This is a genomic window from Citrobacter sp. CK206 (assembly GCF_030333125.1).
GTDB lineage: Bacteria > Pseudomonadota > Gammaproteobacteria > Enterobacterales > Enterobacteriaceae > Citrobacter_B > Citrobacter_B koseri.
Genome location: NZ_JAOWGM010000029.1, coordinates 377,344 through 484,648, shown reverse-complemented (window position 1 = coordinate 484,648; position 107,305 = coordinate 377,344). Strand labels below are relative to the sequence as shown.

At 53.4% G+C, this 107,305-nt stretch carries 93 protein-coding genes and 1 tRNA gene (1 of these 94 cut by a window edge); 59 read left to right on the top strand and 35 right to left on the bottom strand.

The annotated features are described in order from the left end of the window. Positions 1-34 precede the first annotated feature (34 nt). Together dmsB and OGX81_RS17240 are read left to right on the top strand one after the other, a co-directional pair. Positions 35-652 (top strand): dimethylsulfoxide reductase iron-sulfur subunit DmsB, encoded by a 618-nt coding sequence (gene dmsB, locus OGX81_RS17245; RefSeq protein WP_104868689.1) that lies wholly within the window; start codon positions 35-37, stop codon positions 650-652. 1 nt (position 653) lies between these two features. Next, positions 654-1,517 carry a dimethyl sulfoxide reductase anchor subunit family protein gene (locus tag OGX81_RS17240; RefSeq protein ID WP_104868844.1) on the top strand — a complete coding sequence of 288 codons (864 nt, stop codon included), beginning with the start codon at positions 654-656 and terminating at the stop codon, positions 1,515-1,517. Between the two features lie 97 nt (positions 1,518-1,614). Here OGX81_RS17240 and ycaC read toward each other — a convergent pair whose 3' ends face one another. Continuing rightward, on the bottom strand, positions 1,615-2,241 hold the full coding sequence (gene ycaC / locus OGX81_RS17235) for an isochorismate family cysteine hydrolase YcaC (protein ID WP_012133028.1): 627 nt from the start codon (positions 2,239-2,241) through the stop codon (positions 1,615-1,617). A 313-nt stretch (positions 2,242-2,554) separates the two neighbouring features. Here ycaC and OGX81_RS17230 point away from each other — a divergent pair, with 313 nt between their 5' ends. Beyond that, positions 2,555-3,703 (top strand): MFS transporter, encoded by a 1,149-nt coding sequence (locus tag OGX81_RS17230; RefSeq protein WP_104868843.1) that lies wholly within the window; start codon positions 2,555-2,557, stop codon positions 3,701-3,703. A 78-nt stretch (positions 3,704-3,781) separates the two neighbouring features. Here OGX81_RS17230 and pflA read toward each other — a convergent pair whose 3' ends face one another. From pflA to ycaO, 4 genes are all read right to left on the bottom strand, one after another. Further along, positions 3,782-4,522, bottom strand: a complete 741-nt coding sequence (pflA, locus tag OGX81_RS17225; RefSeq protein ID WP_024130479.1) for a pyruvate formate lyase 1-activating protein — start codon at positions 4,520-4,522, stop codon at positions 3,782-3,784. A gap of 191 nt (positions 4,523-4,713) precedes the next feature. After that, positions 4,714-6,996 (bottom strand): formate C-acetyltransferase, encoded by a 2,283-nt coding sequence (gene pflB / locus OGX81_RS17220; protein WP_012133023.1) that lies wholly within the window; start codon positions 6,994-6,996, stop codon positions 4,714-4,716. A gap of 51 nt (positions 6,997-7,047) precedes the next feature. Next, positions 7,048-7,908 (bottom strand): formate transporter FocA, encoded by an 861-nt coding sequence (focA, locus tag OGX81_RS17215; protein ID WP_024130478.1) that lies wholly within the window; start codon positions 7,906-7,908, stop codon positions 7,048-7,050. A gap of 405 nt (positions 7,909-8,313) precedes the next feature. Beyond that, a complete protein-coding gene (ycaO, locus tag OGX81_RS17210; RefSeq protein WP_024130477.1) occupies positions 8,314-10,074 on the bottom strand; it encodes a 30S ribosomal protein S12 methylthiotransferase accessory factor YcaO in 1,761 nt (586 codons plus the stop codon). A 409-nt stretch (positions 10,075-10,483) separates the two neighbouring features. Here ycaO and serC point away from each other — a divergent pair, with 409 nt between their 5' ends. The 12 genes from serC to OGX81_RS17150 all read left to right on the top strand — a co-directional run bounded on the left by serC (position 10,484) and on the right by OGX81_RS17150 (position 24,740). Continuing rightward, a complete protein-coding gene (gene serC / locus OGX81_RS17205) occupies positions 10,484-11,572 on the top strand; it encodes a 3-phosphoserine/phosphohydroxythreonine transaminase (protein ID WP_012133020.1) in 1,089 nt (362 codons plus the stop codon). A 70-nt stretch (positions 11,573-11,642) separates the two neighbouring features. Beyond that, the gene (gene aroA, locus OGX81_RS17200; protein WP_104868841.1) at positions 11,643-12,926 is read left to right on the top strand and encodes a 3-phosphoshikimate 1-carboxyvinyltransferase; all 1,284 of its coding nucleotides are present in this window, start codon (positions 11,643-11,645) and stop codon (positions 12,924-12,926) included. 181 nt (positions 12,927-13,107) lie between these two features. Further along, complete coding sequence (gene cmk, locus OGX81_RS17195; protein WP_012133018.1) at positions 13,108-13,791, top strand: (d)CMP kinase; 684 nt, start codon at positions 13,108-13,110, stop codon at positions 13,789-13,791. Between the two features lie 113 nt (positions 13,792-13,904). Then, positions 13,905-15,578 (top strand): 30S ribosomal protein S1, encoded by a 1,674-nt coding sequence (gene rpsA / locus OGX81_RS17190; RefSeq protein WP_012133016.1) that lies wholly within the window; start codon positions 13,905-13,907, stop codon positions 15,576-15,578. A 157-nt stretch (positions 15,579-15,735) separates the two neighbouring features. Next, the gene (gene ihfB / locus OGX81_RS17185; protein WP_000167332.1) at positions 15,736-16,020 is read left to right on the top strand and encodes an integration host factor subunit beta; all 285 of its coding nucleotides are present in this window, start codon (positions 15,736-15,738) and stop codon (positions 16,018-16,020) included. A gap of 395 nt (positions 16,021-16,415) precedes the next feature. After that, the gene (locus OGX81_RS17180; RefSeq protein WP_104868840.1) at positions 16,416-18,680 is read left to right on the top strand and encodes a ComEC family protein; all 2,265 of its coding nucleotides are present in this window, start codon (positions 16,416-16,418) and stop codon (positions 18,678-18,680) included. A 36-nt stretch (positions 18,681-18,716) separates the two neighbouring features. Further along, entirely contained in the window at positions 18,717-20,465 is a 1,749-nt protein-coding gene (gene msbA, locus OGX81_RS17175) for a lipid A ABC transporter ATP-binding protein/permease MsbA (protein WP_104868839.1), read from the top strand. Beyond that, positions 20,462-21,439, top strand: a complete 978-nt coding sequence (gene lpxK / locus OGX81_RS17170) for a tetraacyldisaccharide 4'-kinase (RefSeq protein WP_104868838.1) — start codon at positions 20,462-20,464, stop codon at positions 21,437-21,439. The genes msbA and lpxK overlap by 4 nt, the downstream gene beginning before the upstream one ends. 43 nt (positions 21,440-21,482) lie before the next feature. Then, entirely contained in the window at positions 21,483-22,715 is a 1,233-nt protein-coding gene (locus tag OGX81_RS17165) for a winged helix-turn-helix domain-containing protein (RefSeq protein WP_049009063.1), read from the top strand. Between the two features lie 51 nt (positions 22,716-22,766). Further along, positions 22,767-22,949: a protein YcaR gene (ycaR, locus tag OGX81_RS17160; RefSeq protein WP_012133009.1), complete on the top strand. Its 183-nt coding sequence runs from the start codon at positions 22,767-22,769 to the stop codon at positions 22,947-22,949. Further along, positions 22,946-23,692, top strand: coding sequence for a 3-deoxy-manno-octulosonate cytidylyltransferase (gene kdsB / locus OGX81_RS17155; RefSeq protein WP_012133008.1), 747 nt, complete (start codon positions 22,946-22,948; stop codon positions 23,690-23,692). The genes ycaR and kdsB overlap by 4 nt, the downstream gene beginning before the upstream one ends. A 154-nt stretch (positions 23,693-23,846) precedes the next feature. Further along, the gene (locus OGX81_RS17150; RefSeq protein WP_012133006.1) at positions 23,847-24,740 is read left to right on the top strand and encodes a YcbJ family phosphotransferase; all 894 of its coding nucleotides are present in this window, start codon (positions 23,847-23,849) and stop codon (positions 24,738-24,740) included. On the opposite strand, the gene elyC is transcribed toward OGX81_RS17150, so the two are convergent. Further along, on the bottom strand, positions 24,717-25,496 hold the full coding sequence (gene elyC / locus OGX81_RS17145) for an envelope biogenesis factor ElyC (protein ID WP_049009005.1): 780 nt from the start codon (positions 25,494-25,496) through the stop codon (positions 24,717-24,719). The genes OGX81_RS17150 and elyC overlap by 24 nt on opposite strands. Positions 25,497-25,631: 135 nt before the next feature. Here elyC and cmoM point away from each other — a divergent pair, with 135 nt between their 5' ends. The 7 genes from cmoM to OGX81_RS17110 all read left to right on the top strand — a co-directional run bounded on the left by cmoM (position 25,632) and on the right by OGX81_RS17110 (position 36,431). Further along, positions 25,632-26,411 carry a tRNA uridine 5-oxyacetic acid(34) methyltransferase CmoM gene (gene cmoM, locus OGX81_RS17140; RefSeq protein WP_047457764.1) on the top strand — a complete coding sequence of 260 codons (780 nt, stop codon included), beginning with the start codon at positions 25,632-25,634 and terminating at the stop codon, positions 26,409-26,411. A 3-nt stretch (positions 26,412-26,414) separates the two neighbouring features. After that, positions 26,415-27,737, top strand: coding sequence for a chromosome partition protein MukF (mukF, locus tag OGX81_RS17135; protein WP_058668967.1), 1,323 nt, complete (start codon positions 26,415-26,417; stop codon positions 27,735-27,737). Continuing rightward, positions 27,718-28,422, top strand: a complete 705-nt coding sequence (gene mukE, locus OGX81_RS17130) for a chromosome partition protein MukE (protein ID WP_024130476.1) — start codon at positions 27,718-27,720, stop codon at positions 28,420-28,422. The genes mukF and mukE overlap by 20 nt, the downstream gene beginning before the upstream one ends. Then, entirely contained in the window at positions 28,422-32,891 is a 4,470-nt protein-coding gene (mukB, locus tag OGX81_RS17125; RefSeq protein WP_104868837.1) for a chromosome partition protein MukB, read from the top strand. The genes mukE and mukB overlap by 1 nt, the downstream gene beginning before the upstream one ends. Positions 32,892-33,163: 272 nt before the next feature. Beyond that, the gene (gene ldtD / locus OGX81_RS17120; RefSeq protein WP_104868836.1) at positions 33,164-35,026 is read left to right on the top strand and encodes a L,D-transpeptidase; all 1,863 of its coding nucleotides are present in this window, start codon (positions 33,164-33,166) and stop codon (positions 35,024-35,026) included. Between the two features lie 180 nt (positions 35,027-35,206). After that, positions 35,207-35,755, top strand: a complete 549-nt coding sequence (mepK, locus tag OGX81_RS17115) for a peptidoglycan L,D-endopeptidase MepK (RefSeq protein ID WP_012132998.1) — start codon at positions 35,207-35,209, stop codon at positions 35,753-35,755. A gap of 28 nt (positions 35,756-35,783) precedes the next feature. Then, entirely contained in the window at positions 35,784-36,431 is a 648-nt protein-coding gene (locus OGX81_RS17110; protein WP_012132997.1) for an MBL fold metallo-hydrolase, read from the top strand. Between the two features lie 72 nt (positions 36,432-36,503). On the opposite strand, the gene aspC is transcribed toward OGX81_RS17110, so the two are convergent. The 4 genes from aspC to pncB form a co-directional block, all read right to left on the bottom strand. Further along, on the bottom strand, positions 36,504-37,694 hold the full coding sequence (aspC, locus tag OGX81_RS17105; protein ID WP_104868835.1) for an aspartate transaminase: 1,191 nt from the start codon (positions 37,692-37,694) through the stop codon (positions 36,504-36,506). A 184-nt stretch (positions 37,695-37,878) separates the two neighbouring features. Further along, positions 37,879-38,997 (bottom strand): porin OmpF, encoded by a 1,119-nt coding sequence (gene ompF, locus OGX81_RS17100; RefSeq protein WP_047457749.1) that lies wholly within the window; start codon positions 38,995-38,997, stop codon positions 37,879-37,881. Positions 38,998-39,592: 595 nt separating this feature from the next. Further along, positions 39,593-40,993 (bottom strand): asparagine--tRNA ligase, encoded by a 1,401-nt coding sequence (gene asnS / locus OGX81_RS17095; RefSeq protein ID WP_104868834.1) that lies wholly within the window; start codon positions 40,991-40,993, stop codon positions 39,593-39,595. Between the two features lie 215 nt (positions 40,994-41,208). Continuing rightward, positions 41,209-42,411, bottom strand: a complete 1,203-nt coding sequence (gene pncB / locus OGX81_RS17090) for a nicotinate phosphoribosyltransferase (protein WP_071258278.1) — start codon at positions 42,409-42,411, stop codon at positions 41,209-41,211. A 685-nt stretch (positions 42,412-43,096) separates the two neighbouring features. Here pncB and OGX81_RS17085 point away from each other — a divergent pair. Beyond that, positions 43,097-44,104 carry a stealth family protein gene (locus OGX81_RS17085; protein WP_012132987.1) on the top strand — a complete coding sequence of 336 codons (1,008 nt, stop codon included), beginning with the start codon at positions 43,097-43,099 and terminating at the stop codon, positions 44,102-44,104. A gap of 214 nt (positions 44,105-44,318) precedes the next feature. Then, on the top strand, positions 44,319-46,931 hold the full coding sequence (pepN, locus tag OGX81_RS17080) for an aminopeptidase N (protein ID WP_104868833.1): 2,613 nt from the start codon (positions 44,319-44,321) through the stop codon (positions 46,929-46,931). A 72-nt stretch (positions 46,932-47,003) separates the two neighbouring features. Here the strand turns inward: pepN and ssuB are convergent, their stop codons facing one another. Genes ssuB through ssuE form a run of 5 tightly spaced genes read right to left on the bottom strand, consistent with a single transcriptional unit; the run spans position 47,004 to position 51,255 of the window. Continuing rightward, positions 47,004-47,771, bottom strand: a complete 768-nt coding sequence (ssuB, locus tag OGX81_RS17075) for an aliphatic sulfonates ABC transporter ATP-binding protein (RefSeq protein WP_104868832.1) — start codon at positions 47,769-47,771, stop codon at positions 47,004-47,006. Continuing rightward, positions 47,768-48,559 (bottom strand): aliphatic sulfonate ABC transporter permease SsuC, encoded by a 792-nt coding sequence (gene ssuC / locus OGX81_RS17070; protein WP_012132983.1) that lies wholly within the window; start codon positions 48,557-48,559, stop codon positions 47,768-47,770. Before ssuC ends, ssuB begins: the two co-directional genes overlap by 4 nt. 11 nt (positions 48,560-48,570) lie before the next feature. Next, on the bottom strand, positions 48,571-49,716 hold the full coding sequence (gene ssuD / locus OGX81_RS17065) for an FMNH2-dependent alkanesulfonate monooxygenase (protein ID WP_104868831.1): 1,146 nt from the start codon (positions 49,714-49,716) through the stop codon (positions 48,571-48,573). Then, positions 49,713-50,687, bottom strand: a complete 975-nt coding sequence (locus OGX81_RS17060) for a sulfonate ABC transporter substrate-binding protein (protein WP_012132981.1) — start codon at positions 50,685-50,687, stop codon at positions 49,713-49,715. Before OGX81_RS17060 ends, ssuD begins: the two co-directional genes overlap by 4 nt. Further along, positions 50,680-51,255: an NADPH-dependent FMN reductase gene (gene ssuE / locus OGX81_RS17055; RefSeq protein ID WP_012132980.1), complete on the bottom strand. Its 576-nt coding sequence runs from the start codon at positions 51,253-51,255 to the stop codon at positions 50,680-50,682. Before ssuE ends, OGX81_RS17060 begins: the two co-directional genes overlap by 8 nt. 243 nt (positions 51,256-51,498) lie before the next feature. On the opposite strand from ssuE, the gene pyrD reads away from it, so the two are divergent. Then, a complete protein-coding gene (gene pyrD, locus OGX81_RS17050) occupies positions 51,499-52,509 on the top strand; it encodes a quinone-dependent dihydroorotate dehydrogenase (protein WP_047457733.1) in 1,011 nt (336 codons plus the stop codon). 170 nt (positions 52,510-52,679) lie between these two features. After that, on the top strand, positions 52,680-53,222 hold the full coding sequence (gene zapC / locus OGX81_RS17045; RefSeq protein ID WP_024130474.1) for a cell division protein ZapC: 543 nt from the start codon (positions 52,680-52,682) through the stop codon (positions 53,220-53,222). Here the strand turns inward: zapC and OGX81_RS17040 are convergent. Then, on the bottom strand, positions 53,219-54,328 hold the full coding sequence (locus OGX81_RS17040; RefSeq protein WP_104868830.1) for a YcbX family protein: 1,110 nt from the start codon (positions 54,326-54,328) through the stop codon (positions 53,219-53,221). The genes zapC and OGX81_RS17040 overlap by 4 nt on opposite strands. A 153-nt stretch (positions 54,329-54,481) precedes the next feature. Between OGX81_RS17040 and rlmKL the strand changes: the two genes are divergently transcribed. From rlmKL to rmf, 6 genes are all read left to right on the top strand, one after another. After that, positions 54,482-56,590 (top strand): bifunctional 23S rRNA (guanine(2069)-N(7))-methyltransferase RlmK/23S rRNA (guanine(2445)-N(2))-methyltransferase RlmL, encoded by a 2,109-nt coding sequence (gene rlmKL, locus OGX81_RS17035; RefSeq protein WP_047457726.1) that lies wholly within the window; start codon positions 54,482-54,484, stop codon positions 56,588-56,590. Positions 56,591-56,602: 12 nt separating this feature from the next. After that, positions 56,603-58,510 carry an ABC transporter ATP-binding protein gene (locus OGX81_RS17030; protein ID WP_024130472.1) on the top strand — a complete coding sequence of 636 codons (1,908 nt, stop codon included), beginning with the start codon at positions 56,603-56,605 and terminating at the stop codon, positions 58,508-58,510. 14 nt (positions 58,511-58,524) lie between these two features. After that, on the top strand, positions 58,525-59,778 hold the full coding sequence (gene pqiA, locus OGX81_RS17025; RefSeq protein ID WP_024130471.1) for a membrane integrity-associated transporter subunit PqiA: 1,254 nt from the start codon (positions 58,525-58,527) through the stop codon (positions 59,776-59,778). A gap of 4 nt (positions 59,779-59,782) precedes the next feature. Next, positions 59,783-61,423 carry an intermembrane transport protein PqiB gene (pqiB, locus tag OGX81_RS17020; protein WP_047457720.1) on the top strand — a complete coding sequence of 547 codons (1,641 nt, stop codon included), beginning with the start codon at positions 59,783-59,785 and terminating at the stop codon, positions 61,421-61,423. Then, on the top strand, positions 61,420-61,983 hold the full coding sequence (gene pqiC / locus OGX81_RS17015; RefSeq protein WP_104868829.1) for a membrane integrity-associated transporter subunit PqiC: 564 nt from the start codon (positions 61,420-61,422) through the stop codon (positions 61,981-61,983). Before pqiB ends, pqiC begins: the two co-directional genes overlap by 4 nt. Before the next feature lie 256 nt (positions 61,984-62,239). After that, positions 62,240-62,407: a ribosome modulation factor gene (rmf, locus tag OGX81_RS17010; protein ID WP_012905338.1), complete on the top strand. Its 168-nt coding sequence runs from the start codon at positions 62,240-62,242 to the stop codon at positions 62,405-62,407. Positions 62,408-62,549: 142 nt separating this feature from the next. Here rmf and fabA read toward each other — a convergent pair whose 3' ends face one another. Both fabA and OGX81_RS17000 read right to left on the bottom strand, forming a co-directional pair. Further along, complete coding sequence (fabA, locus tag OGX81_RS17005) at positions 62,550-63,068, bottom strand: bifunctional 3-hydroxydecanoyl-ACP dehydratase/trans-2-decenoyl-ACP isomerase (protein ID WP_012132970.1); 519 nt, start codon at positions 63,066-63,068, stop codon at positions 62,550-62,552. 68 nt (positions 63,069-63,136) lie between these two features. After that, the gene (locus OGX81_RS17000; RefSeq protein ID WP_104868827.1) at positions 63,137-64,897 is read right to left on the bottom strand and encodes an AAA family ATPase; all 1,761 of its coding nucleotides are present in this window, start codon (positions 64,895-64,897) and stop codon (positions 63,137-63,139) included. Between the two features lie 185 nt (positions 64,898-65,082). Here OGX81_RS17000 and matP point away from each other — a divergent pair, with 185 nt between their 5' ends. After that, positions 65,083-65,535, top strand: coding sequence for a macrodomain Ter protein MatP (matP, locus tag OGX81_RS16995; protein WP_012132968.1), 453 nt, complete (start codon positions 65,083-65,085; stop codon positions 65,533-65,535). Between the two features lie 74 nt (positions 65,536-65,609). Here the strand turns inward: matP and ompA are convergent, their stop codons facing one another. Further along, entirely contained in the window at positions 65,610-66,656 is a 1,047-nt protein-coding gene (ompA, locus tag OGX81_RS16990; protein WP_047463714.1) for a porin OmpA, read from the bottom strand. 355 nt (positions 66,657-67,011) lie between these two features. Then, entirely contained in the window at positions 67,012-67,521 is a 510-nt protein-coding gene (gene sulA / locus OGX81_RS16985) for an SOS-induced cell division inhibitor SulA (RefSeq protein ID WP_012132966.1), read from the bottom strand. 216 nt (positions 67,522-67,737) lie between these two features. Here sulA and OGX81_RS16980 point away from each other — a divergent pair, with 216 nt between their 5' ends. Further along, complete coding sequence (locus OGX81_RS16980; RefSeq protein ID WP_104868826.1) at positions 67,738-68,361, top strand: TfoX/Sxy family DNA transformation protein; 624 nt, start codon at positions 67,738-67,740, stop codon at positions 68,359-68,361. Here the strand turns inward: OGX81_RS16980 and yccS are convergent. Continuing rightward, positions 68,330-70,477 carry a YccS family putative transporter gene (gene yccS, locus OGX81_RS16975; protein ID WP_024130467.1) on the bottom strand — a complete coding sequence of 716 codons (2,148 nt, stop codon included), beginning with the start codon at positions 70,475-70,477 and terminating at the stop codon, positions 68,330-68,332. The genes OGX81_RS16980 and yccS overlap by 32 nt on opposite strands. Before the next feature lie 18 nt (positions 70,478-70,495). Then, positions 70,496-70,942 carry a YccF domain-containing protein gene (locus OGX81_RS16970; protein ID WP_012132963.1) on the bottom strand — a complete coding sequence of 149 codons (447 nt, stop codon included), beginning with the start codon at positions 70,940-70,942 and terminating at the stop codon, positions 70,496-70,498. A gap of 123 nt (positions 70,943-71,065) precedes the next feature. On the opposite strand from OGX81_RS16970, the gene helD reads away from it, so the two are divergent. Then, positions 71,066-73,120, top strand: coding sequence for a DNA helicase IV (helD, locus tag OGX81_RS16965; protein ID WP_104868825.1), 2,055 nt, complete (start codon positions 71,066-71,068; stop codon positions 73,118-73,120). 31 nt (positions 73,121-73,151) lie between these two features. Here helD and mgsA read toward each other — a convergent pair whose 3' ends face one another. Further along, entirely contained in the window at positions 73,152-73,610 is a 459-nt protein-coding gene (gene mgsA / locus OGX81_RS16960) for a methylglyoxal synthase (RefSeq protein ID WP_012132960.1), read from the bottom strand. Positions 73,611-73,725: 115 nt separating this feature from the next. Further along, complete coding sequence (locus tag OGX81_RS16955; protein WP_012132958.1) at positions 73,726-74,388, bottom strand: DUF2057 family protein; 663 nt, start codon at positions 74,386-74,388, stop codon at positions 73,726-73,728. 173 nt (positions 74,389-74,561) lie between these two features. Between OGX81_RS16955 and OGX81_RS16950 the strand changes: the two genes are divergently transcribed. Beyond that, positions 74,562-74,975 (top strand): CoA-binding protein, encoded by a 414-nt coding sequence (locus OGX81_RS16950; protein ID WP_049008447.1) that lies wholly within the window; start codon positions 74,562-74,564, stop codon positions 74,973-74,975. A gap of 60 nt (positions 74,976-75,035) precedes the next feature. Here the strand turns inward: OGX81_RS16950 and hspQ are convergent, their stop codons facing one another. Both hspQ and rlmI read right to left on the bottom strand, forming a co-directional pair. Next, entirely contained in the window at positions 75,036-75,353 is a 318-nt protein-coding gene (gene hspQ / locus OGX81_RS16945; protein ID WP_012132956.1) for a heat shock protein HspQ, read from the bottom strand. Between the two features lie 57 nt (positions 75,354-75,410). Next, a complete protein-coding gene (rlmI, locus tag OGX81_RS16940; protein ID WP_104868824.1) occupies positions 75,411-76,601 on the bottom strand; it encodes a 23S rRNA (cytosine(1962)-C(5))-methyltransferase RlmI in 1,191 nt (396 codons plus the stop codon). A gap of 94 nt (positions 76,602-76,695) precedes the next feature. On the opposite strand from rlmI, the gene yccX reads away from it, so the two are divergent. Continuing rightward, a complete protein-coding gene (gene yccX, locus OGX81_RS16935; protein WP_058668976.1) occupies positions 76,696-76,977 on the top strand; it encodes an acylphosphatase in 282 nt (93 codons plus the stop codon). Here the strand turns inward: yccX and tusE are convergent. Both tusE and yccA read right to left on the bottom strand, forming a co-directional pair. Next, a complete protein-coding gene (gene tusE, locus OGX81_RS16930; RefSeq protein WP_012132953.1) occupies positions 76,974-77,303 on the bottom strand; it encodes a sulfurtransferase TusE in 330 nt (109 codons plus the stop codon). The two genes, yccX and tusE, sit on opposite strands and share 4 nt — an antisense overlap. Positions 77,304-77,393: 90 nt before the next feature. Further along, positions 77,394-78,053 carry an FtsH protease modulator YccA gene (gene yccA, locus OGX81_RS16925; protein WP_012132952.1) on the bottom strand — a complete coding sequence of 220 codons (660 nt, stop codon included), beginning with the start codon at positions 78,051-78,053 and terminating at the stop codon, positions 77,394-77,396. Between the two features lie 369 nt (positions 78,054-78,422). On the opposite strand from yccA, the gene OGX81_RS16920 reads away from it, so the two are divergent. After that, positions 78,423-78,510 (top strand) — tRNA-Ser (locus OGX81_RS16920). 135 nt (positions 78,511-78,645) lie between these two features. On the opposite strand, the gene pgtP is transcribed toward OGX81_RS16920, so the two are convergent. Next, positions 78,646-80,037: a phosphoglycerate transporter PgtP gene (pgtP, locus tag OGX81_RS16915; RefSeq protein WP_104868823.1), complete on the bottom strand. Its 1,392-nt coding sequence runs from the start codon at positions 80,035-80,037 to the stop codon at positions 78,646-78,648. Between the two features lie 394 nt (positions 80,038-80,431). Between pgtP and pgtC the strand changes: the two genes are divergently transcribed. The 7 genes from pgtC (at position 80,432) to OGX81_RS16880 (ending at position 89,554) form a co-directional block, all read left to right on the top strand. Then, entirely contained in the window at positions 80,432-81,664 is a 1,233-nt protein-coding gene (gene pgtC / locus OGX81_RS16910; protein WP_181397035.1) for a phosphoglycerate transport regulator PgtC, read from the top strand. Positions 81,665-81,675: 11 nt separating this feature from the next. Next, on the top strand, positions 81,676-83,670 hold the full coding sequence (gene pgtB, locus OGX81_RS16905) for a two-component system sensor histidine kinase PgtB (protein ID WP_373561834.1): 1,995 nt from the start codon (positions 81,676-81,678) through the stop codon (positions 83,668-83,670). Continuing rightward, the gene (pgtA, locus tag OGX81_RS16900; protein ID WP_049008883.1) at positions 83,660-84,907 is read left to right on the top strand and encodes a two-component system response regulator PgtA; all 1,248 of its coding nucleotides are present in this window, start codon (positions 83,660-83,662) and stop codon (positions 84,905-84,907) included. Before pgtB ends, pgtA begins: the two co-directional genes overlap by 11 nt. A gap of 125 nt (positions 84,908-85,032) precedes the next feature. After that, the gene (locus OGX81_RS16895; RefSeq protein ID WP_232103865.1) at positions 85,033-85,473 is read left to right on the top strand and encodes a DUF2946 domain-containing protein; all 441 of its coding nucleotides are present in this window, start codon (positions 85,033-85,035) and stop codon (positions 85,471-85,473) included. Positions 85,474-85,556: 83 nt separating this feature from the next. After that, on the top strand, positions 85,557-87,611 hold the full coding sequence (locus OGX81_RS16890; protein ID WP_104868820.1) for a TonB-dependent copper receptor: 2,055 nt from the start codon (positions 85,557-85,559) through the stop codon (positions 87,609-87,611). Between the two features lie 164 nt (positions 87,612-87,775). Continuing rightward, a complete protein-coding gene (locus OGX81_RS16885; RefSeq protein ID WP_104868819.1) occupies positions 87,776-88,354 on the top strand; it encodes a PhoP regulatory network YrbL family protein in 579 nt (192 codons plus the stop codon). 93 nt (positions 88,355-88,447) lie between these two features. Next, positions 88,448-89,554: an acyltransferase family protein gene (locus OGX81_RS16880; protein ID WP_012132941.1), complete on the top strand. Its 1,107-nt coding sequence runs from the start codon at positions 88,448-88,450 to the stop codon at positions 89,552-89,554. A 55-nt stretch (positions 89,555-89,609) separates the two neighbouring features. Here the strand turns inward: OGX81_RS16880 and OGX81_RS16875 are convergent, their stop codons facing one another. Genes OGX81_RS16875 through OGX81_RS16865 form a run of 3 tightly spaced genes read right to left on the bottom strand, consistent with a single transcriptional unit; the run spans position 89,610 to position 92,319 of the window. Continuing rightward, positions 89,610-90,476, bottom strand: coding sequence for an ABC transporter permease (locus OGX81_RS16875; RefSeq protein WP_047457694.1), 867 nt, complete (start codon positions 90,474-90,476; stop codon positions 89,610-89,612). Continuing rightward, positions 90,448-91,290, bottom strand: a complete 843-nt coding sequence (locus OGX81_RS16870) for an ABC transporter ATP-binding protein (protein WP_058668979.1) — start codon at positions 91,288-91,290, stop codon at positions 90,448-90,450. Before OGX81_RS16870 ends, OGX81_RS16875 begins: the two co-directional genes overlap by 29 nt. 21 nt (positions 91,291-91,311) lie before the next feature. Further along, positions 91,312-92,319 (bottom strand): ABC transporter substrate-binding protein, encoded by a 1,008-nt coding sequence (locus tag OGX81_RS16865; RefSeq protein WP_012132938.1) that lies wholly within the window; start codon positions 92,317-92,319, stop codon positions 91,312-91,314. 242 nt (positions 92,320-92,561) lie between these two features. Here OGX81_RS16865 and OGX81_RS16860 point away from each other — a divergent pair, with 242 nt between their 5' ends. The 6 genes from OGX81_RS16860 (at position 92,562) to OGX81_RS16835 (ending at position 98,146) form a co-directional block, all read left to right on the top strand. After that, positions 92,562-93,584: a malate/lactate/ureidoglycolate dehydrogenase gene (locus tag OGX81_RS16860; protein WP_104868818.1), complete on the top strand. Its 1,023-nt coding sequence runs from the start codon at positions 92,562-92,564 to the stop codon at positions 93,582-93,584. Between the two features lie 253 nt (positions 93,585-93,837). Beyond that, complete coding sequence (cuyA, locus tag OGX81_RS16855) at positions 93,838-94,851, top strand: D-cysteate sulfo-lyase (protein WP_012132934.1); 1,014 nt, start codon at positions 93,838-93,840, stop codon at positions 94,849-94,851. Beyond that, positions 94,848-95,567 carry a cysteate racemase gene (gene cuyB / locus OGX81_RS16850; RefSeq protein WP_104868817.1) on the top strand — a complete coding sequence of 240 codons (720 nt, stop codon included), beginning with the start codon at positions 94,848-94,850 and terminating at the stop codon, positions 95,565-95,567. Before cuyA ends, cuyB begins: the two co-directional genes overlap by 4 nt. 28 nt (positions 95,568-95,595) lie before the next feature. Next, on the top strand, positions 95,596-96,603 hold the full coding sequence (locus OGX81_RS16845; protein ID WP_049009338.1) for a taurine ABC transporter substrate-binding protein: 1,008 nt from the start codon (positions 95,596-95,598) through the stop codon (positions 96,601-96,603). Continuing rightward, the gene (locus tag OGX81_RS16840) at positions 96,600-97,370 is read left to right on the top strand and encodes an ABC transporter permease (RefSeq protein ID WP_058668982.1); all 771 of its coding nucleotides are present in this window, start codon (positions 96,600-96,602) and stop codon (positions 97,368-97,370) included. The genes OGX81_RS16845 and OGX81_RS16840 overlap by 4 nt, the downstream gene beginning before the upstream one ends. Continuing rightward, positions 97,370-98,146 carry an ABC transporter ATP-binding protein gene (locus tag OGX81_RS16835; RefSeq protein ID WP_047457671.1) on the top strand — a complete coding sequence of 259 codons (777 nt, stop codon included), beginning with the start codon at positions 97,370-97,372 and terminating at the stop codon, positions 98,144-98,146. Before OGX81_RS16840 ends, OGX81_RS16835 begins: the two co-directional genes overlap by 1 nt. Before the next feature lie 33 nt (positions 98,147-98,179). On the opposite strand, the gene OGX81_RS16830 is transcribed toward OGX81_RS16835, so the two are convergent. Then, the gene (locus OGX81_RS16830) at positions 98,180-99,286 is read right to left on the bottom strand and encodes a 4Fe-4S binding protein (RefSeq protein ID WP_104868816.1); all 1,107 of its coding nucleotides are present in this window, start codon (positions 99,284-99,286) and stop codon (positions 98,180-98,182) included. A gap of 228 nt (positions 99,287-99,514) precedes the next feature. Between OGX81_RS16830 and OGX81_RS16825 the strand changes: the two genes are divergently transcribed. Both OGX81_RS16825 and OGX81_RS16820 read left to right on the top strand, forming a co-directional pair. After that, positions 99,515-99,820: a type II toxin-antitoxin system RelE/ParE family toxin gene (locus OGX81_RS16825; protein WP_286487618.1), complete on the top strand. Its 306-nt coding sequence runs from the start codon at positions 99,515-99,517 to the stop codon at positions 99,818-99,820. An 87-nt stretch (positions 99,821-99,907) separates the two neighbouring features. Continuing rightward, a complete protein-coding gene (locus OGX81_RS16820) occupies positions 99,908-100,249 on the top strand; it encodes a HigA family addiction module antitoxin (RefSeq protein WP_012132926.1) in 342 nt (113 codons plus the stop codon). A gap of 139 nt (positions 100,250-100,388) precedes the next feature. Here OGX81_RS16820 and cbpM read toward each other — a convergent pair whose 3' ends face one another. Both cbpM and cbpA read right to left on the bottom strand, forming a co-directional pair. Next, positions 100,389-100,694, bottom strand: coding sequence for a chaperone modulator CbpM (gene cbpM / locus OGX81_RS16815; RefSeq protein ID WP_047457663.1), 306 nt, complete (start codon positions 100,692-100,694; stop codon positions 100,389-100,391). Further along, the gene (gene cbpA, locus OGX81_RS16810; protein WP_047457661.1) at positions 100,694-101,614 is read right to left on the bottom strand and encodes a curved DNA-binding protein; all 921 of its coding nucleotides are present in this window, start codon (positions 101,612-101,614) and stop codon (positions 100,694-100,696) included. The genes cbpM and cbpA overlap by 1 nt, the downstream gene beginning before the upstream one ends. 229 nt (positions 101,615-101,843) lie before the next feature. Between cbpA and OGX81_RS16805 the strand changes: the two genes are divergently transcribed. The 6 genes from OGX81_RS16805 to OGX81_RS16780 form a co-directional block, all read left to right on the top strand. Further along, entirely contained in the window at positions 101,844-102,209 is a 366-nt protein-coding gene (locus tag OGX81_RS16805) for a hypothetical protein (RefSeq protein ID WP_047457658.1), read from the top strand. A gap of 48 nt (positions 102,210-102,257) precedes the next feature. Beyond that, positions 102,258-104,144, top strand: coding sequence for a cytochrome c biogenesis protein CcdA (locus OGX81_RS16800; protein WP_104868815.1), 1,887 nt, complete (start codon positions 102,258-102,260; stop codon positions 104,142-104,144). Beyond that, positions 104,141-104,764, top strand: a complete 624-nt coding sequence (locus OGX81_RS16795; RefSeq protein WP_104868814.1) for a DsbA family protein — start codon at positions 104,141-104,143, stop codon at positions 104,762-104,764. The genes OGX81_RS16800 and OGX81_RS16795 overlap by 4 nt, the downstream gene beginning before the upstream one ends. Next, positions 104,754-105,260: a protein disulfide oxidoreductase gene (locus tag OGX81_RS16790; protein ID WP_104868813.1), complete on the top strand. Its 507-nt coding sequence runs from the start codon at positions 104,754-104,756 to the stop codon at positions 105,258-105,260. Before OGX81_RS16795 ends, OGX81_RS16790 begins: the two co-directional genes overlap by 11 nt. A gap of 182 nt (positions 105,261-105,442) precedes the next feature. Then, a complete protein-coding gene (locus OGX81_RS16785; protein WP_104868812.1) occupies positions 105,443-106,258 on the top strand; it encodes a Na(+)-translocating NADH-quinone reductase subunit C in 816 nt (271 codons plus the stop codon). Positions 106,259-106,607: 349 nt separating this feature from the next. Next, positions 106,608-107,305 carry the start of an FTR1 family iron permease gene (locus tag OGX81_RS16780; RefSeq protein ID WP_012132915.1) on the top strand. Its footprint extends 1,189 nt past the window's final position, so 698 of the gene's 1,887 nt are visible here — the first part of the coding sequence; its start codon is at positions 106,608-106,610; its stop codon lies off the right edge, out of view.

The window sequence follows — 107,305 nt, the reverse complement described above, 5'->3', positions numbered from 1 at the left end:
CTCGTTCAGGTTGAGAAGGTATAAGGAGTAACCGATGACAACCCAATATGGATTTTTTATTGACTCCAGTCGTTGCACCGGTTGCAAAACCTGCGAACTGGCCTGCAAAGACTACAAAGATTTAACCCCGGACGTCAGCTTCCGCCGCATCTATGAATATGCGGGCGGCGACTGGCAGGAGGATAACGGCGTCTGGCACCAGAATGTCTTTGCCTACTATCTTTCCATTTCCTGCAACCACTGCGAAGACCCGGCCTGCACGAAAGTGTGCCCGAGCGGCGCGATGCACAAACGCGAGGACGGCTTTGTGGTGGTGGATGAGGACGTCTGCATCGGCTGTCGCTACTGCCATATGGCCTGCCCGTACGGTGCGCCGCAGTATAACGCCGCCAAAGGCCACATGACCAAATGCGACGGTTGTCATGACCGCGTTGCCGACGGCAAAAAGCCGATCTGCGTCGAGTCCTGCCCGCTGCGCGCGCTGGACTTTGGCCCGATAGAAGAGCTGCGGAAGAAACATGGCACGCTGGCGGCCGTTGCGCCGCTGCCGGGCACGCACTTCACCAGACCGAACATTGTGATTAAACCCAACGCCAACAGCCGCCCGACCGGGGATACCACGGGTTATCTGGCAAATCCGAAGGAGGTGTAAGATGGGAAGTGGATGGCATGAATGGCCGCTGATGATCTTCACGGTTTTTGGCCAGTGCGTGGTCGGCGGTTTTATCGTTCTGGCTCTGGCACTGATGAAAGGCGAGTTGCGTACCGAATCTCAACAGCGTGTGCTGACCGGCATGTTTGCTCTGTGGGTGCTAATGGGAATTGGCTTCATCGCGTCTATGCTGCATCTGGGGTCGCCAATGCGCGCCTTCAATTCGCTGAACCGCGTGGGCTCGTCGGCATTGAGTAATGAAATTGCCAGCGGCTCGCTCTTTTTTGCCGTCGGCGGGATCGGCTGGTTACTGGCGGTGCTGAAAAAGCTCTCTCCGGCGCTGCGTAATCTCTGGCTGGTTGTGACGATCGTGCTGGGCGTTATCTTTGTCTGGATGATGGTGCGCGTGTATAACAGCATTGATACCGTACCGACCTGGTACAGCATCTGGACGCCGCTGGGCTTCTTCCTGACGCTGTTTATGGGGGGGCCGTTGCTGGGTTATCTGCTGCTGCGTATTGCGGGCGTCGATGGTTGGGCGATGCGTCTGCTGCCCGTAATTTCAGTCCTCGCACTGGTGGTCAGCGCTATTATGTCAGTGATGCAGGGAGCGGAGCTGGCGACGATTCATAGCTCCATCCAGCAGGCTTCTGCGCTCGTACCGGATTATGGTTCGCTGATGGCCTGGCGTATTGTGGTGCTGGTCGTGGCATTGTGCTGCTGGATTGTGCCGCAGTTGAAAGGTTATCAACCTGCGGTTCCGCTGCTGTCGGTGGCGTTTATCCTGCTGCTGGTAGGGGAACTGATTGGTCGCGGCGTATTCTACGGGCTCCATATGACCGTGGGAATGGCGGTGGCGAGTTAATCCATAATATGCCGGATGGCGGCTCGCGCCTTATCAGGCCTACGGATCGTGTAGGCCTGATAAGCGAAGCGCCATCAGGCAATATGTCCCTGGTCTTTTACTTCTGCTTAGTTAACGTGTCGTAGCTGGTCATCAGATTGCGATAATCAGGAATGTGATTAGAGAACAGCGTTGCCAGACCTTCGATATCATTACGCCAGTCGCGGTGTAACTCGCACGCCACGCCAAACCATGTCATTAATTGCGCGCCAGCCTGCGACATGCGATCCCAGGCGGAGTGACGGGTAATTTCATTAAAGGTGCCTGACGCATCGGTCACGACAAACACATCGAACCCTTCTTCAATCGCAGAGAGGGCGGGGAAGGCCACGCACACTTCCGTGACAACCCCCGCAATGATGAGCTGCTTCTTACCTGTCGCCTTAACGGCTTTCACGAAATCTTCATTGTCCCACGCGTTGATGTTTCCGGGGCGTGCAATGTAGGGGGCATCGGGGAACTGTGCTTTCAATTCCGGCACCAGCGGCCCGTTTGGCCCCGTTTCGAAACTGGTGGTAAGGATGGTGGGGAGGTTGAAGTATTTGGCTAAATCGCCAAGTGCGAGAACGTTATTTTTGAATTTGTCAGGATCGATGTCTCGTACAAGAGACAGCAGCCCCGCCTGGTGATCAACTAAAAGAACCGCGGCATCATTTTTATCGAGACGAACGTAAGGCTTAGTCATTATCTTCTCCTGATGAGAGTTAGCGTTACATCAAAAGCCATTCCGGTGTGTTGTCTTCCCCAAAAGCATAGACCGGAAAAATGATGTTGCAGGAACCATGAAATTTTTCGACTGAACGAAACGCGGCAGTTTTGTTTTAGGTCAATTAAAACAATAACATGATGTTTATCGGATGCTGCTCTTTCATGCCATGAATCAGTATTTCAAATCGAAGGGGGGGAAAGCGCGTAATGCCGCGATTCGGGTAGATTGACAATGTTTTTGTTGGTGGCATGATGCGCATGAAATTTGAACTTCCTCACGGTTTTTATCCATGTCCATCTATACCCGGCCCGTCATGCTTTTGCTGTGCGGCCTGCTTTTGTTGACCCTGGCGATCGCAGTATTAAACACGCTCGTCCCCTTGTGGCTTGCCCAGGGAAGCCTGGCAACCTGGCAGGTCGGTATGGTCAGTTCGTCCTACTTTACCGGGAATCTGGTTGGGACGTTGCTTACCGGGTATTTAATCAAGCGCCTGGGCTTTAACCGCAGTTACTATATTGCCTCGCTCATTTTTGCGGCGGGTTGCGTAGGGCTGGGCATGATGATTGGTTTCTGGAGCTGGCTGGCCTGGCGCTTTGTTGCCGGCGTGGGCTGCGCCATGATTTGGGTCGTGGTGGAAAGCGCTCTGATGTGCAGCGGAACATCCCGTAATCGTGGGCGGTTGCTGGCTGCGTACATGATGGTCTATTACGTGGGAACGTTTTTGGGGCAACTGCTGGTCAGTAAAGTTCCGACAGAATTAATGAGCGTTCTGCCGTGGGTAACCGGCATGATTCTGGCGGGCATTTTGCCGCTGCTCTTTACCCGTATCCTGAACCAGCAGTCGGAAGAACACGATACGACGCCGATTACGTCAATGCTGAGACTGCGTCAGGCGCGGTTAGGTGTAAACGGGTGCATTATTTCCGGGATTGTACTGGGATCGCTGTATGGCCTGATGCCGCTGTACCTTAATCATCAGGGGATTAGCAATGCGAGCATCGGTTTCTGGATGGCCGTGCTGGTGAGCGCCGGTATTTTAGGCCAATGGCCGATTGGTCGTCTGGCCGATAAGTTTGGTCGTCTTCTGGTGCTGCGTGTACAGGTCTTTGTGGTGATCCTCGGCAGTATTGCCATGCTGACTCAGGCTGCGATGGCGCCCGCCTTATTCATTCTGGGGGCGGCAGGTTTTACGCTCTATCCCGTCGCGATGGCCTGGGCTTGTGAAAAGGTAGAACGTCATCAGCTTGTGGCGATGAACCAGGCGTTGCTGCTCAGCTATACCGTAGGCAGCCTGCTGGGGCCGTCATTTACCGCGATGCTGATGCAGAATTACTCTGATAATCTGTTGTTTATTATGATTGCCAGCGTCTCGTTTGTTTATTTGCTTATGCTGCTGCGTAACGCAGGACATACGCCGACCCCTGTGGCGCACGTTTAATTTATATGATCAGGTATGAAGTCTGTAGGCCGGATAAGACGCTTTCGCGTCGCCATCCGGCGATACCGACAAAATAACTCAGTACATCACTTTATGACCGTACTGCTCAAGAATACCTTTTACGCGCTCCATGGTTTCTTTCTTCGGCGGTTTAACGCCATCAAGCTTGTATTCTTCGCCCATTGCGACCCATTTGTGTTTGCCTAACTCGTGATAGGGCAGCAGTTCGATTTTTTCAACGTTGCCCATATCGCGGGTGAATTCGCCCAGGCGGTGTGCGGAGTCGTCATCGTCAGACCAGCCCGGCACCACAACGTAGCGAATCCAGGTCTTAATGCCCTTTGCGGAGATGTATTTGGCGAACTCCAGCGTGCGATGGTTGGATACGCCAACCAGATTCTGATGAATCTCGTCATTCATCTGCTTCAGGTCAAGCATCACCAGGTCGGTGACTTCCAGCAGTTCATCGATGACCGGATCGTAGCGGCGAACAAAGCCGTTGGTATCAAGACAGGTATGGATGCTTTCTTTCTTACAGGCACGGAACCAGTCGCGAACAAACTCTGCCTGTAAGATCGCTTCGCCGCCGGAAGCCGTTACGCCGCCGCCGGATGCGTTCATAAAGTGGCGGTAGGTGACGACCTCTTTCATCAGATCTTCAACGGTAACTTCTTTGCCGCCATGCGTATCCCAGGTGTCGCGGTTATGGCAATACAGGCATCGCATCAGACAGCCCTGGAAGAACGTAATAAAGCGGATGCCCGGGCCGTCAACGGTACCACAGGATTCAAAGGAGTGAATGCGACCAATAACTGACATTGCGGTGTTTCTCCAGATGTGGCCCATCCGGGGCCGTGTTAGTGCACAGTTATTAACTGTGTCGAGTCTGTTTTGGCAGTCATCCATTGAGTATAGATAGCTGGCGAAAGAGACTTAGTTGTTAAAAAGGCCCCACTTACGTGGAGCCTTTATTGTACGCTTTTTACAGTACGATTTCAGTCAAAACCCAATTACATGGTCTGAGTGAAGGTACGAGTAATAACGTCCTGCTGTTGTTCTTTAGTCAGGGAGTTAAAACGTACTGCGTAACCTGATACACGGATGGTCAGCTGCGGATATTTTTCCGGGTGTTCCATCGCGTCCAGCAGCATTTCACGGTTCATCACGTTCACGTTCAGGTGCTGACCACCTTCGATGGACGCTTCGTGGTGGAAGTAACCATCCATCAGACCCGCCAGGTTGGTTTTACGTACTTCGTCGTCTTTACCCAGTGCATTCGGAACGATAGAGAAGGTGTAAGAGATACCATCTTTAGCGTAAGCAAACGGCAGTTTTGCAACGGAGGTCAGAGAGGCAACAGCACCTTTCTGGTCACGGCCGTGCATTGGGTTAGCACCCGGTCCGAACGGCGCGCCAGCACGACGACCGTCTGGGGTGTTACCGGTTTTCTTACCATACACAACGTTAGAAGTGATGGTCAGAACAGACTGAGTCGGGATAGCGCCACGGTAAGTGGTCAGTTTCTGAATTTTCTTCATGAAACGTTCTACCAGGTCAACCGCCATGTCATCAACGCGAGAGTCGTTGTTACCAAACTGCGGGTATTCGCCTTCGATTTCGAAGTCTACAGCCAGGCCGTCTTCGTCACGAATCGGTTTAACTTTCGCATATTTGATTGCAGACAGGGAGTCAGCAGCAACGGACAGACCTGCGATACCACACGCCATAGTGCGGATAACGTCACGGTCGTGCAGCGCCATCAGAGAGGCTTCGTAGCTGTACTTGTCGTGCATGTAGTGGATCACGTTCAGCGCGGTGACATACTGTTTAGCCAGCCAGTCCATGAAGTGATCCATGCGGTCCATCACTTCGTCGAAGTTCAGAACGTCGCCTTTGATCGGTTCAGATTTAGGACCAACCTGCATTTTCAGTTTTTCATCAACGCCGCCGTTGATTGCGTACAGCATGGTTTTCGCCAGGTTTGCACGCGCACCGAAGAACTGCATTTGTTTACCAACAACCATCGGGCTTACGCAGCAAGCAATAGCGTAGTCATCGTTGTTGAAGTCTGGACGCATCAGGTCATCGTTCTCGTATTGCAGAGAAGAGGTGTCGATGGACACTTTAGCGGCGAATTTCTTGAAGTTCAGCGGCAGTTTTTCAGACCACAGAACGGTGATGTTCGGCTCAGGAGACGGACCCATGGTGTACAGGGTGTTCAGGAAGCGGAAGCTGTTTTTGGTAACCAGAGTACGGCCGTCAACGCCCATACCGCCGATAGATTCAGTTGCCCAAATCGGGTCGCCAGAGAACAGTTCATCGTATTCCGGCGTACGCAGGAAGCGAACCATACGCAGTTTCATGACCAGGTGGTCAATCATTTCCTGTGCGTCTTGTTCGGTGATTTTGCCTGCTTTGATATCACGTTCGATGTACGCATCCAGGAAGGTGGATACGCGACCGAAGGACATTGCTGCGCCGTTCTGAGACTTAACAGCGGCCAGGTAGCCGAAGTAGGTCCACTGGATAGCTTCCTGAGCGTTGGTAGCCGGACCAGAGATATCGCAGCCGTATTTAGCCGCCATCTCTTTGATCTGACCCAGCGCGCGGTGCTGTTCAGCAATTTCTTCACGCAGACGGATAGTCGCTTCCAGGTTTACGCCGTTTTCCAGGTCAGACTGCAAAGAGACGAACTGGGCGTATTTGTCTTTCATCAGGAAGTCGATACCGTACAGCGCAACGCGACGGTAGTCACCGATGATACGGCCACGGCCATACGCATCTGGCAGACCAGTCAGAACACCGGATTTACGGCAGTTCAGAATGTCTTTGGTATAAACATCGAATACGCCCTGGTTGTGGGTTTTGCGGTATTCGGTGAAGATTTTTTTCAGCATCGGGTCCAGCTCGCGATTGTACGCTTTGCAGGAACCTTCAACCATTTTGATACCACCGAACGGGATGATCGCACGTTTCAGCGGAGCTTCAGTTTGCAGACCAACGATTTTCTCAAGCGCTTTATTGATGTAGCCAGCGTCGTGAGAAGTGATGGTAGAAGCAACGGAGGTGTCAAAGTCAACAGGCGCGTGAGTGCGGTTTTCCTGTTTAACGCCTTCCATTACGCTGTCCCACAGTGCAGTGGTCGCATTCGTCGCGCCAGCCAGGAAGGACTCATCACCCTCGTACGGAGTGTAGTTTTTCTGAATGAAGTCACGGACGTTTACTTCATTCTGCCAGTCACCTTTGGTAAAACCTTCCCAGGCTGTGGCTAACTTTTCATTAAGCTCGGACATGTAACACCTACCTTCTTAAGTGGATTTTTTATTTACTGCGTATAACGCTCATCAGCAATGATGATCGTCGCCACGCAGGTAAATGACCCAGTATGTCAACCCGACCAATAAACCGCCGCCGATAATGTTACCGATTGTGACCGGAATCAGGTTATCGGTGATGAAATTCATCACGGTCAGGTGAGAAAAACTTTCCGGACTGGAGCCCACTGCGGCCCAGAATTCCGGTGTGGCGAAGTCACGGATTACAATCCCCATCGGAATCATAAACATGTTTGCGATGCTGTGCTCAAAACCGCTGGCAACAAACATGGCGACGGGCAATACCATGATAAACGCTTTGTCCATCAGGCTACGACCCGAGTAGCTCATCCACACGGCCAGGCAAACCATCAGGTTAGCCAGGATACCCAGGCAGACAGCTTCAATAAAAGTATGATGCATCTTGTGGTCGGCGGTTTGCAGGACGTTAAGCCCCCATCCGCCGTTGGCGGTCATATACTCGCCGGAAAGCCACATCAACAACACAAAGAGCAGACAACCGATCAGGTTACCAAAATAAACGTTGAGCCAGTTTTTTGCCAGTTGGCCCCATGTGATTCGGCCGCTCGCTTTCGCGACAACAATCAGCACTGTTGATGTGAAAAGATCTGCGCCGCAGATAACACAGAGAATCAGCCCCAGCGAGAAGCAGATGCCTCCAACCAGTTTCGCCATACCAAAAGGCATTGTGCCTGTACCGGTTGTGGCGGTGATATAGAAAACAAAGGCAATGGAAATGAACACACCCGCGGTAATCGCCAGATAGAAAGTCTTCAGCGGATGTTTCGTTGCTTTATAGACACCTGCCTCTTCGGCCACTTTGGCCATTGCAGCAGGGAGTAATAGATCAAAAGGGTTGTCAGCTTTCACACTAACTCTCTCTTTATTAAGTCGGCGACGAGATACTAACAAAGCATTATAGATGAGAATTTGATATAGATCATATCTCGCCTGGCTTATAGGCCCGCAAGATGCGTGGTTTTTACGCGATTGCGGTGTAAATATTTGATTATCCAAATAAAAATAAATTTTAAAAATTATAAAGTGAGTTGAATTTTTTCGCTGAGCCTCCCCGGTGGCAGTTAATTAAAATGGAGTAATTGGCAAATAAAGTAACACCAGCACATTAATATCTGTAATATCAACTACCAATATTTAACCTTGTTATTACATTTATTTTCGTTTGCCAAAAAAATAAAAAAACAGGGCGCATAAAGCGCCCCGTAATATAGCTCAGTCGATTGTTTAAACCTACCTATAGTGGGTTATTCGCTTCTATTTTGACCAGTGAGCGGCCTTGGCGCGCTGCAATTTCTCATAGGCTTTCAGCAGGGACTGATGTGATGCGAAAGCATGCAGATCGCTATCAACCGCTTGCAGCCCATAAAATGCCGCTTCGCCGCTCAGTGCCGCGCTGGCCGCTTCAACAGCTTCGGCGCCATACATCCGAACGAAAGCATTCAGGTATTGCAGCGGTTCGCGGTCTTCTTCCTGCGCCAGAAGCAGCAGCGTTTGCAGACAGCGGTAGTAGTTCGCACGTTCAGCGCTAAAGATGGAGGCGTTGAATTCCATCGTCCACTCTGTCCAGATCAGCGCCTGCTCCAGATCGCCGCCAGCCAGCGCCAGCATTGCTTTAAGCTCACCGATGCGCAGGGTATACCAGCCATTATCCGGGCCTGTCGCCAGGCCAAGTAACTCGCGCACGCGGGTAAAGTCATCAAAGCCTTCTTCATCTAATTGTTCAATCAGATTGAGGTAAGCCTCTTTCTCCCATGCGCTGCCCGGCAGGGCAAGGAGGGTTTCGCGCAGATGGCTTCCCATGCTGTTGTTGGCGAGCCACAGATCTTCTGCCGGATAAATATCAGACATGCCCGGTACAATAATGCGGCAGGCATAAACGCCGAGGTGCTCATAGTCGGCAATATAGACCTCTTTATCTTCCGCATTGAAGATTGCCATCAGCGTGGCGAACTCTTCTTCCGTGGTGCCGGAGAAACTCCAGTCAGCAAACGGATAGTCGGCATCCTGCTTGAACAGATCCCAGGAGATCAAACCGCTGGAGTCAATGAAGTGCGTCTCAAGGTTAGTATGTTCAGCCACTTCTTCGTCGTCGAACGTTGGCGGGGTAAAGACATCAAGATCTTTCAGTCCACGGCCCTGCAACAGCTCGGTGACGGTACGCTCCAGCGCAACGCCGAAATCAGGATGCGCGCCGAAGGAGGCGAAGCAGGTGCCGTTGGCCGGGTTGAACAGGACGACGCAGATAACCGGATACTGACCGCCCAGCGAGCCGTCATAAGCGAAGATTGGGAAACCTTCCGCCTCCAGCTTAGCGATGGCCTCTACCACTGCCGGGTAGCGTGCCAGCACATCGGCTGGAATTTCCGGCAGGCTAATGCTTTCGGCGATGATGCGGTTTTTAACATGACGTTCGAACACTTCAGACAAACCCTGCACACGCGCTTCGTTGCGGGTGTTACCGGCCGACATCCCGTTGGAAACGTACAGGTTGCCGATAATGTTCATCGGAATATACACGGTGTGATTATCAGACTGGCGGGTAAACGGCAGGCCGCAGATACCGCGATCTTCGTTACCGGATTGCAGGTCTATAAGCATGCTTCCGGCCAGCTCGTTTTCCGGGTCGTAGAACGCGCGCAGACGGTCATCCAGTAACCCTTCCGGCAGGGCGTCGTCATCGGTTAGCGGGAACCATTTTTCATTCGGATAATGCACGAACGGGCCATTGGCGATGGTTTCACCCAGCCAGAAATCGGCGAAGAAATAGTTGGTGGACAGACGCTCAAAATATTCACCCAGCGCGGAAGCCAGCGCGGCTTTTTTGGTTGCGCCTTTGCCGTTGGTAAAGCACAACGCGCACTCTTTGTCGCGAATATGCACCGACCAGACGTTAGGCACCGGATTCAGCCAGGAGGCCTCTTCAATATGAAAACCGAGGTCGAGCAGTTTTTGCTGGAAGCGAGCGATGGAATCTTCCAGGGCGGCGTCTTTGCCGGGGATAAATGTTTGCGTCATGAAAATCACTTTTGTCGTACGGAAAGCGCGCAATGATACGGGTTTTATGTTGACGGCGCTATCGCCGCCGCCCCGGCAGCGTAAATAAAAGTGTGTAGTAGCGTCGTTCCTGTGAATGCCGGGGATCGTCAATGACGCCCGCGCGGCGCAAATCCAGAATGGTCGAAGGCCAGCCGGGTAAAACGGGCTACCTGACAGCGAATCTATCGGTTTTATGTCGTCAATCCGATAGATTCTGTTGTGTGACGTAGCGCGCATTTTTGACCTGATGAGTTTTACCCATTGCGGCGCGTGTCACTGAATGATAAAACCGATATCCACAGGAATAACTTATACCCAATATCCGTCGTCCTGCCTTGCGCAGACGTCCGGGTGTTGAGGCGATAATAACGCAACGTGGTGAGGGGAAATGGCTCAGGTCTTCAATTTTAGTTCAGGTCCGGCAATGCTACCGGCGGAAGTGCTTAAACTGGCTCAACAGGATCTGCGTGACTGGCACGGTCTTGGTACGTCAGTAATGGAAATTAGCCACCGCGGCAAAGAATTTATCCAGGTCGCAGAGGAAGCGGAACAGGATTTTCGCGATCTCCTCAGCATCCCCTCCAACTACAAAGTATTGTTCTGCCACGGCGGCGGCCGTGGGCAGTTTGCGGCAATTCCGTTAAATATTCTGGGCGATAAAACGTCGGCGGATTACGTTGATGCCGGTTACTGGGCGGCCAGCGCCATCAAAGAAGCGAAAAAATACTGTTCGCCAAACGTGATTGACGCCAAAGTCACGGTTGACGGTCTGCGTGCGGTCAAACCGATGAGCGAGTGGCAGCTTTCTGATAACGCCGCTTACGTTCATTATTGCCCGAACGAGACTATCGACGGCATCGCAATTGATGAAACGCCGAATTTTGGTTCGGATGTCGTTGTGGCTGCGGATTTCTCATCCACAATTCTTTCCGCGCCGCTGGATGTGTCGCGTTATGGCGTGATCTACGCCGGGGCGCAGAAAAACATCGGCCCGGCGGGGCTGACAATTGTGATCGTGCGTGAAGATCTGTTAGGTAAAGCGAACATCGCTTGCCCGTCTATCCTTGATTACACCGTGCTGAACGACAACGACTCGATGTTCAATACCCCGCCGACCTTTGCCTGGTATCTTTCTGGCCTGGTGTTCAAATGGCTGAAAGCGCAGGGCGGCGTTGCGGCGATGAACAAAATCAATCAGCAAAAAGCGGAACTGCTGTATGGCGTGATTGATAACAGTGATTTCTACCGTAACGATGTGGCGAAATCGAATCGTTCACGTATGAACGTGCCTTTCCAGCTAGCGGACAGCGCGCTTGATAAAGTCTTCCTGGAGGAATCTTTCGCTGCGGGTCTGCATGCGCTGAAAGGTCATCGCGTGGTGGGCGGAATGCGCGCCTCTATCTATAACGCAATGCCGCTTGAAGGCGTGAAGGCGTTGACGGATTTCATGGTCGATTTCGAGCGTCGCCACGGCTAATTCGTTTTCTTTTTTCATCCCCACAGCCAGCCTGTGGGGTTTTTATTTCTGTTTTTGAGAGTTGAGTTTCATGGAATCCCTGACGTTACAACCCATCGCGCGGGTCGATGGCACCATCAATCTGCCTGGCTCCAAGAGTGTTTCGAATCGCGCTTTGTTACTGGCGGCATTAGCAAGCGGCACCACTGTTCTGACAAACCTGCTGGACAGCGATGATGTTCGCCATATGCTGAACGCGCTGAGTGCGTTGGGGGTCAGTTATACCCTTTCCGCCGACCGTACCCGTTGTGAAATTACCGGGCAGGGCGGCGTATTACATGCCGAAGGCGCGCTGGAACTGTTCCTGGGCAATGCGGGAACGGCGATGCGTCCGCTTGCCGCCGCGCTGTGCCTGGGGGCAAATGATATCGTGCTGACCGGTGAGCCTCGCATGAAAGAGCGCCCGATCGGTCATCTGGTCGATGCGCTGCGTCAGGGCGGTGCGAAGATTGATTATCTGGAGCAGGAAAACTATCCGCCTCTGCGTCTGCGCGGCGGTTTTAGCGGTGGTTACGTTGAGGTTGATGGCAGCGTCTCCAGTCAGTTCCTCACCGCGCTGCTGATGACCGCGCCGCTTGCGCCGCAGGATACGACGATCGCAATTAAAGGCGATCTGGTGTCCAAACCGTATATCGACATCACGCTGAACCTGATGAAAACATTCGGCGTTGAGGTTGAGAACCAGAATTACCAGCGTTTTGTGGTGAAAGGGGAGCAGCAGTACCGTTCACCGGGTCAATATCTGGTGGAAGGCGACGCGTCATCCGCTTCTTATTTCCTTGCCGCTGGCGCCATTAAAGGCGGAACGGTAAAAGTGACGGGGATTGGCCGCAACAGTATGCAGGGCGATATCCGCTTTGCCGACGTACTGGAGAAGATGGGCGCCACTATCACCTGGGGCGATGACTTCATTGCCTGTACGCGCGGTGAACTGAACGCTGTGGATATGGACATGAACCATATCCCAGATGCGGCGATGACCATCGCCACGGCGGCGTTGTTTGCTAAAGGCACCACCACGCTGCGTAATATCTATAACTGGCGTGTGAAAGAGACTGACCGCCTGTTTGCGATGGCGACGGAACTGCGTAAAGTCGGCGCTGAAGTGGAAGAGGGGCATGATTTCATTCGTATCACGCCACCGGCTCAGTTGCAGTTCGCCGAAATCGGCACCTATAACGATCACCGTATGGCGATGTGTTTCTCGCTGGTTGCGTTGTCGGATACGCCGGTGACGATTCTCGATCCGAAATGTACCGCAAAAACCTTCCCGGATTACTTCGAACAACTGGAGCGTATTAGTACGCCTGCCTGATAAAAGTAAAACATTGTCATCTTTTGGGCTGGTTCTTCGCCAGCCCGCTATAATTGCGCAAATCTTCCTCATCTGATGACAGACAAAATGGGTTTTTGCATACAAAGATAACGATTGTGAGCGTTGGCGCGTATAATGCGCGGCGTTCACGTTAACGGTATGCCTGTTTAAGGAGAAAAAGATGACGGCAATTGCCCCGGTAATTACCATTGATGGCCCAAGCGGTGCAGGTAAAGGCACCTTGTGCAAGGCAATGGCGGAAGCATTGCAATGGCATCTGCTGGACTCGGGCGCGATTTATCGTGTACTGGCGCTGGCGGCCTTACATCATCATGTTGATGTCACCTCTGAAGACGCTCTTGTACCGCTTGCGTCTCATCTGGATGTTCGTTTTGTCTCAACCAATGGCAATCTGGAAGTCATTCTGGAAGGGGAAGATGTGAGCGGGGAAATCCGCACGCAAGAAGTCGCGAACGCGGCATCTCAGGTCGCTGCATTCCCGCGCGTGCGCGAAGCGCTTTTGCGCCGCCAGCGTGCGTTTCGCGATGCGCCAGGGTTGATTGCCGATGGCCGCGACATGGGAACGGTGGTATTCCCTGATGCGCCAGTAAAAATTTTCCTGGATGCGTCTTCTGAAGAACGCGCTCACCGCCGTATGCTACAGTTGCAGGAGAAGGGCTTTAGTGTTAACTTTGAACGCCTTTTGGCCGAGATAAAGGAACGTGACGACCGCGATCGTAATCGCGCTGTCGCGCCACTGGTTCCTGCTGCCGATGCTTTAGTTCTGGATTCTACCCGATTAAGCATTGAGCAAGTGATTGAAAAAGCGTTACAATACGCGCGCCAAAAACTGGCACTCGCTTAAGTGCGACCGAATTTGTAGTACCCCCGCTGCAATGGATTGACAGTGGGTATGTGAAACAACCCCATCCGGCATGGAGCCAGGTGGACGTTAAATATGAAACCTGAAGATTAAACATGACTGAATCTTTTGCTCAACTCTTTGAAGAGTCCTTAAAAGAAATCGAAACCCGCCCGGGTTCCATCGTTCGCGGCGTTGTTGTTGCTATTGATAAAGATATCGTACTGGTTGACGCTGGTCTGAAATCTGAATCCGCCATTCCGGCTGAGCAGTTCAAAAACGCCCAGGGCGAACTGGAAATCCAGGTTGGCGACGAAGTTGACGTTGCTCTGGATGCAGTAGAAGACGGCTTCGGCGAAACCCTGCTGTCCCGTGAAAAAGCGAAACGTCACGAAGCCTGGATCACGCTGGAAAAAGCTTACGAAGATGCTGAAACTGTTACCGGTGTTATCAACGGCAAAGTTAAGGGCGGCTTCACTGTTGAGCTGAACGGTATTCGTGCGTTCCTGCCAGGTTCCCTGGTAGACGTTCGTCCGGTGCGCGACACGCTGCACCTGGAAGGCAAAGAGCTTGAATTCAAAGTCATCAAGCTGGATCAGAAGCGCAACAACGTTGTGGTTTCCCGTCGTGCCGTTATCGAATCCGAAAACAGCGCAGAACGCGATCAGCTGCTGGAAAACCTGCAAGAAGGCATGGAAGTTAAAGGTATCGTTAAGAACCTCACTGACTACGGTGCATTCGTTGATCTGGGTGGCGTTGACGGCCTGCTGCACATCACCGACATGGCATGGAAACGCGTTAAGCATCCGAGCGAAATCGTAAACGTTGGCGACGAAATCACTGTTAAAGTGCTGAAGTTCGACCGCGAGCGTACTCGTGTATCTCTGGGCCTGAAACAGCTGGGCGAAGATCCGTGGGTAGCTATCGCTAAGCGTTATCCAGAAGGTACCAAACTGACTGGTCGCGTGACCAACCTGACCGACTACGGCTGCTTCGTTGAAATCGAAGAAGGCGTTGAAGGCCTGGTTCACGTTTCCGAAATGGATTGGACCAACAAAAACATCCACCCGTCCAAAGTTGTTAATGTTGGCGATGTAGTGGAAGTTATGGTTCTGGATATCGACGAAGAACGTCGTCGTATCTCCCTGGGTCTGAAACAGTGCAAATCCAACCCGTGGCAGCAGTTTGCGGAAACCCACAACAAGGGCGACCGTGTTGAAGGTAAAATCAAGTCTATCACTGACTTCGGTATCTTCATCGGCCTGGACGGCGGCATCGACGGCCTGGTTCACCTGTCTGACATCTCCTGGAACGTTGCAGGCGAAGAAGCAGTTCGTGAATACAAAAAAGGCGACGAAATCGCAGCAGTTGTTCTGCAAGTTGACGCAGAGCGTGAGCGTATCTCTCTGGGCGTTAAACAGCTCGCAGAAGATCCGTTCAACAACTGGGTTGCTCTGAACAAGAAAGGCGCTATCGTAACCGGTAAAGTCACTGCTGTTGACGCTAAAGGCGCAACCGTAGAACTGGCTGACGGCGTTGAAGGTTACCTGCGTGCTTCTGAAGCATCCCGTGACCGCGTTGAAGATGCGACTCTGGTTCTGAGCGTTGGCGACGAAGTTGAAGCTAAATTCACCGGCGTTGATCGTAAAAACCGCGCAATCAGCCTGTCTGTTCGTGCGAAAGACGAAGCTGACGAGAAAGATGCAATCGCAACTGTTAACAAACAGGAAGATGCAAACTTCTCCAACAACGCAATGGCTGAAGCTTTCAAAGCAGCTAAAGGCGAGTAATTCTCTGAAACTTCGGGTGTTTTATCCCGAAGTTTGATGAGTTTACTTGACAGATTACAAGATTCGTCCTGTAATCAAGCACTAAGGGCGGCTACGGCCGCCCTTAATCAATGCAATAACAGCAGCAGCCAATTTGCTTACAGGAACCGGAGGAATCATGACCAAGTCAGAATTGATTGAAAGACTTGCAACCCAGCAATCTCACATTCCCGCGAAAGCGGTTGAAGATGCAGTAAAAGAGATGCTGGAACATATGGCCTCGACTCTTGCGCAGGGCGAGCGTATTGAAATCCGCGGTTTCGGCAGCTTTTCTTTGCACTACCGCGCACCTCGTACCGGACGTAACCCGAAGACTGGCGATAAAGTAGAACTGGAAGGAAAGTATGTTCCGCACTTTAAGCCGGGTAAAGAACTGCGCGATCGCGCCAATATTTACGGTTAAGTTTTAACGAAAAACTTGATCCAGAAAAAAGCACCTGAAAGGTGCTTTTTTCATTTCTGCATTCCGACCGGAAAAGAGACTTCAACGCCATCATCCGGCACAAAGCAGCGCCTGATGGCGCTACGCTTATCAGGCCTACAGATATGTACCTGTGACTCCCGTAGGCCGGATAAGACGCTTCGCGTCACCATCCGGCATAAAGCAGCGCCTGAAGGCGCTACGCTTATCAGATCTACAGATGCGTTCTCGTAGGCGTAACTGGAAAGCCTCTCGCATTTTTATGTGCATCTTGCATTCCCAACGCGAAAACCACGGAATTTGCGCCGAATAACCACAAATTGTCGCCAGACAAACGTTAGCTAAATCTGCACACTTCCTGTAACAGGGAGGTGTCTATGAAAATAACAACGGTCAGCGTGTGTGTATTATGCGGAATTCTTCCGCTAATATTCTTACCTGTACTTCCCGGTTCGTTGTGTCTCATTGGCATATTTTGTTTTGCCTGTGCGCTGTCCTTTGTTCCATATAAATATACGCAGTACGCCAGCTTGACCCTGCTGTTTTTTCTCTGGGGAATACTTGCTGCAAAGCAAGCCGTCTGGCCGGGTAATATCTTGCCTGGCGCAACACAAGAAACCGTGGTGCAAATTACGGCGACCGATCATGCCACCACACATTACGGGCAAATTACCCATGTACAGGGGAAACGCCTGTTTCCCTCGGTGGGCGTTGTTCTTTATGGGCAGTATTTGCCCGGCGAGGTGTGTGCAGGTCAACGTTGGGCGATGAAACTAAAAGTCCGTGCCGTGCATGGTCAGCTTAATGAGGGGGGATTTGATAGCCAGCGTTATGCGCTCACGCAACATCAGCCTCTGAGCGGCCGGTTTCTGCATGCGACGGTCATCGAATCGTCATGTAGTTTACGCGCGCGTTATCTTGCTTCCCTCAATACCACGCTGGCGCACTACTCCTGGCAGCAGGTTATCCTGGCATTAGGCATGGGCGAGCGTTTATCAGTATCGCAAGAGGTCAAAAATATTATGCGCGATACTGGTACGGCGCACCTGATGGCCATTTCAGGGTTGCATATCGCCTTTGCCGCACTACTGGCCGGAGGATTGATTCGTGGCGCGCAATTTTTACTTCCCACCCGCTGGATTCACTGGCAAACGCCGTTAGTGGGAGGGATTGTGTGCGCGACGTTTTATGCCTGGCTCACGGGGTTACAACCCCCCGCGTTGCGTACGGTTGTGGCGCTGGCGGCGTGGGGATTACTGAAGCTGAGCGGTCGACAATGGAGCGGTTGGGAGGTCTGGTTCTGCTGCCTGGCGGCAATAGTGATTGCCGATCCGATTGCTGTTCTGTCGCAAAGTCTGTGGCTTTCGGCCTTTGCCGTCGCAGCGCTTATTTTCTGGTATCAGTGGTTTCCTGTACCGGCCTGGGCGTTGCCTCGGGCAGGGAAAGTCGCGTTGGATCTCGTTCACTTACAGTTGGGCATTACGCTTCTGCTCTTACCTGTGCAAATAGCGCTTTTTCATGGCGTAAGTGTGACCTCTTTTCTGGCGAATCTGTTTGCTGTTCCTTTGGTTACATTTATCTCTGTACCACTGATACTGGCGGGAATGATCGGCCATTTGACCGGGCCGCTGATGGTTGAAGAAGGCCTCTGGGCGCTGGCTGACGCCTCTCTGGACGTGTTGTTCCGGGCGCTGAAAAGTCTGCCGGAAGGGTGGATTAATATTGATTATCGCTGGCAATACCTGTCTTTGGCTCCCTGGTTAACGCTTATGGCGTGGCGATTGAATGCCTGGCGAACTTACCCGGTGATCTGTTTGTCTGGCGTGTTGCTGTTGAGTTGGCCGTTCTGGCGTACGCCGCGCACGGAGGCGTGGCAGGTTCATATGCTGGATGTCGGACAGGGGCTGGCGATGGTTATCGCGCATAATGGGAAAGCGATACTTTATGATACGGGACGCGCCTGGCCGGATGGCGATAGCGCACAGCAGCTCATCATTCCCTGGCTACGCTGGCACAATCTGGAACCTGAGGGGATTATCCTGAGCCATGAACATCTGGATCATCGGGGGGGCCTGTCATCATTACAGAAGACGTGGCCTTCGCTCTGGATACGAAGCCCATTAGGCTGGAAGGGCCATCTGCCGTGCTTTCGTGCGGAGCAGTGGACGTGGCAGGGGCTATCCTTCAGCGCACACTGGCCGATTAAAGGAAACAGGGAAAAGGGCAACAACCATTCCTGCGTGGTTAAAGTGGATGACGGAAAGCAGAGTATTTTGCTGACGGGCGATATTGAATCTCCGGCTGAACAAAAAATGCTAAGTCGTTATTGGCGGCATTTGCAGGCGACAATCATTCAGGTTCCGCATCATGGCAGTAATACATCGTCGTCATTAGCGTTAATCCAACGGGTTGAGGGCCTGGCCGCGCTGGCGTCGGCATCGCGCTACAACGCCTGGCATCTGCCTTCCTGGAAGGTACAACAGCGCTATCAACAACAAGGTTATCAGTGGCTGGATACCCCGCATCAGGGGCAAATTTCGGTGGATTTTTCCCCGCAAGGCTGGCGCATACGAGGTTTACGGGAGCAAATTTTACCTCGTTGGTATCATCAGTGGTTTGGCGTGTCAGAGGATAACGGGTAGAATATGCGGCTATTTCAACAAATGCTGGTTTTTTGAATGCATAACGATAAAGATCTCTCTACGTGGCAGACGTTCCGCCGACTGTGGCCTACCATTGCGCCTTTCAAAACTGGGCTGATCGTGGCGGGTGTCGCGTTGATCCTCAATGCGGCCAGCGATGCTTTTATGTTATCGCTCCTCAAACCATTGCTGGACGATGGTTTTGGTAAAACAGATCGATCGGTGCTGCTTTGGATGCCGCTGGTGGTTATTGGCCTGATGATATTACGTGGTATCACCAGCTATATTTCCAGCTACTGTATTTCATGGGTATCGGGCAAAGTGGTGATGACCATGCGCCGTCGTCTGTTTGGTCATATGATGGGGATGCCTGTTGCATTCTTTGATAAACAATCAACGGGGACACTGCTTTCTCGTATTACCTATGACTCAGAACAGGTTGCGTCATCGTCTTCCGGGGCGTTGATTACGGTCGTGCGTGAAGGTGCATCGATCATCGCTTTGTTTATCATGATGTTCTATAACAGCTGGCAACTGTCGATCATTCTGGTCATTCTGGCGCCTGTTGTGTCTATTGCGATTCGCGTGGTATCGAAGCGTTTTCGTAGCATCAGTAAAAACATGCAGAACACGATGGGGCAGGTGACCACCAGTGCAGAGCAGATGCTGAAAGGCCACAAAGAAGTGCTTATCTTTGGCGGTCAGGAAGTTGAAACGAAACGTTTTGACAAAGTCAGCAATAAAATGCGTCTGCAAGGGATGAAAATGGTGTCTGCATCATCCATCTCTGATCCGATCATTCAGCTGATCGCGTCTCTGGCGCTGGCCTTTGTTCTCTATGCGGCTAGCTTCCCGAGCGTAATGGACAGCCTGACTGCGGGTACGATTACCGTCGTATTCTCATCAATGATTGCCCTGATGCGTCCTCTGAAATCGCTGACCAACGTCAATGCGCAGTTCCAGCGTGGTATGGCGGCATGCCAGACGCTGTTTGCTATTCTGGATAGCGAGCAAGAGAAAGACGAAGGCAAACGCGTAATTGAACGCTCGACGGGCGATCTGGAATTCCGCAATGTGACCTTTACCTATCCGGGGCGTGAAACGCCTGCGCTGCGCAATATCAATCTGCACATTCCGGCGGGTAAGACGGTTGCGCTGGTTGGGCGTTCCGGTTCAGGTAAATCAACCATTGCCAGTCTGATCACGCGCTTCTACGACATCAATGAAGGGAATATCCTGATGGATGGACACGATCTGCGTGAATATACCCTGTCTTCATTGCGTAATCAGGTCGCGCTGGTTTCGCAGAATGTGCACCTGTTTAACGATACGGTTGCGAACAACATCGCCTATGCGCGTACTGAAGAGTACAGCCGCGAGCAAATTGAAGAAGCGGCGCGTATGGCGTATGCCATGGACTTTATCAGCAAGATGGATAACGGTCTGGATACGGTTATCGGCGAGAACGGCGTACTGCTTTCTGGTGGCCAGCGTCAGCGTATCGCGATTGCCCGTGCGTTGCTGCGTGACAGCCCAATCCTGATTCTGGATGAAGCCACCTCTGCGCTGGACACCGAATCCGAACGCGCGATTCAGTCCGCGCTGGATGAGTTGCAGAAAAACCGTACTTCGCTGGTTATCGCGCACCGTCTTTCAACGATTGAACAAGCTGATGAAATTGTCGTGGTGGAAGACGGGATTATTGTTGAGCGTGGAACCCATCGCGAATTGCTGGAGCAGCGCGGTGTGTATTCGCAACTGCATAAAATGCAATTTGGCCAATGATCGCTCGCATCTGGTCTGGTGAATCGCCCCTGTGGCGTCTGTTGCTCCCACTCTCCTGGCTGTATGGCCTGGTGAGTGGGGGGATTCGCCTGTGCTACCGGCTGGGAATTAAACGCGCCTGGCGTGCGCCGGTGCCGGTCGTTGTCGTCGGAAACCTTACGGCGGGAGGCAACGGAAAAACGCCGGTCGTTATCTGGCTGGTCGAGCAACTGCAACAGCGCGGCATTCGCGTGGGGGTTGTTTCGCGGGGGTATGGCGGTAAAGCGGCGTCTTATCCGCTGTTGCTTACTCCACAAACGTCCTCTGCGGAAGCGGGCGATGAGCCGGTACTGATCTATCAACGAACCGGCGCGCCTGTTGCTGTCTCGCCGGTTCGCTCAGACGCAGTAAAAGCGATTCTCGCGCGTCACGATGTACAAATTATCGTGACGGATGACGGGCTACAGCATTATCGTCTGGCGCGCGATATTGAAATCGTTGTCATCGACGGCGTGCGTCGGTTTGGCAATGGCTGGTGGTTGCCCGCAGGGCCGATGCGTGAGCGCGCCAGCCGGCTTAAATCGGTAGATGCGGTGATCGTCAACGGCGGCGTTGCCAGACCAGGAGAAATTCCGATGCATCTGGCGCCAGGGCTGGCGGTTAATTTATGCACCGGTGAGCGCCGTCATGTCGCGGAGTTAAGCAACATTGTCGCGATGGCGGGGATTGGCCATCCTCCACGTTTCTTTGCTACGCTCGAAGCGTGTGGGGCATCGCTACAGAAATGCGTTCCGTTGACCGATCATCAGTCTCTCGCCTTTAACGATGTGAAGGCGTTAGTAACCGACGGGCAAACGCTGGTCATGACGGAAAAAGATGCCGTTAAATGCCGGGGATTTGCCGAGGACAACTGGTGGTATTTACCTGTAGACGCGCGTTTGTCGGGTGAACAACCCGACGCACTGCTTGAACAACTCATCTCGCTGGCTCGCTAGCACAAATTGATGTGGCGGCAGCGAACGATTCCCGGAGTTATACATGTCGTTGCCGCATCTCTCTCTTACGGATGTTCGTCATCTCCATCTTGCTGCGCAAGGTTTGCTGAAAAAGCCCCGCCGTCAGGCATTGCCTGCGGATATTCTCGCGACGATTTCGCGCATGTCTTTATTGCAAATCGATACGATCAACGTTGTGGCGCGCAGCCCCTATCTGGTGCTGTTTAGCCGTCTGGGCCACTACCCGCAACAGTGGCTGGACGACTCGTTGTCGCGTGGCGAACTCATGGAATACTGGGCGCATGAGGCCTGTTTCTTACCGCGTAGCGACTTTACGCTAATTCGTCACCGTATGCTGGCGCCTGAGAAGATGGGCTGGAAGTACAAAGCATCGTGGATGCAGGAACATGCCGATGAGATCGCGCAGTTGATCCAGCATATTCACCATAACGGCCCTGTGCGCTCAGCGGATTTTGCGCATCCACGCAAAGGCGCCAGTGGATGGTGGGAATGGAAGCCGCATAAGCGCCATCTTGAAGGATTGTTCACTGCCGGGAAAGTCATGGTTGTAGAACGGCGCAACTTTCAGCGCGTGTATGACCTGACGCAACGCGTGATGCCGCACTGGGACGATAAACGCGATTTACTGTCGCAGGCAGAAGCAGAAATCGTCATGCTGGATAATAGCGCGCGCAGTCTGGGGATTTTTCGCGAGCAGTGGCTGGCGGATTACTATCGCCTGCGGCGACCTGAAGTGAAAACGTGGCGTGATATCCGCGTTGAACAGGGGCAACTGGTTCCCGTTCAGGCCGACAGGCTGGGGGCAATGTGGCTACACGCCGATCTGTTGCCGCTACTGGAGCAGGCGCTGAACAATAAGCTCACCGCTACGCATAGCGCGGTTTTATCCCCTTTTGATCCCGTCGTCTGGGACCGGAAACGGGCAGAGCAGTTGTTCGATTTTAGCTACCGCCTGGAATGCTATACCCCGGCGCCTAAACGCCAGTACGGCTATTTTGTTTTGCCGCTGCTGCATCGGGGGCAGTTGGTTGGGCGTATGGATGCCAAAATGCATCGCAAAACGGGCGTGCTGGAAGTCATCTCGCTCTGGTTGCAGGAGGGGGTTAAACCGGGCCCGACGCTGCAAAAAGGGTTGTTGCAGGCGATTAATGCGTTTGCTCGCTGGCAACAGGCCAGCCGCGTCACGCTAGGGAGTTGCCCATCCGGCTTGTTTGCAGAAAATCGTCATGGCTGGGAAATAGACGCGGTCTCATAAACGATTATGTTAATATTGATGAATTCACAATCCGGTCCATCTGGAGGAACTATGGATCATCGTCTACTTGAAATCATTGCCTGCCCGGTATGCAACGGCAAACTCTGGTATAACCAGGAAAAACAAGAACTGATTTGCAAACTGGATAACCTGGCTTTCCCATTGCGCGATGGCATTCCGGTATTGCTGGAAACGGAAGCGCGTTCCATTACTGCTGATGAGAGTAAATCATGAGTTTTGTGGTCATTATTCCCGCTCGTTTTTCGTCCACGCGTCTGCCCGGTAAGCCTTTACTGGATATCAACGGCAAACCGATGATCGTGCATGTTCTGGAACGCGCGCGCGAATCTGGCGCTGAACGCATTATTGTCGCGACGGACCATGAAGATGTCGCTCGCGCGGTAGAAGCGGCGGGTGGGGAAGTCTGCATGACGCGCGCTGACCATCAGTCCGGGACGGAGCGTCTGGCGGAAGTCGTTGAAAAATGCGGTTTTAGCGACGATACCGTTATTGTGAACGTGCAGGGTGATGAGCCGATGATCCCGGCGGTGATTATTCGTCAGGTGGCGGAAAACCTGGCGCAGCGCCAGGTTGGTATGGCGACGCTGGCGGCGCCGATTCACGGTGCTGAAGAAGCCTTTAATCCTAATGCAGTGAAAGTTGTGCTGGACGCTGAAGGCTATGCGCTTTATTTCTCGCGTGCGACGATCCCCTGGGATCGCGATCGTTTTGCGAAAAGCCTTGAGACCGTGGGCGACACGTTCCTGCGCCATCTGGGAATTTACGGCTATCGCGCCGGGTTTATTCGCCGCTACGTGAACTGGCAGCCCAGCCCGCTTGAGCATATTGAGATGCTGGAGCAGCTTCGTGTGCTGTGGTATGGCGAAAAAATCCATGTTGCCGTCGCCAAAGAAGTCCCGGGAACGGGCGTTGATACAGCCGAAGATCTTGAGCGCGTTCGCGCCGAAATGCGCTGATATCCGCTATCGCACTCCTCTCGCAAATGGGAGGAGTGTCGTATCGTTACGATTTTCCCTTCATTTTTCTTTTCATCAATTGATCTCATCCGGGTGACATCTGTCCATACGGCGCTCATTATAAAAGCAGTGGCGTTTATGAGGGCAATCTGAAATGGAACAGCTGCGAGCCGAACTGAGTCATCTGCTGGGCGAAAAACTCAGCCGTATAGAGTGCGTGAGTGAAAAGGCGGATACGGCCTTGTGGTCGCTGTACGACAGTCAGGGAAACCCGATGCCGCTGATGGCGAGAAGTTTTACGACCCCCGGCGTGGCGCAGCAACTGGCATGGAAAACGACCATGCTGGCGCGTAGCGGCACGGTACGCATGCCGGTTGTCTATGGCGTGATGACGCATGAGGAACACCCCGGGCCTGATGTCCTGCTGCTGGAGCGTCTGCGTGGCGTCTCTGTGGAAGCGCCCGCCCGCACGCCTGAGCGCTGGGAGCAGTTGAAGGATCAGATTGTAGAAGGGTTGTTAGCCTGGCATCGACAGGACAGCCGGGGTTGCGTGGGCGCGGTGGATCATACGCAGGAAAATATCTGGCCGTCCTGGTATCGCCAGCGTGTTGAAGTGCTATGGACGACGTTAAACCAGTTCAACAACACCGGGTTAACCATGCAGGATAAACGCATTCTGTTTCGTACCCGGGAGTGCCTGCCTGCGCTGTTTGAAGGATTTAATGATAATTGCGTGCTCATCCACGGCAATTTTAGCCTGCGCAGTATGCTGAAAGACGCCCGCAGCGATCAGCTTCTGGCGATGGTGGGGCCTGGCGTTATGCTGTGGGCGCCACGAGAGTATGAACTGTTTCGGCTGATGGACAATGCGCTGGCGGAAGGGTTGCTCTGGCATTATCTGCAACACGCGCCAGTGGCGGAATCGTTCATCTGGCGGCGTTGGCTTTATGTGTTATGGGACGAAGTCGCGCAGCTGGTCAATACCGGGCGTTTTAGCCGCTCCAACTTTGACCTCGCGACAAAATCACTGCTGCCCTGGCTCGCCTGACGCGCCTTTCAGCCACTGCCAGATGCGCCCCAGCGTTTCATAACCGGCGCGATCGCTATGCATCAACCATACCGGGGAGGGAATTGCTCGCTCCCACGGATTTAACGGTGAATCTATCGCCAGTTGATTGGCTGGCGCAGGCAGCGGATGTAACCCAACATTCTGGAAGAAGATCATGGCGCGCGGTAAGTGGGAGGCGGAAGTGACCAGCAGGAAAGGGGAATCGCCGATGGCCTGTTTCACCGCTTCCGCCTCTTCTTCGGTATCTTTTGGCTGATCCAGCGTGATGATGTCGCTGCGCGGCACACCCAGCGATTGTGCCACTCTTGCGCCCGCTTCTGCCGTACTCACGCGATTGGTTTTTGCCGCCGCGCCCGTAAAGATCAGTTTCGATCCCGGATTGGCCAGCCAGAGGCGTACGCCTTCGTTCAGACGTGGGAGGCTGTTATTGATCAGATTCGAACTGGGCGCCCACTGGGGGTTCCAGGTGTAGCCGCCGCCCAGCACCACGATGTAGTCTACTTTTTGCGTTCCCTGCCAGGTGGGGTAACTGTCTTCAATCGGTTTGAGTAAACGGTCAGCAACAGGTTGCAGGCTTAATAGAAATATTGCCAGCCATCCCAGGCTGATAAACGCCTTCCCGGTTTTCTGAAAGCGGCTAAACCATACCAGCGCCAGCCCCACGCCCATGATGAGCAGCATAAAGGGAAGCGGCAGCAACAGACCGCCAGTCACTTTCTTCAGAGTAAAAAGCATCCTTTTTGGTTCCTTTTTTGACCATACAGCAGGGGATCAGCAGGGATATTACACCAGACAGGTTAAATATCGCCGCGACTATGACAAAATAGCTTCTTTTTAAAAGCACACCTGAGCCAGCCTGTGGAGAGTCCGATGCGGGACCGCAATTTTGATGACATTGCTGAAAAGTTTTCCCGTAACATCTACGGAACCACCAAAGGACAGCTGCGACAGGCGATTCTGTGGCAGGATCTTGATCGGTTGCTGGCGGAATTCGGCGAGCGAAAACTGCACATCCTGGATGCTGGCGGCGGAGAGGGGCAAACGGCCATCAAAATGGCGGAGCGTGGGCATCAGGTTACATTGTGCGATCTGTCCGGCGAGATGATCGCGCGTGCGCAGCAGGCGGCAGAAGCAAAAGGTGTGAGCGGAAACATGCATTTTATACAATGCGCCGTTCAGGATGTCGCTTCGCATTTGGAAACCTCCGCTGATCTGATATTGTTTCATGCTGTGCTGGAGTGGGTGGCGGAACCGGTCGGCGTGTTAGAGACGCTTTGGTCAGTTTTGCGCCCCGGCGGAGCACTGTCGTTAATGTTCTACAATGCTAACGGCCTGTTGATGCATAACATGGTGGCAGGGAACTTTGACTATGTGCAGGTGGGGATGCCAAAACGCAAAAAGCGTACGCTTTCGCCAGACTATCCACGTAAACCCGAGCAGGTTTATCAGTGGCTGGAAGATATTGGCTGGCAGATTACCGGTAAGACCGGCGTACGCGTATTTCATGATTATCTGCGTGAGAAGCATCAACAGCGTGACTGCTATGAGATGTTAGTTGAATTAGAAACGCGTTATTGCCGCCAGGAGCCGTATATTAGCCTTGGCCGCTACATTCATGTCACCGCGCGCAAACCGCAGATGCAAGGATAACTTATGAGTGAATTTTCCCAGACAGTCCCCGAACTGGTTGCCTGGGCCAGAAAAAATGACTTTTCCATCTCTCTGCCGGTAGACCGACTTTCGTTCCTGCTGGCGGTAGCCACGCTGAATGGCGAGCGCCTGGACGGGGAGATGAGTGAAGGCGAACTGGTGGATGCGTTCCGCCATGTCAGTGATGCGTTTGAGCAAACCAGCGAAACCATCGGCGTGCGCGCCAACAACGCGATCAACGATATGGTACGTCAACGTCTGCTGAACCGCTTTACCAGCGAGCAAGCGGAAGGCAACGCCATTTATCGCCTGACGCCGCTCGGGATTGGCATTACCGATTACTATATCCGCCAGCGTGAGTTTTCCACGTTGCGCCTTTCCATGCAGCTATCCATTGTCGCGGGTGAACTGAAGCGGGCGGCGGATGCGGCAGATGAGGGCGGCGACGAATTTCACTGGCATCGCAACGTTTATGCGCCGCTGAAATATTCGGTCGCGGAAATTTTCGACAGCATCGACCTGACCCAGCGCATCATGGATGAGCAGCAGCAGCAGGTAAAAGACGACATTGCGCAGTTGCTGAACAAAGACTGGCGCGCGGCGATTTCGAGTTGCGAACTGCTGCTTTCTGAAACATCCGGCACGCTGCGTGAGTTGCAGGATACGCTCGAAGCGGCTGGCGATAAATTACAGGCCAATCTGTTACGCATCCAGGACGCCACGATGGCGCATGACGACCTGCATTTTGTGGATCGTCTGGTGTTCGATCTGCAAAGCAAACTCGACCGCATTATTAGCTGGGGTCAGCAATCCATCGACCTGTGGATTGGCTATGACCGACACGTACACAAATTTATCCGTACCGCGATTGATATGGATAAAAACCGCGTCTTTGCCCAGCGACTGCGCCAGTCCATCCAGAGCTATTTTGATGAGCCGTGGGCGCTGACCTATGCCAACGCCGATCGTCTGCTGGATATGCGCGATGAAGAGATGGCGCTGCGCGATGAAGAGGTGACCGGCGAACTGCCGCCGGACCTGGAATATGAAGAATTTAACGAGATCCGCGAACAACTGGCGGCGATCATCGAAGAACAGCTGGCTATCTATAAATCCAGACAAGCCCCACTGGATCTCGGCCTGGTAGTGCGCGAATATCTGGCGCAATACCCACGAGCGCGTCACTTCGACGTGGCGCGTATTGTTATCGATCAGGCGGTACGTCTTGGCGTAGCGCAAGCAGACTTCACCGGACTGCCAGCCAAATGGCAGCCGATTAATGATTACGGAGCCAAGGTACAGGCGCATGTCATTGACAAATATTGAACAAGTGATGCCGGTTAAGCTGGCGCAGGCGCTGGCAAACCCGTTATTTCCGGCGCTGGATAGCGCATTACGCTCCGGCAGACATATCGGTCTGGATGAGCTGGATAATCATGCCTTCCTGATGGATTTCCAGGAGTATCTGGAAGAGTTTTACAGTCGCTATAACGTCGAACTGATTCGCGCGCCGGAGGGTTTTTTCTACCTGCGCCCGCGTTCCACGACGATTATCCCGCGCTCCGTCTTGTCTGAACTGGACATGATGGTGGGTAAAATCCTCTGTTACCTCTATCTCAGCCCGGAGCGGTTGGCAAATGAGGGGATTTTTACCCAGCAGGAACTGTACGATGAGCTGCTCGCCCTGACAGACGAAGCCAAATTGCTGAAACTGGTCAACAACCGCTCAACGGGGTCTGACGTGGATCGTCAGAAACTACAGGAGAAGGTGCGCTCGTCGTTAAACCGTCTGCGTCGCTTAGGGATGGTGTGGTTTATGGGCCATGACAGCAGCAAATTCCGCATCACGGAATCGGTGTTCCGCTTTGGCGCGGATGTGCGTACCGGTGACGATCCGCGTGAAGCGCAGCGTCGCTTAATCCGCGATGGGGAAGCCATGCCGGTTGAAAATCACCTGCAACTCAACGATGAGACCGAAGAGAATCAGCCGGACAGTGGAGAGGAAGAATAATGATTGAACGCGGTAAATTTCGCTCACTAACGCTGATTAACTGGAACGGCTTTTTTGCCCGCACCTTTGACCTCGATGAGCTGGTCACCACGCTGTCCGGCGGGAACGGCGCCGGTAAATCCACCACGATGGCGGCGTTCGTCACGGCGCTGATCCCGGACTTAACCTTACTGCATTTCCGTAACACCACGGAAGCCGGGGCCACCAGCGGATCGCGCGATAAAGGCCTGCACGGTAAGCTAAAAGCGGGCGTCTGTTATTCCATGCTCGACGTCCTCAATTCCCGCCATCAGCGTGTTGTGGTGGGCGTACGTTTGCAGCAGGTCGCCGGACGCGATCGCAAAGTTGATATCAAACCGTTTGCCATTCAGGGCTTGCCGATGTCGGTGCAGCCGACGCAGCTGGTGACGGAAACGCTGAACGAGCGCCAGGCGCGCGTGTTGACCCTCGCGGAGCTGAAAGAGAAGCTCGATGCGATGGAAGGCGTGCAGTTTAAGCAGTTTAACTCGATCACCGATTATCACTCGCTGATGTTCGATCTGGGCATCATTGCCCGCCGTCTGCGTTCTGCGTCCGATCGCAGCAAGTTCTATCGTCTGATTGAAGCCTCGCTGTACGGCGGGATCTCCAGCGCGATTACCCGTTCCCTGCGTGACTACCTGCTGCCGGAAAATAGCGGCGTGCGTAAAGCGTTCCAGGATATGGAAGCCGCGCTGCGTGAAAACCGTATGACGCTGGAAGCGATCCGCGTAACCCAGTCGGATCGTGACCTGTTCAAGCATTTGATTAGCGAAGCCACTAACTACGTGGCGGCGGACTACATGCGCCACGCCAACGAACGCCGGGTTCATCTGGATAAAGCGCTGGAGTTTCGTCGCGAGCTGTACACATCGCGTAAGCAACTGGCGGCGGAACAGTACAAACACGTCGACATGGCGCGTGAACTGGGCGAGCACAACGGTGCGGAAGGGGATCTGGAAGCGGATTACCAGGCCGCCAGCGACCACCTGAACCTGGTGCAGACCGCGCTGCGCCAGCAGGAGAAGATCGAGCGCTACGAAGCGGATCTCGATGAGCTGCAAATTCGTCTCGAAGAGCAAAATGAAGTGGTGGCCGAAGCCGCCGACATGCAGGAAGAGAACGAAGCCCGTGCGGAAGCCGCCGAGCTGGAAGTGGATGAACTGAAAAGCCAACTGGCGGACTATCAGCAGGCGCTGGATGTGCAGCAGACGCGCGCGATTCAGTACAACCAGGCGATCCAGGCGCTCGACCGCGCCAAAGCGCTTTGTCATCTGCCTGACCTGACGGCGGACAGCGCCGCAGAATGGCTGGAAACGTTCCAGGCGAAAGAGCAGGAAGCAACGGAAAAACTGCTTTCGCTGGAACAGAAAATGAGCGTGGCGCAAACCGCGCACAGTCAGTTTGAACAGGCATATCAGTTGGTGGCCGCCATTAATGGCCCGCTGGCGCGTAATGAAGCCTGGAGTGTGGCGCGCGACCTGCTGCGCGAAGGTGTGGAACAGCGTCACCTGGCGGAGCAGGTTCAGCCGCTGCGTATGCGTCTGAGTGAGCTGGAACAGCGCTTGCGCGAACAGCAGGAAGCTGAACGCCTGCTGGCGGAATTCTGTAAACGTCAGGGCAAACATTTCGACATTGATGAGCTGGAAGCGCTGCACCAGGAGCTGGAAGCCCGCATCGCCGCCCTGTCGGATAGCGTTTCTAACGCCCATGAACAGCGTATGACGCTGCGTCAGGAGCAGGAGCAACTCCAGTCCCGCATTCAGCACTTAATGCAGCGCGCCCCGATCTGGCTGGCGGCGCAAAACAGTCTGAATCAGCTGTGCGAACAGAGCGGCGAAGAGTTTACCTCCAGCCAGGATGTAACCGAGTATCTGCAACAGTTGCTGGAGCGCGAGCGTGAAGCGATTGTAGAGCGCGACGAAGTTGGCGCGCGTAAGAATGCGGTTGATGAAGAGATTGAACGCTTAAGCCAGCCGGGCGGCTCGGAAGACTCGCGTCTGAACGCGCTGGCGGAGCGTTTTGGCGGCGTACTGCTGTCGGAAATCTATGATGACGTCAGCTTCGAAGACGCGCCGTACTTCTCCGCGCTGTACGGCCCGTCCCGTCATGCTATCGTGGTGCCGGATCTGTCGCTGATCGCCGAACAGCTTGAAGGGCTGACGGATTGCCCGGAAGATCTCTATTTCATCGAAGGGGACCCGCAGTCGTTCGATGACAGCGTCTTCAGCGTTGATGAGCTGGAAAACGCGGTGGTGGTGAAAACCGCCGAGCGTCAGTGGCGTTATTCCCGTTTCCCGACGGTGCCGATCTTTGGTCGCGCCGCGCGTGAAAACCGTATTGAAAGTCTGCATGCTGAGCGAGAAGGGCTGTCTGAACGCTTTGCGACGTTGTCCTTCGACGTGCAGAAAACTCAGCGTCTGCATCAGGCGTTCAGTCGTTTTATCGGCAGCCATCTGGCGGTCGCGTTTGAGGCCGACCCGGAAGCGGAAATTCGCCAATTGAATGGCCGTCGCGTTGAACTGGAACGCGCGCTGGCTACGCATGAAAACGACAACCAGCAGCAGCGTATTCAGTTTGAACAGGCGAAAGAGGGCGTCTCCGATCTGAACCGCTTACTGCCGCGCCTGAACCTGCTGGCGGACGACACGCTGGCTGACCGCGTAGATGAAATTCAGGAACGTCTGGATGATGCGCAGGAAGCGGCGCGTTTTATACAGCAACACGGTAATCAGTTAGCCAAACTGGAGCCGATCGTCTCGGTTCTGCAAAACGATCCCGAACAGTTTGAGCAACTGAAAGAAGATTACGCATACTCCCAGCAAACGCAGCGGGATGCGCGTCAGCAGGCTTTTGCGCTGACCGAGGTCGTACAGCGTCGGGCGCACTTCAGCTATTCCGACTCGGCCGAAATGCTGAGCGGCAACAGCGATCTGAACGAAAAACTGCGCCAGCGTCTGGAACAGGCGGAAGCCGAGCGTACCCGTGCCCGTGAAGCGTTACGCGGTCATGCCGCGCAACTCAGCCAGTACAATCAGGTTCTGGCCTCACTGAAAAGCTCGTATGACACCAAGAAAGAGCTGCTGGGCGACCTGCAACGTGAATTGCAGGATATCGGCGTGCGCGCCGACAGCGGTTCGGAAGAGCGCGCGCGTATCCGCCGTGACGAACTGCATACGCAACTGAGCAATAACCGCTCACGTCGTAACCAGCTGGAAAAAGCGCTGACCTTCTGTGAAGCAGAAATGGATAACCTGACCCGTAGACTGCGCAAGCTGGAACGCGATTATCATGAAATGCGCGAGCAGGTGGTCACCGCGAAAGCCGGGTGGTGCGCGGTGATGCGGATGGTGAAAGATAACGGGGTAGAGCGCCGTCTGCATCGTCGCGAGTTGGCTTATCTGTCGGCAGATGAACTTCGCTCCATGTCGGATAAGGCGTTGGGTGCGTTGCGTCTGGCGGTGGCGGATAATGAACACCTGCGTGATGTATTACGTATGTCGGAAGATCCAAAACGACCGGAACGTAAGATCCAGTTCTTCGTGGCGGTTTACCAGCATCTGCGGGAGCGTATTCGCCAGGATATCATCCGTACCGATGACCCGGTTGAGGCCATCGAACAGATGGAAATTGAGTTGAGTCGCCTGACGGAAGAGCTAACCTCCCGCGAACAGAAGTTGGCGATCAGCTCGCGCAGCGTGGCGAACATTATTCGTAAGACGATTCAGCGCGAACAAAACCGTATTCGTATGCTGAACCAGGGGCTGCAAAACGTCTCATTCGGTCAGGTGAACAGCGTGCGTCTCAACGTTAACGTGCGGGAAACGCATGCGACCTTGCTGGATGTTCTTTCCGAACAGCATGAGCAACATCAGGATCTGTTTAACAGCAACCGCCTGACCTTCTCTGAAGCGCTGGCGAAGCTGTATCAGCGCCTGAATCCGCAGATTGATATGGGGCAGCGTACGCCGCAGACCATTGGCGAGGAGCTGCTGGATTACCGTAACTATCTGGAGATGGAAGTCGAGGTCAACCGTGGTTCAGACGGCTGGTTGCGTGCGGAGTCCGGCGCGCTGTCTACCGGTGAAGCGATTGGTACCGGGATGTCCATTCTGGTGATGGTAGTACAAAGCTGGGAAGACGAAGGCCGCCGCTTGCGCGGAAAAGATATCTCCCCATGCCGCCTGCTGTTCCTTGATGAGGCTGCGCGTCTGGATGCGCGTTCCATCGCGACGCTGTTCGAACTGTGCGAACGTCTGCAAATGCAGCTTATCATCGCTGCGCCGGAAAACATCAGCCCTGAGAAAGGCACTACCTATAAGCTGGTGCGTAAGGTTTTCCACAATACCGAACACGTTCATGTGGTCGGACTGCGTGGCTTCGCTCCACAACTGCCGGAGACCCTACCTGGCACTGGCACCGAAGATGCCTCGTCGCAGGCCGCCGGGTAAGTAAGATGAAGACGGCCTTCGCGCCGTCTTTTTTCATCATAAAATCGATCAATAGAAGTCTGAAAAGCACCTTACACCAGGTGCTTTTTCTTTAAACTTCTTTACATTAGGTTAGGCAAAACCTTTTTGATGTTTATATACTGAAGGTAAGCCTGACGAGTAAGCAGGCTTGCTCGTCATACTTCAGAAGGTATTGGCGTTTTCAGGTTTTTACCCAATGTGAGCGGGCAACCTGGCTATTCAAAGTATGATAAAGAAACAGGGGGCAAGGGATGTTGCTTAACAAAATTTGTAGTCGTCGGCTGTCGGCAATCAGTTTATGCCTGGCCGTAACATTTGCTCCACTGTTCAGTGTGCAGGCCGATGAGCCTGAAATGATTCCTGGCGACAGCTCAGCGACCGTCAGCGAACAGCCTACCGCGTTGTCACAGCCGCAAGCGCAATCGCCTGCGACAGCGGTAATGGCGGGGATTCAGCCGCTGCCGGAGGGGATCTCTGCGGAGAAAGCCCGGGCTGAATTACAATCGCAACTTCCTTCTGGTTATACGCCGGTTTATCTGAATCAACTGGAACTGCTGTATGCCGCCCGCGATATGCAACCAATGTGGGAAAATCGCGATGCGGTGAAAGCGTTTCAGCAGCAGCTGGCGGAAGTGGCCATCGCCGGGTTCCAGCCGCAATTTACCACTTGGGTCGCGCTGCTGACCGACCCGTCAGTCACCGGTCTGGCGCGAGATGCTGTTTTATCCGACGCCATGATGGGCTATCTCCATTTCATCGCCAATATTCCCGTAAAAGGGACGCGCTGGCTGTACAGCGACAAACCTTATGCGCTGGCAACACCGCCGCTTTCGGTGATCAACCAGTGGCAGATTGCGCTGGACAACGGTCAACTGACGACGTTTGTCGCCAGCCTTGCGCCACAGCATCCGCAATACGCCGCGCTGCATGATTCACTGAAAAAGCTGGTTAGCGACGCTCGTCCCTGGCCGCAGTTGACCAGTACCGCGACGTTGCGTCCTGGTCAGTGGAGCAATGATGTGCCTGCGCTGCGTGAGATTTTACAGCGTACCGGTATGCTGGAAGGCGGGCCTAAGATAGCGCTCCCGGGGGATGACGTGGCGGCCGATGTGGTTGTCAGCCCTTCCGCCGTTGCGGTGGAGTCTGCCGCCGTGAAACCTGTTGCCCGGCAATCCACTCAGCGCAGCCAACCCGCTCCGGCAGTCCGTGCGGCTTATGATCGTGAGCTTGTTGATGCGGTGAAACGTTTTCAGACCTGGCAAGGACTGGGAGCGGATGGCGCTGTCGGCCCGGCGACGCGCGAATGGTTGAATGTGACGCCTGCGCAACGTGCAGGGGTACTGGCGCTGAATATTCAGCGTTTGCGTTTACTGCCAGGAGAATTATCAACGGGCATTATGGTCAATATTCCGGCCTATTCGCTGGTTTATTACCAGAACGGCAACCAGGTGTTGGCTTCCCGGGTGATTGTTGGCCGCCCCGATCGGAAAACTCCAATGATGAGCAGCGCGCTTAATAACGTGGTGGTGAATCCGCCCTGGAATGTGCCGCCAACACTGGCCCGAAAAGATATTCTGCCCAAAGTCTGGAATGATCCAGGGTATCTGGAACGCCACGGTTATACCGTTATGCGCGGCTGGAACAGCAAAGAGACGATTAACCCGTGGCAGGTGGACTGGTCGACCATTACGCCATCGAATCTGCCGTTCCGCTTCCAGCAGGCGCCGGGCGCGCACAACTCGCTGGGGCGTTACAAATTTAATATGCCAAGTTCAGACGCGATTTATCTGCACGATACGCCGAATCACAATCTGTTCCAGAAAGATACGCGAGCGCTCAGCTCCGGCTGCGTGCGTGTGAATAAGGCCTCTGAGCTGGCAAATATGCTGCTTCAGGATGCAGGCTGGAACGATACGCGGATTTCGGATGCGCTGAAGCAAGGTGATACCCGGTACGTCAACATCCGCCAGAATATTCCGGTGAATCTGTATTACCTGACGGCGTTTGTGGGAGCAGACGGACGCACTCAGTATCGTACAGATATTTACAATTATGATCTGACTGCGCGATCCAGCGCACAAATTGTGTCAAAAGCAGAACAATTAATCAGGTAAATGAAGAAGTTCTGATAAATCTGTTGTCGTAATATTGGTCATCGGCAGGGCTGATTCGCTGCAAGCCCCGCCGTTGCTGGGGATGGGCCACCTTGACGTCGGCTTTTTTGCCAGTTAAGGTGCCCCTCGTGCGCCAGAAGTGCATATTAACGAAAACATTTACCTGTAGACCTGATTATCATGGACAAATTTGACGCTAATCGCCGCAAGTTGCTGGCGTTTGGTGGCGTTGCTCTCGGCGCCGCCATCTTGCCTACGCCAGCATTTGCCACACTCTCCACCCCACGTCCGCGTATTTTGACACTGAACAACCTCCATACCGGAGAGTCAATTAAAGCGGAGTTTTTCGACGGAAGAGCCTATATTCAGGATGAATTAGCAAAACTAAACCATTTTTTCCGTGATTTTCGCGCGAATAAAGTGAAAGCCATTGACCCAGGATTGTTCGACCAGCTCTTCCGCCTGCAAGGCCTTTTAGGCACCCGTAAGCCCGTACAGCTCATCTCGGGTTACCGCTCATTGGATACCAATAACGAACTGCGTGCGCACAGTCGTGGAGTGGCGAAAAAAAGCTACCACACGAAAGGGCAGGCGATGGATTTCCATATTGAAGGCGTTTCATTAAGTAATATTCGCAAAGCTGCGTTATCTATGCGCGCAGGTGGTGTAGGATACTACCCACGCAGTAACTTTGTGCATATTGACACCGGGCCGGCACGGCACTGGTGATCCGCAGACTTAACGAAACAGGAGCAGTATGAACTATCGTATTATTCCGGTCACCGCATTCTCCCAGAACTGTTCATTGATCTGGTGTGAGCAAACCCGTCTGGCCGCGCTGGTCGATCCCGGCGGCGACGCACAGACCATCAAACAGGAAGTGGACGCCAGCGGCGTGACGTTGATGCAGATCCTGCTTACGCACGGTCATCTCGATCATGTTGGCGCGGCGGCGGAACTGGCAAAGCATTATGGCGTGCCAGTGATCGGCCCGGAAAAAGAAGATGAGTTCTGGCTACAGGGTTTACCGGCGCAAAGTCGCATGTTTGGTCTGGAAGAGTGTCAGCCGCTGACGCCTGACCGTTGGCTGAATGAGGGAGATCGTATTAGCGTAGGGAATGTGACTTTACAGGTGTTGCATTGTCCTGGGCATACGCCGGGCCATATCGTCTTCTTTGATGAGTCTTCACGGCTACTGATTTCCGGTGACGTGATCTTCAAAGGCGGCGTTGGGCGCAGCGATTTCCCGCGTGGCGATCACGCTCAGCTGATTGATTCGATCAAGCGTAAATTATTGCCGTTGGGCGATGATGTGACGTTTATTTCGGGTCATGGGCCGATGTCGACGCTTGGCCATGAGCGGCTGCATAACCCGTTCCTGCAAGATGAAATGCCGGTCTGGTAAATTCTGTCCGGCCTGCAATGGGAAACCACTGTAGGCCGGGTAAGCGCCAGGCACTACCTGGCGCTATGATACTTACAGTACGGCGACAATGGCTTCGCACAGCGGAGCCATGTTATCCGGCGTCATTCCAGCCACGTTGACGCGACCAGAAGCCACCGCATATACGCCAAACTCTTCACGCAGACGCAGTACCTGCTCTTTCGTCAGGCCGCTGAATGAGAACATGCCATTCTGTTTGGTGATAAAGCTGAAATCGCGATTTGCGCCTTTTTCCTGCAACGTATTGACGAACAACAGACGCATGCGCTGAATACGCTGGCGCATATCGGTCAGTTCCTGTTCCCAGATAGCACGCAGGGCATCGTTGCTCAGGATAGTCGCTACAACGGATGCGCCGTGTGCCGGAGGGTTAGAGTAGTTGGCGCGAATGGCGGATTTCATCTGGCTGAATGCGCGGTCAACGGTTTCTGCATCTGCGGCAACCAGCGTACAGGCACCGACACGCTCGTTATACAGGCCAAAGTTTTTAGAGTAGGAACTGGCGACGATCAGCTCTTTATGCAACGCTGCGAACGCACGCAGACCTTCCGCGTCCTCTTCCAGACCGCGAGCAAAACCCTGATAGGCGAAGTCAAACAGCGGCAGCCAGCCTTTTTCGACAGAAAGCTGAGCCAGCGTTTGCCACTGTTCCAGCGTCGGATCGATACCGGTTGGGTTATGGCAGCAGCCATGGAACAGAACGACGTCACCAGCCTGCGCGTTATTGAGGCTTGCCAGCAAGGCATCGAAATCAAGCGCGTGGTTTTCTGCATCGTAATAAGCGTATTCGCACACTTCCAGACCGGCGGAATTAAACACGCCCTTATGGTTTGGCCAGCTTGGATTACTTACCCACACGCGTTTTACCGCCGTATTTTTTGCCAGGAAGTCCGCGGCAACACGGAGCGCGCCAGTACCGCCTGGCGTTTGCGCGGTGCGAGCGCGTTTGTCATTGATCAGCGCGCTACCTTTGCCAAACAGTAATTCCTGCGTGCAACGGCCGAATTCTGGAATACCATCAATACCGAGATAGTTTTTGGTGGTTTCATTTTCCAGTAAATACTGCTCGGCTTTTTTAACGCTGGTTAACACCGGCGTTTTGCCTGTCTCATCTTTATAGACACCGATACCAAGGTTAATTTTTCCGGGACGGTCATCGACACGAAACAGATCGGCCAGGCCCAGAATAGGGTCGGCAGGGGCGGCGGTAATGTTCTCAAACATGACGAGGTTCCATTGTGGTTACAGAAGGGAAATCCGTAATCAGGTTAACGGCAGATTTACAAAATGCCAACTGTTAGTGACAAAAAGCCTGAGTGTTTTTTTAAGACGCCAGATTTTGCTGGCAGACATAAAAAAACAGGACCGAAGTCCTGTTTTTTAGGCATTTAACAAAGAGGTCTGCTGATTAGAACTGGTAAACGATACCTACAGCAACCGTGTCGTCAGAGCCTACGCCCAGTTTGTTGTCAGAATCAATCTGGTTGATGATGTAGTCAACATAGGTGGACATGTTTTTGTTGAAGTAGTAAGTCGCGCCAACTTCTACGTAGTTGACCAGATCTTCGCTACCCACGCCTTCAACGTTTTTGGCTTTGGACTTGGTGTAAGCGATGGACGGACGCAGACCGAAGTCGAACTGATACTGAGCAACTAACAGGATGTCCTGAGTTTTGTTGGCGAAGCCGCCGTCGATAGCCGTGGCGTTACGGGTTTCACCGTAGTTGGCTGCCAGGTAGATATTGTTGGCGTCGTATTTCAGACCAGTAGCCCACTGCTCAGCGGTTTTACCACGACCAGCAAGGCGAGAATCTTGCTGAGCGTTGGTGCGGTCAGCGGCACCGTAAGCACCAACGATACCAAAGCCTTCGAATTCATAGCTCAGAGATGCACCCCAGCCGTCGCCGTTAGAGCGCTGTACGTCGCTGAAGTTACTGGAATCGTCTGCGTTAACAACATAGTTGCTTGCGCGCTCGTTTTTGCCCAGATACTGAACGCCGAAGTTCAGGCCGTCAACCAGACCGAAGAAGTTGGAGTTACGGTAGGTTGCCACACCGCCAACACGGCCAACGAAGAAGTTATCGCTGTATGCGGTGTCACCACCAAATTCTGGCAGCATATCGGTGTAGCCCAGTGCATCGTAAACGATACCGTAGTTACGACCGTAGTCCAGAGAACCCGCATCGCCGAGTTTCAGACCCGCGAATGCCAGACGGGTTTTGTTGCCTTTCTGAGAGTCAGAACCACCTTCGGATCTGTTACCGCTGAACTGGTATTCCCACTGGCCGTAACCGGTCAGTTGATCGTTGATCTGGGTTTCACCTTTAAAACCCAGACGTGCATAGGTCTGGTCGCCATCACCGCCGTAGCTGTTTTTGCCGTTGTCTTTAGAGAAGTAGTGCAGACCTACCGCTTTACCGTAGAGGTCCAGTTTATTGCCATCTTTGTTATACACTTCGGCTGCGTTTGCGGCGCCAGCTGCCAGCAGGGCAGGGATTACCACTGCCAGGATATTACGCTTCATCATTATTTATTACCCTCATTGGTTTTTATATGACACCTGCCACTGCCGCCAATAAATTCTGTCAATAAAAATTTACGGAACTATTGATGAGAGTTTGGTGTCTTTATGTGTCTGACAAGCATCTTTCCATTCAAACCACCGTTTCGCTACCGTGAAAGTGCTACAAAGATAAAGAATTGGTTTCAAAAAGAAAAAATGTGTAACTAAATGTTTTATTTTTGGCGCTTTGTGAACGACTTCAAATTTCGGGCCAATTTCAGCCACCATTTCCCATTTTTATTTCTATTTATATGATTTCCTTATGTTTAATTTTTCTAAACATAGCACTTACTGCAAATGTGATTGAACACGGGTGTGATTGATAACTTTTTTCAGACGTCTGGAATGCCGTGCGATTGATTAAAAATTATGCTATCAGGTGAGGAAAAACTAATCCGCAATGATCGGAGGGATTATTTTTTGTACTGAGATGTTGCAATGAAATATCAGGTAACAGGAAGGGGGAGCTGAGGGGCTTGTTTTTAGATTTGTTTACTTCTTATCCATAAAACTTGACATTCTGAGAGAGAAAAAGGCCAGCAAAGCTGGCCTTTTAAAATCAGAAACTGGCGTTACGTGGAGTACGCGGGAACGGAATCACATCACGAACGTTTTGCACGCCGGTGACATAAGCGATCAGACGCTCGAAGCCGAGACCGAAACCTGAATGCGGAACAGTACCGTAGCGGCGCAGATCGCGATACCACCAGTAATCTTCTTTATTCAGGCCCATTTCCGCCATACGGGCATCCAGTACGTCCAGACGCTCTTCACGCTGGGAACCCCCAATGATTTCACCAATGCCCGGCGCCAGAACATCCATTGCCGCCACGGTTTTACCGTCTTCGTTAAGGCGCATATAAAACGCTTTAATGTCTTTCGGGTAGTTTTTCACTACCACTGGCGCTTTAAAGTGCTCTTCTGCCAGATAGCGTTCGTGCTCAGAGGAGAGATCCACACCCCAGTAAACCGGGTTTTCGAATTTCCTACCGCAGTTTTCCAGAATTGTGACCGCATCGGTGTAATCAACCTGGGCAAAGTCTGCATCAATAAAATGTTCCAGACGAGAAATCGCATCTTTATCGACACGCTCGGCGAAGAATTTCATATCATCCGCGCGTTCATCCAGTACGGCTTTGAAGACGTATTTCAGCATCGCTTCGGCAAGGCCAGCTACGTCATTCAGGTTGGCAAAGGCGACTTCCGGCTCCAGCATCCAGAACTCAGCCAGGTGGCGGCTGGTGTTGGAGTTTTCTGCACGGAATGTAGGGCCAAAGGTATAGATTTTGGACAGGGCGCACGCATAGGTTTCGCCGTTCAACTGGCCGGATACGGTCAGGAAAGATTCTTTACCAAAGAAGTCTTTATCAAAATCGACTTTGCCCTGGTCGTTACGCGGCAGGTTTTCCAGATCCAATGTTGATACACGGAACATTTCACCCGCGCCTTCGGTATCGGAGGCGGTAATCAGCGGCGTCGAAACCCAGAAGAAACCCTGCTCGTCAAAGAAACGGTGCAGCGCTTGCGCCAGCGTATGGCGCACGCGCGCGACTGCGCCAATCATATTGGTGCGCGGACGCAGGTGCGCGACTTCACGCAGATATTCGATACTGTGGCGTTTCGCCGCCATCGGATAGGTATCAGGATCTTCAACCCAACCGGTTACTTCAACCGTGGTGGCCTGAATTTCAAAACTTTGCCCTTGTCCTGGAGACGCAACGACTTTACCCGTGACGATAACCGAGCAGCCGGTTGTCAGGCGCAATACGTCTTCATTGTAATTGGGCAGAGAATTATTAATGACAGCCTGTACAGGATCAAAGCAGGAACCGTCATAAACGGCGAGGAAGGAGATGCCAGCTTTTGAATCTCGGCGGGTACGCACCCATCCGCGCACGGTGACTTCGCTGTCAACGGCTACGCGGCCCTGGAGTACGTCGGCTACAGGCACAACGCTCATAATATTCTCTCTGTTAATAGTCGGAAAAAATAAACACTTGTCCACCCTGCTTGGGGGGATACCTATGTTACCTGGCATCTGCAATCAGACAAGCAGAATTCGCAGCTGGAGCGAAAGATTTCGGAAATAAACATGAAAAGGGAAGCAAAGTCGCGATAAGACGCGCTTTCTGTCGACCGGATAGCGGCGCAAGCGCGTTATCCGGCCAACAATGATTAACTGGCTTTCTTTATATGAGGAAGGTCAAAAGCTTTACGTAATGCACGCACAAAAGCTTTGTCATGACAGATTGTTTTCCCCGGGCTGTCTGACAATTTGGCGACCGGTTTGCCGTTACATTCCACCAGCTTGATGACAATATTGAGCGGCTTCACCTGCGGGATATCGCAGGTCAGACGGGTGCCAATACCAAAGCTCAACTGCACGCGTGAAGAGAAGTGACGATAGAGATCGACTGCTTTCTTCAGATCGAGGTTATCTGAGAAGACCAGCGTCTTACTCAGCGGGTCAATGCCCAGCTTCTGGTAATGGGCGATGGCTTTTTCACCCCATTCAACCGGATCGCCAGAATCGTGGCGTAAGCCCTGATAACGCGTGGCAAATTCGGTGCCGAAGTCGCGTAAGAAAGCGTCCATCGTGATGCAGTCCGTCAGCGCGATACCGAGCTGGTTAGGGTATTCATTCAGCCAGGCGGCGAGAGCTGCGCGCTGGCTGGTCGCCAGATCCGGGCTGATTTGCTGATGCGCCTGGAACCATTCATGCGCCTGTGTGCCCATAGGCGTAAGCGACAGCCGACGGGCGAGATCGTAGTTACTGGTGCCGACAAACCACGGTTCCTGCTGAAGGCGTTTGACGATGGCCTGCTGCACTTCGCGAGAGAAACGGCGACGGGTGCCGAAATCCATCAGATGGAAGCGGGACATATCGAGATCGGCGGTTAATGCAGAGAAATCGACGAGTTTACTTTCCAGCGCATCAAGCGCCTGCGCCACACCCATTTCCGGCGAGCGGTAACGGTGCACCAGTTCGCTGATCACCGCCAACAGCGGGACTTCCCACATGATGACTTCGCGCCACGGACCGGTTAAGCGGATGTTTAGCTTCCCGTTATCGTTGGTCACGCAGACCTGTTCCGGGTTATAGCGGAAGTCACGTAACCAGTTGAGATAATCAGCTTTAAAGAAGGGCAGGCCGGAGAGCCACTGGAACTCGTCCTCCTGAAGTTGCAGGTGTTGCATTGCATTCACCTGCTCGCGAATAGCGTCGGCGTAAATACCGAGCAGGTCGTCACCACGGCAACGAAATTCAGCCGCTACATGCACATCATAGTAGTGGTGAAAAACGGCTTGCTGCATATGCAACTTATAAGCGTCTGTATCCAGCAACGAGTGCAGAACAGGAGAAGCGAATTGTGTCATAGGTGCGCAGTAGCATCCTCTCACGGGAGCGTTTAGTACAATAAACAACTAAGAAAACCGCTGGAGTATACCTTGTTTAGCGATTTATTGAACCCCGATCACAACATAAGCTGTCTTTGCGGTCGAGTGCATTTCGTGCCGCGTGTTATGAAAATGTAGAACGTATGCTATTAACTCTTTGAATTTAATCACTGTTAGCCCCCGATGCCGCGCCCTGAGGGGCTGGTGGAGACAATGTTCATCCCGCCCCCAATAATCAAATTGATCAGATCGTGAAATATCGACGCGTAAGAATCATCTCATCGTTTGTTTTTTCTTCAAAAATCATTCTGCATTACCGGATAACAGGGCGATTCTATGACTTCTGTCCTTGATTTCATCTGAATCCGTCATGTATCATTTTCGCGATAAAGTATCGCAGAGCCTGTTCGAACCCAGGAAAACCCTCTATTACCTGGGCTTATCAATATTGAATCTTTATTCTCAAAGGCTTAAAGGGTATGAAAACGTGCCCGGCTGATGCTTTTATTACCTGATTATTTATGCGCGACTCACCGCTCCGGCGGGTTCATCGTCAGGCAATTTAACCGTGCTCATCTTGTTTGCCTTTGCCTTGATGGGGTTAAAAATAGCCTTTCGGACTTGTTATATTTTATGAGCGCAATGATTATTTGAGATAAAAACGATGAGTGATATTGATTTTGTTGTTTTATGGGTTGATTCAACCGATGTAGCCTGGCAAGAAAAGTTTACTGAGTTCAAAGGAAAAGGTAGCCACGGTGAGAGAGCCGTCCACCCTGCGCGGTTCAGGGATATGGGTATCTTTAAATATTGGTTCAGATGTGTCGAAAAATATGCGCCATGGGTAAGAAAAGTACATTTGGTTACCTGTGGACAAATTCCGTCATGGATCAATGTAGAACATGAAAAATTAAATATTGTCTTTCATGATGAGTTTATTCCGTCTGAATATTTACCAACGTTCAACTCTAATACGATAGAGCTAAATCTTCATCGGATAAAAGATCTCAGTAATAAATTTGTTTTATTTAATGACGATACGTTCATTACCTCTCCTTTGCGGGAAGATTTTTATTTTGATAATGGCTATCCTAATGACTTCCTCATCATAAAAAAACAATCACCTAAAAATAAAGACGAGATCATAATGAGGTCATCAGAATTTCTTAATGTCAGTGTCTTAAATACGCATATTAATAAAAAGACAATAATCAAAGAAAACAGACGTAAATACTATAGCTTACGTTATAAAAAAGGTCTGTTGAAAAATTTTATGAACCGTCGTGCAAGTTATTTTGAAGGCTTCTACGGTAAGCATCTTCCGCAGCCATTCCTGAAAAGTACATTCACTGAGATATGGCAGGCCGAAGAGGAGTTGTTGAAAAAATCATCAAGTAAAAGGTTCAGAGAGCCATTATGTTTAACGCAGTATTTATTCAGGTACTGGCAACTGGCCCACGGTAACTTTAATCCTAAGAACCCGGAAGGGCGTGGAGTATATTTCAATTTGTCGTCCAGTAACATAAACGAGGCCATCAAGACGCTGTCAAATGGCACCGCGCAGGCCTGTTTTAATGACACTGAAAAGTTACACGATTTTGAAAAGGTAACGACTACGCTAAGAAATGCCTTTGAAATGAGGCTTGGTCATAAATCAAGTTTTGAGATTTAAGCCTGTGGTTCTCATTGTACTGGCGATGTGACGTTTTCATTTGGCTGGTGGGGGCCTGAACGGCCTCCGTGATTTTAAACGTGACGCCTTTATGTTATAAAAATGTAGCAAAAAGAGTGTTTGTGTCTGAAAAGATGAACATTCTGCATAGCGCGATTTCGACAACAGGAATAGACTGGAGTCGGGACTCTACAAAAGATGCTAAAGGTTTTTTATGACACAACAGCCACAAGCCAAATACCGTCACGACTACCGTGCCCCGGATTACCAGATTACTGACATTGATTTGACCTTTGACCTGGATGCTGAGAAAACCGTCGTTACAGCACTGAGTCAGGCTGTCCGTCATGGCGCATCTGACGCGCCCCTTCGCCTGAGCGGTGAAGATCTGCGACTGGTATCCCTCCATGTAAACGATGCGCCGTGGACTGACTACAAAGAAGAAGAGGGCGAGCTGGTGATCGGCAGCCTGCCCGAGCGCTTTACTCTGCGCATTGTGAATGAGATCAGCCCGGCGGCGAACACGGCGCTGGAAGGCCTGTACCAGTCAGGCGACGCGCTGTGTACGCAGTGTGAAGCGGAAGGTTTCCGCCACATAACCTGGTATCTTGACCGCCCGGATGTGCTGGCGCGTTTTACCACCAAAATCATTGCCGATAAATCCAGATATCCGTTCCTGCTTTCCAACGGCAACCGTATTGCGCAGGGTGAACTGGATAATGGCCGTCACTGGGTGCAGTGGCAGGACCCGTTCCCGAAACCCTGTTACCTGTTTGCGCTGGTGGCGGGTGATTTCGATGTACTGCGCGATACCTTCATCACGCGTTCTGGCCGGGAGGTGGCGCTGGAACTGTACGTTGATCGCGGCAATCTGGACCGTGCGCCGTGGGCGATGACTTCGCTGAAAAACTCCATGAAATGGGATGAAGAGCGTTTCGGCCTGGAGTATGACCTCGACATCTACATGATCGTGGCGGTGGACTTCTTCAATATGGGCGCGATGGAGAATAAAGGTTTGAACGTCTTTAACTCCAAATATGTGCTGGCCCGCACCGATACGGCGACCGACAAAGATTATCTCGACATTGAGCGTGTTATTGGTCACGAATATTTCCACAACTGGACGGGTAACCGCGTTACCTGTCGCGACTGGTTCCAGTTGAGTCTGAAAGAAGGCCTGACCGTTTTCCGCGACCAGGAATTTAGTTCCGATCTCGGCTCCCGCGCGGTGAACCGCATCAGCAACGTGCGCACCATGCGCGGTCTGCAATTTGCTGAGGACGCCAGCCCAATGGCGCATCCTATCCGCCCGGATAAGGTCATTGAGATGAACAACTTCTACACCCTGACCGTCTACGAGAAGGGCGCGGAAGTGATTCGCATGATCCACACGCTGCTGGGCGAAACGAATTTCCAGAAAGGGATGCAGCTTTATTTTGAGCGTCATGACGGCAGCGCCGCTACCTGTGATGACTTTGTGCAGGCGATGGAGGATGCGTCGAATGTCGATTTGTCTCACTTCCGCCGCTGGTACAGCCAGTCCGGCACGCCGGTTGTCAGCGTACGGGACGACTATAACCCGGAAACGGAACAGTACACGTTGACCATTAGTCAGCGTACGCCTGCGACGGCGGATCAGGCAGAAAAGCAAGCGCTGCATATTCCGTTCGCGATTGAGCTGTACGACAACGAAGGCAACGTTATTCCGTTGCAGAAGGGCGGTCATCCGGTCAATTCCGTGTTGAATGTAACCCAGGCGGAGCAAACCTTTGTCTTTGACAATGTGTATTTCCAGCCTGTGCCAGCACTACTGTGCGAATTCTCCGCGCCGGTGAAACTGGAGTACAAATGGAGCGATCAACAACTGACGTTCCTGATGCGTCATTCGCGCAATGACTTCTCACGTTGGGACGCGGCGCAAAGCCTGTTGGCGACGTATATTAAGCTGAACGTTGCGCGCCACCAGCAGGGGCAGCCGCTGTCGCTGCCGGTACATGTGGCGGATGCCTTCCGGGCGGTTCTGCTGGATGAGAAAATCGATCCGGCGCTGGCGGCGGAAATTCTGACGTTGCCTTCGGTGAATGAGATTGCGGAACTGTTCGAGATCATCGATCCGCTGGCGATTGCCGAAGTCCGCGAAGCGTTGACTCGCACGCTGGCGGCGGAACTGGCAGACGAGTTCCTGGCAATCTATAACGCGAATCATCTTGATGAGTACCGCGTTGAACACGCCGACATTGGCAAGCGTACGCTACGCAATGCCTGCCTGCGCTTCCTGGCCTTTGGTGAAACCCACCTGGCGGATACGCTGGTGAGTAAGCAGTACCATGAAGCCAATAATATGACCGATGCACTGGCGGCGCTGTCGGCGGCGGTCGCGGCGCAATTGCCGTGCCGTGACGCGTTGATGCAGGAGTATGATGATAAGTGGCATCAGGACGGACTGGTCATGGATAAATGGTTTATCCTGCAATCCACCAGCCCGGCGGATAACGTGCTGGAAACGGTGCGTGGCCTCCTGAAGCATCGCTCTTTCAGTATGAGCAACCCGAACCGTATTCGTTCGTTGATTGGCGCATTTGCCGGGAGCAATCCGGCGGCGTTTCATGCTGAAGACGGCAGCGGCTATCAGTTCCTGGTCGAAATGCTGACGGACCTCAACAGCCGTAACCCACAGGTGGCATCACGCCTGATTGAACCGCTGATTCGTCTGAAACGTTACGATGCGAAGCGCCAGGAAAAAATGCGCGCCGCGCTGGAGCAACTGAAAGGGCTGGAAAACCTCTCTGGCGATCTGTTCGAGAAGGTTACTAAAGCGTTAGCCTGATAATATTGCCGGATGCGTCCGGCCTACCATTTACGTGTAGGCCGGATAAGCAACAGCGCCATCCGGCATTTTTTAACCGTGCTTGCGTAGCAGAGCCTCATTTTCGCCACGTTGCATCACCCGACCCAACACTTCCGCTTCCAGTTCCGCTAAACGTACCGTCCCCAGGCGGCGCGGCCTTGCGATATCCACCGTCAAGTCCAGACCAATTTTCCCGTCCTCGATCAACAGAACCCGATCGGCCATCGCCACGGCCTCGCTGACGTCATGCGTGACCAGCAGCACTGTAAAACCGTGTTCTTGCCATAACGAGACGATCAAATCCTGCATTTCCAGCCGGGTCAGGGCATCCAGCGCGCCGAGAGGTTCATCCAGCAGCAATAATCCAGGCCGGTGGATCAGCGCGCGGGCCAGCGCGACACGCTGTTTCTGCCCGCCGGACAGCGCCGCAGGCCACTCCGCCGCCCGGTTTTCGAGACCGACCGCCGCCAGCGCCTGACGCGCCGCATCCCGCCAGCCGCCTTTCAGACCCAATCCAACATTATCGATCACCGACTTCCACGGCAGCAGGCGCGCATCCTGGAACATCATACGCGTGTCGTCCTGGATCTCGGCCAGCGGCGTTGTTCCGGCAAGCAATTCGCCAGCTGTAGGGGATTCCAGACCGGCCAGCAGACGCAGCAGCGTACTTTTCCCGCCACCGCTGCGTCCAACCACCGCCACAAATTGCCCGGCGGGAATATGCAGATCCAACTGGTTCAGCACCGTGTTGTCAGCATATTGTTTGGTTACCGCGTTGAGCAGTAGCGGCGTTCCCTGATTAAGACGAGCGGTATTCATACGGTTGCCTCTTTCGTGTAATAAGCAGGATTCCAGCGCAGCCAGACGCGCTCTAACAGCTGCGCGCTGACGTCGGCGAGTTTACCGAGCAGGGCATACAAAATAATCGCGACCACGACGATGTCCGTTTGCAGGAATTCCCTGGCGTTCATCGCCAGATAGCCGATCCCGGCGTTCGCCGAAATGGTTTCCGCCACAATCAGCGTCAGCCACATCAACCCGAGCGCAAAACGGACGCCAACCATAATAGAGGGCAGGGCGCCGGGGAGGATCACATGCACAAACAGCGGGAAGCCGGATAAGCCATAGCTGCGAGCCATCTCCACCAGACCCCGATCGATATTACGAATCCCATGCCAGGTATTGATATAAATCGGAAACAGCGTTCCCAGCGCCACGAGAAAAATCTTCGCGCTTTCATCAATCCCGAACCATAAAATCACCAGCGGGATCAGCGCCAGGTGCGGCACGTTACGCAGCATTTGTACTGAAGTATCCAGCAGACGTTCTCCCCACCGCGACAAACCGCTGATCAGCCCCAGCGTCAGCCCGATAGAACCGCCAATTGAAAAGCCGATGAAAGCGCGCCACGAACTAATGGCCAGATGCTGCCAGAGTTCGCCGCTGGCGGAGAGTGTCCAGAATGCCGCGATCACCCCTTCGGGAGAGGGGAGTATGCGGGTTGACAACCAGCCCATCGAAGAGGCTATTTGCCAGACCGCCACGATGCCCACCGGTAAAAACCAGGGGGCAACGCGCAATAACCATTTGTTTGTGGGCGTTGCCATTGGCGTACTCCTTAACTCTGCGCGGCTTTACGGGGGATAAATTCATTGGCAACCGCTTCGCCTTGCTGGTGCAGAGGCTGCGGCTGCGGAATTTCCGGGATGGCGACGTCCAGATGCGGGAACAGCAGTTCGCCCACGTTGTAGGCCTCTTCCAGATGCGGATAACCGGAGAGCACAAAACTGTCGATACCCAGCGCCGCGTACTCATTAATACGTGCGGCGACGGTCGGGCCATCACCCACCAGGGCGGTTCCCGCGCCGCCGCGCACCAGCCCGACGCCAGCCCACAAGTTAGGGCTGATCTCCAGTTGATCACGCTTACCGTTATGCAGCGCGGCCATCCGGTGCTGACCGACAGAATCCGTTCTGGCGAATGCGGCTTGCGCTTTGGCGATCGTATCGTCATCCAGGTGAGCAATCAGGCGCTCGGCCGCACGCCAGGCCTCTTCATTGGTTTCACGCACAATAACGTGCAGGCGGATGCCGAAACGGATTTTACGCCCGCGAGCCGCTGCTTTGGCGCGTACCTGTTCAATTTTCTCTTTTACCTGCGCAGGCGGTTCGCCCCAGGTGAGATAGAGATCGACCTGCTCAGCGGCGAGATCCTGTGCGACATCCGATGAACCGCCAAAATAGAGCGGTGGATACGGTTGCTGAATGGCAGGGAAGAACAATTTTGCGCCACGAACATGAATATGTTTACCGTTGAAGTCCACCGTCTCGCCTTGCAGCAGGCGTCGCCATACCTGCGTAAACTCGGATGAGGCTTCATAGCGTTCGGTGTGGTCAAGGAAGACGCCGTCACCGGCCAGCTCCTGCGGATCGCTACCGGTAACCAGATTAAACAGCGCGCGGCCATTGGAGAGTCTGTCCAGCGTTGCGGCCTGACGGGCGGCAACCGTTGGCGACGTGACGCTTGGGCGCAGGGCGACCAGGAATTTCAGTCGCTGTGTGACCGGAATCATTGAGGCGGCAACCAGCCAGGCGTCTTCGCAGGAACGCCCGGTTGGGATCAATACGCCTGTAAAGCCCAGGCGGTCCGCCGTTTGCGCGATTTGTTGCAGGTAACCGTGATCGACCGGGCGCGAGCCTGCTTCGGTTCCCAGATAATGCCCGTCACCGTGGGTAGGTAAAAACCAGAACATATTCAGGCTCATAATTTTGCTCCTTCTTGTTGAGTGGGCTGCCAGATACGCTGGCGAATATCGATTTTTTTCGGCACCAGACGGTTGTCGTAAAACAGATCGGCGGTTTGCTGCTGCAAGGTAGCGACAGAGGCGCTCACCGGCGTAATGGTGGTTGGCGGGCGATGATCCAGATAGGTGGCAATCACCGGTTCAGGCAATCCCATCGTTTTTGCCAGCAGGGTGATACTCTGTTCACGCTGGCTTATCGTTAACGCATCGGCCTGGCTGAAGGTGTCCAGAACGCCCTGAATGAAGCTGCCGTTCTTTTCGGCATAAGGGCGCGCCGCCAGATAGAACGAACCGGTTTGTTTCAGGTCGGTCCCGTCTTTCAGGACGCGAACGCCACCCTGCAACAGCGCAGCGGAATAGTAAGGGTCCCAGATTGCCCACGCATCGACATTCCCTTGCTGGAACGCGGCGCGGGCGTCTGCTGGCGTCAAGTATGTGGCCTGGATATCGGTAAATTTAAGTCCGGCCTGTTGCAGTGCGCGCAACAGCAGATTGTGCGAACTGGAACCTTTCTGGAAGGCGACTTTGTGTCCTTTCAGATCCGCGACGGTTTTAATCGGACTGTTTTCAGGGACGAGAATGACCTCGGCTTTTGGTTTGGGAGGCTCAACGCCAACATAAACCAGGTCCGCTCCGGCAGCCTGCGCAAAAATAGGGGGAATATCGCCGGTACTGCCGAGATCGATACTGCCGACATTCAATGCCTCCAGCATTTGCGGGCCTGCCGGGAACTCAACCCAGGAGATTTTGGTTTGCGGGTAACGCTTCTCCAGCAGTTGGTGGCTTTTCGCCAGCACCATACTGATGCTGCCTTTCTGATAGCCGATGCGCAGTGCGTCAGGCGCTGACTCTGCCGCGTGTGACCAGGCCGAAAGCGAGAGTAATCCGGCCAGCGCCAGCCATTGAGGACGATGTCTGAAAAATTTAAACATGGGCAACGCCTCGTGGTGAATGAATGACGGGAACCGGCACATCGCGGCGGTGCAACGCTTGCCAGAATGTTTCAAGCGCGCTGTCAAGGCGATGTTGTAAATTAGGGGTGAACTGCGGTTTATGCTGGTAATCAATCACCTGGGAATCGTCGGCAAACACGCCGTGCAGGATCTCTTGTGCTTTCAGCGCGCTCAGCACCGGCTTGAGCGCGTAGTCAACGGCCAGTAAATGGGCGACAGTACCGCCGGTTGCCAGCGGTAATACGGCTTTGCCTTCCAGCGCTCGTTCAGGAAGCAGGTCGAGCAGCGTTTTTAACGCCCCGGAATAGGCGGCTTTATAAACCGGTGTTGCGACGATCAGCCCGTCTGCATCCTGCAATTGTTCAATAAATGTTTTTAACGCCGGGCTGTCGAAACGCGCATATAGCAAGTCTTCGGGGTCAAAGTTATGCAAATTCCAGTGGCTGACTTCGACATCCAGACTGTTCAGTTTTTCCCGGGAATATTCCAGTAACGCACTGGAACGAGAGGGAAAGCGTGGGCTTCCCGCCAGAGTGATGACGCGCATAATCTCAATCTCCCCTTATAACTAATTATTCGATTTTCATTAACATTGATAACAATTTGTGCAGTCTGACAGAGAGATTTTGTTTACCGAAATGATTTATGCGGGATAGAAAAGTTGGAAATTGAATAAAAAGAGGACAACAAGGAAAACGATTGCTATTTATTGCCGCAAGTCAATTCCCTTTTCGCTGGATATCGCACATAATACGCCCCCGGTCTGCACACCGGGAATCCAGGAGAGTTCATGTACTACCCCTTCGTTCGTAAAGCCCTTTTTCAGCTCGATCCAGAGCGCGCTCATGAATTTACGTTTCAGCAATTACGCCGTGTAACAGGCACGCCGCTGGAAGCGCTTGTCCGACAGAAAGTCCCTGCGAAGCCAGTAAGCTGCATGGGGCTGACATTTAAGAATCCGCTCGGCCTTGCTGCGGGTCTGGATAAGGACGGAGAGTGCATCGACGCTCTGGGCGCAATGGGATTCGGATCGATTGAGATCGGAACCGTGACGCCGCGCCCTCAGCCTGGTAACGATAAGCCGCGCCTTTTCCGCCTGGTTGATGCCGAAGGGTTGATCAACCGGATGGGCTTTAATAATTTGGGCGTTGATAACCTGGTAGAGAATGTCAAAAAAGCGCATTTCGACGGTATCCTCGGAATTAATATCGGCAAAAATAAAGATACGCCGGTAGAGAATGGCAAAGATGACTATCTGATTTGTATGGAAAAAATCTATGCATATGCCGGTTATATCGCTATTAATATCTCTTCGCCAAATACCCCAGGGTTACGTACGCTACAATATGGTGAGGCACTGGATGATTTGCTGACGGCAATTAAAAATAAGCAAAATGATCTCCAGACGATCCACCATAAATATGTTCCGATCGCGGTAAAGATCGCCCCGGATCTTTCTGAGGACGAATTGATCCAGGTGGCCGACAGTTTAGTTCGCCATAATATTGATGGTGTGATTGCGACAAATACGACGCTCGATCGTTCTCTGGTTCAGGGAATGAAAAATTGCGATGAAGCGGGTGGTTTAAGTGGTCGACCATTACAGTTAAAAAGTACAGAAATTATTCGCCGACTGTCCCAGGAATTGAAAGGACAGTTACCGATTATTGGCGTCGGCGGGATAGATTCTGTCATCGCGGCGCGTGAGAAGATGGCTGCTGGCGCTACGCTGGTACAAATTTATTCCGGCTTTATTTTTAAAGGCCCGCAACTGATTAAAGAAATCGTTACCCATATTTGATTCTTTTCTCTCATTATCAGACAACCAGGGCTTTATTTCCGGCCCTGGTTGTTTTATATTCCTTCATTGTTGCTTATTTAAACATTTTAGGCTTTGCTTATTAAGGTAATAAACGAAGCGGTGAAAAAGGACATTTTTGCAACAGGGTGATGGAAACGGGAGAGAGTACAATGCGAATTAAACCTGACGATAACTGGCGCTGGTATTATGATGAAGAGCATGACCGAATGATGCTCGATTTAGCCAATGGCATGTTATTTCGCTCGCGCTTTGCTCGCAAAATGCTCACGCCGGATGCATTTTCGCCGTCTGGTTTTTGTGTCGATGACGCCGCGCTCTATTTCTCTTTTGAAGAAAAATGTCGCGACCTCGAATTATCGAAAGAACAAAAAGCGGAACTGGTGCTCAATGCGCTGGTGGCGATCCGTTATCTGAAACCACAGATGCCAAAAAGCTGGCATTTTGTCGCACACGGCGAGATCTGGACGCCAACGGTGGGTGATGCCGCCTGCGTGTGGCTTAGCGACACCGAAGAGCAGGTGAATTTACTGGTGGTTGAGCCGGGTGAAAACGCGGCGCTGTGCCTGCTGGCCCAGCCCGGTGTCGTCGTGGCTGGACGCACTATGCAGCTCGGCGATGCGATTAAGATCATGAACGACAGACTGAAGCCGCAACAGCGACTCGCCAGCTTCAGCCTTGAACAAGCGGTTTAATTTCCCAGCCTGAGCGCGGTTTTTGGCACGCAGCTACAGCTAAGAATCGTTCCGTCATCGTTAATCGCTGATTTTTTCAGCGGACTCACTTCGCCTTCCAGCAGCGTTATCCGGCAACTGCCGCAGATTCCGGCCCGACATGAATAAGGGATGCGGATACCCTGATTCTCCAGTTGTTCAAGTAGCACCTGTTGGTTATTCCCACGAAAGGTTTGCCCCTGCCAGTCGATAGTGACTGTCGTATCAGGCTGTTTTCCCGGCGCCACCGCATCATCAGAATTTGCGGCGCCATAAGGTTTGGCGGGGGCGGTTGCGAGAATGTCAACCTCATCGCCTACGCGAATGACGCCGCTGTTACGCGCAATCAGGTTCTGCCCGAAATCAACATCGCCGTTGTCCTGCGCCGTGCGAAAGGTTTGCAAGGTTGCCAGCGGCTCACCCGTTGGGTGCTTTTGCCCTTTCTCAGGGCTGACGGTGGTGAAAATACAACGGCTGCACGGTTTTGCGACATCAAAGATGACGTCGCCGATACGAATGACCTTCCAGGTGTCTTCTTCCCAGGGCGCCGCGCCGGAAACGACCAGATTGGGACGAAACTGTTCTATTTTCACGCCAGCCGGGCAACGCTGCTGTAAGTCGCGCAGTGAGGCTTCGTTGGCCAGCAGAAAGGGATAACCATCGGCAAATGACAACGGCACGTCGTCGCGGCGTTTGACTCTGCGCGTAAGTTGGGGGCCGACCCAGCGTAATTGCACGTCACGGGAAAAGAATCCGCTTAACCACTGATTTATCGCGTCCGGGGCGATACGGGCAGTAAAATGGTTTCCCCAGACTTCGGTTGGCGCATCCTGCGCGGCGAAATCAGCAAAGCGCACCACCACGCTGCTGCCATCCGGGGCGCTAATATGTAATCCGTCGTGTAGCGGAGAAGGCGTAAAGCGCACCATTTGCGGAAACTGGCGGGCGGTAATAAAGGTGCCATCAGGTTCAGTAACCATAAAGATACGATCGAAAGCCAGGCCACTGATGTCTGCCAGCGCATGCGTCAGGCCGATGCCGCGCATCGATTTGACCGGATGAATAAAAAGCCGGGTTAACGTCACCACTGTACAGCCCTCGAACGGAAATAAGCCTTCAATCTTATGACATGAGCGCCAGATTAGCTATATAAGCCCCATCCTTCACGCTTGTCGCTGCGAGGCAACGCGAAAGATTTTGTGTATAATGCGCAGCAATTTTCTTAGAGTAAAAGTGACAATATGAATTCTCTGTTTGCCAGTACGGCCCGCGGGCTGGAAGAGCTGTTAAAAACTGAACTTGAAAACCTGGGCGCTGCGGATTGCCAGGTGGTTCAGGGTGGTGTCCATTTTCAGGGCGACACGCGGCTTGTGTACCAGAGTTTAATGTGGAGCCGCCTGGCCTCGCGCATTATGCTGCCGATGGGAGAGTGCAAGGTCTACAGCGATTTAGACCTGTACCTCGGCGTGCAGGCAATCAACTGGACAGAGATTTTTAATCCAGACGCCACCTTTGCCGTGCATTTTAGTGGGCTGAACGACACCATTCGCAACAGCCAGTATGGTGCAATGAAAGTAAAGGATGCGATTGTTGATGCGTTCACGCGTAAAAACCTGCCGCGTCCTAATGTCGATCGTGAATCTCCAGATATTCGCGTTAACGTCTGGCTGAACAAAGACACTGCCAGCATTGCCCTCGATCTGAGCGGCGATGGCCTGCACCTGCGCGGCTATCGCGATCGTACCGGTCTGGCGCCCATTAAAGAGACGCTGGCGGCGGCCATCGTGATGCGTTCCGGCTGGCAGCCGGGAACGCCGCTGCTCGACCCGATGTGTGGTTCCGGTACGCTGCTGATCGAGGCCGCAATGTGGGCGACCGATCGCGCGCCGGGTCTGCATCGTGGTCACTGGGGCTTTAGCGGCTGGGCGCAGCATGATGAGGCTATCTGGCAGGAAGTCAAAGCAGAAGCGCAAACCCGCGCCCGTAAAGGGCTTGCGGAATATAGCTCGCATTTTTATGGTTCTGACAGCGATGCCCGCGTGATTGAACGTGCGCGCAGCAACGCCCGTCGCGCAGGCATTGGTGAGTTGATTACCTTCGAGGTAAGAGATGTCGCCCAACTGAGCAACCCGCTGCCGAAAGGGCCGTACGGTACGGTAATCAGCAACCCGCCGTATGGTGAGCGTCTGGACAGCGAACCGGCGCTGATTGCGCTGCACAGCCTGCTGGGGCGCACCATGAAAAATCAGTTCGGCGGCTGGAGCCTGTCGCTGTTCAGCGCCTCGCCGGATCTGCTGAACTGCCTGCAACTGCGCGCGGATAAGCAATTCAAAGCCAAAAACGGCCCGCTGGACTGCGTGCAGAAAAACTATCATCTGGCGGAAAAAACGCCAGACAGCAAGCCTGCGACGGTGGCGGAAGATTACGCCAACCGCCTGCGCAAAAATATTAAGAAGCTGGAGAAATGGGCGCGCCAGGAAGGGATCGAATGCTATCGCCTGTATGATGCCGATCTGCCGGAATACAATGTGGCGGTCGATCGCTACGGCGAGTGGGTGGTGATTCAGGAATATGCGCCGCCGAAAACGGTTGATGCGCAGAAAGCGCGTCAGCGTCTGTTCGACATCATCGCCGCCACGCTGTTGGTACTGGAGATTGCGCCGAATAAACTGGTGTTAAAAACCCGTGAGCGCCAGAAAGGCAAAAGCCAGTATCAAAAGATGAACGAGAAAGGTGAGTTCATTGAAGTCAGCGAATATAACGCGCGTTTATGGGTTAACCTGACCGACTATCTTGATACCGGTCTGTTCCTCGATCACCGTATTGCGCGCCGGATGCTGGGTCAGATGAGCAAAGGCAAAGATTTCCTTAACCTGTTCTCCTATACCGGCAGCGCCAGCGTACATGCGGGGCTGGGCGGCGCACGTAGCACCACTACGGTGGACATGTCGCGTACCTATCTGGAGTGGGCTGAACGCAACCTGCGTCTGAACGGGCTGAGCGGCCGTGCGCACCGCCTGATTCAGGCCGACTGCCTGGGCTGGCTGCGTGAGGCGAATGAACAGTTCGATCTGATTTTTATCGATCCGCCGACGTTCTCCAACTCAAAACGGATGGACGAGTCGTTTGATGTGCAGCGCGATCACCTGGTGTTAATGAAAGATCTGAAACGTCTGCTGCGCAAAGGCGGCACGATCATGTTCTCCAACAACAAACGCGGATTCCGTATGGATCTGGACGGCCTGGCGGCGCTGGGACTGAAAGCACAAGAAATTACGCAAAAAACGCTTTCTCAGGACTTTGCCCGTAATCGTCAGATCCACAACTGCTGGCTGATTACCGCAGCCTGAAAGGAAAAGTAAATGTCATTAATCAGTATGCATGGCGCATGGCTGTCGTTTAGCGACGCGCCGCTTCTCGATAACGCAGAGCTGCATATCGAGGATAACGAACGCGTGTGCCTGGTGGGCCGTAATGGCGCCGGGAAGTCAACGCTGATGAAGATCCTCAACCGCGAACAGGGACTGGATGACGGACGCATCATTTATGAGCAGGATCTGATCGTCGCGCGTCTGCAACAGGATCCGCCGCGTAATGTCGAAGGCAGCGTTTATGATTTCGTTGCGGAAGGGATCGAGGAGCAGGCTGAATACCTGAAACGTTACCACGATATTTCCCGCCTGGTGATGACCGACCCCAGCGATAAAAATCTCAATGAGATGGCGCGGGTGCAGGAACAGCTCGACCACCACAACCTGTGGCAACTGGAAAATCGTATTAATGAAGTGCTGGCGCAGCTTGGGCTCGATCCTAACGCGGCGCTCTCTTCGCTTTCCGGCGGCTGGCTGCGTAAAGCGGCGCTGGGCAGGGCGTTGGTCAGTAACCCTCGCGTATTGTTGCTGGATGAGCCGACCAACCACCTGGATATTGAAACTATCGACTGGCTGGAAACGTTCCTGAAATCTTTCAACGGGACGATTATTTTCATTTCCCACGACCGTTCGTTTATCCGCAATATGGCTACCCGCATCGTCGATCTCGATCGCGGCAAACTGGTTTCTTATCCGGGAGATTACGATCAGTATCTGCTGGAGAAAGAAGAAGCCCTGCGCGTGGAAGAGTTACAGAATGCCGAGTTCGATCGCAAACTGGCGCAGGAAGAAGTCTGGATCCGCCAGGGTATTAAAGCGCGCCGTACCCGCAATGAAGGTCGCGTACGCGCCCTGAAAGCGATGCGCCGCGAGCGCAGCGAACGCCGTGAAGTGATGGGGACGGCGAAGATGCAGGTCGAAGAAGCGGCCCGCTCCGGCAAGATTGTTTTCGAAATGGAAAACGTCAGCTATCAGGTTGACGGCAAGCAGCTGGTAAACGATTTCTCCGCGCAGGTGCAGCGTGCCGACAAGATTGCTTTAATTGGCCCTAACGGCTGCGGGAAAACCACGTTGCTGAAACTGATGCTGGGCCAGCTTCAGGCAGACAGCGGACGTATTCATGTCGGCACGAAGCTGGAAGTGGCTTATTTCGATCAGCATCGAGCGGAACTGGATCCCGATAAAACCGTGATGGATAACCTTGCTGAAGGTAAGCAAGAGGTGCTGGTTAACGGTAAGCCGCGTCATGTGCTGGGCTATCTTCAGGACTTCCTGTTCCATCCTAAGCGCGCCATGACGCCGGTTCGCGCCCTGTCTGGCGGAGAACGTAACCGCCTCTTACTGGCGCGTTTATTCCTGAAACCCAGCAATTTGCTGATTCTCGATGAACCGACCAACGATCTGGACGTTGAAACGCTGGAACTGCTGGAAGAGTTGATTGACGGCTATCAGGGAACTGTCCTGCTGGTGAGCCATGACCGTCAGTTTGTGGATAACACCGTGACCGAGTGCTGGATCTTCGAGGGCGGCGGTAAGATTGGTCGCTATGTCGGCGGATACCATGATGCGCGTGGTCAGCAGGAACAGCATCTGGCGTTTAAACAACCCGTCGTCAAGAAAACTGAGGAAGTGGTTGCCCCGAAAGCAGAAATTGTAAAGCGCGGCAGTAACAAACTAAGCTATAAACTGCAACGCGAACTGGAACAGCTCCCCCAGTTACTGGAAGAGCTGGAGGCCAAACTGGAAGCGTTGCAGGCGCAGGTGGCGGATGCCGCCTTTTTCAGCCAACCGCATGATCATACGCAAAAAGTTCTGGCCGATTTGAGTCACGCAGAGCAGGAACTTGAACAAGCCTTTGAGCGCTGGGAGTATCTTGAAGCCTTGAAGAATGGCGCATAATTAAAGGAGCGCATATGTGCGAACATCATCATGCTGCGAAGCACATTTTATGCTCGCAATGTGACATGCTGGTGGCGTTGCCCCACCTTGAGCATGGGCAGAAAGCGGCATGTCCAAGATGTGGCACAACGCTGACGACCGAGTGGGACGCGCCAAGGCAGCGTCCCACCGCCTATTCGTTAGTGGCGTTGTTTATGCTGCTGCTTTCCAATCTTTTCCCTTTCGTAAATATGAACGTCGCGGGTGTGAGGAGCGAAGTTACGCTGCTTGAAATCCCCGGTGTCATGTTTTCGGAAAATTACGCCAGCCTTGGCACCTTCTTTTTGCTGTTTGTCCAGCTGGTTCCGGCTTTTTGTCTGGTGACGATATTATTGCTTGTGAATCGCGTCGAATTGCCGCTACGTGTGAAAAAGGTTCTGGCGCGCGTGCTGTTCCAGCTAAAAACCTGGGGAATGGCGGAGATCTTCCTCGCAGGGGTGCTGGTCAGTTTTGTTAAGCTGATGGCTTACGGGGATATCGGGGTTGGAAGCAGTTTTATTCCGTGGTGTTTTTTCTGCATCCTGCAATTGCGCGCGTTTCAGTGCGTCGATCGCCGTTGGTTATGGGACGATATTACGCCGATGCCTGTGCTGGCGCAGCCGCTGAAACCTGGCGTTACCGGCATTCGCCAGGGACTGCGTTCCTGCTCCTGCTGTACGGCCATTCTCCCGGAGAATGAATTAGTGTGTCCGCGCTGTCATGCAAAGGGTCATGTGCGACGCAAAAACAGCCTGCAATGGACGCTGGCCCTGTTATTTACGTCGATCATGCTTTATCTGCCCGCGAATATCATGCCGATCATGATCACCGATTTATTGGGATCGAAGATGCCTTCTACGATCCTCGCCGGGGTCGTTTTGCTCTGGAGTGAAGGGTCTTATCCGGTGGCGGCGGTTATTTTTATTGCCAGTATTATGGTGCCAACGCTAAAAATGATTGCGATTGCCTGGCTGTGCTGGGATGCGAAAGGGCATGGCAAACGCGACAGTGAAAGAATGCACCTGATTTATGAGGTGGTGGAATTTGTTGGCCGCTGGTCAATGATTGATGTGTTTGTAATTGCCGTACTCTCTGCGTTGGTGCGCATGGGGGGGTTAATGAATATTTATCCAGCGATGGGTGCATTGATGTTTGCTTTAGTCGTCATTATGACAATGTTTTCTGCGATGACCTTTGATCCGCGTCTGTCGTGGGATCGTGAACCTGAACCAGGCCATGAGGAGTCCTGACAGTATGGAATCTAAAAATGGGGAAGCCAAAGTGCAGAAGGTAAAAAACTGGTCTCCCGTGTGGATATTCCCTATCGTCACTGCGCTGATTGGGGCATGGGTGCTGTTTTATCACTACAGCCATCAGGGGCCTGAAGTCACCTTGATCACCACGAATGCTGAAGGTATTGAAGGCGGTAAGACCACCATCAAGAGCCGTAGCGTGGATGTGGGGGTGGTGGAAAGCGCGACGCTGACCGACGATCTTACGCATGTAGAGATCAAAGCCAGATTGCATTCCGGCATGGAAAAACTGCTGCACAAAGATTCGGTCTTTTGGGTGGTGAAACCGCAGGTCGGGCGTGAAGGGATCAGCGGCTTAGGCACGTTGCTGTCCGGGGCTTATATTGAGTTGCAGCCGGGGACGAAAGGTAACAGGCTGGAGGATTACCAGTTGCTGGATTCCCCACCTCTGGCGCCGCCAGATGCGAAAGGCATCCGCGTTATTCTTGACAGCAAAAAAGCCGGGCAGCTCAGTCCGGGCGATCCGGTGCTTTTCCGCGGCTACCGCGTTGGCTCGGTTGAAACCAGCACCTTCGATCCGCAAAAACGCTCCATCAGCTATCAACTCTTCATTAATGCGCCAAACGATCGCCTGGTGACCAGCAACGTCCGTTTCTGGAAGGACAGCGGTATCGCGGTGGATCTGACTTCCGCCGGTATGCGGGTTGAAATGGGATCGCTAAGCACGCTGTTTGGCGGTGGCGTGAGCTTTGACGTGCCGGAAGGGCTTGAACTGGGGCAGCCGGTTGCGGAAAAAACCGCTTTCAGCCTGTATGACGATCAGCGAAGCATTCAGGATTCGCTGTATACCGACCACATCGACTATCTGATGTTCTTCAAAGATTCGATTCGCGGCCTGCAACCGGGCGCACCGCTGGAGTTCCGCGGGATTCGTCTGGGGACGGTCAGCAAAGTGCCTTTCTTTGCGCCGAATATGCGTCAGGTATTTAACACTGATTACCGTATTCCGGTGCTGGTACGCATTGAGCCGGAACGCCTGAAAGCACAATTGGGTGAAGAGACGGATGTCGGCGCGCATCTGGCCGAACTGCTCAAACGTGGCCTGCGCGGTTCACTGAAAACGGGCAATCTGGTGACTGGCGCGCTGTATGTTGATCTGGACTTCTATCCGAAAGAGCCGCCAATTACGGGCATTCATGAGTTCAACGGTTATCAGATCATCCCGACGGTAAGCGGCGGTCTGGCGCAAATCCAGCAGCGTCTGATGGAAGCGCTGGATAAAATTAATAACCTGCCGCTGAACCCGATGATTCAACAGGCGACCAATACGCTGTCGGAAAGCCAGCGGACGATGAAGCATCTGCAAACCACGCTGGATAATATGAACAAGATTACCTCCAGCCAGTCGATGCAGCAGCTCCCGGCGGATATGCAGAACACCTTGCGCGAACTGAACCGCAGCATGCAGGGCTTCCAGCCTGGCTCCGCGGCGTATAACAAGATGGTGGCGGATATGCAGCGTCTTGATCAGGTTCTCCGCGAACTGCAACCGGTATTGAAAACGCTGAACGAAAAGAGCAACGCGCTGGTATTTGAAGCGAAGGACAAGAAAGATCCAGAGCCGAAGAGGGCGAAACAATGAAAAAGTGGCTAGTGGTGATGATGGCGTTTTGGTTAACGTCATGTAGTAGTAGCGGAGAAAACAAGAGCTACTACCAGCTACCCGTCGCGCAAGGGGGCGTACAGAGTACGGCAAGCCAGGGAAACCGCTTATTGTGGGTGGAACAGGTTTCGGTGCCGGACTACCTGGCGGGCAACGGCGTGGTGTATCAAACCAGTGATGTGCAGTACGTGATTGCGAGTAACAATCTTTGGGCCAGCCCGCTGGACCAGCAGTTGCGCAATACGCTGGTGGCGAATCTGAGCGCCCAGCTTCCGGGCTGGGTGGTTGCCTCACAGCCGCTGGGCAGCGTGCAGGATACGCTTAACGTGACGGTGACGGGATTTCATGGCCGTTATGATGGCAAAGTTATCGTAAGCGGGGAGTGGCTACTGAACCATCAGGGGCAGTTGATTAAGCGCCCATTCCACATCGAAACCGCGCAGCAGCAGGACGGGTATGACGAAATGGTCAAGGTGCTGGCAGCCGCCTGGAATCAGGAAGCCACCGCTATCGCTCAGGCGCTGAAGCAAATACCATAAGTTAAAAATATTGTAAATTTAACCGCTTTCGGCACGTCGCCGGGGGCGGTTTTTTTGTTTTTCTGCCCGGTGAAAATAGCTGTTCTGGCTCACAATTTTTGTACAAATGATTTATTGAGTAGCTCACAAATATGACAATGGCGTGAATTTTGCGCATTGACGGGACAACTTTTTCGCGGTATTCGTTTATTGTGATTGCACATTTCGTAATCACTGTTTTCTTTTCCACCAGACATGAAGATGAGGGAAACGAGGCATGAAGAGACAAAAACGAGATCGCCTGGAACGGGCACATCAACGTGGATATCAGGCCGGCATTGCCGGACGCTCAAAAGAAATGTGTCCCTATCAGACGCTGAATCAGAGGTCGCACTGGCTGGGAGGTTGGCGAGAAGCCATGGCGGACAGGGTAGTAATGGCCTGATTCTGTCTCTTTAGAAAAAAGAAACCTCCGCACTGCGGAGGTTTCGCCTTTTTACAGGCAGGTCAGATAACGTGGTTATGCTGCCATCCGGCAATGACGCCGTGCTTGTGGCAACGCTTATCAGACCTGGAGATGTCCGCGATCAGAACGCTGACGTGTCCTGGAACAGACCTACTTTCAGGTCGTTGGCGGTGTAGATCAGACGGCCATCAACCAGAACTTCGCCATCCGCCAGACCCATGATCAGACGACGGTTAACGATACGTTTAAAGTGAATACGGTAGGTCACTTTCTTCGCGCTTGGCAGAACCTGACCGGTAAATTTCACTTCACCTACGCCCAGCGCACGGCCTTTACCTTCGCCGCCCAGCCAGCCGAGATAGAATCCAACCAACTGCCACATTGCGTCCAGACCCAGGCAGCCCGGCATAACCGGATCGCCGATAAAGTGGCATCCGAAGAACCAGAGATCTGGATTGATATCCAGCTCAGCTTCAACATAACCTTTGTCGAAGTTACCGCCAGTCTCTGTCATTTTGATGACACGGTCCATCATCAGCATGTTTGGTGCCGGCAGTTGTGGGCCTTTAGCGCCAAACAGTTCACCGCGACCAGAGGCAAGAAGGTCTTCTTTTGTATAGGATTCGCGTTTATCTACCATGTTCTCTGTAAGCCTTATTTTATTGAAGCACGCAGGATAGCTAACACGTGTACGCTGAACAAGTCCGATCAGTTCGGTATAAACCAGTTTAGCCAACGTAGCGGCCAGGGAAAACGATGACGTCCTTCCTGTTGTGTAGCCTGGGCAATACGTTCCTGGATGGTCTGCATCAATGTTGTCTGACCTTCGCCATCCCACACCAGATTAAGCAGAAGCGGCAGTGCGTCTGTTACGTCGTCTACCGCCCAGATGCTGAATTTCTCTTCTTCCACGGCCTGCAACAGCGCAGGCTGGAGGCTGAGGTGTCTCACGTTAGCCGCCGGAATAATAACGCCTTGTTTACCCGTCAGTTCACGCTGCTGACAAATTGTGAAAAAGCCTTCAATTTTTTCATTCAGGCCGCCAACAGGCTGGGCGCGTCCAAACTGATCGACGGAACCGGTAATCGCGATATTTTGATTAACCGGCACGTTGGACAGAGCGCTGATCAATGCGCACAGTTCTGCCATTGAGGCGCTGTCGCCATCCACTTCACTATAGGACTGTTCAAAGGTTAGCGAGGCGGAGAACGGGATTTGCTGTTCAAGCTGTAGTTCCGACATCAGGAAAGCCTGCATGATCATCATCCCCTTGGCATGAATGTTACCGCCAAGCTCGGCTTTTCGCTCGATGTCCGTGAATTCACCGTCGCCAATATGAACGACGCAGCTGATACGTGAAGGCTCGCCAAACGCGCGCGGATGGCCGGGAAATTCAATGACGGAAAGGGCGTTAATCTGACCAATGCGCTCGCCTTCCGTTTCAATCAGGATCTGCTCTTGCAGGATTTCGTCCTGCATGCGCTCCGCAAGATAGCCTTCACGCCATTCGCGTTGGGCAAGCATCAGAGCGAGCTGTTCGGCGCTGCATGTCCCGTCCTGGCACAACGGCGCGGCTTCTCTGAACTGGCGGGAAATCCATAGCGGACACAGTGGAAGCGTGTCCTGTTCTCCCGTGTAGCGAACGGCTTCGCGTACCAGCACTTGCCAGGCATCAGGCGTTGGCGCTGGCAGATTATTGCGTTTAAGCGTGTGCTGAACCCACTGACACCACTGGGTCATGGTTTCGGCATCCACTATTTGCAGATTATCTTCAAATTCGCTGTAAATCGCCTGTTCAGCCAGTTCCGGCTCCATTTCCTGGAAGTCGGCTAACGATTCACGTTCGCCGACCAACACGACTTTCAGCTTGAGCGGCATAGACGGCACAGAGACCGGCAACGGACGCGACTCGTCAAACGCGACCCAGTCGAATCGGTTATGGCTGACAATCGCCTTCAGACGCATCCACAGCAACGGCTGCGCCAGAAGGGTGCGTAAGGAGATCACCAGAACGCCGCCGTTAGCCTGATGCACCAGACCCGGTTGCAGCGTAATTTCGCCGTTAAACTGGCGCAGACAGCCAAACAGCTGTTCGGCTTCAACCCAGTCAGCGCTGACAACCTGCGCCGACGTGGCAAAATTGTCTTCTGCTTTTTCTGCTGCGCGATAACGGATGGTGTGGCCCGAAATTTCGTAATGGCCCCCGGTCAGCTGACCGGCATCGGCTTGCAACGTTCTGGCCGCATCAGAAAGGAGAGTGAGATACTCGGGCTCTTCCGGCGCTTTCGCCAGCATAAAAGAGGACGACGCCCAGGGCTGGAGAAGTTGTTCCAGCGCAAATTGCAGTCGCGGTTGAGTATCGCTGAGTAGGGTGGCGCTTTCGTCAGTAAAGTGTGGCTGTGCAAATATTTCCTGATAACTGTCGGTATCAGGAACCAGATCACGCCATGCAAGTTTCGTAATGGTCAAAGTTGAGGTTTTTTAGTCTGTTGTAAAAAACGCGATTATACCGTAACAGGCAACGCTGCACACGCGGAAAGCGAATGTAAACGTGCAGGATGACGCGTGAGAGTTCACAGGCTGGATATTCTTTTCTTCAGATGCCCAAAAAACTGATATTCTGATAGGAGTTACACGGTAACGTTGAGAGCGCAATGAAATATCAACAACTTGAAAACCTTGAAAGCGGCTGGAAATGGAAGTATCTGGTGAAGAAGCACCGCGAAGGGGAGTTGATTACCCGGTACGTGGAAGCCAGTGCTGCCAAAGAAGCCGTTGATTTGTTGCTAACCCTCGAAAATGAACCGGTTCGGGTAAATGCCTGGATTGAAGAGCATATGAATCCTGCGCTGTTAAACCGTATGAAGCAGACCATACGAGCACGGCGTAAACGACACTTTAATGCCGAGCATCAACATACGCGCAAGAAGTCTATCGATCTGGAGTTTATTGTCTGGCAGCGTCTGGCGGGACTCGCGCAGCGACGTGGCAAAACGCTTTCAGAAACGATTGTGCAGTTGATTGAAGATGCGGAACATAAAGAGAAATACGCCAGCAAGATGTCGACCCTGAAGCAGGATTTGCAGGCATTACTGGGGAAAGAGTAGCGGTTCGTTTCTTCTTTCTTCTGGTTTCAGACGAAAAAAACCCCGCACTGCGGGGTTTTTTATTAGACGGAAACTTAAGCCTGCGGCTGAGTTACAACGTCTTTAACGCCTTTAACTTCGATCTCAACGCGACGATCCGGGGCCAGGCAGTCGATCAGTGCAGCGCGAGCTTTCACGTTGTCACAGGTGTTGCCAGTAACCGGGTTGGATTCGCCCATACCGCGTGCGGAGATTTTGTCAGCCGGGATACCTTTGGAGATCAGGTAATCAACAACAGACTGAGCACGTTTTTCGGACAGACCCTGGTTGTAAGCGTCGGAACCGATACGGTCAGTGAAGCCCAGAACCACGACGGAACCGTCTTTCGGGTCCAGGTTGCTCAGCTGGCTGTACATCTGATCCAGAGCCTGCTGGCCTTCTGGTTTCAGCGTTGCTTTGTTGAAGTTGAACAGAACGTCAGACTTCAGAGTGAAGTGCTTGGTCTGTACTTCTGGAGCCGGTGCCGGAGCTGGAGCAACCGGAGCTGCTTCTTCCTGCTGGCCGAAACGGTAGGAAACACCAACGCTCAGCAGGCCGTTATCTGGACGACCGCCAACGGTGTTTGCGTCGCCGATGTTGTTAGTCCACTGGTATTCCAGACGGGTAGCGATGTCACGCGTTACAGCGTACTCTACGCCACCAGCGAATACTGGGGAAACACCGGTATCGTGATCTTTGAAGCCAGTGTTGTTCTGAGCGTCTGCGCGCCAAACCATACCACCCAGACGGGTGTAGACATCCAGATCGTCAGTGATCGGATAACCCAGTTTAGCAGTCAGCTGAACGCCCTGAGCTTTGAATGCACCGTTTTGAGTGTTGCCTTTGTATGGCATACGACCTAACCAGTCGTAACCCATTTCAAAACCAACGTACGGGTTTACCTGATAACCACCGAACGCACCGGCACCCAGTTGGCTTTCATGGGTCGGGCCGTTGTTGTCGATCTGGTTGTTGCCAACATCATGGAACTGAGACCAGCCCAGTTTGGCACCAGTGTACCAGGTGTTATCTTTCGGAGCGGCCTGCGCTACGGTAGCGAAACCAGCCAGTGCCACTGCAATCGCGATAGCTGTCTTTTTCATTTTTTGCGCCTCGTTATCATCCAAAATACGCCATGAATATCTCCAACGAGATAACACGGTTAAATCCTTCACCGGGGGATCAGCTCAATAGTTACTCTACCGATATCTGCGGCTTATGCCGAGCACCCCTGGCGATGTAAAGTCTACAACGTAGTTGAAAACTTACAAGTGTGAACTCCGTCAGGCATATGAAAAAAAAAGGCTTGTATACATAATATTTAACATTTCCTGCTGAGAAATCGCTCAGCGAAAATCGCGGAAACCGCTTCTGACAAGCATTCACACACAAAAAGTATTAAGCTTCAGAGCAGATGAAAGAGCAGAAAAAAAATTCCAGGATAAATCCTAATTTCACTCAATGATATAAATTTGAGTGAATTTTTAGCCCGGAATGGTGTCTCGTGGCATGAGCGTGTGCGCTCACAGGACGCATGATAAATCCCATCGCATTTCCCTCATCTGCCGCTTGCGCAAGCCGGGTGTGTTCTTCTTCGCTAAGCTCATCCGCCAGCCAGCCGATAACGACGCTGTAGTTGCCCGTCCGCAATGCGCGAATCATCGACTCCAGCGTATGGCATGGAGAAAGTTGGCTGATCTGCATCACTTTTGTTAAAGGCAGCCCCGCAGATTGAACCCATTCCCGGCTCAGCTTTTGTTGCGGCGTCAGCCAGAGCTGCCAGCGTGATTGCTGACCTAATTGTTGCAGCAGCGGTAAAAGCAGTAATTGCGTCATCATGGGCTGGTCCTCGCGATAGACCACTTCGCTAATAAGCCCGGCGGTGGTGTTCTCTGAAGAGACGCGCGCAATGCTGCCCGCAGTGGAAGAGAACAACGAAGAACGATTTGCATAGCCTGAAGTGTACATAATCAATCCAGCCCTGTGAGTTACTGTATGAATATACAGTAACCCTGCCGCCAATAAAGATCAACCCTATTTTCGGAAACAGACTCGCAATTTTTATCTGTTGTCGCCGTAAAAATGAAATTCATCTTGCTCACTGAGAATAAGTTGCCTATTTTCGTCATTAACGGATCTGTTACTGCAAATCATTCTTTTACTTTATGATTTAAAAGGGATTTTATGAAATTACGTTCCTATGACAAGATCTATAAATCGCAAGAATATTTAGCCTCTCTGGGCACGGTTCACTATCGTTCGCTGTTTGGTAGCTACAGCCTGACAATCGAGGATACGGTGTTTGCGATGGTGGCTGAGGGAGAGCTATACCTGCGCGCCTGTGAGCAAAGCGTCGCGTACTGCGTGAAGCACTCCCCCGTCTGGTTAACATTTATGAAACGTGGCCGTCCCGTTATGTTGAATTATTACCGGGTGGATGAAAGCTTATGGCGTGATCAACAACAGCTGGTGCTTTTATCGCAGTATTCGCTGGATGCTGCCATAAAAGAAAAACGTACCCGTTTTTCACAACGTCGATTGAAGAATCTGCCAAACGTGACGTTTCATCTGGAGAACCTTCTGCATGAGGCCGGAATTAATGATGAAAACACATTGCGGATACTCGGCGCAAAAATGTGTTGGCTGCGGCTAAGAGAGAGCAATAAGCTGCTGACGGTGAAAATTCTCTATGCGTTAGAAGGGGCGATCGTTGGCGTACATGAAGCGGCGCTCCCGGCGGTACGCCGCCAGGAGCTTGCTGAGTGGGCGCAGTCGCTTACGCCGGAGCACCAGAAGGCGACGGCGTGATTTGCCGCTGTAAACGACCAATCTCAGGCAGTAATGCAATGAGCAGGCCGACTTGTTGCACCACCAGGGGTTCTTTACTGTCTGGTTTTGGCTCCAGGTGCTGAATCCGCTCTTTCAGGCTTGCCAGCTCCTGGTGAACGCGCTGTTCATCGGCGGGTTGATGGTGAAGCGCATCATCGACATAACACACTGCATCATCCAGCAGCGCCAGGACATCCGGGTTGGTGAGCTGTTCGCGATGCGCGCCCAGAGCAGAGATATAGCTGGTAAAGGTATGATTGAGGCAGAGTAACCGGAACGCCGCCTCACGAGTTTCGGCAGTGACATCGGGTTCGCTGGACATATTCGACACCACCGAGGCCAGCTCGGCATCACGGTTGTGGGCGTCACGGCGGGCAATGCGGTAGGCCAGCCGGTTATCCCGCCCCTGATGATACTGCTCAAGGATCGCGTCCAGGTAGCGGCAGTTCGCATCCGTGGCCCGTTGCAGGACACACGGCAGGTTACGAAAGCGCCAGTCGGGCCAGATAAAGCTGACGGCGGCCCACGCGATCGCACAGCCGATCAGCGTATCGATCACGCGCGGTAAGGCAACTTCGAAGCCTTCACCCAGCAGGTTAAAACAGAGTAGCACCAGCAGGGTGATGAACATCGTCGCATGGGCATACTGTACGTTTCGAAAAGCAAAAAACAGGACGCCGGTGATGACCAGCAGTATCAACTGGCCTTCAAGCGAGGGGACAAACCACAAGATTGGTATACCAATGGCGACGCCGACCAGCGTCCCGATGACCCTCAGCGCCAGCCGGTGCCGCGTGGCGTTATAGTTCGGCTGGCAGACGAACAGGCTGGTGAGCAGGATCCAGTAACCGTGAGTCATGCCGGTAATCTGGATCAGCGCGTAACCGACGCAGAGCACCAGCGACATACGCACCGCGTGGCGAAATAGCGCTGAATCGGGGGTGAAGTTACGGCTCAGACGTAGCCAGATATCGCTGAACCCATGAGGGCTGTCGTCGGCAAGCAGGTTTTCTGATTCGCTGCGCGGCATTGCCTGCGCCTGCTCGGATTCAATCGTCGCCAGTTGCGCATCAATCGCCCGTAGATTGGACAACAAAAAGCCCAGTGTTTTGAGTAAGTCAGCGGATGCTCCAGCGGCGCGCATACGTTCGAGCGCCGCATCAATATGGGTAAACGCGCGCTCAAAGTGTGGATCATGCTGATAAGGCGTACGCAGTAATATACAGCGTGAGAGCTGCATACAGGCTTGCCCCTGCATCGACATCAGGCGCTGGAAACGGAACATCACGTCGCTGTGGCGGAAATGATCGCGCAACGTCTGATACTGAATATGCGATGAGCTTGCACGCTCGTGAATATCCTGCGCGACAAAATAGTAGTGCAGCGTGCGACGGGTTCCCCGTTGCCCCCGGTCGCCGCGTAAGCGGGTAAGAAGAGAGACTTTCGTCTGATTCAGCGTCGCCATCAGTTGTCCGTTGGCCAGCGCTAAATCATACAGCGGCGCCTGGCTTTCATCCTCGATATCCGGGTCAAACAAGCGCGACTTCAACTCCAGGTAGCGTGCCAGCTGTTCGTAGCTGCGCGCCAGATTATCCTGTAGGGGGCGAATCGGGAAGAGCAGATGCCCGGTCAGCGTCAGCAGGTTGTACCATACGGCGCCAGCAAGGAGCAGAATGGGCTGTTGATACCACTGGTCGTAAAGCGAGGTGCCCAGCATCGTGTAAATAGCGATAAGCAGCGCCCCGAAAGCAATGGTGGCGTAACGCTGCCCTAAACCGCCGAGCAGAATAAATCCGCTGGTAGAGAGCGTTAATCCAATTGCGAACAGCCACGGCCAGGGAAAGAGCAGTTCCACGGAAGCGGAGGCGATAAAAAAACAGATTAATGTGATGATTAAATTGCGCAGACGCCCGGTGAGACGGTCATCCAGATCGGTCAGGGCGGCGGCGACCATACCGAGCGTTAACGGTATGGTGAGTTTGACATCGCCCAACCACCAGGGCAGGGCCGTTGTGCCGCACAGCGCGATAAAAATGCGAACGTAATACAGCCAGGTGCTGTTCCAGGTATAGCGTTTGAGCAAGGGGCTTAACATAAAGGCCATCAGTCCTGATTACTCAAAGCGGCGACGCGCACTGGCTTCACGCGCCGCGCGAGCTGTCTCTACGGAAACCACGCGACGTCCTACCGGCCAGAGCGCAATGGCGGCGATTTTAAAATTCGCGATGCCGACGGGAATGCCGATGATCGTAATGCATTGCGCAATGCCGGAGGCGATGTGCATCAGGCAGAGCCACCAGCCAAAGACGATCAGCCAGAAAACATTGAGTACCGTACCGCCGGTATTCAACAACGTGCTTTTCCCTGCCGGGTTCAGCTCGTCAACATGAACGGCCTCATTGCCGTAGGGAAGCAGCGAAAGTTTTGTAATCTCCCAGCATGAGCGGGTTAACGGTAATGTGAAAATGAGCACGATGCTGACGAGTGTGGCCAGCAGCCAGGCCAGAGTGGTGGCAAAACCACCCAATACAAAATTTAAAATATTCAGAACAGTACGCATAAACCCTCGGCTAACTCTGGTTTTCTGTGATTGCAGGCAATTGTAACGTTTTTTTGGGCTGGAGCACGTTTTCTCTGGCGGTTACACTGACAAGAAATACTCTTCGTCTGGATTCGCTGAGTCATGGAACTGAAAGCAACTTCTCTTGGAAAACGTCTGGCGCAACACCCGTACGATCGGGCCGTTATTCTCAATGCCGGTATTAAAGTCTCGGGCGATCGCCACGAGTATCTTATTCCATTCAATCAGTTACTGGCTATTCATTGTAAACGGGGACTGGTGTGGGGGGAGCTTGAGTTTGTCCTCCCGGATGACAAAGTGGTGCGTCTGCACGGTACTGAATGGGCAGAGACGCAGCGTTTTCATCACTACCTGGATGCGCACTGGCAGCGCTGGAGCCAGGAGATGAGCGAGGTGGCGGCCCGGGTTTTACAGGAACAACGGGATCTTATTGCCGAGCGAACCGGAGAAAAACGGTGGTTAACGCGTGAGCAAACGTCAGGATTACAGCAACACATTCGCCGCGCTTTTGCTGCATTACCGCTGCCGGTTAATCGCCTGGAGGAGTTCGAGAACTGCCGCGATGCCTGGCGTAGCTGTCTGGCATGGTTGAACGATATCGAGGGATGTCGCCAGCAGCATAACCAGGCCTATACCGAGGTGATGCTGACGGAATATGCCGACTTCTTTCAGAACATTGAGTCCTCGCCGCTGAATCCGGCGCAGGCCAGAGCAGTGGTCAATGGTGAACATGCTTTGCTGGTGCTTGCGGGAGCCGGGAGCGGTAAGACGTCTGTGCTGGTCGCGCGCGCAGGCTGGCTGTTAGCCAGGGGGGAAGCGGCGGCTGAGCAAATTCTGCTGCTGGCCTTTGGCCGCAAGGCCGCAGAAGAGATGGACGAACGCATTCGTGAAAGATTGCATACGGACGCGATCGCCGCCCGTACGTTCCACGCCCTGGCGCTGCATATCATTCAGCAGGGGAGTAAGAAAGTCCCGACCATCAGCAAACTGGAAAATGACGCTGCCGCGCGACATAAACTGTTTATCAAAACCTGGCGTCAGCAGTGCAGCGAGAAAAAAGCGCAGGCGAAAGGGTGGCGGCAGTGGCTGGAAGAGGAAATGCAATGGCCGCTGCCTGAGGGCAATTTCTGGGATGATGAAAAGCTACAGCGCCGTCTGGCCTCCCGGCTGGACCGTTGGGTGAGCCTGATGCGAATGCATGGCGGCGCTCAGGCTGAGATGATCGCCAGTGCGCCTGAGGAGATTCGCGATCTGTTCAGTAAGCGCATCAAATTGATGGCGCCGTTGCTGAAAGCGTGGAAAGGCGCGCTGAAAGAGGAGAACGCCGTCGATTTCTCCGGGCTTATCCACCAGGCGATCGTTATCCTGGAAAAGGGGCGTTTTATCAGCCCCTGGAAGCATATTCTGGTGGACGAATTTCAGGATATCTCCCCGCAGCGTGCGGCGTTGCTGGCGGCGCTGCGCAAACAAAATTCGCATACCACGCTGTTTGCCGTTGGCGATGACTGGCAGGCGATTTACCGTTTCAGCGGGGCGCAGCTCTCTTTAACGACCGCGTTTCATCACTCTTTTGGCGAGGGCGATCGCTGTGACCTCGATACAACCTACCGTTTTAACGGGCGCATTGGCGAAATCGCCAATCGTTTTATCCAGCAAAACCCGCATCAGCTCAAAAAGCCGCTTAACAGTCTGACGGCGGGCGATAAGAAAGCGGTAACGTTACTGGATGAAAACCAGCTGGATGCCTTGCTGGATAAGCTTTCAGGATATGCGAAAGAGGATGAGCGCATTCTGGTGCTGGCGCGCTACCACCATCTGAAGCCAGCCAGTCTTGAAAAAGCGGCGACCCGCTGGCCTAAGCTGCAACTGAATTTTATGACCATCCATGCCAGTAAGGGCCAGCAGGCTGACTATGTGATTATTGTCGGGTTACAGGAAGGCAGTGATGGTTTCCCGGCGCCTGCGCGCGAGTCGATTATGGAAGAAGCATTACTGCCGCAGGTGGAGGATTTCCCGGATGCGGAAGAGCGGCGACTGCTGTATGTGGCGCTGACGCGCGCCCGGCATCGGGTCTGGTTGTTATTTAACAAAGAGAATCCGTCGCGCTTTGTGGACGATCTTAAGCATCTGGACGTGCCGGTGGCGAGGAAGCCTTAAGAGCAGGCGGCTTGTGCCGCCTGTGGGAGCGTTATTTCAGGCGTTCAGCCAGGTAACGTTGATAATCCGGGATCAGGATATCCACGGCATCGTTAAAATGGGGAGACTGGACAATAAAGTCAGCCGTAGACGCGTTGGTGGCGACCGGAATGTTCCACACCGTAGCCAGACGCAGGAGCGCCTTCACATCTGGATCGTGCGGAACGGCATTGAGCGGGTCCCAGAAGAAAATCAGCACATCAATCTTCCCTTCAGAGATCAGGGCGCCGACCTGCTGATCGCCGCCCATCGGGCCGCTCAGCATCGCGTTAACGTTCATACCCGTGGCGCGTTGAATTAAGTTTCCGGTTGTGCCTGTGGCATAAAGCTCGTGCTTTTCCAGCAGCGGCTGGTGGCGTTCCACCCAGCTCATTAACATCTGTTTGCAGTGGTCGTGCGCCACCAGAGCAATGTGTTTGCGCGCAGGCAAGGTGCGAGTCGTCAGTTCCATAGTTCAATTCCGTAGTTAACCTTGCTACAGAGTACTGGAAGCGCTTGACGCTGCAAGAGAAAGACGAAAAAAATGCGCGCCGACTCGTCATACTCGCCAGCGTCGACATAAAATGTCAGGAGGGCGGTTGTTTTTCCGCCCATTGCAGGAAGTTATTACGCGTTTGCGGATCGGCTTGTTTGAACCAGTATTTGAGTCGCTGCTCCGTGAGTGCCTGAGACTGTGGCGGAACGGCGTCCAGCTCAGAGATCCCGGAAAGCAGCGTGCTGTCATCGGCCATCATCGTGGCGAACTGCGGCAAGGAGGCGCGTTTATCGGCTTTGTTGTAGCGCTCGGTTTCGGTTTCGTAATCAATGATTTTGGCGGTCGAGGTGATTGCCAGAATATCCAGTTTGACCGGAATCGGCATTGCGTCGCCGTCCAGCAGTTCCAGACGCGGCGTGGTGGAAAAATGCGCGGCTTCTCGTTCGGTTTCCAGATGTGGAAGGTGAAAATTGACCTGGCTGATGAGTTGCGTGTTAAAGCTGATCACCAGCGGGGGAGAAATGTAGAGTCGTTCCTCGTGGCTGGACAGGCGAATGGTCTTCTCAACGCGAAACACAAGCTGATGCGGGCCATTGTCCAGTTCGATGCTGTCCGCGCCGCGCAGCAATGAACTGGAGACTTTTTTGCCGTCTAACACTAAAAGGTCAATGTCATTTGAAAGACGAAGGGTCGTGGCAAAGGCGGTTACCGGCAAATACAGAACGAATAACATGGTTATAATGCCGGTTTTCATAGGGTTCTCCTGTCCAAAAACCGCCCGGTTAATAATGTATCAAAATTTTTCGCTAATCATGTTTACTAACATATAGACATATTTTTAGCTTTTGCTCTCATACGTCCGTATGGGATGAATGGTTGCAATGTCAGGTTTGTCGTACACTTTGCAAAACAGCCTGGAGAAAGATGATGAAAGAGACCGATATCGCTGGCATTTTGACGTCCACGCGTACCATCGCGCTGGTGGGGGCAAGTGATAAGCCCGAGCGCCCAAGTTACCGTGTGATGAAATATTTACTCGACCAGGGCTACCACGTTATTCCTGTCTCGCCGAAGGTGGCCGGAACCACGTTGTTGGGGCAGAAAGGCTATGCGAAGCTGACTGACATACCGGAAAGGGTCGATATGGTTGATGTCTTCCGTAATTCAGAAGCCGCATGGGGCGTCGCGCAGGAAGCTATCGCCATTGGCGCGAGGACCTTATGGATGCAACTGGGCGTAATTAATGAGCAGGCCGCCGTGCTGGCGCGAAATGCGGGATTGAAAGTCGTGATGGATCGCTGTCCGGCAATAGAGATTCCGCGTTTAGGGCTGGCGAAATAAGGGCTCAGACATAGCGTGTAAGCCCGATAAGCGTCGCGCTATCGGGCATTTTACGTTGAATCAGTTGCGCAGACGCGGCGCTTGCAGCTGTTTGCGAATAGTGCGCGCCAGTTCATCCATCGAGGGTTGCTCGGGATGCTCATCTTGCGTTTCACTGCTTAACTGGGCTTCAGCCAGATAGGTATGTACAGGCTGGCCTTCATCATCTTCCATCACCACGTGATACCAGGGAGCGGCGCGAAGTTCGTCGTTAACCGCCAGCTCATCAGGTGACGGTTCATCAAGCGAATATTCCGGGTCGATATCCACGACCACTCCGAGGTAACCTAACAGGGAATGGCGGACCTGCTGGCCGATACCGAATTTGCTGGCAATCATAGTCACCTCCCGGGAAATAGATACTCTCAATATGAGGGTAACATTCCACTTTTCAAGTTACATGACGCGACAGGCAAACCCTTTCAGATACAGCCCTTCCGGGTAGGTAGCGATCACCGGATGATCGGCAGCCTGACGGAACTGCTCTATAAATTGTACATCACGACCGGCATCTATTGCGGCATCTGCAATGATTTTCTGAAATAAATCTGTGGTCATCAGGCCGGAACAGGAGAACGTCAACAGCACGCCGCCCGGATTCAACAACTGGATAGCCAGCATGTTGATATCTTTATAGCCGCGACAGGCCCCCATCAGCTGGCTTTTATTTTCGACGAACTTCGGCGGGTCCATCACGATGACGTCGAATTTCTCTCCACGATCGCGATAGGTGCGCAGTAGTTTGAACACATCGTCACGCACAAACTCGGCTTTGCTCAGATCCAGTTTGTTCAGCTCAACGTTTTGCTTCGCGATATCCAGTGCTTCCTGCGATGTATCAACGCTCACCACCTGACGGCAACCGCCCATCAGTGCCGACACGGCAAAACCGCCGGTATAGGAGAAGCAGTTCAGCACGCGCTGGTTTTCCACATAGCGACGCGTCGCCAGGCGGCTGTCACGCTGATCGAGGTAATAGCCTGTCTTATGACCCCCCTGAATATCTACCAGCAGCTTCATGCCATGCTCTTCAATGGGCAGCAGGGCCGGCGGCAGTTCGCCGGTGACGGACCCCTGGGTGAGTTCCATTCCCTCTTTTTTACGCACGGCGACGTCGCTGCGGTCGTAGATCGCACATTCGGGATACTGCGTTTGCAACGCGCTGATCAGCGCGGCGCGTTGATATTCCGCGCCTGCGCTCAATAGTTGCAGAACCAGGAAGTTACCGAAGCGGTCGATAGTGATGCCCGGCAAGCCATCGGATTCACCGGCGATCAGACGGTAGCTGTCCAGCCCGTCTTTTTTCGCCAGCCAGTCGCGCCACTGTTGCGCCTGGTGCAGACGACGAGTGAAGAACGCAATGTCGATGGATTCCGCCTGATCAAATGTCCAGACGCGTGCACGAATTTGCGAGGCGGGAGAATAGGCGCCGCGCGCTAACCATTTACCCTGATGGTCAACAATATCGATGGTTTCACCGAGGCTGGCTTTACCTTCCATTCGGGCTACGGCACCGGAAAAGACCCACGGATGGCGACGAAGTAAAGATTTTTCGCGCCCTTTGGCTAACACTAAACGTACACTCATAATTTGCTATTCTGTCGAATCAAAGAAATGGGCGCCATTGTCCTGAGTTTTGCGAGGATTTGCAACGCGCCCCGCGATGATAAGGAGCACAACAATGTCGAAAGTTTGCATAATCGCCTGGGTACACGGTCGGGTTCAGGGCGTTGGTTTTCGCTATACCACGCAGCATGAAGCGCAGCGCCTGGGGCTGACGGGCTATGCGCGCAATCTGGATGATGGAAGCGTGGAGGTGGTGGCCTGTGGCGAAAGTGAACAGGTGGACAAACTGATGAAGTGGCTGAAGGATGGCGGGCCACGTAGCGCCAGGGTAGAAAGGGTTCTGAGTGAGCCACATCGCCCTGGCGAGGAGTTAACAGGTTTCCGTATCCGCTATTAAATACATTTCACCGGTTTAGGCAGGCCAGCAATCTTCGTTGCCTGCTTTGCCGGGCCTTTCGGAAACAGGCGATACAGGTAGCGGCTGTTGCCTTTTTCTTCGCCAAACTTATTCGCCATTGCTTTCACCAGCATACGGATGGCCGGAGACGTATTAAACTCCAGGTAGAAATCACGCACAAAACGTACCACTTCCCAGTGTTCAGGAGAGAGGGTAATACCTTCCTTTTCAGCAATCGCGACTGCCAGAGGCTCGCTCCATTCCGCAGTTTCTTTTAAATAGCCTTCGCTATCCGTACTGATTTCTTTGCCTTCAAAGATCAACATAAATTCTTCACAGCGTTAGTCAAACTGGCGTCAGTTTACCAAAAAACAAAGCCCCGCATAAGCGGGGCCTGGTTAATGCGTTCTTATATCTTAATCGCGGCTGGCGAAGCCCAGAATGCTCAGCAGGCTGACGAAGATATTGTACAGCGAGACATACAGGCTGACCGTTGCGCGAATGTAGTTCGTCTCACCGCCACGGATGATGTTGCTGGTCTCGAACAGGATTGCCCCGGAAGAGATCAGGATAAACACCGCGCTGATGGCCAGATGCAGCGCAGGCAGTTGCAGGAAGATATTCGCAACCATGCCAATCAGCACCACAACGATACCCGCCATCAGCATACCGCCCAGGAAGGACATATCTTTACGCGTTGTCAGGACATAAGCGGAGCAGCAGAAGAAGACCAGTGCCGTACCGCCCAGCGCCATGCCGATAACATCGCCCATACCCGCTGAGAGGTAGGCGTTGAGAATCGGGCCAAGAATGTAGCCCAGGAAGCCGGTAAAGGCGAACGCCGACAGGATACCGGTGGGTTTATTCGCCGTTTTATAGGTCAGGAACATCAGACCGTACATGCCTACCAGCGTCAGAATGAGACCCGGAGACGGCAGCATCAGTACCGTACTGGCGGTGGCGGTGATCGCAGAGAACGCCAGCGTCAGGCTCAGCAGGAAGTAGGTATTGCGCAGCACTTTATGGGTGCTGAGTAGCGATGTGCGGTCGCGTGAAGAAGTAATAATACGATCCATGAGTCACTCTCTTATGACAGATGTAGTTAGCGAAAGAGGATAATAAAACCGCTGATAATCACACAGCGGTTTTACCCATCTTTACGCATTTGATCTCTAACAGGTTAAGCATGTTATTTCAGGCGTTGTCGCGAAACCCACCCGACATAAAACGTGACGGGGGAGAAGAGGCGGCAGTAAAGGTTGATGATGAGCGCATAATAAAAGAGGCGCAACGGAACATTTGCCGCCGGGCCTCTTTTTATGCTGAATAAATGGTCAATCTGTTGTTATTTCAGGCTATTAACAGCTTTTTGCCTGTTTTTCAGGCAAACGAACACATTCGGGCTTTACACGGCGCATCGGGATGTTTATAGTGCGCCTCATTCCGGAAGTGTGGCCGAGCGGTTGAAGGCACCGGTCTTGAAAACCGGCGACCCGAAAGGGTTCCAGAGTTCGAATCTCTGCGCTTCCGCCAGATTAAACAAGGGGTTACCGAAAGGTAGCCCCTTTGTTTTTGTGTCAAAGAATATCGTATCCCGCTTCTTTCAGATCATGCCGAACCCCGGATAACAAAAGCTATCCGGGGTTTTCTTTTCCCTGGTGTGGGCGATTATTGTGCGTCGGCCAGTGTTAAAGGGGCGTCTTCCTGCTGAGTGTTCTTACGCTGTTGCTCAAGTTCCAGCGCGCCGCGATGAGAGAGATAGCAGAACAGAATGCAGCAGACGATCCCGCCCATCAGCAGATAGAAACCGCCGTGCCAGCCCATTTTATCCACCATCACGCCAAACAGGCTGGTGCCTAACGAGGCGCCAAAGATGTAGCTCATAAATCCGCGTAAGCCAACGGCTGAACCTACGGCAAAGCTGGGAACAATTTCCATCGTCTGGACGGAGGCCAGAAACTGCGGGACGTAAATCAGGCAGCCAACAATCGCCGCGAAAACCGTCACCATCAGCAGAGATTCACTTTTCCAGTAACCGATCAGGCAGACGAAGATCAGCGCCATACAGATCATGGCTAACGGCATCCGACGACCTTTGAACAGTTTGTCGGAGAGCCAGCCGGCCAGCAGGGTAGAAGGAATGGCCGCCCATTCAAAAAACAGGAAGGCGACGCTCATCTGTTCCTTGGAAAAATGTTTCACCGTCAGCAGGTAGATAGGCAACCAGCTGATCATGCCGAAGCGCACCATATAGACGAACACGTCCACAAGGGAGACATACCAGGCGTTTTTGTTACGCAGCACGTACGTGCAGAAGATCTGGAATGCGCTCATGTTCTCCGGCGCTTTTACGGCGTGTCTGGTCTTCAGCACCACTTTCTCTTCCGGCATCATCTCTTCCAGCGCAGGCAGGCCCTCCTCACGCGGCGAGCCTTTACCAAGCAGCAGTACAATCAGGGCGAAAACCACCGCCACGCAGGCCGGAACAATGTAGCTGGCGCTCTGCCAGTGTTCACTGCCGAGGATTGCAAACGCGGCACCTACGATCGGGGCGACAATCCCGCCGCCAACGTTATGCGAAATGTTCCAGAACGCCCCCACACGTCCACGCTCCCGACGCGGGAACCAGTTAGCGATAGTGATAAAAGAGGGGCCGACGCCCATCCCCTGAAACAGGCCGTTCAGGACAACCAGCGCAGCGAAGATCCAGAATGCGGTACTGAACCCCAATCCGACGTTTACGATAGCGCACAGCACCAGGCCGCAGGCCATAAAGACTTTCGGGCTGGCTTTATCTGCGAGGCTGCTCATGACGCCTTTGCTGATTCCGTACGCAATGAGCATACAGCTGCTGAGCAAACCGATCTGCGTGGCGCTCAGGTCTAACTGTTCTTTCAGGTAAGGCGTGGATAATGTGAAGTTATTGCGCACAATATAGTACGCCAGATAGCCCAGAAATACGCTAAGCAGCGCCTGCATACGGTATCGGCCATAAGTTGCCTGAATTTTCTCAGCAGGAACTTTATTCGCCGATGGCCCTGTTTTAAATATTGATAACATGTCGTCACCTGTATTTTATATTGGTATGAACATCAGGAGTATTCGGCATGAAGAGTGAAATAAGCGGCGATGAAACTCAAGTGGATGAAATGTGTCAAAATTGACTCAAAATTATGAATTGAAAGGTTATTTTTGACACGTTTTGAATGATTGAAATGCGGCGTAATTAATCAGACGCTGAATTTATGTCTGGCTTGTGCGGATATTAACAAATTCCACATTCATTATCTGGTAATCTTTGCTGGTATTTTCGGATGCCAGCACGAATATTTTTACGATAGTGGTTATTCATCCGCTAATCGTCACAAACGGGTAAGTTTTGTCTCAACGCTATTTTTTCGATATCTCAATATTTATGAACGGGATCACAAACATGTTTCTTCGTCGGGGCGGGATGTTTAGCAAAACGTTCGCGTTGCTGCTGCTGACCGCGTTGTTCAGACCCTGTGCGGCGCAAAGCAATGAACTGGTGATGGCGACAACATTTTCCCCCAGCGCCACCGCGTGGATTATCCAGCGCTGGCAGACGGAGCCGGGGTCGGTGATGATCCGCACGCTCAATCGCACCAGCGCCTCGCTGGAACAGTTGCTTGATACGGCAAATGCGGAAAACGTTGATCTGATTCTGACCTCGTCGCCGATGTTGCTTCAGCATCTTCAGGAACATCAAAAACTGGCGCCGTTCAACGGTGCGCCGTCAGTCAGTCAACATCTGGTGCCGGAATCGATCCGTTCAACCTCCGTTGCTGTGGCTATCTCGGGATTCGGTTTGCTGATTAATCGCTCGGCGCTGACTGCACGGCATCTGCCTTCGCCAACGGACTGGGACGACCTGACCGATCCCAGATATCAGGGGGCGCTGCTGATGAGCAGCCCATCGCGCTCGGATACCAACCACCTGATGGTGGAGGCGCTGTTGCAACAAAAAGGCTGGGCGCAGGGATGGGAAACGTTGTTGGCGAGTGCGGGAAACCTCGTGACGATTTCATCACGCAGCTTTGGCGTGGCGGATAAAATAAAAAGCGGGCTGGGCGTGGCTGGCCCGGTGATTGATAACTATGCCAATCTGTTGCTGAACGATCCTCATCTGGCCTTTACCTACTTTCCGCAGTCGGCCGTTTCGCCTACCTATGTTGCGGTACTCAAAAACAGCCAGCATGCCAGCGAAGCGCGGCGTTTTATTCGCTATCTGCTAAGCCCGGAAGGGCAGCGGATCCTCGCTGATGCCAATACGGGGAAATATCCGGTTACGCCGCTGGCGGCAGGAAACCCACGGGCAGCGCAACAGGCGGTGCTGATGAATCAACCGCCGTTAAATTATCGGCTGATCCTGAAACGTCAGCGTCTGGTTCAGCGTATGTTTGATACGGCAATCAGCTTTCGTCTCGCCCAGTTGAAAGATGCCTGGCGAGCGCTGCACAGCGCGGAAGCCCGTTTAAAGCGTCCGTTGCCTGAAATACGCGCGCTGTTAACCCGTGTGCCGGTCGATCCGGCAAGCAGTGAAGATGAAGCCTGGCTGGCGCAGTTCGACAATAAGAGCTTTGCGGAGCAGCAAATGATGGAGTGGCAGATCTGGTTTCTCAACAACCAGCGTCAGGCTATCAATAAACTGGAAGAACTGAAATGAAGGGCGGGTCAATGCTGCAACGTCTGCGGCAAATCAGCATCAGCAGCAGTTTACGGGGCGCTTTCCTGATGGGGGCGCTGCTGACGCTGATAGTCAGTAGCGTCAGCCTCTATTCATGGCATGAGCAAAGCTCGCAAATACGCTATTCGCTGGATGAGTATTTTCCCCGCATCCATTCTGCTTTTCTGATTGAAGGGAATCTCAATCTGGTGGTGGATCAGTTGAATGAGTTTTTGCTGGCGCCCAACACTACGGTGCGCCTGCAACTGCGCAACCAGATTATTCAACATCTGGATAGAATCGAGCGGCTGAGCCAGGGGCTGTCACCCGCAGAACGCCAGCAGCTGGCGGTGATTTTGCAGGACAGCCGCGCGCTGCTGGCGGAACTGGATCGCGTACTCTACAACATGTTTCTGGTACGTGAAAAGGTGGGGGAGCTGTCTGCGCGTATTGACTGGCTTCACGACGATTTCACCACTGAACTGAATTCTCTGGTGCAGGATTTCACCTGGCAACAGGGAACGCTGCTGGATCAGATTGAAGCCCGGCAAGGCGATGCGGCGCAGTACCTGAAACGCTCCCGTGAAGTACAGAACGAGCAGCAGCAGGTCTATACGCTGGCGCGCATCGAGAATCAAATTGTTGACGACCTGCGCGACAGGCTCAATGAACTGAAGTCTGGAAATGATGATGGCATGCTGGTTGAGACGCATATCCGCTATCTCGAAAACCTGAAAAAAACGGCGGATGAAAATATTCGTGCGCTGAATGACTGGCCGAGCACGATCACCCTGCGACAAACCATTGATGAGCTGCTGGAAATCGGCATGGTGAAAAATAAAATGCCGGACACCATGCGCGACTATGTCGCCGCGCAAAAAGCGTTAGTGGATGCCAGCCGCGCCAGAGAAGCGACGCTGGGGCGCTTCAGGACGCTGCTTGAGGCCCAGCTTGGCAGCAGTCACCAGCAAATGCAGATGTTTAATCAGCGTATGGAGCAGATTGTCCGCGTTAGCGGCGGGTTGATTCTGGTGGCGACGCTGCTGGCGCTGCTGTTGGCGTGGGTGTTGAACCATTATTTCATCCGTTCGCGGCTGGTGAAACGCTTTACCGCGCTGAATCAGGCGGTGGTGCAGATTGGGTTAGGGCGAACGGATGCCACGATTCCGGTGTATGGGCGGGATGAACTGGGGCGTATTGCGGGTTTGCTTCGCCACACGCTGGGGCAGCTTAACGCGCAAAAACAGCAGCTTGAGCAGGAGATCGCCGAGCGAAAAGCGATTGAGGCCGATCTGCGCGCCACCCAGGACGAGCTGATCCAGACGGCAAAACTGGCGGTGGTCGGGCAGACGATGACCACGCTGGCGCATGAGATCAACCAGCCGCTGAATGCGCTGTCGATGTATCTGTTTACGGCGGGGCGGGCGATTGAACAGGGGCAGACGGAGCAGGCGCGAACGACGTTAAGCAAAGCGGAAGGGCTGATTAACCGCATTGACGCGATTATCCGCTCGCTGCGCCAGTTTACCCGTCGTGCTGAACTGGAAACGCCGCTGCATCCGGTTGATTTGCGCCAGACGTTTACGGCGGCGTGGGAACTGCTGGCGATGCGCCATAAGCCTCAGCAGGGGGCGCTCGCGATACCGGATGAAACCGTTTGGGTCAGCGGTGATGAAGTACGCATCCAGCAGGTGCTGGTGAACGTGCTGGCGAATGCGCTCGACGCCTGCCCGAACGCGGCGGCAATTACGGTGAGCTGGCAAATTCAGGGCGACACGCTGTGCGTGTTGATTGCCGACAATGGCCCCGGCTGGCCTGCGGCCTTGCTACCCTCATTACTGAAGCCGTTTACGACCAGTAAAGATGTGGGGCTGGGCATTGGGCTTTCGATTTGTGTTTCGCTGATGACGCAAATGGAAGGCGCGTTGCGCCTGGCGTCCACGTTGACGCGAAATGCCTGCGTGGTGCTGCAATTCAATGTGACGGATGTAAAAGATGTTGAGTAATGAATGTTCGATTCTGCTGATTGATGATGATGCCGATGTGCTTGATGCCTATACACAGCTGCTTGAGCAGGCGGGTTATCGCGTCTGTGTCTGCAATAATCCCTTTGATGCGCGGGAGTGGGTGCAGAAGGACTGGCCCGGTATCGTGTTGAGCGATGTCTGCATGCCTGGCTGCTCCGGCATCGATTTGATGACGCTGTTTCATCAGGATGACGAGCAACTGCCGATTCTGCTTATCACCGGACATGGCGACGTGCCTATGGCGGTGGATGCGGTGAAAAAAGGGGCCTGGGATTTCCTGCAAAAGCCGGTAGACCCGGGCAAGTTACTCTCGCTGGTTGAGGCGGCGTTACGCCATAGGCAATCGGTGATAGCGCGTCGCCAGTACTGCCAGCAGAAGTTGCAGGTTGAGCTAATTGGGCGCAGCCAATGGACGCATCAGTATCGTCAGCGCTTACAGCAACTGGCAGAAACGGATATTGCGGTCTGGCTTTACGGCGAACCGGGAACCGGCCGCATGACCGGCGCGCGCTATTTGCACCAGTTGGGGCGTAACGCCGGGGGCCCTTTTATTTACTGCGAACTGACCCCTGCCAGTGCCCAAAAACTTAATGAGCTTATCGCGCAGGTTCAGGGCGGGACGCTGGTATTAAGTCACCCGGAAAATCTGACCCGCGAACAGCAGCATCAACTGGTGCAGTTGCAGAGTCTGGAGCGGCGGCCTTTTCGCCTGATCGGTATCGGCAACGCTTCGCTGGTGGAACTGGCGGCCAGCAACCAGATTGTAGCGGAGCTTTATTACTGTTTCGCTATGACGCAAATCGCCTGTCAGCCCCTGTCACAGCGACCTGATGATATCGGGCCGTTGTTCCATCACTATTTGCAGAAAGCCTGTCAGCGGCTGAATCATCCGGTGCCGGAGGTGGATAACGACCTGCTGAAGGGGATGATGCGCCGGGTGTGGCCGAACAACGTCCGTGAACTGGCGAACGCCGCCGAACTGTTTGCCGTGGGGGTATTGCCGCTCGCGGAAACGGCGAATCCACAGATGCACGTCGGTGAGCCGACGCCGCTTGACCAGCGGGTTGAAGACGTTGAACGGCAGATCATCACCGAAGCGCTGAATATCCATCAGGGGCGCATTAACGAAGTGGCAGAGTACCTGCAAATTCCCCGTAAAAAGCTCTATCTCAGAATGAAGAAATATGGCCTGAGTAAAGAGCACTATAAGTTTTAGCGCAGGTCAGGGGAGCGAGATGTGATGTGTGGGGCTATGAATCACCTGTTCCCCTGTAATTAGTTGTGATATTGCGAATGTAAATCAGTTACAATCTGGCAAACACCTCAACTCCGGGTAACGTTTTGCACGGGCGAACGCGAATCAACCGAATAACAGCATGGCTGGCATTATTTGCCGTCGCCATGTTGTTTATTGCGCCCGTTATTTCAAAATCAATTGCCCGCCAGGCCGACTGTGAGCACTCGTCGCACTCAATGGTGATGATGTCGTCAGGCTTGCACCATGACATGGCGGCTTCTGCGCCGTGTCAGACTTCTCTTTCGGTCGCTCACCAGATGATGTCCAGCAAAGCGATGTCGCCCGTGGAAGAGATCGTCTGCGGGTACTGCCAGTTGCTGGTACATCTGCCGTTTGTCCAGTTTGCGCTGGTGTTCTTGCTCTGGCTGTTGCTGCTGTTTGTTATCTGTTGTTCGGTACGGCCATTACACCTTTCCGTTATCTTCCGCCCGTGGGCGCCTCAGCGTGCTCGCGCGCCGCCTGCTGTATTTCCGTTTTCGTTTTAAACAATAAAAAACAGACATTGCGTAGCGTTTTGCCCTTTTGACGGGCAATGCGTCGTTGCGCCTGAAAAACAGTAAGGAATGTTATGAAACGGCAATACTTCGGGCTTACTCCTCTGGCCTCTCTGGTTCTGATCGCGCTGACCGCAAAGGCGGCGTGGGCAAGCGAACAGCACGATCATGCAAAAATGGCGGATGATTCGGTAATGATTGTGACCGCGCCGGTCGCTTCTCCGCTGGAAATCGTCACGTCGCCAAAAACGCCTCGTCAGCCCGTTCCCGCCAGCGATGGCTCTGATTATCTGAAAACGATCCCTGGGTTCTCGCAAATTCGCAATGGCGGGACAAACGGCGATCCGGTCTTTCGCGGGATGTTTGGCTCTCGTCTGCGAATTTTGACCGATAACGGCGAAATGCCGGGAGCCTGCCCGGCACGTATGGATGCGCCGAGTTCTTATATCTCCCCGGAAAGTTTTGATGTGCTGACCCTGATAAAGGGGCCGGAAACCGTGCTCTGGGGGCCGGGCAACTCTGCGGGAACCCTCCGCTTTGACCGGGAACAGCCGCGTTTTGTTAAACCCGGTATTCAGGGGACGGCCAGCGTCCTTGCCGCCTCGAATAACCGCTGGGATGAAAATGCGGACATCAGCCTGGGAAGTGAGGACGGCTATTTGCGGCTTATCGGCAACAAATCCCGGGCGGGTGACTACAAAGATGGCAATGGCGACCGCGTGCCGTCGAAATGGGATAAATGGAACGGCGATATGGCGCTGGGCTGGACGCCAGACAAAGACACGCTGCTGGAAATGACGGCGGGTAAGGGCGACGGTGAAGCCCGCTATGCCGGGCGCAGTATGGACGGTTCCCGGTTCAGGCGTGAAAGCCTGGGGATGCGGTTTGAGAAATCCGGCATCGGCGAGGTATTTGATAAGTTAGAAGCGAATATCTACTACAACTATGCGAATCACGTTATGGATAACTACTCGCTGCGCGCTCCCGGCATGAATATGTCAGGAAGCATGGGTTCGGCGATGGGTTCGGCAATGGAACACGGTTCTGCCATGCATTCGATGAGTATGCCAATGGCAATGCAGCTGGATCGCCGTACCGTTGGCGGGCGGATGATGGGAACGTGGTTGTGGTCAGACTATGAGTTACGCAGCGGCGTTGATACGCAACTGAGCACGCATCGCAGTAAAGACGATGACCGCTGGGACAAAGACGCCCGTTTTCACGACTATGGTTTATTCAGTGAATTGACCTGGCTTGCGACGGAGCAAAGCAAAGTGACAGGCGGCGCGCGTCTTGATCGCGTGCTGGTGGACAATTTCACTGACACCGGCTCCTCGCAGCGCACGGATCTACTACCGGCCGGGTTTGTGCGCGTTGAGCATAACCTGACGGAGATGCCCGTGATGTTTTACGCGGGGATAGGCTATACCGAGCGTTTCCCCGACTACTGGGAGCTTTTTTCTCCCACCTATGGCCCTGGCGGGTCGGCAGATGTTTTCGATAACGTCAAAACGGAAAAGACGACTCAGCTTGATATTGGCGCGCAGTATACCGGTAAGCGTCTTAACGGCTGGGTTTCTGCCTATATTGGCCGGGTTAATGATTTTATTCTGTTCCGTTACGACCCTCATCATCCCCGTATAAGTCAGGTTGATAACGTCAATGCGACCATCATGGGGGGAGAAGCGGGCATCGGCTATCAATTGACCGAAACATGGAAAACCGATGCCAGCCTTGCTTATTCCTGGGGGCGAAATACCGACGACCATCAGCCATTGCCGCAGATTCCGCCGCTTGAAGCGCGCCTGGGTCTGACATGGGAACGCGGCGACTGGAGCAGTACCGGTCTGCTGCGTCTGGTCAGCAGCCAGCATCGCGTCGCAATTAACGAAGGGAACGTCGTGGGTAAAGATTTTGATAGCAGCGCGGGGTTCGCCATCTTCTCCGCGAATGCGGCCTACCGGCTGAACAAGTCTGTGAAACTCAGCGCGGGCGTTGATAATCTGTTTGATAAAGCTTACAGCGAACATCTGAACCTTGCCGGTAACAGCAGCTTTGGTTACTCCGCGAATACGTCAGTGAATGAACCGGGAAGAACATTCTGGGGAAAAGTGAACGTGACGTTTTGATAGCCTTCCGGCGGACGTGAACCGTCCGCCGACTTCATGACTCATTGACCTGCCGTTTAGGTTATTAACATTAAACTGTCTCGGCTGTAACCAGGATATGACGTAACGCCATCTCTTCGTTTGCATGGGCCAGTCTGTTTTTTTCTTTTATGAGTCAACACTGTATGAAAAAGCTTACCTTGACCGAAAATGATTTACTGGCCAGAGGGAACGATCGTTACGTCTTTCAGCATCCGCACAATCATCAACTACTGATCAAAGTCGTCATCCCGAGCATTCCCAAATATAAAAGTAAGCTTCGTGAAGTCTATCGGGACGTCAGAGAGTGCAAGCCGCGCGACGAAACTGACTCGCTCTTCATCCAGAAAATTGAAGGGCTAGTGGAGACAGATAAAGGGATTGGGCAGGTTATCGTCAAAGAGCATGACCAACAGGGCAACATTGCCAGAACATTGTATGACCTTGCAAAGCACAACGAACTGGACGCGGAGAAATTCAGTAAGCTCAACGCTTTTTTAGCGTGGTTTATTCATACAGACGTCATTATCAACTCGCTGCATTGCAAAAATATTGTTTATGCCTGGGATGATGCTCGTCAGGAGTACCGCTTCAAAGTTATTGACGGCTTTGGGGATAAGACGCTCTTTCAACTGAGCAAGTTCTGGAGCGTTATACGGGATAAAAACAAACTTAAGTGCCTCAGAAGGATGCTGAGGGATCTGCAAAGTATCACGCAAGCGTAATCTACACGTTATCCTTGAACAGGCCTGGTCATTTTCCCAGTATGCAACCGGACCTTTGTCATGTTGTCTGCTGGCTTGTTAACAAGAAAGAGTATGCAAACAACACGTAATTATTTTTTTGATATTCTCCGCATTCTGGCTGTACTGCTGGTTGTTACTTCGCATTACAGCTACATGTTCGATACCAGTACCGTGTTGACGTTCCCGCGCGAATACCTGACCGGAGGAATAGGGCGGCTGGGCGTCTCTTTCTTCTTCATGATATCTGGCGCGCTGGCTTACCTGTCGCTGCGTAAATACTCTGTGCAGGAGTATTACCTGAAACGCGTCTATTCGATCCTGCTTCCCTACAACATCGCTTATTTCTCAATGGCGATCCTGTTCCTCATCCTGAGCGTGTTTTTCCTCTATCCCGGCAATCCGCTGGCTGACGTGCTCGCCGGGAAGCGTGCATTTCACTCGCTGCTGCCTTCCGTTCTCGGGTTTGACCATTATCTGCACGGTGTCTACGACATCAATACCGCATACTTCACCGGAGAGTGGTTTATTGGCTGTATTATCCTGCTGTACGCCGTTTCTCCGGTGATCTACTGGGCCATTGTCCGTTTTCCGGTCTGTACGATGCTGGCGGCGGTCGTCGTTACGCTACTGGCATATGATAAAAGCATCGTGAACCCTTACTGGTCAGCACAGGTTCGGGTGAGTGATTTTACCTTCGGGATGCTGTTCATACACTTTCAGCCGTGGTTCACGCGCTACCGTCTTCAGGCGGCGTCAGTCAGCCTGCTGCTGGTGGTGACCGGGGTGATTGTGGCGCATATCGATCAGCTACCGGTTCGGGAAGTGCTGTTTCCTCTGAAACCCTCAAGCCTGCTGTTTGCTGCGGCCTTCCTCTTCATTCTGCTGGCGGGATACCCGCTGATTCATCCTCTGTTTAATCTGGATCGCTTCCGGCAGGGGTTATCCAGCCTGGCGTCGCGGGCCTACATTATTATGCTGTTGCAGCATGTGGTGGTGATATTTGTCAGCGCCAATATCGATATGTCGGTACTGAATGCGACCCAGGCGGTGATGCTGTATTTTGGGATTCTGATTTGCATCGAAAGGCTGTCGTCTTTCATGAAACCGCTATCGGTAAAGTGTGAGCAGGTCTTGATCGCCAGAACGCCGTGGCTACGTGAAAAGCAAAAAGGGAACTAAGACCATTTCGCGCTAAGCCGGACAACGTCCGGCTGCAAAGAACGCGGGGGAGGGGTTAACGCTGCATCCCCCAGCGTTTCACCGTGATCTTTTCCAGACTGGCGAATACCACGCCTTCCACCAGCAGGCCAATCGCGATTACCGTTAACAGTCCTGCAAATACCCGGTCGGTGAACAGCTCATTGCGATTCTGGAAGATATACCAGCCCAGGCCTCCTTCGCCGCTGGACGCGCCAAATACCAGTTCGGCGGCAATCAGCGTGCGCCAGGCGAACGCCCAGCCGATCTTGAGCCCGGACAGGATAGCGGGCAACGATGCCGGAATAAGAATCGTGATCACATAGCGTGGCCCGCTGAGGCCGTAGTTGCGCCCCGCCATGCGTAGCGTTTCCGGTACGCTGCTAAAGCCGGACCAGGTATTCAGCGCGATTGGCCACATCACTGAATGTATCAGCACAAATATCAGGCTGGCATTCCCCAGACCAAACCACAGCAAAGCCAGCGGCAGCAGCGCAATTGCCGGCAGCGGATTTAGCATCGCGGTTAATGTGCTGAGCAGATCGCGGCCAAACTGGGTGGTCACGGCCAGCGCGCTGGCAATCAGCGCCAGCGCACTGCCTGCCAGATACCCTTTCAACAGGGTACTGAGTGAGTTGACGATTTTTTCCGGCAGTTCGCCATTGCGCATGTCTTCGCTAAACGCCTGCAACGTCTGAAGTACTCCGGGCAACATCAGATCGTTTTGCTGGATGCGCGCGGCGATCTCCCATAGTGCCAGCACCAGGGCGACAATCAGACACTTGCGCAGCCACGTCTGATTCCACAGGCGCTGGCTTAAAGGTAGCGGCGTTTCCACCGGCAGATTGCGCAGCGGCGGTAATTCGCGTTCGAATTCAGGACGAATGTACGGTGGCTGGGACATACTCTGGCTCCTCGCCGGATGAGTGAGACGGACTGTTCCCGATTGTCGGGAATAACAGACGGTGAATATGACGCGCAGCGTGCTGAAACGCCTCGCTGCCGAAATCATTAAGCGTGAACTGATGACAGTTAAGCTCCGCCCTGACGCGCCCTGGATGCGGCGAAAGCACCAGGATACGGCTGCCCACCACCAGCGCCTCTTCAATCGAATGGGTGACGAACAGCAGGGTAAAGCGCTCTTCTTCCCAGAGCGCAAGCAGTTCCTCCTGCATTGTGCGTCGGGTCAGCGCATCCAGCGCGGCAAAGGGCTCGTCCATCAGCAGGATGCGTGGTTTCATCGCCAGCGCCCGCGCAATGGCGACGCGCTGCTTCATCCCGCCGGAGAGCATATGGGGCATAGCGTCGGCAAATTCTGCCAGCCCAACTTTGTGGAGAAAATGCAGCGCCGTCTCTTTTGCTTGTGAACGACTGGCTTTCCGGCTGGCCAGCAGAGGAAACATGACGTTTTCCAGCACGGTTTTCCACGGCGGCAGTTGGTCAAACTCCTGGAATACCATCATGCGTTCCGGGCCGGGAGCGCTAACCGGCGTTCCCGCAAGCGAAATGTGGCCGCTGCGCGGGGCGAGAAAACCGCCTGTGGCTTTCAACAGGCTTGATTTCCCGCAGCCTGACGGCCCAAGCAAAATAAAGCGGTCGCCAGGCCAGACATCAAAACTGACATCATGCGTCGCGCGCACTTGCCGTTCACGGGTACGGTATTCAATATCAACATTGCTGACCTGTAGCAGCGGGCCGTCGATTTGCTGAGTGACCATCAGAGCCTCCGGTGTCGCGGTTTAACTGCCTGGGTTTTCCCATGCTTCGTTAAAGAAATAGTCTTTCCAGGAGTCGGCCTTATTTTTCAGTACGCCAAGCTCATGGAGTTTTTCGGCATATACGCCAGTACGCTCAGGGAAAACCGTAAAGCTGATTTCTGGATCGTTAACAATTTTTTGTACCAGCGGTAAGGGCAGCCGTGATTTCTCGACGCGAATATACGTTTCGGCAGCCGCATTTTTGTCACGGTTAATGATATTTGCGGCTTCACTGAGGGCGCGATAAAACGCTTTATAGGTTTTTGGGTTTTCATCATGGAATTTCTGGGTGGTATAGAGAACATTAAATGTCGCCTGCCCACCCAGCACATCATAGGAACTGAGCACTTTATGCACGTTGCTGTGCTCCAGCGCCTGATACTGAAACGGCGGGCTGGAAAAATGCGTGGTAATTTCCGAGCCACCGGCAATTAAGGCCGCGCTGGCGTCCGGGTGCGGTAAACTGACGCTAATTTTATCGAAGCGTTTGAAGTCCTGGTCGCCATATAATTTCGCCGTCTCGATTTGTAATGTACGAGACTGAAAACCGACCCCAGCCGCCGGAACGGCAATACGGTCTTTTTCGGTCAGATCTTTAATGCTTTTTACCGCCGGGTTATTACTCAATAAATAATTGGGCATCGATCCCAGCGAGGCTATCGCTTTCACATTTTGCTTACCTTTGGTGCGATCCCATAGGGTGAGTACCGGGGGAACTCCTGCTGACGCAACGTCCAGAGCGCCAGAGAGCAACGCTTCATTCATCCCGGTTGCGCCTGAAATCGTGCGCCACTCTACCTTGATATCCAGCCCCTCTTTTTGCCCCTCTTTTTCGATAAGCTGCTGGTCTCGCACCACATCAAGAATTAAATAACCGATGCCAAATTGCTGCGCGATACTAATGTTCCCTTCCGCAAATGCCGACTGGCTGACTCCGCCAAGGGCGGAAAACGCCAGCGTCCAGGCAAATACCCTGTTTCTTTTATTCATATCTGTTCCCCAGAAAGGTGTTTCTCAGCAAAAAATCATGGGCAGAGGCGAGAGGGAAAGGAAATGATTTAAATGGCAATGAATATCAGGAAAATGAATAACGATATTCATGGCGTGTTAGTTAATAAGCGGAAAAGCTTAGTTATTATTCATGGTTATGTAACAAATACATCCTCGCTATAGTCGGACTCACCTCTTTAATAGCCCTTGCCATTGCAGGGGCAATGTCCGTGAGTAGAATCATGCCATTATTTTCACATCATCACTTACGTTCGCTTTTAAAACGCCATCTGGTACGGGCGGGTACGGGATCTGATATCGCGCAAAAAGTAGCGGATAACCTGGTCGAATCCTCATTAAAAGGCCACGACTCGCATGGTGTGACCCTGTTGCCTCGCTATATTCGGGCCATTCTGGCGGGAGATTTGAACCCTGGCGCCACGCTGACCACCTTGTCTGATGCCGGGCCGATTGTCTCTTTTGATGGGGGACATGGCTTCGGCCAGGCGTTGGGTGAACAGGCCATGAGCGTGGGTATTGAGCGTGTGCGCCAGTTTGGGGTAGCAATAATTGGTTTGTCTAATACCCACCATCTCGGGCGGATCGGCGCATGGGCAGAGCAGGTGGCGAGCGCCGGGCTGGTCTCGATCCATTTTGCTAACGTGGCGGCGCCGTCGGCCGTGTTGCCGTTCGATGGGCTACGCGCCAGGCTTGGTACAAACCCCTTTTGCGTGGGTGTACCGCTACAGAACCGCCCTCCGGTTATCCTTGATTTCGCGACCAGCGCCATTGCGGGCAATAAAGCGCGCATCGCCTGGAATGAAGGGCGCGCCATCCCGGCAGGATGCGCTGTAGATGCGAACGGGCAATCCACGACCGACCCTGCCGTATTAATGACTGAGCCGCTCGGCGCTTTGCTGCCTTTTGGCGGCCATAAAGGCGCGGGATTGTCGCTAATATGTAGCTTACTTGGCGCTGCGCTGACCGGCGGCGAGACCGAAAGCCAGCAGATTCCGCCGCGTGCCGGAATCATCAACAATATGCTGTCGATTCTATTTGACCCCGCGCGGTTGGGTGCGGAGGAACATTACTCACAGGCGCTGTTAGCGCAGGTGGACTGGGTTCGTAGCGGGCAGGAAGGGCACGATGTGCAGATCCCCGGAGAACCGGAATTGCGCGCGTATGCCCGACGCCAGGAAGAGGGCATCTGGATTGATGACGTCAGCTGGCAGGCGTTTGTCACCCTGGAAGCATTAAATACCTGAGCGTGCCTGCGCACCAAAAGACATATTTGGTTATTTGTTTAAACGGATCGGCATGATGGTCAGTTAATGAATGCTGGCGAATAAATAAAGCGATCGTTTTTTGTTTTATCTTTTTTCCTCATATCCATAGCTGAAAAACTTGGTAAGCCGCGAGTGAGAAAATCAATATAGTCATTCTTATATTCCACGAACCTTTCTTACTCTCGCTGCCGAATTTTAATGTGCGGCGTCGTTATTCTTTACAGGAGTTATTATGCATCTGGCGCGTTTTCCCCGGCTTCATTTTGGCCATTTCCCGACTCCACTGGAGCCCCTCACTCAACTTTCACGCTTGCTGGGGGGGCCAAATATCTGGATAAAACGAGACGATTGCACCGGCCTTGCCACTGGCGGCAATAAAACCCGCAAACTTGAGTTTTTGCTCGGCGACGCCCAGGCGAAACAGGCGGATATTATCATTACCCAGGGCGCCACGCAGTCTAACCATGTGCGTCAGACCGTCGCGGCGGCGGCCAGACTGGGTCTGGAAGCGCATATTTTTCTCGAACAACGCGTCACGACGCTGGGTGATGAGTATCAGCAATCCGGCAATGTGCTGCTGGACGGTTTGCTCGGCGGCAAAATTATTGCCCATTTGCCCGGCGGTACGGATATGCAGCAGGCAATGGAGCATCATGCGGAAAGCCTGCGTGCGCAGGGCCATACCCCTTATGTCATCCCCGGTGGCGGTTCGAACGCAATCGGGGCGCTGGGTTACGTATCCTGCGCGGAAGAGTTGCTTTGGCAGTCCAGCCAGTTACGGCTGCGTATCGATCATATCGTCCATGCCACCGGCAGCGCAGGCACGCAGGCTGGCCTGATTGCGGGTTTAACCGCCACGCACAGCGGCATTCCTCTCCTCGGGATTAGCGTACGCGCCCCGCGTGATAAACAGGAACACAACGTCTGGCGTCTGGCGCAGCAGACCCGGGAACTGCTCGGCGTGCCGGGTGAATTGCCGCGTGAGGCGGTGGTCGCCAACAGTGATTATGTGGGCGAAGGCTATGGTCTGCCCACCGAGGGGATGCTTGAAGCGCTGCAACTGCTGGCGCAGCACGAGGGGATTCTGCTCGACCCTGTCTATTCCGGTAAAGGTATGGCCGGATTGATTGATCTGATCCGTCAAGGCCATTTCCGCAAGGATGAGAATGTGGTGTTTATCCATACGGGAGGAAGCGCAGGTCTGTTTGGCTATCGTCAGGTCATCGCAGATTCTTTGTCATCATGAGTACACCTTTTCTGCTGGGGATTCTTGGCGGTATGGGGCCGCTGGCGACGCTTGATTTGATGCATAAATTGCTGCGCGCAACGCCCGCCAGCAGCGATCAACAGCAAATTCCCCATGTGGTGTGGAATGTGCCGCAAATTGCGGATCGCCAACAGGCGCTGGCGGGAACAGGGCCTTCGCCGTTGCCGCAGCTCTTGCTCGGTGTGGAACAGCTGAACCGCGCGGGCGCCAGCCACATTGTGATCGCCTGTAATACGGCGCACCACTGGTATGAGGCGCTGGCGCAGCACAGCGACGCGCCGTTGCTGCATATTGTGGACGCCACGCTGGCGGTATTTGAAGGGAAAGAGAAGCCCCGCCGGGTCGGGCTTATCGCCACGCAGGGCACGCTGGATGCCGGTTGGTTCCAGCACGGTTTCGCCTCTATGGGGATTGAAAGCGTGCAGCCGACGCCAGAGGAGCTACGGCAGTGGTTTGTGCCGGGGTGCTATGCGGTAAAACGCGGCGAACTGCGTACCGGCGGTGAGCTGCTGAGTTTACAGGCTCAGGCATTGCGCGATCGCGGCGCAGAGAGGCTGGTGCTGGCCTGCACGGAAGTGCCGGTTGCGCTGGCGAAGGTGACATCCCCGCATTTAGCCGTGTCGATTGATCCCGCAGAAGCGCTGGCGCAACAGTGTGCCCGGTTATGGCTAACGCAGCGCGAAGCATGGCATTAATAACGTTATTATTTAAAGGATAAATTAAATGAAAAAAAGTCTCTGCGTATTACTTGCAGCGGGTGGCCTGTGGGTCAATACCAGCTTTGCCGAAACACCCGCAGAAGTCCGCGTGGCATACAGCGGCGGTTCTCAGGTGCTGATGCTGGCAAAAGCCGATGGTTCTCTGGATAACGCTTTACACAGCAAGGTCAAATGGGTGCAATTTGCGTCCGGTGCGGACGCGTTAAATTATTTTGCCAGCAACGCGATTGATATTGCCAATTTCGGCTCCAGCCCGGCAACGGCAGGCATTGTCAGAAAACTGCCGGTGGAGATTGTCGGCGTCTCCGGGGTGATTGCCAGCTACGAGCGTTTAATTGGTAAAGACGGCATTACCCGTATTAACGATATTGAAGGTAAACGCGTAGCCTATCCGCCAAACTCGACGGCGCAATATGCGCTTGAAGCCGCCATTAGCGTTAACCATCTCGATCGCAGCAAAATAACCTTATTGCCGCTGCGTCCGGCGGAAATGGTCGCGGCCTGGAAACGCGGCGATATCGACGCGGGCTATGTCTGGGCGCCGTTTGCTCAGGAACTTGAAGCCTCCGGCGGGCATCAGGTATTCGCGACCAAAGATCTGCAAAAGGACGGCTACCTGATTTACAACAACTACGTCGTGCGTAAAGCCTTTGCCGAGCAGTATCCGCAAACCGTCAGCGCGTTCCTGCGCGTTCATCAGGAAAAAGTTGATGAGTTTAAGAAAGACCCGGAACGCGCGGCGGCGATTGTGGCGAAAGAGGTGGGCGCGCCGGTGACGACTGCCGTGAATACGTTGGGTGGGCTGGAATACCCAACCCTGACGCAGCAGGGTACGGCGGACTGGCTTGGCAATGGAACCCAGACGACTGACAGCGGTATTGGTAAAGCGCTGACCAAAACCTCTGACTTCCTGGCGGGGATTGGCGAGATCCGCAAACGTGATATCCCGGCGAACTGGGACAGCGCCATTAACTCCCGCTACATCCGTGACGCGGCGGTAGCAGCGCAATGAGATTGAGTTATCACATCGCCATCAGCGTCGTTTCGGTGGCTATTTTCTTTATCGTCTGGCAAGTGGCGACGATGCGGCAATGGGTGGACCCGCTGCTGCTGCCGTCGCTACAGGATATCGGTCTGACAACCGAAGAGCTGTTGGCTGATGGTTATCGTCAGGTGCCGTTGTGGGAGCATGTCGCAGTCAGCCTGGCCCGGGCCCTAAGCGCTTTTTCTGTGGCAATTCTCATCGGCATCCCCCTGGGGTTGCTGATGGGGTTGTCGGAAGGTCTGGCGGCGGTACTGAATCCGTTCGTGCAGTTTTTGCGCCCGCTACCCAAGATTGCGCTTATTCCGCTGGCGGTCGTCTGGCTGGGGATCGGTGAGGCGTCGAAGTTCTTTCTGATCTTCATCGCCACCTTCCTGAGCGTGGTCGTGGGGGCATCTGCTGCGGTCGATCGTATTGGTCGCTCGCGTATTCGTGTGGCGCAAACGCTCGGCGCGTCGCGCAAACAGATTTTTCTGCGCGTGGTGTTGCCGGATGCGCTGCCGGAACTGTTTACCACCGTCAGGCTGTCGATAGGGATCGGCTGGACATCGCTCATCGCGGCGGAAATGGTGGCGGCCAGTTCGGGTCTCGGCTGGATGGTGATTAACGCCAGCTCGTATCTGCGAACCGATATCGTGATGCTGGGGATTCTGCTGCTCGGCGGTATCGGCTATTTACTGGATTTATTGCTGCTGGGGCTGCAACGCTTTTTTGTGCCCTGGGCGGGGAAAGAGTAATGAGTGCCATCACACTGGAAAACGTATCGCTCTCTTTTGCGGCAAAACCGCAGCCGTTCACGGTGCTGGACGATATCAGCCTGTCTCTGGAGAAAGGAGAATTTGTTGTACTGCTGGGGCCGTCCGGCTGCGGGAAGTCCACGATCCTGAATCTGGTCGCCGGATTCAACAAGCCGGATCGCGGGCGCGTGGCGGCAGGCGGAAAGACAGTGAAGCTGCCAGGGCCAGACCGGGGAATGATCTTCCAGCAGCCAAATTTGTTTCCCTGGCTGTCGGTACTGGAAAACGTCACCTTTGGCCCACGGCTGGGGAAATACCACAAAAATGAGGTCAACGCCCAGGCGCTGGACTGGCTGACGCGGGTAGGGCTGAAAGGCTTTGAACATCATGCGCCCTGGCAACTCTCCGGCGGGATGAAACAGCGCGTGGCGCTGGCCCGCGCATGGCTGCCGGAGCCGGAGGTGTTGCTACTCGATGAACCGTTCGGCGCGCTGGATGCGCAAACGCGTCTGATGATGCAGGAACTCCTGCGCGATGCCTGGCTTGCTACCGGCACCACGCTGCTGTTTGTGACTCACGACGTAGAAGAGGCGCTGTTCCTGGCCGATCGTATTCTGATTATGTCGGCGAAGCCCGGAAAAATCGTTGAGGAGGTCATCCTGCCTTTTGGCCGCGAACGCGATATCGAAACTCTGGCTGAACACCCGGCTTACAGTGGGATCAAACATCATGTACTGCACCGGGTGCGTCAGGAGGCAAAGCGCCATTTAGGATGAAAACACCGCCAGCGTGGGCGCGTTATTTCTTAACTAATGCCCAATCATCCTCGCTTGGGGAATTAAGCGGAAGTAAAGATGCTCCGGCACCGGGCTATCCCAGGCGCCGGCATACATCGCAATCGCGATAGCGGCAAAAAGTATCCCGAGTATCAATATTGTCATGGCGACGCCCGAGAGCGCGGCCTGTCGCCATAACGGTTTTATCGCCTCGGGTTTTCCTTCCGGCGCGCCAGAAGGCGTGCGTAGTGAAAAGTTGAGCGTTGAGGCAACCGGGCAGGACTCCACGCAGGTCATGCAGCCTGTGCATTCAACGGTTCTGACCTGAATCAGCTTGTCTACCGGGATACGGGAGGGACAATTTTGAGCGCACTTTCCACAATCAATACAGCTGTCGGCATTGCGGCGGATTTTAAAGGGAGAAAAAAACGAAAACAGACCAAGCAGAGCGCCGTAAGGGCACAGATAACGACACCAGAAATGACGAATAAATAAGCTGGCGACGGCGAAAAATATGACGCAGATAAGCGTGGTTGTTCCAATATTGCGGAAAAAATCGAGCATTTTAACGTCGATAATAATGCCATAAGCTGACATCAGGAACATCTGAATACCCTGTGCAGGCATGGATAACGCGATATAAAGAAAAAAGCTCAATAACAGATATTTCAGACTGCGCAGGGGAATATCCAGCCAGCGGGGCAGGGTAATCGACGGCCCAAAGAGCGTTTCCCCGAGTTTGCCGATCAGCTCTGACAACGCGCCAACAGGACACAGCCATGAGCAAAAAGATTTTTTTAGCAGCAGGCTGATGACGATAAATGCAACCAGAAGCAGCATGGAGGCGGCGTGAACAGGAGGGAGCAGACCGGTTTCCCAGGTGTATCGGATGTTCATCAAACCGGCGACAGGAAGCCAGCCTTCAATACCACCGGGTCTGGGGACGTAAACGCTGGCGGCGGCAGTTTCGTAATACCGGACCCAAAAATAGAATGTGATGCCAATATAAATATTGATCAGCAGGAGCAGAAATTGTGTCGCCCTGCGCCAGGTCGATGCATTTCGCCAGTCATTCCACGGCAATTTACCGCCGATGGTGCCTGGTCGACGCTGCCAGCGCGTTCTTTTCATCCCACCCATGATCTTTATTTCCCTGTGAACATGTATTCAGAATGCCACTATGCTACGGCGGTTCCCGGGGGCAGGATTTGATTTATATCGGATTAACGGCTTTTGCCACGGAATAATAATGATGGAGCAGTTTTGTGAGCGTCTGCTTTTGGAGTTGAGTTAAAATGGATGCACTTGTGCACAGTGCGTGTGTGCGTTACAATGATCCTGTCCTGAGGAAACGGAAGGCAACCTGGAATGCCAAAGAAACTTGTCAGTATTGAAGACTTCCGTGACCAGTGGCTGGATGATTTTTTTATGTACTCTGCACCACATAAGAAAATTCCCCCGGATATACATTCAGCATTGGCCCGTAAGCTCGATATCATAAACGCGGCAGTGAGCTACAAGGATTTGAAGTCACCGCCGAGTAACAGATACGAAGAACTGGAAGGTAAATTGCAGGAATATTCTTCGATAAGAGTTAACAAGCAATATCGTTTGATATTCAAATGGGTGAACGGCAAGGCACAAGACCTCTACCTTGATCCACATGAGTATTAAACAAGCGTGAAACTATCGGCTTAGCCATTTGTACAAGGTTAAGCCGAGTCAGCGGCTTAATTGCCCTCAAAATGGATGGACTAACTCATGAACCAGGCAACCAGAAAACCCACGACAGTTGGTGATATCCTTCTGTATGAATACCTGGAACCGCTTGATCTCAAAATTAATGATCTCGCGGAAATGTTGCAGGTGCATCGTAATACCGCCAGCGCATTGGTTAACAACAATCGTAAACTCACGACTGACATGGCTTTTCGCCTGTCTAAAGTTTTCGATACCTCTGTAGAGTTCTGGATGAACCTGCAAACTGCTGTAGATGTATGGGAAACTGAAAACAATGCCCGCCTTCAGGTAGAGATGAGCAGGGTGATTACGGCGAGCGATTTTCTTGCGGAACGTCAGAAACAAGAAAAGAAAGTCGCGTGACCAGCCGAAAGAATGGAAAAGGCTGCAAGGCTTAACCGTTGCGGCCAGCAGCTTCCCTGTGACGTTAATGAGAGTTTTTTACCGTATCGCGGTGATAAAAATAAGGGGGCGGGCAGTGTGCCAACCCCCGTTTATTATTTTATGGGTGTTTGATAAAGCGGGAAAGACGCTGTATCAGCAAGCGGTTTTCCTGGCGTAGCCGGTCATTTTCTTCCAGCAAGGTCAGCGTCATTGCGATGCCCGGCCAGTCCAGCGCCAGCTCCTGGCGCAAGCGTAAAGCACGCTGCACGACGATCGCCGCATGATCGTCAAATAACCAGGATGCGGTTTCGTTCTCGCAGGGCTCGATCACCCCAAGCCCGACAATTTCGTTAAGCTCTTCCTCCGAAACCCCGGTATGCAGGCAAAATTCGGTAATTGTAAAGGTGACGGTTACGTTAGCCATTATGCTTTCCCCCACTCTTTGCGTGGATCAAAGGAGGACTGCGCGTCCGCCAGTTGCTGCCACAGGGCTGTGGCACTGTCGTCGGGTTTCGGCGGCATCACGATTTTGATCACAGCGTACAGATCGCCCGTGTGTTTTTTGCTGACCAGGCCTTTGCCTCTGATGCGCAGGCGCTGCCCGGCCTGACTGCCTGGCGGGATGGTCAGCAGAATCTTCTCTTTTAGCGTTGGTACGGCGACCTTCGCGCCCAGCGCGGCCTCCCACGGGGCGAGAGGAACCACAATCTCCAGATCCTGATTGACGATATCAAACAGAGGATGCGGCGCGATATGAATCACTAACCACAGATCGCCATTCGGCCCGCCGTTTTCCCCCGGCGTTCCCTGGCCTTTCAGACGAATACGCTGTCCGTTGCCAACGCCTGCGGGAATCTTCACATTCAGCGTTTTAGGGATCTCACGCTCCACAAGACCGAACGCGTTATACACCGGCAAGTTATAGCTGATTGTACGGCTGTGTTCGGCAAGGGTTTCCTCCAGGAACACCGCCACTTCAATCTCAATATCGTGGCCGCGCGTCGCCTGACGCTGGCGGGATTGTCGGCCGTGTTGCCCAAAGATGGACGAGAAAATGTCGTCAAAATCTTCGGCGTTATAACTCTGGCCTTCGCCCTGCTGGAACTGTCGGTTGAACTGCGGATCGTTGCGGTGTTGCCACAACTGGTCGTATTCGGCGCGACGCTGTTCATCACTCAGCACTTCCCATGCTTCCGCCACCTCTTTAAAGCGGGCTTCGGCATCAGGCTCTTTGCTGACATCAGGATGGTATTTGCGGGCCAGTCGGCGGTAGGCGGTCTTGATAGTCTTGAGATCGTCCGTCGGTTTCACGCCCATAATAGCGTAATAATCCTTTAATTCCATAGCGTTATCTCGCGTAAATCAATACATACGGCAGGGAATCCCCGGAAAAGTCATCGTTGTTAAGTGTAGGGTAAACCCGAAAGATGCGTATGAAAACAGCAAAATCATTATTAAAACTAATGCGTTTCGCCTGTAATAAGCGGGGCGACGCCGACATAACTTTACAGCGCAAAGGTTGCTAAAACCTTGTCAGTGGCTAAGATAACTCGCGTCAATCAGTGAGGATGTCATGGCGAAACGTCAACAACTGGGATGGTGGTTCCTCTGCCTGGCATGTGTTGTGGTGATAGTTTGCACCGCGCAGCGCATGGCGGGTCTGCACGCCTTGCAGATGGCGCCAGCCGCGACGGCGGTCGTCACTCAGGCGGATAGCTCGTCTGCTGATGATGCCTCGCCCGTGACGCCATGCGAACTCAGCGCGAAATCATTGCTTGCCGCGCCGCCCGTGCTGTTTGAAGGGGCGATTCTCGCGCTGTGTCTGTTATTGTCCCTGCTGGCGCCCGTACGCGCCGTACGCCTGCCATTCTTTCCACCGCGAGCAATCTCGCCTCCCACACTCAGAGTCCATCTACGCTTCTGCGTATTCCGTGAATGACAGTCTGGCCGTTGCTGACTGTTAATTACCTGTTCACGGAGAAAAAATATGATCACTGTTTTCAGGCAGACTTTGTGCTGTCTGTTATTGCTATGGCTGCCCGTCTCGTGGGCGGCAGAAAGCGGCTGGCTGCGCTCGCCGGATAACGACCATGCCAGCGTCCGCCTGCGCGCGGACACGTCCCCGGAAGGCGAAACCCGGTTACTGTTGGATGTAAAACTGGAAAACGGCTGGAAAACCTACTGGCGTTCGCCGGGGGAAGGGGGCGTGGCGCCCGCCATTGCCTGGAAAGAAAATATGCCTGCGGTTGACTGGTTCTGGCCGACGCCGTCGCGCTTTGACGTCGCCGGTATGACCACTCAGGGTTATCACCACCGCGTGACCTTCCCGATGACGGTTCGCGGTCCGTCACCCGCGATGCTCAGCGGTGTGCTGACCTTGTCCACTTGCAGCAATGTCTGCCTGTTGACCGATTACCCCTTTACCCTCAAACCTTCGGCGCATGACTCGGCATTCGCGCATGACTATGCCCAGGCGATGGGGCAGATCCCGCTCTCCCGGGGGCTGACGCAGACGCTCAGCGTGGGCGCTCGTCCTGGTGCGCTGGTGGTTGAAGCCACGCGTGCCGGAGGCTGGTCATCGCCAGCATTGTTTCTCGACGCCGTTGATAACGCTGATTTTGGCAAGCCGCAACTGCGTGTTGAGGGTGAAAAACTGCTGGCGACGGTTCCTGTCAGCGACGGCTGGGGAGAAGGGGCGCCCGATTTGCGTGGTCAAACGGTCACGCTGGTACTGGCGAATGACGGCGTGGCTCAGGAAAGCACCCTGCCGATCGGCAGTACGACGGCAAAAATGGCCGATAGCGCCGAACTGCCGCTCTGGCAGGTGATGTTGATGGCGCTGGCGGGTGGGTTGATTCTCAACCTGATGCCCTGCGTGCTGCCCGTACTGGGGATGAAGCTCGGCTCGATTCTGCTCGTCGAAGAGAAAAGTCGTCAGCGGATACGGCGGCAGTTTCTGGCGTCGGTTGCCGGGATTATTGCCTCTTTTATGGCGCTGGCGATGCTAATGACCGTTCTGCGGCTGACCCATCAGGCGCTCGGGTGGGGCATTCAGTTCCAGAGCCCGTGGTTTATCGGGTTTATGGTGCTGGTGATGTTGATCTTCAGCGCCAGCCTGTTCGGGCTGTTTGAATTCCGTCTGCCTTCCGCGATGACAACCCGACTTGCCACCCACGGCGGCAACGGGATGGCCGGTCATTTCTGGCAGGGCGCGTTTGCCACGCTGCTGGCGACGCCGTGCAGCGCGCCGTTTCTCGGGACGGCCGTTGCGGTGGCGTTGACGGCCTCCTTCCCGGTGTTATGGGGGCTGTTTCTGGCGCTCGGGGTGGGAATGAGTCTGCCGTGGCTGTTTGTCGCGCTACGCCCTGGTCTGGCGCTGCGCCTGCCGCGTCCCGGACGCTGGATGAACGGATTGCGGCGCGTACTGGGCGTTATGATGCTCGGTTCGGCAATCTGGCTGGCGACGCTCCTGTTGCCGCATCTGGGATACGCGACAAGCAGCCCGGCGAAAGAGCGCGTCGTCTGGCAGCCGTTGAGCGAACAGGCGATCCAGGACGCGCTTGCGCAGCACAAACGCGTATTCATTGACGTTACCGCTGAGTGGTGCATTACCTGCAAGGTCAATAAGTACAACGTGTTACAGCGAAAAGAGATACAGGATGCGCTGCAACAGCCGGATGTTGTCGCATTGCGCGGTGACTGGACGCTGCCTGCGGATGACATCACCAACTTTTTGAAAAAACGCGGCCAGGTGGCTGTGCCGTTTAACCAGATTTATGGCCCCGGTTTACCGCAGGGTCAGTCATTGCCCACGCTGCTGACGCGCGATGCGGTGCTGCAAACGTTGCGCGATGCGAAAGGAGTTACGCCATGAAGTATCTGATGATTATGCTGTTAGCGCTGTTTACCGGTCTGAGCGCGGCGAAAGAACCCGCGCCGTTTACGCCGGAGCAGGAAAAGCAAATTGAAGCGCTGATCCAGGAAGCGCTGTTTAACGATCCTGCCAGCCCACGGATAGGCGCGGAGAAGGCGACGCTGACGCTCGTCAACTTTACGGACTACAACTGCCCGTACTGCAAGCAGCTCGATCCGTTGCTGGAGAAGATCGTGCAAAAGTATCCGCAGGTCGCGGTAGTGATTAAGCCGCTGCCGTTTAAGGGCGAAAGCTCGGTACTGTCGGCGCGTACCGCGTTAACCACCTGGCGTGAGCACCCGCAGCAGTTTTTAGCGCTGCATGAGAAACTGATGCAGAAAAAGGGCTACCACACCGCCGCCAGTATTAAACAGGCGCAGGAAAAGTCCGCCGCCACGCTGGTTACGCTGGATGAGAAAAGCATGGAGACGTTGAGCACCAATCTGCAACTCGCCCGGCTGGTTGGCGTTCAGGGGACGCCGGCAACCATCATTGGCGACGAGATGATCCCCGGCGCGGTATCGTGGGAGACCCTTGAGGCGGTGGTGAAAGAAAAACTGGCGGTGGCCCATGCTCAGTAAACTGCGCCGCTGGCTGCGTGAAGGCGCGATCTTACTGGTTCTGCTGGCTGGCGTGATAATCCTGCTGGATGTCTGGCGTTCTCCGCAGATGCCAGCCATGTTTGACAGCACGCCGCTGCATACGCTGGACGGGGAAACCGTAACGCTGGCGTCGATCAGTGAAGAACGCCCGGTGCTGCTCTACTTCTGGGCGAGCTGGTGCGGTATCTGCCGTTTCACTACGCCGGATGTCGCCCGTTTGCAGTCGGAAGGGGAGAACGTCATGACCATCGCGCTGCGTTCCGGTAATGACGGGGAGGTTTCCCGCTGGTTATCGCGTAAAGGGGTGACGTTCCCCGTCGTGAATGATAGCGGCGGTGAGATATCACGAAACTGGGAAATCAGCGTCACGCCAACGCTGGTGGTGGTGTCGAAGGGGCAGGTGGTAACCACGACCAGCGGCTGGACCAGCTACTGGGGCATGAAGTTACGTCTGTGGCGGGCAGCCATATTTTGATAGTGTGCCGGGGAAACCAGACATTTTTTAACCCATTGTCAGGATGTGTAAAACGAGCGGAGAGCGTGTTTTTTGTTATTTTTACTGCTTTTTTACTGACGCCAGTTATTATTTTTTACCGCTGCCTGACGTTGCAAACCTGAATTGATAATGGCATATCTGTTTTAATTGAATGAAAGTCTGTGATACGTTCAGGTGATTTTTTCGATTTCCATTTTGACAGGGATAACAATTCAATGCGCAAGGGTAAAATTATTGTTGCATCAATGATGGTGCTTTGTGTCCTTATTTTTGTTGCGGCGGCAGCATGGTTTATGCTGTTCCAGGGAGAAATGACGGAGCCGACAGGGGAGGAAAAACAGGCGGCGATTTTACACGCTGCGGGCCTGATGAAATCAGAGACCCAGGATAAAAAATCAGTCGAAACGCTCTATCATCGTTATATTATTCAACGCCATGTTAATTTAGATTCCGGCGAGCTGGTGGCTGACAGCAGCGCGGACGCCGCGCGCCAGAAGTGTGAAAAACTTGCCCCTGAACGCGACCCAGCGCAGGTTCGTCAGCGCTGTACGGTGGCGGATGTGTTCTTTGTGAAAGATAAAAATAATGAAATTCAGCAGGTTATCATTCCAGTTACCGGTAAGGGCGCGAAATCCATGATGCATGCGTTTCTTGCTCTGGGGCTGGACGGTCGTACGGTGAGAAATCTGTATTATTATCAGCAACGGGAAACGCCGTTTCTGGGGGCCCGGGTGGAAGACGCCAGCTGGCGCAAACAGTGGCCAGGGAAACGATTATTAGATAACAGCGGACATCCTGCATTGAAAATAGTACAGGATAAACCTGAACATGCCGATGAATATACCGTTGACGGGATTTCCGGTGCGACGTTGACATCAACCGGCGTTGAGAAAAGTATTAACTACTGGATGGGGCCGCAGGGATATGGTCAATTCTTACAGCGTCTTGCCAGCGATCGAAATAACCTTAATCTTTGAATATTGCTGTACGCAATAACGCGTTTTATTTCTGCCTGCCGATAATGAATAACATCACTGTCGGCAGGGGGATTTATTCCTCTGTTACCGCGCCTGCCTTGTTGTTAATTCCATGAGAAAAACAGGGAGATAACGTCCCTTTTATCAACGCATAATGTGTGTGTTCATCACGATTTGATGAAATAAGTTTACATAACTTGTCGTCTGCTGACATTTTTATGATCCAGGTCATGTACAACGCGACAAAAAGATATAATGATAATAATTATCATTTGTATTCTTTGGCGGTGTGCACGTGCGTAACTTCCGTAACTCTTTGTTGGTTACTCTCTTTGGCTTGTTTATAAGCATGAGTGTCTGGGCGTCGACGAATTATGCGCCTTTGATTGAAGATATCGAGCAACGTCTTGATAAAACAGCGGAACTTTATCAGCAACAGCATACCGACGAGGCGCGCCGCACGGTACAAATGGCCTATTTCGAGGTGTTCGAGAACCTGGAAGGGCCGATCCGCATCAACATTTCCGCGCGCAAAAGTTACGAGATGGAGAGCGCATTCGGCGAGATCCGTCGAATGATTGGCGAGAAAAAACCGCTCGCTGACGTTCAGGCGCGCATTGACTGGCTGAAAGCCGCACTGCGCGAAGTGGAACCGGTGCTGGATGGCGGACATCGTCTGGTGGCCGAAGAGCAGCACAACGCGCTGTCCAGGGACGACATTGCCGTTCACTGGCAGGAGAGTTTCAGGACGATCGACGATCTGCTGGCGCAGGCGGTCACTGAATATCAGGCCGGGAACTACAGCGTTGCCAGTCAGCACGTTCAACAGGCGCACTATCAGGGCTTTAAGAACTCTGAGATGGAGATGTCCCTCAGACAAAACCGTTCTGCAAAAGATGCCGCCGCCATTAACCAACAATTCTCATCCCTGATTGCGCTGACCGCGCAACCTGACCATCTCAACGATGTCTCCTATCAGGTCACTACGCTGCTACAGGATATCGAGGATATCTTACCCGGCTTGCCAACCACCCGTGACGATCAGCA

Bases quoted from the DNA above. Each gene is read 5' to 3' on its own strand.
- dmsB (WP_104868689.1), top strand. From the start codon at position 35: ATGACAACCCAATATGGATTTTTTATTGACTCCAGTCGTTGCACCGGT.
- OGX81_RS17240 (WP_104868844.1), top strand. From the start codon at position 654: ATGGGAAGTGGATGGCATGAATGGCCGCTGATGATCTTCACGGTTTTT.
- ycaC (WP_012133028.1), bottom strand. From the start codon at position 2,241: ATGACTAAGCCTTACGTTCGTCTCGATAAAAATGATGCCGCGGTTCTT.
- OGX81_RS17230 (WP_104868843.1), top strand. From the start codon at position 2,555: ATGTCCATCTATACCCGGCCCGTCATGCTTTTGCTGTGCGGCCTGCTT.
- pflA (WP_024130479.1), bottom strand. From the start codon at position 4,522: ATGTCAGTTATTGGTCGCATTCACTCCTTTGAATCCTGTGGTACCGTT.
- pflB (WP_012133023.1), bottom strand. From the start codon at position 6,996: ATGTCCGAGCTTAATGAAAAGTTAGCCACAGCCTGGGAAGGTTTTACC.
- ycaO (WP_024130477.1), bottom strand. From the start codon at position 10,074: ATGACGCAAACATTTATCCCCGGCAAAGACGCCGCCCTGGAAGATTCC.
- serC (WP_012133020.1), top strand. From the start codon at position 10,484: ATGGCTCAGGTCTTCAATTTTAGTTCAGGTCCGGCAATGCTACCGGCG.
- aroA (WP_104868841.1), top strand. From the start codon at position 11,643: ATGGAATCCCTGACGTTACAACCCATCGCGCGGGTCGATGGCACCATC.
- cmk (WP_012133018.1), top strand. From the start codon at position 13,108: ATGACGGCAATTGCCCCGGTAATTACCATTGATGGCCCAAGCGGTGCA.
- rpsA (WP_012133016.1), top strand. From the start codon at position 13,905: ATGACTGAATCTTTTGCTCAACTCTTTGAAGAGTCCTTAAAAGAAATC.
- ihfB (WP_000167332.1), top strand. From the start codon at position 15,736: ATGACCAAGTCAGAATTGATTGAAAGACTTGCAACCCAGCAATCTCAC.
- OGX81_RS17180 (WP_104868840.1), top strand. From the start codon at position 16,416: ATGAAAATAACAACGGTCAGCGTGTGTGTATTATGCGGAATTCTTCCG.
- msbA (WP_104868839.1), top strand. From the start codon at position 18,717: ATGCATAACGATAAAGATCTCTCTACGTGGCAGACGTTCCGCCGACTG.
- lpxK (WP_104868838.1), top strand. From the start codon at position 20,462: ATGATCGCTCGCATCTGGTCTGGTGAATCGCCCCTGTGGCGTCTGTTG.
- OGX81_RS17165 (WP_049009063.1), top strand. From the start codon at position 21,483: ATGTCGTTGCCGCATCTCTCTCTTACGGATGTTCGTCATCTCCATCTT.
- ycaR (WP_012133009.1), top strand. From the start codon at position 22,767: ATGGATCATCGTCTACTTGAAATCATTGCCTGCCCGGTATGCAACGGC.
- kdsB (WP_012133008.1), top strand. From the start codon at position 22,946: ATGAGTTTTGTGGTCATTATTCCCGCTCGTTTTTCGTCCACGCGTCTG.
- OGX81_RS17150 (WP_012133006.1), top strand. From the start codon at position 23,847: ATGGAACAGCTGCGAGCCGAACTGAGTCATCTGCTGGGCGAAAAACTC.
- elyC (WP_049009005.1), bottom strand. From the start codon at position 25,496: ATGCTTTTTACTCTGAAGAAAGTGACTGGCGGTCTGTTGCTGCCGCTT.
- cmoM (WP_047457764.1), top strand. From the start codon at position 25,632: ATGCGGGACCGCAATTTTGATGACATTGCTGAAAAGTTTTCCCGTAAC.
- mukF (WP_058668967.1), top strand. From the start codon at position 26,415: ATGAGTGAATTTTCCCAGACAGTCCCCGAACTGGTTGCCTGGGCCAGA.
- mukE (WP_024130476.1), top strand. From the start codon at position 27,718: ATGTCATTGACAAATATTGAACAAGTGATGCCGGTTAAGCTGGCGCAG.
- mukB (WP_104868837.1), top strand. From the start codon at position 28,422: ATGATTGAACGCGGTAAATTTCGCTCACTAACGCTGATTAACTGGAAC.
- ldtD (WP_104868836.1), top strand. From the start codon at position 33,164: ATGTTGCTTAACAAAATTTGTAGTCGTCGGCTGTCGGCAATCAGTTTA.
- mepK (WP_012132998.1), top strand. From the start codon at position 35,207: ATGGACAAATTTGACGCTAATCGCCGCAAGTTGCTGGCGTTTGGTGGC.
- OGX81_RS17110 (WP_012132997.1), top strand. From the start codon at position 35,784: ATGAACTATCGTATTATTCCGGTCACCGCATTCTCCCAGAACTGTTCA.
- aspC (WP_104868835.1), bottom strand. From the start codon at position 37,694: ATGTTTGAGAACATTACCGCCGCCCCTGCCGACCCTATTCTGGGCCTG.
- ompF (WP_047457749.1), bottom strand. From the start codon at position 38,997: ATGATGAAGCGTAATATCCTGGCAGTGGTAATCCCTGCCCTGCTGGCA.
- asnS (WP_104868834.1), bottom strand. From the start codon at position 40,993: ATGAGCGTTGTGCCTGTAGCCGACGTACTCCAGGGCCGCGTAGCCGTT.
- pncB (WP_071258278.1), bottom strand. From the start codon at position 42,411: ATGACACAATTCGCTTCTCCTGTTCTGCACTCGTTGCTGGATACAGAC.
- OGX81_RS17085 (WP_012132987.1), top strand. From the start codon at position 43,097: ATGAGTGATATTGATTTTGTTGTTTTATGGGTTGATTCAACCGATGTA.
- pepN (WP_104868833.1), top strand. From the start codon at position 44,319: ATGACACAACAGCCACAAGCCAAATACCGTCACGACTACCGTGCCCCG.
- ssuB (WP_104868832.1), bottom strand. From the start codon at position 47,771: ATGAATACCGCTCGTCTTAATCAGGGAACGCCGCTACTGCTCAACGCG.
- ssuC (WP_012132983.1), bottom strand. From the start codon at position 48,559: ATGGCAACGCCCACAAACAAATGGTTATTGCGCGTTGCCCCCTGGTTT.
- ssuD (WP_104868831.1), bottom strand. From the start codon at position 49,716: ATGAGCCTGAATATGTTCTGGTTTTTACCTACCCACGGTGACGGGCAT.
- OGX81_RS17060 (WP_012132981.1), bottom strand. From the start codon at position 50,687: ATGTTTAAATTTTTCAGACATCGTCCTCAATGGCTGGCGCTGGCCGGA.
- ssuE (WP_012132980.1), bottom strand. From the start codon at position 51,255: ATGCGCGTCATCACTCTGGCGGGAAGCCCACGCTTTCCCTCTCGTTCC.
- pyrD (WP_047457733.1), top strand. From the start codon at position 51,499: ATGTACTACCCCTTCGTTCGTAAAGCCCTTTTTCAGCTCGATCCAGAG.
- zapC (WP_024130474.1), top strand. From the start codon at position 52,680: ATGCGAATTAAACCTGACGATAACTGGCGCTGGTATTATGATGAAGAG.
- rlmKL (WP_047457726.1), top strand. From the start codon at position 54,482: ATGAATTCTCTGTTTGCCAGTACGGCCCGCGGGCTGGAAGAGCTGTTA.
- OGX81_RS17030 (WP_024130472.1), top strand. From the start codon at position 56,603: ATGTCATTAATCAGTATGCATGGCGCATGGCTGTCGTTTAGCGACGCG.
- pqiA (WP_024130471.1), top strand. From the start codon at position 58,525: ATGTGCGAACATCATCATGCTGCGAAGCACATTTTATGCTCGCAATGT.
- pqiB (WP_047457720.1), top strand. From the start codon at position 59,783: ATGGAATCTAAAAATGGGGAAGCCAAAGTGCAGAAGGTAAAAAACTGG.
- pqiC (WP_104868829.1), top strand. From the start codon at position 61,420: ATGAAAAAGTGGCTAGTGGTGATGATGGCGTTTTGGTTAACGTCATGT.
- rmf (WP_012905338.1), top strand. From the start codon at position 62,240: ATGAAGAGACAAAAACGAGATCGCCTGGAACGGGCACATCAACGTGGA.
- fabA (WP_012132970.1), bottom strand. From the start codon at position 63,068: ATGGTAGATAAACGCGAATCCTATACAAAAGAAGACCTTCTTGCCTCT.
- matP (WP_012132968.1), top strand. From the start codon at position 65,083: ATGAAATATCAACAACTTGAAAACCTTGAAAGCGGCTGGAAATGGAAG.
- ompA (WP_047463714.1), bottom strand. From the start codon at position 66,656: ATGAAAAAGACAGCTATCGCGATTGCAGTGGCACTGGCTGGTTTCGCT.
- sulA (WP_012132966.1), bottom strand. From the start codon at position 67,521: ATGTACACTTCAGGCTATGCAAATCGTTCTTCGTTGTTCTCTTCCACT.
- OGX81_RS16980 (WP_104868826.1), top strand. From the start codon at position 67,738: ATGAAATTACGTTCCTATGACAAGATCTATAAATCGCAAGAATATTTA.
- yccS (WP_024130467.1), bottom strand. From the start codon at position 70,477: ATGTTAAGCCCCTTGCTCAAACGCTATACCTGGAACAGCACCTGGCTG.
- OGX81_RS16970 (WP_012132963.1), bottom strand. From the start codon at position 70,942: ATGCGTACTGTTCTGAATATTTTAAATTTTGTATTGGGTGGTTTTGCC.
- helD (WP_104868825.1), top strand. From the start codon at position 71,066: ATGGAACTGAAAGCAACTTCTCTTGGAAAACGTCTGGCGCAACACCCG.
- mgsA (WP_012132960.1), bottom strand. From the start codon at position 73,610: ATGGAACTGACGACTCGCACCTTGCCTGCGCGCAAACACATTGCTCTG.
- OGX81_RS16955 (WP_012132958.1), bottom strand. From the start codon at position 74,388: ATGAAAACCGGCATTATAACCATGTTATTCGTTCTGTATTTGCCGGTA.
- OGX81_RS16950 (WP_049008447.1), top strand. From the start codon at position 74,562: ATGAAAGAGACCGATATCGCTGGCATTTTGACGTCCACGCGTACCATC.
- hspQ (WP_012132956.1), bottom strand. From the start codon at position 75,353: ATGATTGCCAGCAAATTCGGTATCGGCCAGCAGGTCCGCCATTCCCTG.
- rlmI (WP_104868824.1), bottom strand. From the start codon at position 76,601: ATGAGTGTACGTTTAGTGTTAGCCAAAGGGCGCGAAAAATCTTTACTT.
- yccX (WP_058668976.1), top strand. From the start codon at position 76,696: ATGTCGAAAGTTTGCATAATCGCCTGGGTACACGGTCGGGTTCAGGGC.
- tusE (WP_012132953.1), bottom strand. From the start codon at position 77,303: ATGTTGATCTTTGAAGGCAAAGAAATCAGTACGGATAGCGAAGGCTAT.
- yccA (WP_012132952.1), bottom strand. From the start codon at position 78,053: ATGGATCGTATTATTACTTCTTCACGCGACCGCACATCGCTACTCAGC.
- pgtP (WP_104868823.1), bottom strand. From the start codon at position 80,037: ATGTTATCAATATTTAAAACAGGGCCATCGGCGAATAAAGTTCCTGCT.
- pgtC (WP_181397035.1), top strand. From the start codon at position 80,432: ATGTTTAGCAAAACGTTCGCGTTGCTGCTGCTGACCGCGTTGTTCAGA.
- pgtB (WP_373561834.1), top strand. From the start codon at position 81,676: ATGCTGCAACGTCTGCGGCAAATCAGCATCAGCAGCAGTTTACGGGGC.
- pgtA (WP_049008883.1), top strand. From the start codon at position 83,660: ATGTTGAGTAATGAATGTTCGATTCTGCTGATTGATGATGATGCCGAT.
- OGX81_RS16890 (WP_104868820.1), top strand. From the start codon at position 85,557: ATGAAACGGCAATACTTCGGGCTTACTCCTCTGGCCTCTCTGGTTCTG.
- OGX81_RS16885 (WP_104868819.1), top strand. From the start codon at position 87,776: ATGAAAAAGCTTACCTTGACCGAAAATGATTTACTGGCCAGAGGGAAC.
- OGX81_RS16880 (WP_012132941.1), top strand. From the start codon at position 88,448: ATGCAAACAACACGTAATTATTTTTTTGATATTCTCCGCATTCTGGCT.
- OGX81_RS16875 (WP_047457694.1), bottom strand. From the start codon at position 90,476: ATGTCCCAGCCACCGTACATTCGTCCTGAATTCGAACGCGAATTACCG.
- OGX81_RS16870 (WP_058668979.1), bottom strand. From the start codon at position 91,290: ATGGTCACTCAGCAAATCGACGGCCCGCTGCTACAGGTCAGCAATGTT.
- OGX81_RS16865 (WP_012132938.1), bottom strand. From the start codon at position 92,319: ATGAATAAAAGAAACAGGGTATTTGCCTGGACGCTGGCGTTTTCCGCC.
- OGX81_RS16860 (WP_104868818.1), top strand. From the start codon at position 92,562: ATGCCATTATTTTCACATCATCACTTACGTTCGCTTTTAAAACGCCAT.
- cuyA (WP_012132934.1), top strand. From the start codon at position 93,838: ATGCATCTGGCGCGTTTTCCCCGGCTTCATTTTGGCCATTTCCCGACT.
- cuyB (WP_104868817.1), top strand. From the start codon at position 94,848: ATGAGTACACCTTTTCTGCTGGGGATTCTTGGCGGTATGGGGCCGCTG.
- OGX81_RS16845 (WP_049009338.1), top strand. From the start codon at position 95,596: ATGAAAAAAAGTCTCTGCGTATTACTTGCAGCGGGTGGCCTGTGGGTC.
- OGX81_RS16840 (WP_058668982.1), top strand. From the start codon at position 96,600: ATGAGATTGAGTTATCACATCGCCATCAGCGTCGTTTCGGTGGCTATT.
- OGX81_RS16835 (WP_047457671.1), top strand. From the start codon at position 97,370: ATGAGTGCCATCACACTGGAAAACGTATCGCTCTCTTTTGCGGCAAAA.
- OGX81_RS16830 (WP_104868816.1), bottom strand. From the start codon at position 99,286: ATGGGTGGGATGAAAAGAACGCGCTGGCAGCGTCGACCAGGCACCATC.
- OGX81_RS16825 (WP_286487618.1), top strand. From the start codon at position 99,515: ATGCCAAAGAAACTTGTCAGTATTGAAGACTTCCGTGACCAGTGGCTG.
- OGX81_RS16820 (WP_012132926.1), top strand. From the start codon at position 99,908: ATGAACCAGGCAACCAGAAAACCCACGACAGTTGGTGATATCCTTCTG.
- cbpM (WP_047457663.1), bottom strand. From the start codon at position 100,694: ATGGCTAACGTAACCGTCACCTTTACAATTACCGAATTTTGCCTGCAT.
- cbpA (WP_047457661.1), bottom strand. From the start codon at position 101,614: ATGGAATTAAAGGATTATTACGCTATTATGGGCGTGAAACCGACGGAC.
- OGX81_RS16805 (WP_047457658.1), top strand. From the start codon at position 101,844: ATGGCGAAACGTCAACAACTGGGATGGTGGTTCCTCTGCCTGGCATGT.
- OGX81_RS16800 (WP_104868815.1), top strand. From the start codon at position 102,258: ATGATCACTGTTTTCAGGCAGACTTTGTGCTGTCTGTTATTGCTATGG.
- OGX81_RS16795 (WP_104868814.1), top strand. From the start codon at position 104,141: ATGAAGTATCTGATGATTATGCTGTTAGCGCTGTTTACCGGTCTGAGC.
- OGX81_RS16790 (WP_104868813.1), top strand. From the start codon at position 104,754: ATGCTCAGTAAACTGCGCCGCTGGCTGCGTGAAGGCGCGATCTTACTG.